A 115,343-nucleotide genomic window follows, 5' to 3' on the forward strand; every position below is an offset into this window, starting at 1 on the left:
TTTATGCTTCCAAGTTTCTGTTCACGTCTACGCTGCTCTATATTGGTATGGGTTGGATTATCGTATTTGCTTGGGGGCCGCTTAAAGCGCATCTGGCGCCGGGCGGTTTGCAACTTCTCATTATCGGCGGCGTGCTGTATACGGTAGGCACATTGTTCTATGTTTGGCGGAGCTTCAAATATCATCATGCGGTATGGCATCTGTTTGTACTCGGCGGCTCGGTGCTGCATTTCTTCGCGATTCTGCTGTATGTGCTGCCTGCTTGAGCCTGCTCCAACGCATGACAATAGGGTTGTACGCGTATTGAGTCCTTCGGCAAAGTGGAGTATACTATAAAATATATAGTGAGTTAATTGCAATATTACAGGAGGGATACCATGATTAATATAAGCGAGACTGCAAACGAGAAAATCAAGGAAATGCTGGAGGCTGAAGAGTCACCTGAGCTGTTCCTGCGCATTGGCGTTAAGGAAGGCGGATGCAGCGGTTTCTCTTACGGCATGGGCTTTGACGATGAGCTTAATGAAACAGACAAAACGATGGAGTTCAGCGGTTTGAAGGTTGTCGTGGACGGCGACAGCATGAAATACCTGAACGGCCTTGAAATTGACTATAAAGAGTCCGCAATGGGCGGCGGCTTCACGATTAACAATCCGAATGCATCAGCAACATGCGGATGCGGTTCGTCGTTCCGTACAGCAACGGATGCAGGTAAACCGGCTGAAGCCGGCGAGTGCTAATCGTTCTGATGAAAAGTAGAAACCTCCCGGGGATTGGATCTCCGGGAGGTTTCTTCGTGTTCACATAGCATAGCGATAGCTAACCTACTGCAATAGCCCGAATCTCCGCCATGACTGCCTCATCAAGCTCGACATCAATGGCCGGAAGGACGCTGAGAATATGGCTCGGCTTACGTACGCCGACTAAAGCGCTTGTGAGCGCAGGGTGCGCGAGATCATAAGCGACGGCAAGCTGCGGCAGCGTAATGTCGTAGCGCGCCGCGATCATTTTGAGCTTCTCGGCTCTGTCCACGTTGCTGCGGAGGCCCTCACCTGTATGCGCTTTGTTGCGCGAACGCCAATCGTCTTCGCCGAATTTGGTGTCATACGTATAGTTGCCGGACAGCAAGCCGGAAGTCAGTGGGCTGTATGCGACTACGCCGATGCCATTGGCTAAGCAGAATGGAAGCAGCTCTTGCTCGGCAGCCGGTCGCAAGATCGAATAGGGAGGCTGCAGCGAATCAACATGTCTAACCGTGAGCGAGCGTTCCAGCTGCTCCACATTGTAGTTGCTGACGCCGACATATCTGACTTTGCCATCCTGAACAAGCTTGTCCATCGCGCGCATCGTTTCTTCGGCTGTTACTTCGCTATCCGGCCAATGCATCTGATACAGATCAATATAATCCGTACCGAGCCGCTTCAGAGAGGCTTCCGCTTCCCGGATGACGGAATCGTATGCACCGCTCTTCGTAATTGTGCCGGACTCATCCCAAACTAAGCCGCATTTTGTCGCGATAACCACTTTATCACGATCGCCGCGGAGCGCTTCGCCGAGTACGACCTCCGAGTGTCCAAGCCCATAAACGGCTGCCGTATCATAGAAATTAATGCCTGCGTCAAGTGCCGCGCGGATGCTTTCCACGGATTGCGCATCATCTTGATTGCCCCAAGCGCTCGCCCAGCCGGCGCCTCCGATTGCCCATGAGCCAAAACCGATTACGGAGATCTCAGGACCATTCTTGCCTAACTTACGATACTTCATCGTGGATTCACTCCTTCATTTGGGTTACGTTCCCATTATAATGAACCGGAAGCCAAGAAGAAAGAAATCATCCGGATAGTGATTTTGCAGAAGAAGCTTCTCTGCTATACTAGTAGAAATTAGAAGTAAGAGACCAACCAGACCTACATCGCATGTAACCCCTGCCCGAGAGGAACGTGAAGATGCTTCAGAAAACAGCCGCATCACTGCACGCCAAAATGACCGCGAGCGGGGCGGTAGCGCCGTCCATCCCTGTCATCGTTTATGCGCTTGAAATTATGTTAAACACCGTCTCCATTGCATCACTGGTACTCATTATTGGACTTGTGAGCGGTGAGCCGCTCAAGACAGCCGGGCTGTTAGTTGTCTTTGCCACCATTCGTTTTATATCCGGCGGGTACCATCTGCCTACGAATGTCAGCTGCATTGTAGCTTCCACAATCGTACTGGCCGTAATCCCGCATGTCGCGATTCCGGAGATATGGATGTATGGACTTACAGCTGTTTCACTCGTGATGATGGCCGTGTTTGCGCCAGCAAACTACGACAAATACGCGACAATATCGCCCAAATATTATCCGCTTATGAAGGGGATCGCTTGTCTGATTGTGGCATCGAATTTCTGGTTCGGTTCAGAGATGCTGGCTCTCGCATTTGCGGTGCAATCCTGTTTCCTACCATTTAAAAGCAAGCAGCTGGAAGAATAGTCCTAAGCGGCTTTCCATAAAGAACTGCAGTCAAACACCCGGTAAGACGTGCTTATAACGTCAATACCGGGTGTTTTTCGTGCGGCAAATGTCTCCCCATTCATTGCCCGGGCAATACTGGGCGCGATTTCTGCTCTATCAGCCTATTAAATAAGGCGAGTTGACCCTAACAATCATCCAAGAGATAGATGTCTGCGAGGCATATGCTGTCAACTATAGAACAGATGTAAGAAAGGATGGGATTAGTGAATGGTAACGGAACAGGGCAGACAGTTGGCGAGCAAATGGGCGAAAACGGAGGCGTTGTTGTCGCATAGTCGTATTGCGCCGCATATTCCTCCAACACGCATGTTCTCGAAGGTGAACTTAAACAGCATGCTGCAATCTCATGGCATGGTCGTTATCAAGCCGGTATGCGGAGCAGGCGGCAACGGCGTTATTAAAGTGTCCAAAGAAGCGGGTACCTACAAGTATACCTACTATTCCAAAACAAGCCGTTTCAGCACATTCAATGGTATGTATCAGTCTTTGCTTTCGAAGAAGAGCTCCCGCCGCTATTTGATTCAGAAAGGAATTAGTCTGGCTACCATCAGCGGCAGACCGATCGATTACCGTGTCAAATACGTGAAGCAGGCAACAGGGCAATGGGCGATTACGGCCATCGTAGGGCGCTTAGCCAAACCTGGCTTATTCGTGACGAATATATGCCGAGGCGGTACTTTACTCAGCGGTTCTGAGGGAATCAGAAGATCATTCTCCAGCGGCGCGGTTGTTTCCAAGAAGCGTGAAATGCGGCTGCTCACTCAACTTTCCACGGAGGTGCTCGAAGGCCGGTTTCCGGGGATTGGGCAGCTAGGCTTCGATTTCGGCATTGATCGAAACGGGAAAATCTGGATTTTCGAAGTGAATACGAGGCCTCAATAGTAGTTAACCGGATTTAATATAATAGATTAATAGGTTGATAGAGTATCATTAAAGTTTTTTATCAAAAGTGGTTTTTGTCGGGCTGTGTATAACCGTATCCACAATATCCTCATCGGTATTTCCTCATTATTCGACGATTACCCACATCTTACCAACACGCTGTCCACATGTGTTTGTGGATAATCGGAACGCTTGTTCCTTCCTATTTGGACATGCTAAGATGAATTTGGAATAAAGAGGGAAGGAGTGGAGGATATGGATCAGCTGTCAGACGACCTTTTGCTCGATGCCTACAACGCAGCACACAAGTTCGAATTGGATCCGGAATTTATTCTTTTGCTGAGCGCGGAGCTGAAACGCAGACAACTTAATCCGGAAAATTACCGCAATACTGCCTAGAACTCGTCCCCGATTCAGTGCCACTTAGAAACAAAAACTTCAAACGTCTTCACACAGTTTGAGCAATATACGATATGTCCGCAGCTCTGTTCCGATTGTGACAATGAAGGAATCGTCTCGTTATTTGTATACGTGTCAGGCTGATAAGGTGCGTAGGGACCGGCAAAGTCTTCTAGCCGACCATAATCATCAGTTTGTAGGGAGCAAACCGGACAGATAGCCGTAAGCTGCTCCAAGCCATTGCAGATGGGACATAACATAGATAAGGGTACCCTCCTTTGCCATTGCGACGTAAATCAGCATGTCAGGCTAAAGACTAGGATACCCTTTTTTGATTTGTAATACGTGTTGAAATTCGAGGTTACAGCTTCATATTGCTGCTGTGTCCAGGTGAGAGTTTAGCGGAAGGATCTACATAAACCTTGGCATTGTTAATGGCTGTCGGCGCTTCGCCGAAACCAACGGCAATCAGCTTCAGTTTCCCCGGATACGTAGTGACGTCGCCTGCGGCGAATACGCCGGGGATACTCGTTTCCATGCGCGAGTCGACAATGATGGAGCCGTTATCGATTTCAAGTCCCCATTCGGCAATCGGGCCAAGGGAAGAGACGAATCCGTAATTCACGATGAGAGCATCAACAACGGCTAGTTCTGTGATTTCGGAAGTTTTGACATGCTGCAATGTCATGCGGTCGATGTGGTGTGTGCCATGCAGGGAGGTAATTTCATATGGTGTTAATACGCGGACAGTGGAGTGCAATAAATTCTCGACGCTGTGCTCATGAGCTCTGAATTTATCTCTGCGATGCACAAGCGTAACACTTGCAGCAATCGGCTCTAGCATCAGCGACCAATCGACGGCCGAATCGCCGCCGCCGGTGACGACTACATGCTTGCCTTGAAATTGGTTCAAATTGCTGATGAAATAATGCAAATTTTTCTTCTCATATTGGGCTGCTTGCTCTAATTCCAGTCTGCGGGGCTCGAATGCGCCGACGCCGGCAGTAATAATAACGGCTTTGGCAAAATGCGAGGTTTTGTCCGTCACGATCTCGAAAGAGCGTTCATCATGCTTGATCACGTTGACGACTTTCTCTTCCAGGTGAATGTCCGGCTTGAACAGTTCCATCTGTTTCTTCAATTGCTCGACAAGCTCGCCTGCGGTTACTTTCGGAAATCCAGCCACATCATATATATGCTTCTCCGGGTATAGCGCGGCTAGTTGGCCTCCCAATTGAGGCATGCTTTCGATAATCTTAACTGAGGCCTGGCGCATACCGCCATAGAACGAAGCAAACATACCGGTAGGACCGCCGCCGATAATCGCGATATCGACATGCGGGGGATTAGCTGAGTTGGACACAGTTGACACCTCCAAAAAGGTAACAAAATGAACGAGCGCATGCTGCCTTACACTTGGATGAATCTTCTTGTACATTATATCTGTTCGACAAGCTATGAGGAAATAAGAAAATTGGGAAATTGGATGTTATTCTAAATATTTTCGTATAAATTACCCTTGAACTTTAGTGAAAAAGTTTGTAATATGTGAGGTATTAGTATTCGATTTGTCGAAAATAGACACGGACTATTCATAAAAGTAGGCTAAGGGTCACACACTAACATTATTCATTGTCTGTGTTTGTGTAATTTTTCACAAAGTCTGTAAAGAAAAAGAAAATACGAATGGATGGGATCCTGCGATGAGCAACATACCGAAAATTGTTATTCTTGGTGCCGGTTACGGCGGTATCTTGACAGCACTGCGTCTTCAAAAAGAACTGAACTACAATGAAGCCGATGTTACGCTTGTAAACAAGCATGACTACCACTACTTCACAACACATTTGCACATGCCTGCAGCGGGTACGGACAAAACCGAAAACGCGCGCGTGAGCATCTCCAAGCTGATTGACGAATTCAAAATCGATTTCGTTAAATCGACTGTTGTTCAAATCCGCACCCAAGACAAGAAGGTAATTCTTGAAGACGGTACGCTCTCCTACGATTACCTTGTAATCGGCCTTGGCGGCGAGCCGGAAACGTTCGGAATTCCAGGTATGCTTGAGCATGCAATGAATATTCGCAGCATTAACTCCGTTCGTCTAATCCGCGAACACATTGAGTACCAATTTGCACGTTACAAACGCGAACCACACCGCACAGATTACCTTACTTTTGTTGTTGGCGGCGCCGGCTTCACAGGTATCGAGTTTGTGGGCGAGCTTGCTGATCGTCTTCCGGAGCTTTGCAAGCAAAACGACGTGGATCCTTCGCTTGTTAAACTATATAACATTGAAGCTGCTCCAACTGCGCTTCCAGGTTTCGATCCGGAGCTCGTTGAGTACGCTATGCAAGTATTGACGAAGAAAGGCGTTACATTCCGCATCGGAACAGCGATCAAAGAATGTACTCCTGAGGGCGTAATCGTTGGCGACAACGAAGAAATCAAAGCAGCAACTGTCATTTGGGCAGCCGGCGTGCGCGGTAACCGCTTGATCGAAGAAGCAGGCATTGAAACGATGCGCGGACGCGTTAAAGTGGATGAGTCGCTTCGCGTACCGGGCCACGAGAACATCTACGTTGTTGGTGACAACTCCCTGATGTTCAACCCAGAAGGCCGTCCGTTCCCGCCAACTGCACAAATCGCTATGCAACAAGGCGTAACTTGCGCACACAACCTGGTGGCTTCGATTCGTAACCAACCGCTTAAGAAATTCGAGTTCAAGAACAAAGGTACAGTTGCATCCCTTGGTAAAGGCGAAGCAGTTGGTCTTGCATTCGGCAAGAAATACAAAGGCGGCGTAGCTGCATTGCTTAAGAAAGCAATTGATGTTCGTTACCTATACATTATCGGTGGCATTCCACTGGTACTTCGCAAAGGTAAATTCCTGTAATGCGACACTGCAGCGTGCAGGTTCGTGGTTTGCTGACGCGCGATGAACTGGATCGGTACAACGCGCTGATGGAAGTCGGCTCCTTCTTGGAGTCGCAGAACCGTTACGACTTGGCATATACGGTGCAGAAGGAAGTCGATATTCTCATTTTGCCGGGGATTGAGCGGCTTAAGGAGAAGGGCAGGGAGCGCGACCGTCAGACGGAAGCATATCTCGAAGCAAAGCGTCTCCTCGAAGAAGACGACGAAGACTAAACAAATAAAGCGGATGAGGCGTCCTGAGACGTTTCATCCGCTTTTTGTAATTTAAATGGCGAACAGCTCTTGCAGCTTCTCGTCTGTCATTCGGTTGCCGACATAGAAGTCGCCGAAATCACCGAAGCGCGCGCTAACTTCATCGAAGCGCATTTCATAAACGAGCTTCTTAAACTGCAGGGCATCTTCCGCGAACAGCGTAACACCCCACTCCCAGTTGTCGAAACCGACGGAACCGGTAATGATTTGTTTGACTTTGCCTGCATAGGTGCGTCCGATCATCCCGTGGCTGCGCATCATCGTGCGGCGCTCGTCCATGCTGAGCATGTACCAGTTGTCGTTGCCTTCGCGGCGTTTGTTCATCGGGTAGAAGCAGATATGGTTCCATTTTGGCAGAATCGGTTTCAGTCTAGCCAGAATTTCCGGATTTTGCATGGGGTCTGTGCCTGCAGGTGCCATATAGTTGCTCAGTTCCACAACGCTGACATAAGAATGAGCCGGAACCGTGAATTGCGCAAAGGTTGTTTTATTGAATGCATTCTCAATGGCGTTGAGCTCTTCCAGCGTTTCGCGCAGATGCATCATGACCAAATCCGCTTTCTGGCCGACGATGGAATAGAATGCCGTGCTGCCTTGTTTATTATCTTCAATCGTTTGCCATTCGCTAAGGAAGGATTGAAGCTCGTCCAGTGCAATGGCACGTTCGCCTTCATCCGCAAGCTTCCATGCTGTCCAATCTATCGAGCGAAAATCGTGCAAGGCGTACCAGCCTTCAAGCGTTTGTGCTGCTTCACTCATTATGATCTCTCCCTGTCATTTATCTTTGTCGTTTACATTGTATCGTAACGCAGCAAAAGAGAGCAAATGACGGACTTGTGACAACACGCCCGAATGAATTGACTTCGGATGTGCCATCTACTACACTATTCGTAGCGAAAGGGGCAGACGACTCGGATGAACGGTGACGTTAATATTTTACAGCTGGTAATTGCAACAGTATTGTTTTTTGTCATGATGTTTGGAATCGGATTTATTCTGAATATGCTGCTTAAAACAACATTTTTCCCGATCTACTTATTTATTCTCGTACTCGTTCCTATTTTTATTTGGCAAACATGGGACGATGCGAAGAGCGTATCAGGCAATTTCACATCGTTTACTTTTGTAGATATTTTGCCCGCGATCGGTGCGCTGATCGGCGCTTATGTAAGTGGTGCGACCATCCGTGCGCTGCGCAAAGGCGGATACAAAATGTTCTAACATGAAACATCAAACGGCATGGCCATACTAAGGAAAATTCGCAATCAGCATGTACCTATCTATGCTGACAACGAAAGCCGAGGTGTTGCGCTATGCCGTTTTTGAATATTGGCGATACCGCACTGCATTATCATCAAGACGGTTCCGGGCAAACGCCTGTCTTATGCCTGCATCCGCCATGCCTGACCAGCCGGCTGTTTACAACTGTGCAGGAGAAATTAACGTCGAGTACCAACCTAATCCGCTTCGATATTCGCGGTCATGGATACAGCGAGGCGGGAAGCGGGAAGCTAACGTTGGCATTAATAGCAGAAGATATGAGAAGGCTGCTCGATAAACTTGGCGTGAAGCAAGCTTATGTGTGCTCTTATGGAGCAGGCTCGTTCCCGGCTCTGACGGCTTTGCTCGCTTATCCTGATCGATTCTTGGGCGGTATAATCGTGTCCGGCGCTTCCGCCTATACGGATATTGTTACGCGTTCTAAGCTGCAGGCTGCCTTTATCTCCAGCATTCTGACTCCGAAGGGACCGATTGCCTTCAAAGCAGCTTGGTCGGAAGCGGGGACCAAGTCCTCTTTCGAAGAGCTGCATGCAGAAGCAAAGCTCGGTGACTCCACGAAGTGGCGGGAATATACGGCGGCTTGTTTGGACAGTTCCTTACAGAAGAGGCTATCTCAGCTTAAGCAGCCCGTTCTGGTTTTGTATGGCACAAGCGACAAGACGGGGCAGAATTATGCTGCCGAGCTTCAGCGCAGATTGCCAAACAGCGAGCTGTACGGCATCATCGGGGCAGGTAGGCAGCTGATAATGAAGGAGCCTGTTACGACAGCGTTTGTCATGACACAGTGGCTGGCGAAACAGGAGCATCCTGAAATCGCCGATACGTTCGAAGAGCGAGAAGCCTTGCTGGATGAGCTGATTAGCAAAGGTGTCCAAGAAGGGACAGCCAATACGACCACACATCATTAGATTTGCGAAAGTTCCCTCAAGCGGGGGAATTTTCTTTTTTCTGTGCCTCAAATGCAGGCCTCTTTTATGGTAAACTAGTAGGAAGAATAAAAGGCGGATGGAGTCAAATGAGATGCGGATCGGCAATTTGCACCACTTTACAGAGCATCATCGATGCTACATCTTTCGCGATTTTTCATTAAGTGCTGTTGATCGGAAAATGGTCGGATTGATCTATCAATCTATGATCGGCGCGTTCGCGGCAGGTTTCTATCAATTTCTGTATCAGCAGGTGCCTGACGATCGGGTCGGTTATTCTCCGCTAGAACCGCAGCGCAAACTGCTGCTGGGGCTTGGGCTTGAAATGAATGAACGCGGCAGGCAGGATCTTGTTAATCAAGCATCTAAGCTGGAAGCGGTCGGCCTTCTGCAGGTGTCGAGACTTGGTGTACCGGACAATGACGACGTCGTTTACGAATATGAGTTAGTGAAGCCATTATCGCCGGATGAATTTTTCGGAAGTCCCCATTTGACATTATTGCTTCGCGATAAAGTTGGTAAGCATTCCGTTATAGCCTTGAGGGAATCCTTCTATGCGAAGGAATCGGATGAGCTTGCCAGCGTGGAGCTGCAGCGCGATAATATAACCGTACCTTTCTATGAGCTGTTCCGATTGAATACGCAGGGCATTGACTTGGAGCTTGAACAGGCACTGACAGAGGTTGCACCGGCAAGACAGCCTGCACCGAAGCAGCAGCTGGAAACAGCAGGTATCGGGTACGGCGATATCATCATGCGGTTCCCGCGCAATGCGGCGAACAGACATCATGTCGAGCGGCTGCGCGGTGATCATGAAACGGTTGCCCAGTTGAATTATGTAGCGTATAAATACAATCTAACCGTCGTTGATTTGGTACGGCTGCTTGATGAAGACAATGTATTCTCCAGCAAAGGCGAGCTGCTTATCGATGAGCTTCAGCTGCGGGCGAATCAGATGTACCGTCAAGATCGGAAACGCACCGATGAGCGGCAGCGTTTATATGGACGAGTTGCTGCTGCGAAAGCGGAGAACAGCTCGGAAGACAACGGAGATGAACCGCCGGATGAAGTGGCCGTACAGGCGGAGCACTATATGGAGGTTCCAACGCAGCTGGCTGGACGCTGCGATATTCATCAGTACAATATGCTGATGCGGAATGAGCCGCATACGCGCTTTATATCACGTTTTTTCCCGGGTGCTGTCCCGGAATGGCTAATTCGAGAATTTGAGAAAATTGATCTTAATTATCGTCTTCAAGGCTCTGTTATTAACGTACTCATTCATTATGTACTTGGTCTTAACGATGCGCAGCGAGTTACGAAAACTTATATCGACGCCGTTGCGTCCAACATGCTTGTTAAAGGGATCGATTCGTTCGAGAAAGCGGTCGGCTATGTACGTGAGCAGGTGAAGCTCGAGAGCGAGAAGGAACGCCGCCGCGACGGCGTGCAGCAGGCTCCGAGAGGGAATACGGGGGGCGGCACCGGCGCACCGCGCGGACGCCGTAAACCGGCAATTCCAATCATGCCCGAAGCGCCAAGCGGAGCGCCGCTCTCAGCGGAGGAGATGGAGGAAATCCGGCGAATGGCTCGCAAGCTGGATGGGAAAACGACGTAATTGAGGTGAAGGTTTATGGCGATGGAATCGCTGGGCGATTTGCTCAAGCAGATGCCGGGAGGCGGAAGCGCACTGAGGCAAGCGGATAAGTTAATGGAAGAGCTGCTTGCTGATCCACTCGTCGGCAAGCTGCGATCCAAGTATCCGGAGCTGGATAACGATACGATCCGGCTGAATTTAAATAAAATTTATCAATGCACCAAAGAATTTCGGATTTGCAGCAACTGTCCGGGCCTTGATCAATGTCCGAATGATTTTGAAGGACACTATACAGAGCTAAGCTGCGAAACCATCGGCGGCCGCGTTCAATTGAACGACCGTAAAGTGACCTGCAAGAAGCTGATTGCCAAACAAAGCGAGAACAAGATTCGCAGCCGTATACGCAGCTTCTACGTGGATGACCGTGCATTATTGGAAGGTTACTCCGCCGATGAGATTGTATCGAAAGATATCGAACGGATGAAAGCTGTCGGTCAGATTATCAAGTATATTAACATAACCAAGGAAAGCGGACTCCAGAAAGAAGGGCTCTATTTAACCGGGTCGTTCGGTACGGGGAAAACATTCCTCATGTGTTATATGCTCCATGAGCTGGCTAAGGCAGGCTTCACAGGCGCGATCGTGTACATGCCGGAGTTTGTGGAAGACTTGAAGTCATTGATGCTGGAGCAGGGGAAGCTGAAGGAAACGGTCGATCTCATGAAGGAAACGGATCTTCTGATCTTCGATGATATCGGAGCGGAGAACTTGAATCCGTGGGTGCGGGATCATGTTCTGGGTGCCATTCTGAATTACAGAATGAACCGCAAGCCGACGTTCTACACGTCCAATTATGGGCTTGATGCCATTGAACAGCATTTCAGCTTTACGAACAAAGATGGCGACGAGCTGCACAAAGGGCAGCGGCTGATGGATCGGATTCGTCCGTACGTCCAGCCGGTCCATGTGACAGGCCACAATAAACGCGGTCTTCGTTGATCGCCGCATATACAGAAGAAGAGCCTGCCGTCATAGACGGCAGGCTCTTTGTATTACGCGCGGAACAATAAGTTGTAGAGCACTTGTGCCGATTCTGCTCGTGTTGTATTGCTGCGTGGGGAGAAGCGTTGATCACTGCCAACCATAAGCCCGGCATGCACGGCGGCTTGAACCGCATCTTTCGCCCAGCTGCTGATTGTATTCTTGTCTTTGAATGCATCGATATCCGTGGCGCTGCCACTGGCTTGGCCGTGCTGTTTCTCATAGACGCGAGTAATCATGAGGGCCATTTCTTCGCGGGTGATCGGCTTGTTCGGTTCAAACTTCCCAGCGCTGGTGCCGGATGTGATGTCGTTCTCGTAAGCCGCAGCAGTCGCATCAGCATACCAGCTGTCCGCTTTGATGTCGCTAAACGGCGCTGCGCCTGTCGCTTTCAGACCAAGAGCACGAACGAGCATCGTAACAAATTCGGCACGCGTTACTTTGGCTTTAGGTCCGAAGCTGTCTGCGGATATTCCTTGCACGATATGCTTCGCAGTCAGTTCCTCGATCACATCGGCTGCCCAATGAGTCGTAGGCATGTCGGCAAACTTCTTCGTGTACGAGAACACGCCGTATTTGCTGAAATGGCCGATTTCGGCAGTCAGTGTGTTTCCTTTGAGCGTGCCGCCGATATATTCGATCGTACCGAGATCCGAGAGATAATAAATCCCTGTGAGACGGGCATCCGCGCCTTCAGTGAGCTGTAGCTGAAGCGTGACCGGTTTCGTGAAGCTGCTTAGTTTTTTCGTCAAACCATCCTTGAATACGACACCAAGGTTCAGTTCAATGACTTGCCCTTGCGGCGTAAGGCCGGTTCCGGCTTTACCGATCTTATCAACGGCGGAAGCGGCTTCACTGCTTGTCAGCTTGCTGAATTGAAGCGAGAGACTGGCATCCTTATCGGAACCGGCTAGTGCGGAGAGTGCACTTAGCACTTCCTTCGGCAGCGTAACGGCGCCATTCGGGAGGAGAATACGGAAGCTGTTATCGCCGATGGTTTGAATAACCGAAGCAGGAATTTGGATGTCCGATTTGGCGGAATTAACCTTGCTGGCATCCAACGTGGCGATGCCGTTAGCAGCGGAGGAGACATCGGACAGCTCGAAATGTACGGATGTAACGCCATCAGGTACTGTCGGCAGGTCGGTATCCCCGGGTGTGGGAATACTGCTGCCATTTGAGGCTATCGTAAATGTCTTAGTGGAGACATCAGAGCCTTGTCCGGCGATGATCTGAAAGTTGCTGCCGGCAGCCACATCACCGGACAGTTGAAATGTAGTGGAGTAACGGCCATCGGCTGCTTTCACGATATCAAAGAAAAGGATGGTGCCATCCGGACTTAAGACCTTTACGATGACATCAGCAGCATTAGTTGTGCCACTGATCGATACGGAACTACCGGCAAAGACATTGGTTACTGCGTCAATTGTCGTGCCGGCAGCTAGTGGGGCTGAACTGTCAGCATAAGCAGCTAATGGAGCTGCGACAGGCACAGCTAACGCCAATGACAATGACAGTGCCGTTAAGATGAATGCTGTTCTCTTCAACTTGATGCTCCTTTCTAATGTGGTGACCCGGACGGAGCAGATGATTCAGCTGAGTCCGGGCTCACCGCCGTTTAACCTGATTTATGGGGTCGTATTGATATTCGTGATGCGGCCCTTCACAGCCGCTGTAATCGTACCGTGATTGAACGTGTTCAGAACATAGTAGTAGAATGCATCGATATCGGTGGGACCGGCTGTTGGATTTTTACCCTGTGTCAGAACGGTATAGTTGTCGCCGCCGGCTGCCATGAAGTTATTGACTACCGCTGTGTATTCAGCCGTGTCGGAAATGGCTGTTCCGTCTTCTTTCGTTAAGGAGACGACACGCTCTGCAATTGGTTTGCTGAAATCAGCCGTATAACGAAGTCCGGAGATTTGCAGTGTTTTCGTACTAGCTGCTGTTTCTCCCCATTGCTGTTGAAGCAGCGTCTTAATTTGCGCACCGGTCAGTGTCATCTTAACCAGCTGGTTCCCAAACGGTTGAATACGGAACAGATCGGAATAGAGCACGTTGCCAAGCGGCAAATCGGCTCGGATACCGCCTGGATTCATGAATGCAAAGTCAGACTGCATGGCATCTTTCATGGCATCGGCGATCAAGCTGCCAAGCGCGATTTCTTGCGAATAGGCATTTGCTTTCAGATAAGCAACCTCAGTGGAGCCGACCGGCAGCGAAAGCTCGGGATGTCTGCCCAGGGAGGCTTGTACCAGAGCATTAACTTCAGCATCCGGTGTTTTGCCGGCTTGATTGACGTCCACAATGGTCGCTTCCTTCTTCACGATATCATGCGTTAGCGGGTCGATCTCAAGATCCACATCGGCAAATGCAGTACCGTAGGAGTAGGCTTGGAAGATGAGCTTGTTGTCGACAATTCCGTTCACTTTCGCATGGTTGTCGCCGGCGAAAATAACGTCAATCTCATCGCTTACGGCGTTAGCGAGATCAGCTGCCTCGCCGGTAATTGTCGTACCGCTCTGTGAAGCAGGATCATGAGCAAGAACGACGATGGCTTTGACCCCTTGCGCGGTTAAGGCATCAACAGCTGCATTGACAACCGGAGCTTGATCCACAATATTTACCGGTGCAAGCGCGGAAGGAGAAACTTTGCTAGGCGTCAGCATCGTAACAACCCCGATGAAACCGATTTTTTCTCCGCCGACTTCTTCAATGGCATACGGCGCGATGATAGGCTCGCCTGTCACTTTGTCGAGCACATTGGCATTTACATAATCGATTGTCGTCTTTGAATGCGTGATGCTCGTATTGATTGGATCTTGACCGCCATTTAATTGAGCCATAAGGGCAGGTACACCTTGATCAAACTCGTGATTGCCGAGCGTCCCAACTTTGAATCCGAGAAGTTCCATGAAATCGAGTGTAGGTTTATCTCGCTCAAGCGATGAAACCGGAGAGCTTGCACCTACCGCATCTCCATTGTGAACGAGCAAGGTGTTTGCCGGATTTGTTGCTTTGTATTGCTTGAGATAAGTTGCCAAGTAGGCAGCTCCGCCCAGAACATTGTCGCCGACAGTGGTGGAGTAGTCCAACTGACCGTGGAAATCATTGATACCTAGCAGCTGGACTTTCACATTCTCACCCGGCTGTGTTGTATTCCCGTGAAGATCAAGCTTGTAGATGCCGAATCCTTTCTCATCTGTCCGCTCAAGTGAAGTGATCTTCGGATTCGCGTTCAAGTAGGTTTTCGCAGCCGGTGAAGTTGTAAATGTAACGTTAACATCACCTTCAACAGGTGCAATCGACCAGTTGTTGTCAGCGGCCGGATCGATCGTCCCCTGCTCCGTGATGTAGTCCATAAGAACTTGACGATTCTCGCTGGCGGAATCCAGTACGAGCGGAGAACCTTTCACACCCGGGAAGTTGCCTCCGCCGTTAACGCGGTAGTTGTTGCTGATCACGATGAAGTCTTGATCAGGATCAACCGGTTGATTGTGATAGTTCAGGTTAACAATCCGGCTGGACGCAGCATCGTTAATGGTACCGTCTTTGGTGTACTTAGCCGGCTTAGTGACATCTACCTGATAAGTGACGCCATCAATGACATCGAAGTTGAATACCGGGAAGGACGGGTTTAGCAACGATTGCTCTTCGGTCTTGCCTGGATCGATCTGATTGAACATACCGGCAGACATTTCAAGCCATTCCTTCACGACGGAGCCTTTCACTTTAATGGCCTTCAGCGTGTTGTCGTAGAGATACAAATCGCTGGCGCTCTTAATTGCAAGATCGCCTGCTTTAATATCCGTATATTCGCTTGGACCATTGCGGCCAGCCTTGAACGGAGCGCCTACAGACAGAATCGGAAGATCCTTGTCCGGCGAATTCTTCGTATTCAATTCCTGCTGTACGAACCATTTCTGAGCTTGCGTGACGATTTGAACGGATGGGTCGTCCTGTACAAGCGCGAAGTAACTGTAAATTGGAGCAGATGTTTGACCGATCGCTTGGTTGGTATAGGCGATTGTCGCTTCATGCTCGGTTTTAATTGCATTTACGATAGCAGGGTCTGCATCAACGAGAGGCAGCTTAGTAACGCTGTCATAAATATATTTGTTGGAGGATTGCGAATTTGTAACTTTCCATTTGCCGTTGGTTTTGTTCAGCGTCAGGTCGATGATACCGAGATTGCCGCCGCCGAAGCCGGCTTGTACAGCAGCAACGCCATTGATAGTACCTTTCGTATTATCGACGCCCAGAAGAGGGTTGCCGCTCGCATCCTTGAAGAGCGGATCAAGCGCGCTCACGCTGGCTGCCGGGAATACCTTATGGGTATGCGAGAACGTAATGGCATCGATGCCTGCAACTTTACTCAGCGGGTAAACCGCATCTTCCGCACCTGCGCCGGCCACAGCATTACCATTAAAGCCGGAGTGAGTGAGGGCAACGACGACTTCCGCGCCTTCCGCGCGCATTTGAGGAACGAATTTCTGGGCTGTCGCTACAATATCCTTCGTAATGACTTTACCGTCCAGATTCCCTTTATCCCAATCCATGATTTGCGGCGTAACGAATCCGATGAAGCCTACTTTTACGGTCTGTGTTTGACCATTCTCATCCTTGAACGTTTTGTCCATAATGACGTACGGTTTGTACATATTGACGTCGTTACTTTGATCGGCATCATGATCGTCCACATAAACGTTTGCATTGACGTATGGGAATTTAGCATCATCAGTGGCTTCATTCAAATAATCAAGACCATAATTGAACTCGTGATTGCCGAACGTTGCAATATCGTAGCCCATCAGGTTCATCGCTTTATAGGCCGGATGTACGTCGCCGTCTTTGAGCGGCGCTACTTTAGCCATATACGTGCCGAGCGGCGTGCCTTGGAGCAAATCGCCGTTATCGACTAGCAGCGAATTCTTCACTTCTGAGCGTGCTTGCTTGACCAATGTGGCTGTTTTGACAAGTCCGACATTCTCTGCGGGAGCATCCTTGAAGTAATCGTAGTTCATGAAATTGGTGTGGACATCCGTCGTTTCCATGATGCGCAGCTTCAAGGTCGAACCGATTGTAATCGGATCAGCCAGACTATTGCCCACCTCTGTGAGCGATCCGCTGTAGGAGTCAACGACAAATACTTTGACGGAAAGGCTGCTTCCTGACTTATTGAAATGAGCCGTCATTTTCTCGCTGCCCACAATATCCTTCGTCAGAGCTGCAATTCCGATGGGTACAGCGCCATCGAACAGTTCAAATATAACCGTTTCTTCGCCGGCATGTCCTACAGAAGAAGGCGTCACAACGGCACTTGCCAGAACACCGCCGGAAGTATCCATGACTGCGTTTGTAATTGTAAATGGCCGATCATCGGCAACGTTCACCTCATTCACTGAGGCTTCAAGGGCGGCTTGTGCGTGTACAGGGGTCGGAAGATAAGATGATGTCAGAAAGCCTGTGAGAAGGGAAGCGGCGATAGCAGCCCGCGACATTCTCTTGCGAAAAGGAACCATTTTCTAGTTACTCCACCTTTCAATTGGTATAAGAATATTGTAGCAACCGAGGTATTAAATTGGGTTAAAGATTATGTTCTATTCTTGTAAATCAGGGAATGTATAGAAAAAAACCGTACATCGGTTAGGATGTACGGTTTTTTTTGTTGAGATGCTATTAAGGTTTGTAAATATCGTCGAACACGCCGCCATCGTTAAAGAACTTCGTTTGCGCTTTGTTCCAGCCGCCAAAATCACGGATGTTCGAAAGCTCGACGTTTTTGAAGTTTTTCGTGAATTCCGCAGCGATTTTCGTATTTGTCGGACGGTAGAAGTTTTGAGCAACGATACGCTGGCCGGCATTGGTGTAGAGATAGTCGAGATAAGCTTTGGCTACTTCGCGTGTACCGTGTTTCTCAGCGTTCTTCGTGACGACAGCAACCGGAGGCTCCGCAAGGATACTATAGGAAGGCGTTACGATTTCAAAATCCTTACCATGCTCTTTCAGCGCCAAGTAAGCTTCATTCTCCCAGGCTAGCAGTACATCGCCGATTCCGCGTTCAACAAAAGTTGTAGTCGAACCGCGGGCGCCGGAATCCAGCACCGGCACGTTCTTGAACAGCTTCGTTACGAATTCTGTTGCTTTCGCTTCACTGTTATTGTTGTGTTTCAAAGCATAACCCCATGCAGCAAGGAAGTTCCAGCGGGCGCCGCCGCTTGTTTTCGGATTCGGCGTAATAACGGACACTTTATCCTTAACCAGGTCGTTCCAATCTTTAATCTTCTTCGGGTTCCCTTTGCGTACTAGGAAGACGATTGTAGATGTGTATGGCGAGCTGTTTTTAGCAAAACGCGATTCCCAGCCGTCATTGATCAGCCCGGCTTTCTGAATAGCGTCAATATCATAAGCGAGTGCAAGTGTGACAACATCCGCTTGCAGGCCATCGATAACGGAACGAGCTTGTGCGCCGGAGCCGCCATGCGATTGCTTAATGGTAACCTTCTGCCCGGTTCTAGCTTTCCAATAAGAGGCGAATGCTTTATTGTACTGCACGTAAAGCTCGCGAGTCGGATCGTACGAGACGTTCAACAGCTCGATATCCGGTTTAGCCGGTTTCGTTACGGCTGCAAAGCTGGTTGAGGATAAGGATAGAATTAATGCCAGTACGGTGATCGTGAGTAGCAGTTTTCTCTTCATTTTACAACTCTCCCTTTATTATAGTGCTCCATCCCGATCTGACTGATTGGACAAAAAAAGGAGGCCCAGGCAGAATGCACCCGTGAAGTGAAACTTCAGGCTGCTGTTACTTTGCCGGGGACTCCGGTGGACCGGTGGGCTCGATGGATTTATCATAAGCTGACAATTCCTACCTGTCAACTGTGAATTGAAAAGATTTCTAAATTAAGCAAAACTAATCCCTTTCATAAATAATGTTAAAAAAATGATTGACAGGACAGCTTATCCATTGCTATCATCATCCCATAACCAACTAAACAGGTAGGATTAATTCTATTTCAACTACCGGTCAACGCGGAGTGGGAAAGCGTTAGTTATCTGAAATAAGATGATGAGAGGTGCTTTTACATGACAAACATGAAAAAGAAGAATGCCAAGTTTACGCTCCACACGCTGTTGATCTTTATTGTATTCGCCCTTGCGCTGACCGGCTGCGGCTGGGATTCAAATTCTCCAGCAAACACAAACCAAACAAATGCCAATGCAGGTACAGCTAATGATACCAACGCAGGTGCAACCAATACTACTACCAATGCAGAGGGTACGGAGCCAGCAGCCGATAATACGGCAACCTCGGAATCGACTGAACCGATCGAGCTGCTGAATGTTTCTTACGACCCGACGCGTGAATTATATGAAGCTTACAATAAACTGTTCGCCGATTATTGGGAGAAAGAGCATAACCAGAAAGTAACGATTAAACAATCCCATGCCGGCTCCGGCGCTCAATCACGAGCGGTCATTGATGGACTTAAAGCCGATGTTGTCACCCTCGCACTCGGCTATGATATCGACGCAATTGCTGAGAAGGGCCTAATCGATAAGGATTGGCAGCAGCAGTTCGAGAACAACAGCGCTCCATATACTTCAACAATCGTGTTCCTGGTCCGTAAAGGCAACCCGAAGCAAATCAAAGACTGGAACGACTTAGTGAAGCCAGGCGTGCAAGTTATCACGCCAAACCCGAAGACAAGCGGCGGCGCACGCTGGAATTATCTCGCAGCATGGGGCTACGCGCTTAAACAGAACAATGACGATGAAGCGAAGGCACAAGAATTCGTTTCCGCGCTCTATAAGAACGTACCGGTACTCGATTCCGGCGCACGCGGTTCCACAACGACCTTCGTAGAGAAGGGCATCGGCGATGTGCTGCTTGCTTGGGAGAATGAAGCTCTTCTTTCCGTGAAAGAGCTTGGTCCGGATAAATTCGATATCGTTTATCCTTCCATCAGTATTCTTGCAGAACCGCCGGTAGCCGTTGTCGATAAGAACGTTGATAAGAAAGGCTCACGCACCGTTGCGGAAGCTTACCTGGATTACCTGTATACCGAAGAAGCACAGAAGCTTGTTGCACAGAATTTCTACCGCCCGCAGCTGGCATCGGTAGCGGAGCAGTTCGCAGACCAATTCCCAGAGATGAACCTGCTGACGATCGACGGTGATTTCGGCGGCTGGGCTGTTGCACAGAAGAAACATTTTGCAGACGGCGGCGTATTTGATCAAATCTACGCACCCGGCTCATAAGCGAATCGATAGGAGCTGACTCTTCTCATGAAAAGTTCCATCTCAAGCAAAGCGAAGCCGCGCAGCATATTGCCGGGTTTCGGACTTTCCCTTGGATTCACGATCTTCTACTTAAGCGTACTGGTCATTATCCCGTTAGCCGGTATCTTCGTGAAAACCTCCGGATTAACGCCGGCTCAGTTCTGGCATACGGTGGCTAACGCACGAGTAATCGCATCCTACAAAATCAGCTTCTTCACCTCTTTCTATGCTGCACTAATCAATCTCGTATTCGGACTCGTCATCGCCTGGGTGCTGGTTCGCTACAAATTTCCGGGGAAAAAGCTGGTCGACAGCCTAATTGATTTGCCCTTTGCACTGCCAACCGCTGTAGCCGGCATTGCATTGACCGCAATCTACGCACCAAACGGCTGGATCGGTTCTTTGCTTGAACCGCTCGGTATTAAAGTGGCCTTCACGCCGCTTGGCATTACGTTAGCTCTCATTTTTATCGGCTTGCCCTTCGTAGTACGCACCGTGCAGCCAGTGCTGCAGGATCTGGATAATGAAGTAGAGGAAGCGGCCGTTATGCTCGGCGCATTCCGCTGGCGGACGTTCCGCCGGGTCATTCTGCCGGAGCTGATTCCGCCGCTGCTTACCGGATTTGCGCTTGCTTTTGCCAGAGGGATTGGGGAATACGGTTCCGTCGTCTTCATCTCCGGCAACATGCCGATGAAGACCGAAATCGCGCCGCTGCTCATTATGACGAAGCTTGAGCAATACGACTACAAGGGAGCGACAGCTATTGCGATGGTCATGTTAGTCGCATCGTTCCTGCTTCTTCTGTTAATCAACTACTTGCAGTGGCGGAGCAATCGCCGCGTTATTGCGGAATAGGAGCGTGTAAACTATGGCTGGTGCAGTTACGGTTCATCTAACCGAGAAGTCCGCGCAGCGTCCGAAACATATTAACGAGTCTGCCGGCATTCGAATAGTACTCATCTCCGTCGCGCTGCTGTTCCTGGTGCTTGTGGTGCTGCTGCCGCTGCTGTCGGTTTTTATTGAAGCTTTCAAACGCGGAACAGAGGTCTATGTAGCCGCGTTGAAGGATCCCGATGCCTGGTCGGCACTAAGGCTGACTTTATTGACAGCAGTTATTGCCGTACCGCTAAACACAGTATTCGGCGTTGCCGCTGCTTGGGCGATCAGTAAGTTTCGGTTTCGGGGCAAAAACGTACTTATTACATTGATTGATTTACCTTTTGCCGTGTCCCCGGTCATATCGGGATTGGTCTTCGTGTTATTGTTCGGTGCACAAGGCTTCCTCGGACCGTGGCTGTCGGATCATAATATTCAAATCATCTTCGCATTACCCGGTATCGTACTTGCGACAACATTCGTTACGTTCCCGTTCGTTGCCCGCGAACTCATCCCGCTGATGCAGGCGCAAGGCGTGCAAGAAGAGGAAGCAGCCGCAAGCCTTGGCGCGAAAGGCTGGCAAATCTTCTGGCGCGTAACGCTTCCTAATATTAAATGGGGATTGCTCTACGGCATCATTCTCTGTAATGCGAGAGCGATGGGGGAGTTCGGCGCCGTGTCGGTCGTATCCGGCCACATCCGCGGCGAGACGAACACGCTGCCGCTGCACATTGAGATCCTGTATAACGAATATCAATTCTCTGCATCGTTTGCGGTGGCTTCCTTGCTGGTTATGCTGGCACTGGTGACGCTGGTCGTGAAGAGCTTCATCGAATGGAAAACCGCTCAGAAAACCCCGAAAGAGGAGGGCTAAAGGATGCATATCGAGGTTCGCAACATCAATAAATCCTTTCATGGCCACCAAGCCGTCCATGATGTCAGCTTCTCGATTGAACGCGGCAAGCTGATCGGTCTGCTGGGACCGAGCGGCGGCGGCAAATCAACGCTGCTGCGCATATTAGCGGGACTTGAGACACCGGATTCCGGCGATATCTTCATTAACGGGAAACGAGTCAACGATGTTCAGCCGCAGCTCAGAGGAATCGGATTTGTTTTCCAAAACTACGCCTTGTTTAAACATATGACCGTATTCGACAATATCGCTTTTGGACTGACGATTCGCAAGGCGAGTAAAGCCGAGATTAAGGCACGTGTCGGCGAGCTGCTTGACTTGACGGGACTGCGTGGCTTCGAGCATCGTTACCCGCATCAGCTCTCAGGCGGACAACGGCAGCGGGTGGCTTTCGCAAGAGCGCTTGCGCCTAAGCCGGATCTGCTGCTGCTCGACGAACCCTTCGCCGCTATTGACGCGAAAGTGCGCAAGGAGCTTCGCACCTGGCTGAAGCAGCTGATCAGCACGCTTGGCATCACATCCATCTTCGTTACGCATGACCAAGATGAAGCGGTCGAGGTAGCGGATGAAATGCTGATCGTTCAGCAAGGAAAGCTGGAGCAGCAAGGCTCGCCGGTGCATATTTACACCGATCCGCAAACTGCTTTTGTGGCCGGGTTTATCGGTCATTCCAGCGTGGTGGAGCAGCCTAGCGACCTTCGCGGCTTCGGTAATTCCTCACTGGCGGAAGGCGCTAAAGCGATCATCCGTCCCGAGTTTGTTGAGGTAGGACGCGAGCGGGAAATTCCATTCCCTTCCGCTTCTGAGAAAGGCAAGGTACGTCATATTTTCTTCCGAGGCGCTCATTTGGAGCTTGATGTGCAAGTGGGCAACAACCGATTGTCGGCGCATCGTTCCTTGGATCAAGAACCGCTTCAGCCGGGTGATGAAGTATCCGTCCTTATTCACCGTTTATACGTTATTACTGACAAGTCGGCGACGATCGTGGAGAATCCACTGAAGATCGATCCGCTGCCAGTTCATATTTAATTAGTCCGGGAGGGATTTATGATGGCAAAACCAATCGTGCTGGATCAAGAATGGTTAGAGCGCATAGCAACACAGGTAAATGGGCTTGAATATGGTTCGGTTCTCATTACGGTTCATGACGGCAGAGTAGTCCAAATCGACCGTACAGAACGGAAGAGGTTCGATGCGGCGACTGCCAAAACCGGGCAAGCTGGGCAAGCTGGGCAACAACGACAGGACGCAAACAGCACCGATAAATTGAAGGCTGTTAACGGATAGCATTAGCTAGTATAGAAGAAGCGCCGGACCGCTCGTGGATGACGAGTGACCCGGCGCTTTTTGCTGATTTCTGAGGTAGGCGTCTGGTTTCGTTTAGTTGCTTGTGAGTGTCGATTGTCCGGATTTCGAAGCGGAAGCGGGCCAGAAGGCTGCACGACCGCAAAGTACCGTAATCGCGGGAACTAGGAACGGCCTCACGATAAACGTATCGAGCAGGACGCCGATGGCTGTTACCGTACCGAATTGCACAAGCACTTGAATCGGCAAGGTCGCCAGCACTGCGAATGTACCTGCGAGAATCAGTCCTGCCGAGGTGATGACGGATCCGGTCTGGGAGACGCCTTCCTTCACCGCTTGGCGCAGCGGCATATGACGAGCCTTCTTCCAAATGCTCGAAATCATGAAGATGTTGTAATCCTCGCCGAGCGCAACGATAAAGACAAAGGAATAGAGCGGGATAAGTCCTTGAATCGCTTCTGTGCCGAACAAGTAGTGAAGCACGACCCAGCCAAGCCCGAGCGCGCTGTAATAGGATAACAGGACGGTTGCAATTAGGTAGAGCATCGCGACGAAGGATCGCAGGTAGGCGAGCAATAGTAGTGAAATAAGGATCAGGATGACCGGAATGATGAGCTTCGCGTCATTGCCGGTTGTTTGTTTGGTGTCGTACTGCTCTGCGGTTTGGCCGCCGATCCATACCTGTTGCTTGGCATCGTCGGTATCGGTTATGGTAGAGCCGGCGCTTGGCACAGTGAGTGCTTCTTCCGCCGCTTTCCGCAGTTGAGGAATATAGTCGATTGCCTCAATGGAATAAGGATTCACGGCAAGCTCGACCTCAAAGCGGAGCAGATCCGTATTCGTTGCGCCTTTGACCGGATCGGTAACTTTCTTTACAAAAGGAAGCGAAGCTAATGCTGCTTTGACCGCTTCGCCTTGCTCTGCTGATAGGGTCTCTGCAATCACTTGTACAGGCGCGAGCTCGCCTGCATTGAAATGATCCGCAAGGAGAGTAAAGCCTTCTCGCGAAGGAGAATCCGCCGGGAACGAAGAGAGCGTGTCGAAAGTGTATTTGATCTGCGTGGCGAAAATAACACAGATCACCAGGATAACTGTCGTGATAACGGCAATCCGCTTCGGCTTGCGCACAACGACCTCGCCAAGTCGATCGCCAAGGGTTGCACGGGTTTGTAGAGCCGGCGCCGGTTTACCTTTCTTCTTCGCGCGAGCGGCAGCCATTTCTTGCGTTCTTGGAATGAACGGGTAGAAGGAAGCTCTGCCCAGCAGACCTAGAAAGGCTGGCACTAGCGTCAAGCTCGCGATCATCATGATTAGAATGGCTAAGCTGAACGGAACCGCGAAACGTTGAATGCTGCCGAACTCAGCCATAAGCAGCACGAGCAGGGAGAGAACAACGGTCAGGCCGCTCATGGCAATCGCACCTGAAGAACCGCTGAATGCACGTTTTAACGCTGTGAAAGTATCGCGTTCTTCCTTCAATTCGCTGCGGAATCTGGCAATTAAGAAGAGGCAGTAATCCGTTCCGGCGCCGAACAGCAGCACGGTCATGATCGATAAGCTCTGCGAATCATAGGCAATCCAGCCTTGATCAGCCATCCACCCTAACAGCGGTGTGATTGCTCCGTATGCGAAGCCGACCGCGATGAGCGGAATGAGAGCGAGTACCGGCGAACGGTAGATAAGCAGCAGAAATAGGAGGACGAGAAAAACAGTAGACAGCAGCAAAGAGACATCGGCGCTCTTGAATAAGCCTGTTGCGTCGACTGCGATGCCGACAGGTCCCGATGCTCGAACGGCAAGGCCGCTGCCGGACTCTAGTTTGGTTTGGAACGGGTTTGTTCCATCCTTGAAGATAAGTGCTGTTTCTTCTTCGATCTGGGTCAGACCTTCTTTGAGTCCATCGCTTCCCGCTGCCTGATCAAACAGAACAGGCTGAACCAGCGTTGTACCGTCTTCAGAAACTTGCTGCTTTAGAGCAGGAAGAGGCAGCTTATCGAGCGGAACAACACTTACTTGGTGAGGGACAGGGTTTGCTGCAAGCTGTTTCGCGAGCTGCTGAATACTGGCCATATCCTCATCCGTAAGTCCGTTCGCGCGATACCAGGTTAAGAGCGCGGGGATACCGGTTTCGGACGGGAACTGCTCCGCGATCAGCTTCTCGGTCTGAACGGACGGCTTGCTTGCATCGAAGTTGGCCAGCGTATCGTCTTTCAACTCTGAGGAACTTGGCAGCGTCACATTGAGCAGAGCGACAATAACGATCCAAGCGGCAAGCGTTAACCATCTGCCGCGTTTGCCTCCGACTGCTTGCGTGAATGTTTCGAGCCATCTAACTACCATGCGGAAGTCTCATCTCCTTTGTTTTGGCTTATCAAGTGATAAGTGATGATTAGAAAAAAAGGGCTATTTAGGCCGCCTTACACCGAAGGTGGTGCGGTGGCCGATAGTCCGAATAACAATACGTTGACGAGCATTTGGGCTTGTTCATCCCAATCTTTCTTTGTGGCAGCGTCTGCTGCGTTCGTGAATGTAGAGGCTGAGGCTAGTGTTTGGTTAATGAGCCCCATCAACAGCCGGGCTGATTTCTCAGCATCCATGCCAAACTGCGCGGAACTGCGCAATTCCCCGCTCAGCTGCCCGGCTTCGAATATCGTGAGCAGTGGAGCAAGGTACGCGCCGCGCCATAGCTCATAGATAATTCGCTGCGACTCCGGCGCAAGCTCATGCCGGATATCGTGAAACATCCGGCTGAGATCCTCGGGGTGACTCGCTAGCATATAAGCCGTGACATGGTATAGGCGTTGCCTTACATCTGTTTCTCTGCGAATGATACGGTCGAGCGCGCTTCGGGTGCCTTCGCACACCGATCGCATGACATCTACGTAAAGCGCCTGTTTATCCTTGAAGTGGTGATATAACGCAGGCTGGGTTAAACCGCAGGCATCGGCGATTTGCCGCGTGGATACGGAACGATATCCGAGCTCCATAAACAGCTCCTTCGCCGTTCTAATAATCATGGCGCGTGTTTCTTGCGATTGATTCGATTTGTTGGCTGCCATTGCTGAGAAGATTCCTTTCCTGCTAAATCAGCTTATCACTTGATAAGATCATACAACTCAGCGCAACGCTAGTCAATTTCAATCAGTCGATGTCCAGCTTGTGCTTGACGTAGCTTGTGCGCGCTTCGATCCGTTTATCGGCACTTTTCTTCTGGCGTTTGCTGACGGACTGCTCTTTGCGCGCTTGATGCGCCAGCTCGCGTCCGGTTTTCTTATAGCTCTCGTAGCGGCGCTCATCGAGCGTGCCGCTGCGCAGCGCTGCCTTCACGGCGCAGCCCTGCTCCGCCTGATGACGGCAATCGCGGAACCGGCAGGTCTCGGCGATCGCTTCAATATCGGAGAACGCTTCCTGCCGGCCGTCATCGGCTTCCCACAGCTGCAGCTCGCGCATCCCCGGCGTATCCATCATGATGACGCCGCCCGGAAGCGGGAACAGCTCGCGGTGCGTGGTCGTATGGCGGCCGCGCGCGTCATCCTCGCGGATGCCCTGCACGCGCTGCAGGTCGCCGCCGGCCAGCCAGTTCAGCAGCGTCGATTTGCCGACGCCGGATGAGCCGGTTACGGCAATGGTGCGGCCTTGGAGCATATATGGCGAGAGCGAGTCGCGGCCTTCGTTCTCCAAGGCGCTGACCGCATGAACAGGGACACCGGGCGCTGCCGCTTCAACTTCGGCGACTCTGCGCTCGGTATCGGTGCAGAGATCGGCTTTCGTCAGCAGGACGACAGGCGTGGCGCCGCTTTCCCAAGCTGCGATGAGGTAGCGTTCGATTTTGCGGACATTGTAATCGCCATTGAGCGCATTAACGATGAATAGAGTGTCAATGTTCGTGCCGATGACCTGTTCTTCCGGCACGCTGCCGGCTGCTCTGCGGATCATCGCCGAGCGGCGAGGCAGGATGCTGTGAATGATGGCACGCTGCTCACCGGGCAGCGATTGTACCGCGACCCAGTCGCCGACGGCAGGGAATTCGCTGCGCGATGCAGCCAGGAACTGGAATTTGCCGCTGACCTCAGCGGCGTACTCGCCGGCGGCGGTCATGATGCGGTAACGATTCGTAAACTGGGCAACGACACGTGCCGGCTCTAGGCTGACACCTGTGCTGCCGGTGCCGGACACACGGGTAAAAGCGTTCTCCCAGTATTCATTCCAGCCGTAGTCTTCCAGCCCGTTAGTGGTCGAGCTTACTTGCAAAGGATGGTTCATGTTCAAAATTGGTGTACCCCTTTTTAGTTGGATTGGTTGAATGGATAACAAAAAAACCGCAGGAAATAAACTCCTGCGGTCTTCGCTTTTGATACGTTTGCACGTATCGAAACGGACACAAAAAAACCGCAAGAAACCGAATTTCGGTCTCTTGCGGCGGCGATGGGCGATTGCAAATAAGCTAGGGCTGTATCCTTAGCTTACTGCGTAATTCCCGTACTTGATCCGTCTGAGACCGATGCATATGCAACTACCGCAACATCTTGAACGTTCATGACATTAGCTACCATTTGACATCAGCCTCCTTAGTTATCGTTAGTTGTCATTCTATGCGCATTGCAGCGCCTTGTCAACTCATTCCATTAAAATGGCCTTGCACCCGGAGTCCGAGGCAAGGCCACATTATTACGAAATGATGAATTTGATAATCACCGCAGCGGCGAAAATAACGAACAGCAGTCCAAAGAATCCGCCAAAGCCAAGTGCAACGTCGAATAGATCGTCGCGCGGTTCCTCGTTCAAATGCTCACGTGGGTCTCTTACATTTTCCATCGTTTTAACTTCCTCCTTAGACAACAACGATTGCTCCCCCTAGTATACCCAACTTCCAGAATAATTGTAAAGTCGGAGGTCGTGACAATTGTGAGGCGAATTTGTGCCGAATGCCGCTGACAAGTGCGCCGAGTTCTGCCGCAAAATAAGGCTGCATTGTGGTACAATAAACGGTAGCCATGTGCCGGGAGGAGGACGACAATGGAGGATCAACCGAGAACGGAATCAGCTGCAGACAGGCGCCTTGCCGAGGAGCGAATCCGCAGCAAGCTGGCTTTGCTGCCGGATCAGTCGGGCTGCTACTTGATGAAGGATGCCGAGGGCACCATCATTTATGTCGGCAAAGCAAAGGTGCTGAAGAACCGGGTACGTTCGTATTTTAACGGCAGTCATAACGGAAAGACATTGCGGCTTGTATCTTTGATCCGCGATTTCGAATACATTGTCACATCGAGCAATATGGAAGCGTTGATACTGGAGTGTAACTTGATTAAACAGTATCATCCCCGTTATAACGTCCTTTTAAAGGACGACAAGACCTTTCCGTATATCAAAATTACGAATGAAACGCATCCGAAGCTTGAGGTTACGCGCCGGATCGTGAAAGATAAAGGCAAATATTTCGGACCGTATCCGAATGCATTCGCGGCTACGCAAACGAAGAAGCTGCTGGACCGGTTATATCCGCTGCGCAAATGCGGCACGCTGCCGGACAAGGTATGTTTGTACTATCATATCGGGCAATGTGTAGCGCCATGTGAATTCGACATTGCGCCTGGCACGTACGAGAACATGGTGCAAGAGATCACCCGTTTCTTAAACGGCGGCCATGATGAAGTGAAGAAGACGCTTCAGGCCAAAATGGAATCAGCGGCGGAGCTGATGGAATTCGAGCGTGCAAAGGAATACCGTGACCAGCTCATTGCCATTGATGCTGTCATGGAAAAGCAGAAAATTACGCTCAACGATGCGATGGACCGCGACGTCTTCGGTTATGCGATCGAGAAAGGCTGGATGTGCGTACAAATTATGTACATGCGGCAAGGGAAGCTTATTGAGCGTAGAGCGACGACGTTCCCGTATTATGGCGCGGCATACGATGATTTTATGACGTTCGTGACCCAGTATTATTCGGAAAATCCGGCGTTGCCAAAGGAGATTTTCTTGCCTTCGCCGCCGCAGGAAGCGGAGCCGGAGACGGCTGCGAGCGTGCAGGAGACAGGTGTAGAGTACGTAGTGGACGCAGTGCCGGCTGAGCAGCATGCCGAAGGCGATGAGCAAGGGGAGCCGGAACCGGGTTCGGTGGAAGCCGAGCTGCGCAACTCCTTGCAGAAATGGCTGAAGGTGAAAGTGTTTATGCCGCTGCGCGGACGCAAACGCGATGTGGTGACAATGGCAGTGAACAATGCGAAGGTGACGCTGGATGAGAAATTCAAGCTGATCGAGCGGGATGAAGAGCGGACCTTCAAAGCATCGGAAGGGCTCGCGGAAGCGCTGGGTATTTCGCATGTTCGCCGCATCGAAGCATTCGATAATTCAAACATTCAAGGGACGGATCCCGTCTCGGCGATGGTCGTTTTCGTCGATGGGAAACCGGATAAGAAGGAATATCGCAAGTACAAAGTGAAGACGGTCGTCGGACCGGATGACTATGGCACGATGCGGGAAGTCATTCGTCGCCGCTACGAGCGTGTGCTGAAGGAAGAGCTTCAGCTGCCCGATCTGATTATTGTCGATGGCGGGCGGGGTCAGATCTCCGCAGCGCTCGATATTCTTGAGAATGAGCTCGGTTTAATGGTACCGGTATGCGGCCTTGTGAAGGATACTAAGCACAAAACTGCGCAGCTAATGACAGGAGATCCGCCTGAAGTGGTGTCTTTGCCGCGTGACAGCCAAGAATTCTACTTGCTGCAGCGCATTCAAGACGAGGTGCATCGATTTGCGATTACATTCCACCGCGAGCTGCGGGGGAAATCGATGGTGGTATCGAAGCTTGATTCGATACCGGGCATCGGGGAGAAACGCCGTAAGGCGCTTCTGAAGCATTTTGGCTCCATTAAGAAAATAAGAGAAGCCGCGATTGAAGATTTCCGACCTCTATCGATTGGCGAGAAGCTCGCATCGCAAATTATTGAAGCACTGAAGGAAGAATAGTAGCAATTAAACTTTCCAGAAAGAGACGCCGGCTCCGTGAAGAGCTGGCGTTTTTTTGCGTCCAACTGCTTGCGATGGAGTCCGTCTCTTAAACTGTATTTCAGCTTTGCATGCTATGTTACACTAGTAGGATAAGGCTGGTTGTTTTAGGAATAATAGTTACCTTTATGGGGGGAGGCATACGCGATGAAAGGGAAATGGATTCAAGGTCTGATGCTCGTCTCCGCGGTATCCGGTGTTGTTTGGCTGGGCGGACTGGCATGGACGATGCAGGATTATTTTACCGGCGGGGCGGGCAAGGAAGCGGCTCCGGTATCGACTGTTGAAGAAACGCCGACGCCAATTGTCGATGACGGGAAGTTCCGCGTCGTGGCACTGGGCGATTCTCTTACTCGCGGAACCGGCGATCCGGATGGCAAAGGGTATGTAGGCTACTTGGTGGACGAGCTGAAGGTGAAAGCTAAGGGTCAAGAGATTCTCGTGAAGAACTATGGCGTTAATGGGATGCGCACCCCCGAATTGGCCGCATCGCTTGATAAGTCTTCTGTACGCGGTGAGCTTAAGGCAGCGGATGTCATCGTCATCAGTACCGGCGGCAACGATCTGTTCCAAGGCGGCGAGACGCTCGGCAACTTGGATTCGTCCAACATCGCAGCGATTCAAGGCGCTTATGCAGAGCAGCTGAATAACGTCTTGAAGGATATACGAGCCGTCAATCCTGCCGGGAAGCTGTTCCTGATCGGGTTATACAATCCGTTCATCGCGTTGAAGGAAACGCAGACAACGACCAAGATCGTGCGCGACTGGAACTACCAAACGGCTGAAACCGCTGCTAAATTTCCGGACACCGTGCTCGTGCCGACCCTGGACTTGTTTCAGTTGAAGGTACAGGATTATCTGGCTCGGGATCAGTTTCATCCGAATGCGGAGGGCTACCGGCTCATCGGAGAACGGGTTGCGTCGCTCATCACATGGGAGGAGGGAAGCCAATGATCGACAAGGCGACGGATAGGATTGCTCCAAGCGAAAGTGAAGAGATCACATTAGCTGTCCAGGGACTCCGGAAGGTGATCGGCAAACGGGAGATTATCCAGGGGCTTGATTTTGAGTTGAAGCGAGGCGAGGTGTTCGGCTTTCTGGGGCCGAACGGCGCGGGCAAGACGACGACAATCCGGATGCTCGTCGGATTGATCAAGCCAACAGCCGGAACTATCCGGATTTGCGGTTACGATTTGCATCAACAGTTTCCGGAAGCGACTAGAAACATGGGCTGTATCGTAGAGAATCCTGAGCTGTATAGTTTCTTGAGCGGCTGGGGGAATTTGCAATACTTCGCCCGGATGATGCCCGGCATCGACGAGGTTCGGATCAACGAGGTGGTACAGCTTGTCGGGCTGACAGCACGGATTCACGATAAAGTAAAAACGTATTCGCTGGGCATGCGGCAGCGGCTTGGCATTGCTCAGGCGCTGCTCGGGAAACCGAAGCTGCTTATCCTCGATGAACCGACGAATGGGCTGGATCCGTCAGGGATTCGAGAGATAAGGGAGTTCATTCGATATCTGGCCGAGCTTGAAGGACTCTCCGTGCTCGTATCGAGCCATCTGCTGAGCGAGATCCAACTGATGTGTGATCGAGTTGCGATCATATCGAAGGGACGTGTTATCCGCGTCGATACGGTTGACAATCTGCTGGCTCAGCAAGAGAGGGTCAGTTGGCGGCTTAAGCCGATAAGCAAGGGAGAGGCACTGCTCCGGGAACTGGCTGGCTCAGCTGAGGTGCAGGGGGAGACGGTTCTGACGCCGTACAACGAGGAAGAGATTGGACGTTGGAACATGGCGCTAGTTGAGTCCGGCGTAATTGTAACCGAGATGAGCCGCCGGCTGCCTTCGCTTGAGGACCTGTTCCTTGAGCTGACGGGAGGGGAAAGCATTGGTTAGCCTCATCTATAACGAAATGGTAAAGATCACCGGTAAACGGAGGCTCTTCGTTGTCGCGCTAATCATCGCGATTCTCATCTCATTGTTCACCTACGCCGAGTATCAGCAGGCGGCAGAGAACCTTAAGCGCTTCGGTGATGTCGATTGGCGAACCGCGCTTGAGCAGCGAATTGCCGGCTGGGAAGCCCGTCTAGCTAATGGCGGCGGACGCGGCGATGAAGGCGAGCTGGAACTGCGGATTGACCAGCAGCGGTATTACCTGGACCGGAACGTCAACCCTTCAGAGCCAGGCGCGCCGACCTTCGTTCGCGGCGTTGTCGAGAATGGCATTTCGCTGCTGCTGCCGCTGATGATGATGATTGTCGCTGCTGACTTAGTTTCCTCCGAATATAGCTCAGGCACGATCAAGGTGCTGCTGACTCGCTCGGTGAAGCGTTGGCGAATACTGCTAAGCAAGTATTTAGCGCTCCTGCTATCGGTCTCCATCATCATTACGCTGTTCGGGTTGTTGTCTGCCGTTATTTCGGGCATGGTGTTTGGTTTTCAAGGCTGGGATGCGCCGGTACTGACCGGATTCTCCGTGACAGGCGGAGAGCTGGATACAACCGCTGTACGAATCATTCCCCAATGGCAGTTCATTCTTATGGAGCTGGGGCTTGCTTGGTTCGTCTCCGTTGTCGTGGCCACTATCACCTTCATGCTGTCCGTTCTGGTTCGCACAACCGCTGCGGTTATGGGCATCATGCTGGCTTGCCTTATTGCCGGCACCATCTTGCGGTCGATGGTCGGTTCTTGGGAAACGGCGAAGTACTTGTTCATGGTCAATTTGGAGCTGATTGATTACTTGCAGGATGCCGAACCGCCGATTGCGGGGATGACGCTTGGCTTCTCGCTGCTCGTGCTGCTCTTCTGGGGAATCGGCGCCTTAATCGTATCGTTCGTCTCGTTCACGCGGCGGGATGTGTATTAGCAAGTAGAAAAAGGCCCTCCCGGAACTTTCATGCCGGGAGAGCCTTTTCATTTATGTGGCGTAGGGTTTCGGACGTTTTCTGTTGTCCACATATCGCATGAGCCATGCAATTGGGATGGGAAGTATGATGTAGACGATGCCGGTCAGAATTTGGCTGGCCGAGCCCATAAACATCAACGAAATGGCCATCATCACACTGTCGAAAATCGCATGTGCGAACAATACCGTAATAAAGCCGTATCGCAGGAACAGGAAGCTGAAGATAAGTCCGATGATCGTGAGCTCCAGCAGCCTTGTTGTAGATGGGAAGATCGGATACGTGACATGACCGAGCGCCCAGATAACCGTTGGAATGAGGGAAGCGACGAACGAATTTTTGAACCACCGTTTCATCAGACCGATGCCGAACAATCGGAACACCGCTTCCTCCGAGATCGCCGCACACCAAGCAAGTACCGGGAAAATCAATGGCGCCGCAAGATTATAAGGAGATTGAGTGACGTCGGTTGTAGACCATGAGCCGTTTACTTGCATGAGGACGATAAAGATAATCGTTTGTAAGCCAAGCAGCATAAAGGCGCACAAGTAGCCAAGCCACATACTCCGCCACACATGCTCCCCATAGCCGGGGTGGCCGTATCGCGGCCATAAATTGCGGCCCATTCCTTTCCATAAACCATCTCCGCCTACAAGGGAGAAATAGACGGCTAGCCCCATGATAACGGTAATTAAGCAAGTCACAATAACCGCAACATATGCGATCGTATCCGCATGCAGGACTTCGCCGTAGCCGGCAACAATGCCGTCTGTCATGTTGAAATCATTGGCCAAATACATAGCCAGGAAGATGACGGTGAGCACGATACCGCGCAAGAACGAGGTGTGTTTGCGATAGAGAGACGCATAAATGATGGCGAGTATAAACAAGACAAACGACAGGAACAAACTCCCGATCGATGACAAATAATTCGCGATGCGCTTCTGGCTGTTCACATAGCTGGTGTACTCGGAAGGGACAGTGAACTGCGGTTTATAAGAAGCAATAAGGAAGCTGCCATTCGCAAGCTTTTCCCCTCGAATACTAAGCAGCAGCGGTGCTTTGCCAACAGAGTTACGGGCTGCTTTATATATGATTTGACCTTTATCCGAGTCCATTTTATGAAGGGAAAGGGATGATTTGGCAAAACCCTTGGAGGCTGCAAAAGCAAGCGCGGCATCTGAAAGCTCTTTGCCTTGGGCAGGCGTGGTATCCGATGCGTTCAACCGATTCCACGCGACTATCGTCCCTTTTTGCATATGTACATAGACGAAAATCTCGCTCTTATCCGGCATTTCTGCCGTTACTTGAAACGTGTCCGTAGGAAAATCCGTATCATATTTCTTATTGTAGGTTTTCGTCAGCTTATTCTTCTCCAAATACCCATAGAGAAGGCTGTCGGATTGATGCACGGCATGTACATTCGCAGGGTGAGCGTGGAACTGCTTCTGTATAAAGGAAGAGGCCGCAGCTTCTGCTTTGCTCTTGGGAATGACCGACTCGCTGCCCGAATCGAAGAACGTCTCAGCAGTGGAAGGAACGATCTGAATGAGTACATAAATGATGATACCAATGCCGGCAAGCCAGGAAATTAATTTCCAGTGGGGCTGGAGCTGCGTCGTATTCATTTGAACACCTCTGTCTCGAATAGTAGAACGATTGCGCGATATTCATTACCTTAACATAAATGAGACATTATTATCCATGAAGCGTGGGCCGTCCTATTTGGAAATGAGTACCGGAACGGTTTATAATGTGAACCGTTGGCATTGGCTGGGATGACTTTGTCCCGGAGGTTACATGCTTCATTTATATGAGATTGATTTTCTATATAGTCGATTGTGGAAGAAATCATGTTTGTAGATAGGGGATTATTATAACCATGAGAATTAATCAATTTGTAATTATCGGACTTGGCCGGTTTGGCTCGAGCTTGGCTCGCGAGCTGATTGAACTTGGCTACGACGTTCTTGGGATCGATAAAGATGAAGAGGTTGTACAGGATTTAAGCCAGGTGCTTACGCATGCGGTCAAGGCGGAATCAACCGATGAGGAAGTGCTTCGCTCGCTCGGGGTGCGTAATTTTGACTGCGGTGTCGTGGCGATCGGAGATGACATTCAAGCAAGCATTCTGACCGCTATTCTCCTGAAGGATCTGGGCGTGAAGAAGGTAGTTGCCAAAGCGATGACCGAGCTGCATGGGCGGGTGCTTGAGAAAATCGGGGTTGACCGCGTCGTCTATCCGGAGCGGGATATGGGCATTCGTGTGGCGCATCAGTTGGTTTCACCTAATTTACTTGACTACATCGAGTTGTCGAAGGATTACACAATTGCCGAACTTGCAGTGCCGAAATGCTTGAGCGGCGTGTCGCTGCAAGATTTGAACGCTCGCGCACGGTTTGGCTGCAGCATCGTCGCGATCAATAAGCCGAAGGGCATCATCATTGCACCGACCGGAAACGACGTGCTTACGGAGAAGGATGTTATGGTCATCATCGGAACGAATCAACAGATTGAGGAATTTGAAGATTCCGTTATCCATTAGTGGAAAGCAAGTCAGTGCGGCATGGTATTGGATACGGAAAATGGCAAACAATAAAGGACAGGGCCGGTTTCGGCTTCTGTCCTTTGTTGTTTGCTGCGCCGAGGGGGAAGAGGAGGGCTCCTTGCGATGAGCTGTAACAGCCTTCCGCCTGCTGTTAAACCCGTGATCATTATTGAACTAATTATGCTGAGGTTTGATCACGGTTTTAAAGGCAGGACGTAAACTCTCCAGGCTGTTACGCTCCTCTCCAGTCGCCTCTTCCCCGAAGCCACAATAAAGGACGGCACCCGAAGCGGTGCCCCGTCTTTTATTGTTGCGGAGGGAGCGACTCTCACCACGCCGCATACCCGGCGTGGTTCGGTTACGTTTAATTGAACCGCAAATTTGCGTGGTTCAATTAAAAATGAAGGCACCGCATACCGTTCACGCGGGGGTTCCTGGTGTTGAATTAGTTGCAACGCACCGCAGAGCGTGTTTCTTGCAACGAATGAGCCGCAGAGCTGCGGGGGCAGCGATTGCGGCTCAAGTCGGCCACCAGCGGAGCAGATAATGCGGAGTTTGGCGCTGGTGGGAGGGGAGCGTAGCGGAATGGGATGAAGATGGATGGGCAAGTGAAAGGGGAATCCGTTGGAGAGCGTTAGCGATCGCCTTTGAACACGGGAATACACCTCTAAAGGTGTACAGTTCAATATTCCCGGGTTCAACAGCGACGTAAACGGATCCCCTGAATGCAGTCCAATCCACTTCTTCATCAAATCATGCGAAGCTCTAATCTCCCATCTCGCTACACCCGCTTATAATGCGTAGCGATCTCGTCGATCCACAGCCGCACAGCCGGACTCAAGCTCTCCGACTGCGCATGTATCAGCGAAGTGGTACGCTTCGACTCGACCAATTCGCGGATTGGGATAACCGAGAGATCGTTATCCTGCAGCATCTCCGGCCGCAGATAGGATTTGGGCAGCAATGTAGCGGCTCGGCAGGTATGAAGCAGTCGAAGAATGGCCTCAAAGGAGTCGATTTCCATGCGTACATCGGGGAGCAGGCGGTATTTTTCGAACAATTCATCGGTCAGAATCCGGTACCACGTGCCTTTGGAGAACAATATCATCGGCAGCGCGTTTAAATCGCTGATAACAGGCAAGCCTTTATCCATGACGAAGTGATTGCGCGGCAGCACGAGCACAAGGTGATCGTCGAACAGCGGCACGCATTTGAGCTGCGGATCATCGATGCGCGAAGCGACAATGCCAAGATCGGCTTTGCGCTCGCGGACGAGGGTGACGATCTCATGCGTTTTGCCGGTGATGGCCTTGATGTCGAGCTCGGGACTGCGGAGGGTCAGCGCTTGAATGAGATCAGGCAAAGTCGTCTGCAGCGTCGTAAGACTTGCGCCAATGGTTAAAGTCGAACGGCCGGCGCTCTTATAATCGGCGACCAGGCTGAGATATCGCAAATGCTGCTGCCTAGCCTCGATGGCATACTCGTATGTAAGCTGTCCGATTCGGGTCAGCTCAAGACGTTTGCCAATTCGGCGGAAGAGCAGGGCACCGAGATCTTGCTCAAGCTTGGCAATTTTGCGGGAGAGCGCAGGCTGGGATAAATTCAGTGCGGCAGAAGCTTTGTTCATACTGGACTGCTCCACGACAACAGCGAAAACATGTAGTTCATCTAACACAAGCCATCACCTCATGATTCTGAGTCTATATGCAAAAATGTTATAACAATTAATGAATAATAAGCAATATCATTATAAGCGGAAAAGGAGTATCATGTGTACTGTGCCACCATAATGTGTAAATCTATTATTTATTGACGCCCTCTGGGCCTAGAGTTACAATGGAGAATGGTTTTGGCGAATTATGGCGAATGCTACCCCACAGTTTGGAAAGGAGAACGTACAAGTTATGAAAGGAAATTCGTATTTATCGCGTAAGATCCACTCCTTACTCGGAGTAATTCCGCTCGGTCTGTTCATCATTGAGCACATGATTACGAACTATTCGGCCTATGAGGGTGGAGCACAGGGGTTTTCGGATAGCATCAAGTTTTTGAATGATCTTCCGCTCGTTTTCTTCCTGGAATTGTTCGGCATCTGGCTGCCGCTATTGTTCCACGGCGTGTATGGATTATATGTTGCTTATCAGTCGAACCTGAATACCGGTCAGTTCAAATATGGACGTAACTGGGCATTTGCGGCTCAGCGTATTACCGGTGTAATTACGTTTATTTTTATCTTCTGGCATCTTTACCAAACCCGTTTGCAAGTTATGCTCGGTGAAGTAAAGCATGAGGAGCTCGGCAGCTTAATGCACGATATTACAAGCAACGGCTTCTACTTTGTGCTTTATATCATTGGTGTTCTTGCTGCCACGTTCCACTTCAGCAACGGCATGTGGGCTTTCCTTGTAAGCTGGGGCATTACAGTCGGACCGCGCGCACAACGCATCTCCTCAATCCTTTGGATGGGCGTATTTGTCATCGTGGCGGTGTTGTTCCTATTGTCGCTTGGTGCATTCCGCGGCGATGAGTTTAAGGAAGCAGCCTCTGCTGCTCTGCAATTGACGAATCTCGTTTAAGTTTTGAGACAAGGAGTGATAATGTAATGGCTAAAAACAAAATTATTGTCGTTGGCGGCGGTCTAGCCGGTCTAATGGCTACTATAAAAGCGGCAGAAGCAGGCGTTCACGTCGATTTGTTCTCCGTTGTGCCGGTTAAACGGTCGCACTCCGTATGTGCACAGGGCGGCATTAACGGCGCGGTTAATACGAAGGGTGAAGGCGACTCCACTTGGGAGCATTTTGATGACACCGTTTATGGCGGTGACTTCCTTGCGAACCAACCTCCTGTAAAAGCAATGTGCGATGCAGCGCCGGGCATCATTCACTTGATGGACCGCATGGGCGTTATGTTCAACCGTACGCCGGAAGGCTTGCTTGATTTCCGTCGTTTCGGCGGTACGCAATATCACCGTACTGCTTTCGCGGGTGCTACGACAGGCCAACAATTGCTGTACGCACTGGATGAGCAAGTTCGCCGCTGGGAAACAGCCGGACTTGTAACGAAGTACGAGCACTGGGAATTCCTCGGCTCTATTCTGGATGACGAAGGCGCTTGCCGCGGTGTAACCGCTCAAGATCTTCGCTCCATGGAAGTACATACCTTCGCTGCGGATGCTGTTATTTTGGCGACAGGCGGCCCTGGTATTATTTTCGGCAAAACAACGAACTCCGTCATTAACACTGGTACAGCCGCGAGTGCGGTATACCAACAAGGCGTTCATTATGCGAACGGTGAGTTCATTCAAATTCACCCAACGGCGATCCCGGGCGATGACAAGCTTCGTCTGATGTCGGAATCGGCGCGCGGCGAAGGCGGACGTATTTGGACGTATAAAGACGGCAAGCCTTGGTACTTCCTGGAGGAGAAATATCCGGCATACGGAAACCTTGTTCCGCGTGATATCGCGACTCGTGAAATCTTCGACGTATGCGTAGAGCAGAAGCTCGGCATCAACGGCGAGAACATGGTTTACCTTGATTTGTCCCATAAAGATCCGAAGGTACTGGACGTTAAGCTTGGCGGTATCATTGAGATTTATGAGAAGTTCATGGGAGATGACCCGCGTAAAATTCCGATGAAAATCTTCCCAGCGGTTCACTATTCCATGGGCGGCATGTGGGTTGACTACAATCAAATGACGAACATTCCCGGCTTGTTCGCTTGCGGCGAATGTGAATATCAATATCATGGCGCGAACCGTCTCGGTGCGAACTCGCTGCTCTCCGCCATCTATGGCGGCATGATTACGGGACCTAAAGCGGTTGAATACATCAAAGGCCTTAAGAAATCGGCTGAAGATATTTCTTCCTCCGTTTATGACCGAGCGAAAAAACAGCAAACCGACAAGTTTGAAAGCATCTTGAACATGAACGGTACCGAGAACGCGTATGTCCTGCACAAAGAACTCGGCGAGTGGATGACGAACAACATGACCGTTGTACGTTTCAATAAGAAACTTGAAGAGACGATCGCGAAAATCAAAGAGCTGAAGCAGCGTTATCAGAATATCAATATCAACGATTCTGCGCGCTGGAATAACGCGAGCGTAGCGTTCACACGTCAGCTGTGGAACATGATGGAACTTTCCGAAGCGATGACACTTGGCGCTCTTATGCGCAACGAGAGCCGCGGTGCTCACTACAAACCGGAATTCCCGGATCGTAACGATGATGACTTCTTGAAAACAACTAAAGCGACTTGGACGCCGGAAGGTCCGCAAATTTCGTACGAAGAAGTCGATGTCTCTCTCATTAAACCGCGTAAACGCGACTACTCGAAGGAAAAATAGAAAGGAGAATAACGATGGCGGAAACTTCAGTTGCATCAAAAACAGTCAAGCTGATCATTACGCGTCAAGACGCTCCGAACTCTCAGCCTTACACGGAAGAGTTTGAAATTCCATATCGCCCGAATATGAACGTAATCGGCTGCCTCATGGAAATCCAGCGTAACCCGAAGAAACAAGACGGACAAGGAACAGCGCCGGTATGCTGGGAATCGAACTGTCTGGAAGAGGTTTGCGGCGCATGCTCCATGGTCATCAACGGCAAGCCTCGTCAAGCCTGCAGCGCGCTGATCGACAAATTGGAACAACCGATTCGTTTGCAGCCAATGAGCACGTTCCCGGTTGTGCGTGACTTGGTCATTAACCGTGATCGGATGTTCAATGCGCTTAAGAAGGTAAAAGCTTGGATTCCGATCGATGGTACGTATGATCTGGGTCCCGGACCGCGTATGGCGGAAACGAAACGCCAATGGGCGTATGAATTGTCCAAATGTATGACCTGTGGGGTCTGCTTGGAATCCTGCCCGAACGTCAACGACCGCAACAGCTTCATCGGACCAGCGGCCATTTCGCAGGTTCGTCTGTTCAATGCTCACCCAACGGGCGAGATGAACCAAGAAGAACGTCTGGAAGCGCTGATGGAAGATGGCGGTATCGAAGGCTGCGGTAACTCGCAGAACTGCGTACGTTCTTGTCCGAAAGGCATTCCGCTGACGACTTCGATTGCAGCGATTAATAAAGATACTACTAAGCATTTGTTTAAAAAATGGTTGGGGATGTAGGGTAAAGATAGGGCTCCCGTGGTGGGGCACTTCGCACAGCTATTCCGATTTGCGCTCCCGTGGTGCTTCGCACCAAAGTCGCGCAAATTCGGAATAGCTGTTGCTGCGTTTCCGCACCAAAGTCGCTCCATTTTACCCCTGCTTGGGGCAGGGGGAAATGCGTTTCGTGGCTGCTCCTCTGCTTAGCGAGGGACACGGCATGCAGGCGGTACGCTTCGGCACTCCCGTGGTGCTTCGCACCAAAGTCGCTCCAAATTCGTACCGCCTGCGGCGTCCGTTCCCGGGGCTGCTCCAGAGTCGCTTCAAACCGATGACACTCGCTCCAGAGTCGCGCGAAACCAGAGACAAGCGCTCCCAAGTCGCGCCACAGAACAAAGACCGGCTCCAGAGTCGCGTGAAACAGTCGCATATGAAAAAGGCGTATCCAATTTCCGTTGAATACGCCTTTTTGTTATTTTAGCGAAAGGTGCAACATTATCGGATGTTTTCCCGTAAGTAAAAAAGCTGCCGTAAGCTACGGCAGCCTTTAACACCAATTCTCGCCCCAATCTTGAATCGATTGGATAACGGGTTCTAGTCCCCGTCCCTTTGCGGTTAATTCATATTCAATTCGAACCGGCATTTCCGGATAGACGTTACGTTTAATGATATCGAATTGTTCGAGCTCTTTCATCCGGTCGGTCAGCATCTTATCGCTCATCTCCGGGATTTGCTCTTTCATTTCCTTAAACCGTTTCGGCCCGCCGAGCAGAACGCGAACGATCATGCCAGTCCATTTCTTCCCGAGCAACTCAGTTGCGCACTCATACTTTGGGCACATCTTGGAATAATCCACGTTATCACCCCGCTTTCAATGTTTCTATTGTAGCACATGACGTTTTCAAAAGGGAGGGCTATTCGTCAATACAAGACAAATGCTTTTCATTCATTATATACTATACTTAAGTTAGTTGCATCCGCCTGGGGTATTTTTCCAAATTGCTTATTAACTTTGCTTGCACTGCCGAAATAATTCTAAGATACTGTAGTAATGCTATTATACCACGATATTGAGGTGCCGGATGTCGGACAACTGGGGATTTTATGAACGCCGGACGGAATCGGAGCAGCTGCGCGTGTTGATTAATGTCGGATATCGAAACTCCGCTCCAATCATACCGTATACGGATTTACTCTCGATTACGATTAACTTATATCCGGTTCGCGCGCACAATCGCTCGAATCGGGATTTTGTCAAACAATTGGAGCAGTTGGAATCTAAACTTGAACATTGGTTGAACCGTACTGCGGGGGCCATCTATATTGGGCGAATCAATGCAGCTACGCGGCTTGAGTTTTATTATTACACGAAAGGGGAGAGCCCTAATCTTCCCGACATCCACTCTTGGCTGGATGAGAACTGGCCTTTCCGAGCACAGGTCTATCGCAAAACAGATCCACAGTGGGAGTTTTACATGTTCATGCTGCCGGATACGCTTGAGGAGCTGTTTGTGCACAATGCACAGATGATCTATGCGCTTATCCATAAAGGGGACAATATTGGGCAGCCCAGAAACGTCTATCACTGGCTGTTGTTTCGTGAGGACGATGACCGCCGCGAAATTGAGTCGATGCTGACAGGGCTTGGCTATGTAATCGAGAAGGAGAAGGAAGGGAACCCTGAGCAGGGCTACCCCTATCCACTCGTGATAAGTCGTTTCGAGGATGTTCGGCTCGATACGGTTAATGAGCGCGTGCGTGAGCTTCATTCGCTGCTGGCAGGCAGTGGGGGACGATATGATGGTTGGGGCTCGGTGATGAAACTGTCAGCAGCAGGGCGGTTCCGCCGATATATACGCCGAAACCTGAGTAACTTCGAATCTACGCTACGCAAAGTGTTTCTGAGACGTAACTCCGAATGATGAATGAGTAATCCGTTATAGACGAATTAGGACAAGACCGGCAATGGTCAGCACGAAAGCCGTCCATTGATAAACATTCAGTCGTTCGCGGTACAAGATGATGGCGCCTGCGGCGACGACCAAACTGTTGGCTGCAAAAATGGGACCGGCTATGTTGGCACGGCCCGTTTCGAGCGCGACAGCGTAGAGCTGAAGTCCGCCGTAAGAGAAAAGGCCGGCGACTAGCCCCCATTTCATCCCAATTGACGGAGCGCGAAGCGATTTCTGCATGATGCTTGAAACTTCATCAGCACGAAAGCTGCCGAGTGATGTTCTGCGGCTTCGCTCTTGGCGGGCGACCCCGGCAAACCAAACAATAGATAAGCTGTAAGCGACGAATAAGATCGGAGCGCTGGCTAGTCCAAGGTCACCTGTGACCTTCAGACCTCCATTGCGAATCGCGAAGAGCAAAATGCTGATGCCAACGTAGAAATACCATCGCGGCGCTATACGGAAGGCCTTCTCTTTGCCTCGCATGGAGACAAGCACAACGGCTAACAGCAGCAGCAGGACGCCGCCAAGCTCCGTTTTCGAGAGCTGTTCATTGTAGCCAAAGGTGCCAAGTGCGATAACAAGAATGATATTCATGTTCGTAAGCGGTGATGTCAGACTGGCGGGACCCCATTCCAGCGCTTTCATGAAGAGCGCGTTTCCGAGGGCGGACCCTGCACCGATGAGCAAGCCGGCGAGCCAAACCCGCGGATCGGCTAGCGATGGCAGCAGCGTGTGCTCCAACGCGGCGTGAATGCCAAATCCGCAGGTCCCAGAAATATAAAGACCCAGAAGCAGATAAGCGGAGGAACCGCTCTGCATCTGGGACACCTTCATCCACCAGCCAGCCAACCCGAACAGTACCGCACTGCCGACGGCTGCTGCAAACCACATTGTCAATTCCACCTTTAATAAATGTTACACAAATGAAATGGTTCTGTTATGGTTCCTTCATATTGGAGGGGTATTATAGTAACCAAGACCCCCTTTTGATTATATATGACTTCGGACCTGCCGCGTGCAGGTCCACTTTTTTATCTATAGGCCTACACGAACCGGCTTCTTGTTTTTGTAATAAAACCATTCCGTAAACCCGATTTCCTTCAGACGCTTCGCAACAAGCTCCCAATCTTCGCCGACACGGCTCGGCTTATGGGCATCAGACCCGAACGAAACCGTCACGCCAAAGTGCAGTGCACGCTCCAATATCGCATCAGAGGGATACCAGCCCCCCGCATCTTTGGTTTTACCGGAGGTGTTAATTTCAATGGAGACGCTGCTCTCCCCAATGACTTTCAGGCAATCATCGATTGCTTCATCTGCGGCAAGTGCGGAGAAAGCAGGGTAATAGCCTTTCATCGCATCGATATGACCGAGAATTTGGAACATGCCGCTCCGTGCCGATTGGCCGATAAGCTCGTAATAATGGCGTTTTTCATCAATTTGCTGTGCTTCAGAGAGGTTCTTCCAACGATTGCGATTGAAGATGCTGACACCTCGCGACTGATGGACGGAACCGATAATATAGTCAAAAGGATAACCGGCATACACATCGCGATAAACCTGAGCGTGCTGAGGAAAGAAGTCGGACTCCACGCCGAGCAGCACGTCGATGGTGCCCTCATACTTAGCTTTTAGCTTCAGCACTTCCTCGACATAACGGGCAAATTCGCTTTTTCCCATTGCAATGCCTGGATTCGGTTGTTCCTGATCGCTTGCGAAATAAGGCGAATGATCGGAAATGCCGATGACGGATAGACCTGCCTTGATCCCTGCCTTAATATAGTCCTCGATATTATCGTCTGCATGTCCGCACCGGAAGTGATGCGTATGTAAGTCGAATTTCAAACTGAATCTCCTCCTACTCGCTGCTAATGAAATGATCTTCGGGCATACCCTTCAAATCGCTCAAAAACTGCTGCATTGCTGAGTTGATATATCGTCCTGACTTATAAACTAAACCGACCGGATGGCTCATATCGAGCTCATTCACTTTAATCCGCTTGAGCGTGCCCAACTGAACCTCTTTGGCAATGGATAGCTTAGACACCACTGCAGCGCCTAAATTGATCTCGACCATCCGCTTCACTTCCTCGCTGCTCGAAAGCTCCATCACGATGTTCGGGTGCAAGTTGTATTTGCGGAAAATTTGATCCAGAAAACGTCGTCCTAATGTGTCCGGTGAGAGCATAATCATGGGAATGTCCTTGAGCGATTCTACGGTAGTATGCTTCAAATGGCTCATGGGATGCTCGGGAGCAACGACCAGTTCGTAGGTGTCATAGTACAGGATCGATGTTTCCACATTCGGATTGCGTTCCGACAGATAGGTGATGCCGATATCTACACTGCCATTCTCTACACTGGCCATAACACCTGAAGAGGGCATGGAGTGAATCGTTGTTTTGATCAGCGGGAATTGATTTTGAAAATAAGACAGCACCCGAGGCAAAATTTGAATCGCGATCGATGAGGTTGTTCCCAGCACGATATGACCCTGCGGCGTTTGGCTTAGGTCAGAGAGCTTCTGCTTCAGTTCTTCTACGATGGCTAATATGCGCTCGGCGTGATCAAGAAACACTTGTCCGCGGTCCGTTAAGGTGACGGGTTGATTCCGATCAATTAGAACCGTTTTAAACTCATCCTCTAAGCTTTTGATTTGGGCAGAAACAGCCGGCTGCGTTAGATTAAGCAGCTCTCCTGCTTTACGAAAGCTCATGGTGCGTGAGATGGTTAACAACGTTTCAAGTTGGTTAATATTCACGGAATCCCTCCTTTAGCGATTAAAGATTTTTATCACAGCTATATATCATTATAATGTAAAATCAGCTCGACGGCAAAAGTGTCAAACAGTGGGTAAGCCAATATGAGTTCGAGCAGGATTCAATTACAATGCTGTCGAATGTTGGTTATAGGTGACAATTCATGCGCTATTAAAGGGGCGAAAAGGATGAATCCGAAGGCAGTACGCAGCTGGATGATGTACGATTGGGCCAATTCTGCTTTTGTCACGACCATTATGGCCGCGGTTATGCCGATCTACTACAAAACGGTGGCAGGCGCAGATTTGAGCGGCAATACAGCTGAGAATTACTGGGGCTACACGCAAACCATTGCGATGATTTTCGTTGCCATCCTATGTCCGATTATGGGAGCGATTGCTGACTATTCAGGATCGAAGGTTCGTTTCTTATCGGTGTTCATGTTTATCGGCTCTATCGCAACGATCTGTATGGCGCTGGTCGGGACGAATGATTGGCTGCTTGCTTCTATATTGGTTGTCATCGGCACGATCGGCTATGCCGCCTCCAATACGTTCTATGATGGATTAATCACGGAGGTTTCGACACCGGAAACACTGAATGCCGTGAGCAATAAAGGGTATGCGATGGGTTACTTAGGCGGCGGTTTACTGCTGCTGGTCAATTTAATCATGATCGAGAAATGGTCGTTAGTGGGCTTCCCCAATAAAACAGTTGCCACGCAGACCGTCTTCGTTACGGTTGGGATTTGGTGGATCCTATTCTCGCTTCCGATTATGCGCAATGTGAAGGAAACGGCCAAAGGGACTTCCGATGGTTTCGGAGATATGATGCGGAGAGGGATGCAGCGCATCAACAGCACGATGAAGACGTTGAAGCATTACCCGGAGCTGCTCAAGTATATGGCATCCTTTTGGTTCTTCAATGATGGCATTAGTACGGTTATCGTTATGGCAACGATCTATGGCAGCGGCATCGGGATTGAGACCATGGATTTGATTGCCGCTTTGCTTATTACACAGTTTGTCGGCTATCCATGCACACTGCTATTCATCCGATTCGCCTCACGTATCGGGATGAAGAAGTCACTTTATTGCTCACTGCTTGTGTATGTGCTGATTGTTATGCTTGGCTATTTCATGACGAGCGCACTTCACTTCTATGCATTGGCCGTGTTGGTCGGCTTCGTGCAAGGAGGGAGCCAAGCGACGGCAAGGTCACTGTACGCCACATTGGTGCCGCCTTCGCGAACCGCCGAGTTTTTCGGCTTCCTGAGCTTATCCAGTAAGTTCGCTGCAGTAGCGGGGCCGGCCGTCTTCTCCGTTGTCGGTACGATAACCGGCTCCAGTCGTTTAGGTATACTGGCGCTGCTGGCGTTCTTCATCATTGGCATCATCCTGCTGTACTATGTGAATTTAGATAAAGGCCGCAAGGAAGCGCTGGCAGGAGAGGGACTAGTGTAACCAACTGCCCGACATACATCGTTGACATCATACGAAGGCATCGTTTGGAAGTACTTCAAGCGATGCCTTTTACATGTCGGAATTCCTATTGAATGACGATGGAAAAGAAGGTATAATCATTCAAAAAGCGAACTGACGTTCGATGGCGATGATTATTCTATCTACATAGTCAGTCAGAATGAGGAGGCCAATATGAAAGGAACGACACATTTAGCCATTGGCGTCGCAATCGGGGTGGTTGCTGCAGCTACGCATCCCATCACGCTGACCAATGCTGCGGCGTTTATCATTGTTGCGGCATTTTCCGCACTTAGCGCGGATTTGGATGGGACGAATATGCTGAGCAGCAAGCTTAGCAAGCCGGCAAGGGTAATCCGCGCCCTTATGCTGTGGGGCGGAGTCGCGGCAGCTGTAGCAGCGGCGTATTATTATTGGTTTGAAGCTGTCTTTTATCCATATCTGACGATTGCCGCAGCAGCCGTCTTTCTTCTGGGCATGATTTCTCGCAATGGCATGATTCGGGATGCGCTCGTGAGTATAATTGGCGTTGGATTAATGTATGCAGGGTATGTGATCGGTCATCGTTGGCTGATGGGTCTTGGTCTGTATGTTGCGTGGGTGCCCTGGCTGAACCACCGGGGGTTAACGCATACCGTCTGGGCTGTAGTTGCCTGGGGGGCGATCGGTTGGGGGCTGGAGCAGCAGCTTGAGATCGAAGGCATTGCCTACACCGCGATAAGCGGGTATCTGTCCCATCTTATAGCGGATACATTAACGCCAAGCGGCGTCAAATGGCTGTACCCGCTGACCAAGAAGACCTTTAAGCTTCCGTTCGGTTAATATAGAAAAAGCTCTCCTGAGGCCGCGAGCGTCCCTGGAGAGCTTTTTTAATTAGCCGTTCACAGCCATTCTTTCTTGCGGAAAATGAAAAACATCCCGAAACCGAGCAAGAGCATAAACGTGAGCAGCAAGTAAGAGCCGCCGTGCAGATGGAGCCCAGGTATAAAGTCGAAATTCATTCCGTAGATACCGGTAATGAACGTGAGTGGCATGAAGATCGTGGTTAGCGCGGTAAAGACGCGCATGATTTCATTCGCGCGGTTCGCAAGCGAAGACTGGTAAGCCTCTCGTAAGTTGCCCATCAGATCGCGGTAGGTCTCGAAAGTCTCGGCGATTTTGACGGCATTCTCATAGATATCGCTAAAGTACTTCTGCAATTGATCGTCGATAAGTTTCAAGTCTTTCTTATTGAGTGTTGCAATAAGCTCCTTCTGTGGTCCAAGTACTTTCTTGAGCCAGAGAATTTCGCTTCGAAGTCCGATAATTTCATTCAGATGCGATTTCTTGGTGTGAACCAGAATATCTTCTTCCAAGCTTTCGATCCGCGCCTCAATCCGATCGCCGACGAGGAAGTAATTATCAACGACGATATCGACCAAATGATAGAGGAAACGGTCGGGGCGGCTGACTTGCTCTTCAAGCAGGACCGGCTTCAACGTGCGAAGCTCGTTAATTTTCTGTTTCGTAACGGTAATAATATAATGGCGGCCCAGAAAAATGTTCAGGGCACGTAGGAAAATTTCTTCATCATCAAAACGGATGCTGTTTATTACAATAAAATAATGGCCTTCATGAATTTCGATCTTAGGCCGTTGCTCTTCTTCACTCAAACAGTCTTCGACAGCCAGCTCATGCAGCGCGAATATCGGCTGGAGCACAGCGAGGTCATCCACATCGGCATCAATCCAGTAGAAGCCCTCGGCAGGCGGCACGACGGCAGCTTGAATGTCATCAACCGGTGTGAATACACCTTGATTCACGTGACGGATCTTCATCCGCGTTCCTCCTCTCGTTGTTGCAGTAATTCCCGGATGCCGGTTATGAGGAGGAGAACAGAATCAGGCAACATCAAGCAAGCCATGTCGCGCGGTGCCGTGCTGCTTGCTCTAGTCCATCTATCTAGAAGCGGCGCGTTTGCGAATAGGGTTGGATGACATAAGCCTTCCTGCTATCTTCCGTGTAAACCGGTTATCAGTGCGGTTGCCCGCAGGCCTCGGGTCGCCTTCCATAGTCGTAAACACCCCTTTAATGGTCAATTATTCACTGCTTAAAGCGTAATTCTTGTCTAGTATACTCCGACAATGTCTTTCCATTCAAGAAGAAAGTAGCGTGCATGGTTCTGTATCAGCATATGCAGGGAAAAGCCCATGGTTACGCGATTCTTGTCGATGGTGAAGGGGGAGCTCCTTGACGGGAATAAAGGAATGATTTAAAGTAAGAACTAAGGTATTTCATTAATTAAATAAGCAAGCTTTCTTATCAAGAGCAGGCGGAGGGACTAGCCCGATGAAGCCCGGCAACCGGCGTGTAAACGTACGGTGCTAATTCTTGCGGAAACGTATGTTTCTGAGAGATGAGAGGCGCATGAACGATACATTTGTGCCCCTCTCTAATGAGAGGGGCTGTTTTCATTGCGCTCCTCAGTGACAATCCAAGCAGACTGGAGAGATTATCATGCCGATTAAAGTACCAGACCAACTACCTGCGAAAGATGTTTTGACTGATGAGAATATCTTTCTAATGGATGAGAGCGTTGCCTATCATCAAGATATCCGTCCGCTCCGGATAGCCATTCTCAATTTAATGCCCACCAAAGAAACGACGGAAACACAGCTGCTCCGTTTAATCGGGAACACGCCGCTGCAGGTGGAAGTCGTGCTGCTTCATCCGCGGACTCACACGTCGAAGAATACGTCGTCCGAGCATTTGGAGTCGTTTTATAAAACGTTCGATGATATTAAGCATGAATACTATGACGGCTTGGTTATTACCGGAGCCCCTGTAGAGACGCTGCCATTCGAAGAGGTCAACTATTGGGAAGAGCTGCAGGATATTATGGATTGGTCGGCTCGTCGTGTAACGTCAACCTTCCACATCTGTTGGGGCGCACAAGCCGGATTGTATCACCATTACGGCATTCCCAAATACGAGCTGGCGGATAAGGTGTTCGGCGTATTCCCGCATACGGTTGAGAAGCGCAATGTTCCGCTTGTACGCGGCTTTGATGAGCTGTTCCTAGTTCCGCAATCGCGTCATACGGAAGTTCGCCGCGATGACATCGCCAATATAGAGGATCTGGATATCCTGTCTGAATCGCCGGAAGCCGGCGTTTATCTGGTTGCCTCCAAGGACGGCAGACAAATATTCGTAACCGGTCATTCGGAATACGATCCGTTGTCACTCAAGGCTGAATACGATCGCGATGTAGCCAAAGGAATGGATATTGCTTTGCCGAAGAATTACTATCCAAACAACGATCCGTCGAAGGTTCCGCTGTCGAGCTGGAGAGCGCATGCCAATCTGCTGTTCTCGAACTGGTTGAATTATTATGTTTATCAGCAAACCCCGTATGATTTGGGTGCAGGCATTTAAATAAGAAGTTCAATATTCGACGAGAGGGAGTCACTTCAGATGAAAATAGAAAGCCGCTTAGCACAAATTGGATCCATTAAAGAGCCTGTTACCGGAGCAATCAGCTTCCCGGTGTACCAAGCAACAGCTTTCCGCCACCCGAAGCTTGGCGAAAGCACGGGCTTTGACTATGCTCGCACGAAGAGCCCGACCCGCAGTGTGCTTGAAGAAGCGGCTGCGGAGCTGGAGTCCGGCGACGCTGCGTTTGCTTGCAGCAGCGGCATGGCTGCGCTGACGACTGTCTTCTCGCTGTTTGGCCAAGGCGACCATTTGCTCGTTTCCTTGGATCTATACGGCGGTACATACCGCTTGCTGGAGAAGATTATGACTCGCTTCGGCGTGTCAGCTTCTTACGTCGATACGAATGATATTGATGCGATGAACCAGCTGGTTACGCCGGCTACGAAAGCGATCTTGATCGAGACGCCGACGAATCCGCTGATGATGATTACAGATTTGGAGCGCGTTTGTTCATGGGCGAAGTCCAAAGGCTTGCTGTCCATTGTAGATAACACGCTGCTTACTCCGTTCTTCCAACGTCCAATCGAGCTTGGTGCCGACGTCATCGTGCATAGCGCAACGAAGTACCTTGGCGGCCACAATGACGTGCTGGCGGGCCTTATCGTAACGAAGGGCAAGGAACTATCCGCCGAGATGGGATTCCTTCACAACTCGCTTGGCGCTGTTCTGGGACCACAGGATTCGTGGCTTCTGATGCGCGGTATGAAGACGCTGGCGCTGCGGATGGAACGCCATCAAGCGAATGCAACGGCGATCGCGAACTGGCTGCTAACGCATGAAGTGATAGAGGACGTATATTACCCTGCGCTGCCTCATCACCCGGGTCATGAGATACAGAACCGTCAGTCCTCCGGCAACACCGGTATCTTCTCGTTCCGCTTGAAGAAAGCAGCTTATGTGGAGCCGATCCTTCGCCATATTAAGCTGATTGCTTTCGCCGAAAGCCTCGGCGGCGTGGAATCGCTGATGACGTATCCGGCCGTACAAACGCATGCGGATATTCCGCTGGAAATTCGTCAGAAAATCGGCGTAGATGACCGTCTGCTTCGTTTCTCAGTCGGCATTGAGCACGTGAATGATTTGATCGCGGATTTGGCGCAAGCCTTTGATGCAGCAAAACGTGAGCTTGGGGAGGCATAAATCATCATGGCAGAGCAGAATCCGGACAAAAGCAAAGGTAATGACAGCGCCGAGAAACAATTTGCAACGAAATTGATTCATTTCGGGGCGGAGATCGATGGACAAACCGGCGCATCGAGCGTGCCGATTTATCAAGCTTCTACGTTCCATCATCATGATATTTTCAACCCGCCGACGTACGATTACAGCCGTTCCGGCAATCCGACGCGGCAGGCTTTGGAAGATTACATTACGCTGCTTGAAGGCGGCGTTCGCGGCTTTGCATTTGCATCCGGTATGGCAGCGATCTCGACAGCGTTCCTGCTGTTCTCGACAGGCGATCACATCATCGTCACCGAGGACGTTTACGGCGGGACCTACCGCCTGCTGACAACGGTGCTGAACCGTCTTGGCATTGAGTCCACGTTCGTGGATATGACGGACTTTGAAGCAGTGAAAGCAGCGCTCCGGCCGAATACGAAGGCGGTCTTCATGGAGACCCCTTCTAACCCGACGCTGAAAATCACCGATATCGGTGAAGTCGCGGCTTGGGCGAAGGAGCATGAGCTGATTACATTGCTGGACAATACGTTTATGACGCCGTACCATCAGCGCCCAATCGAGCTCGGGGTCGATATCGTCCTGCACAGCGCTACGAAGTTTCTGGGCGGCCACAGCGACGTTCTTGCAGGCCTTGCCGTTGTGGCAACTGAAAGCCTCGGCCGCAGGCTGAAGCAGCTGCAGAACGGTCTTGGCACCGTTCTGGGTACGCAGGAGTCATGGCTGCTAATCCGCGGCATGAAGACGCTTCAAGCGCGTATGGAGCACAGCGAGCGCAGCGCTCGCAAGCTGGCAGAATGGCTCGACAACAATCCGGATGTTACACTCGTGTATTATCCGGGTCTTGCGAACCATCCGCGCCGCGAAGTGCATGAGAAACAATCGAAGGGTTACGGCGCAGTCGTATCCTTCGATGTGGGTGACGGCGAACGCGCCAAAGCCGTTCTCAGCCGTGTGAAGCTGCCGCTTGTCGCGGTAAGTCTTGGTGCTGTTGAAAGTATTTTGTCTTATCCGGCCATGATGTCGCATGCGGCGATGCCGCGCGAGGTTCGTCATGAACGTGGCATCACAGATGGTTTGCTTCGTTATTCCGTCGGTTTAGAGGATATCGATGATCTGATTGCGGATCTGGATCAGGCGCTTAAAGGGGAATAAGGCGGAATGCTCCATTCGAAGCTCTGGCTTCGAACGGAAACCAATCCGTATATGGCGGAATGCTCCATTCGAAGCCTTGGCTTCGAATGGAAACCAATCCGCCTAAGGCGCAAATAATGCGATACGCGGCAGTCCCGGCGGACTAGCCGCGTTTTTCGCCGTTTAGGCTGGCTTTTTCGGCCGATGTCGGTGCATGACGCTGGTTGGCGTTTGTGGTAGTATTAATTGAAACGTAGCAAGTGACGGATATGTTGATAGAGAAGGAGGTCTCCATCGTGCAACAGGTAGATCGCATTTTAGATAAAGCACTGCAAGGAGAACGGATTGGACTTGAGGAGTGCGTGACACTTTTTGAATCCGATGAAATTGAGAAAATGGGCCACGTGGCCAATCAGATTATGCTGCGGCATCATCCTGATCCGGTAACGACTTTCGTTGTCGGACGGAACATCAATTACACGAATGTATGCGATGTGTACTGCCGTTTCTGCGCATTTTACCGCGCGCCCGGCTCGAAGGAAGGCTACGTGCTTCCGGATGAAGTCATTTTGCAGAAGATCAAGGAAACCATGGATGTCGGAGGAACCGAGATTCTGATGCAGGGCGGCGTAAATCCAGAGCTGCCATTCTCGTATTACTTGGACCTATTACGTAAGATCAAGCAGCATTATCCAGGCATAACGATGCACTCCTTCTCCCCGGCGGAGATTCATAAAATGGTGTTGCTTTCGGGCGGACAATCGCTTGAAGAGGTGCTTCGCGAGCTGAATCGTGCGGGACTGGATTCGCTTCCGGGCGGCGGCGGCGAAATTCTGGATGACCGGACAAGACGTAAGATCAGCCGGTTGAAGGGCTCTTGGACGGATTGGATGGACGTCATGAAGACGGCTCATCGCATCGGCATGAACACGACAGCTACGATGGTTATCGGGTTCGGCGAAGAGATGGAGGAGCGTGCGCTTCATTTGCTTCGTGTGCGTGACGCACAGGATGAGTGCATTGCGAACGGCTATAACTCCAAAGGTTTCCTAGCGTTCATTCCATGGACATTCCAGCCGGAGAACACGAATATGAAGCGGGAGAAAGCGACGCCGGAAGAGTACTTGAAAACATTGGCGATCAGCCGGATTACGCTCGACAATATCGATAATTTCCAATCTTCATGGGTGACTATGGGGCCGGAAGTGGGCAAGCTTTCATTGTCCTACGGCTGTAACGACTTCGGCAGCACAATGATTGAGGAGAATGTGGTTTCGGCCGCTGGAACGACGCATAAGGTTAATATCGATTCCATTCTTCGCTTGATTCGCGAAACAGGCAAGATCCCAGCGCAGCGCAACACGCGTTATGAGATTCTGAAGATGTACAACGAATCCGAAATGGCGCAGAACGACTTTATCATGCAAAACTAATAGACCGTCCATATAAAAAGCTTCCCTTCAGGAATAGCAGTTCCTGGTGGGAAGCTTTTGTTTGTTTAAAATATAAGCGCGGTATAAGTTTCACCTTATACCACGCTTATATTTTACCGGAATGAAACGCGCTTCTCCGCCGATAGGACGGCGACAGCCATTTCACCTTAGGCGAGCTGACTTTGCTGATACTGCTCCAAATTGGAAACAATACTACGGTTCTTGCCGCTTTTCTTGGCTTTATATAGCGCCGCATCAACACGATTGAAGAAATGCTCTTTCCCTTCACCGGAGATATATTCAGCGAATCCGGCGCTGATCGTGACGGGGCTCGCACCAAGCGTCTCGTGCGGGACTTGGGCGATTTCTTCACGAATTTGCTCGGTAATGATATAGGATTCGGTGCTGGTTTTGTCCGTATAGAGGATAGCGAATTCTTCTCCGCCATAGCGGGCGACGAAATCATTAGCGCAAGCTTTGCCGCGAATAAGCTCCGAGACGGATTTGAGCACCGCATCTCCGGCACGATGGCCGAAGGTATCATTGACGAGCTTGAAGTTATCGATATCGATGATCGCAAGCTGCAGTGGAAGTCCGTTTCGTTCATGCTGGTTGATCAGTCTATCCATATATTCGTGAAACGTAATGTGATTGTACAGGTCGGTTAAGGCGTCCGTCTTTGCCAGCTTGTCCATCCATACCGTCTTCACGAGGAGCTGTTGATTAGATTCGAAATAGGCTTTCAGATGATCAAGCAGCTCGCGGCCACGTCGCAGAATGCCCCATGCCACAAGCGTAAATACACTGAACATAACGGTAATGGTCGTAAGTCCTACTAACGAAATATCCGTGTGCATCAAGTCATTCGTCCAATACATGATGTAAAGCGATGTCAGCGTATTGGCTAACGCAAATAGAAGCTTAAGGGTCTGGAAATAAAATATCGATACCATGACAGGTAAGAAAAGCGCGATGAGCAAGTAATTGATGGAGTTGTGGACATAAACAATGATGAAGGCGAGCACGGCCGATGTGAGGATGAGTATATAGTCTTGATATTTACCTTTAAATAAACGAAGTCCTGTCTCGGCGAGGAGGAGAAGCCCGAACTGCAGCAGCGAGGGTCTTACCATATATTCCATAATGAATTGTTTCGTGGGTACTTCCGTAATGGTTAAATAGAGACATTCTAATCCAATCGTAATGAACAGAATGGCCCAGAAGCCATTAAGCAGCATGCGATTCCATCGGTATCTGTTGTAATTTATCGATTCATAATCCATGGTACTCACTCCGAGGATGCGGCTTCGTTTGGAACAAATATACCACGAATCCCCTTCCATTCCAATCCCCCACTAGCTGTGCCAATGCCTACATCGTATATATGCTTTTGCAGAACCATATACTGTTAAGGAAGCCCGAATTGACCTCTGGATGAAGTATGAAAAGGAATCGAAACGACCATCTCGTCCGTTCGTTTAACGCCCAATTTGCCGATTTACCGGCCACTATATCCAGCCGGCCTAGCTGGCTGTTATTCGCAAAAACTTTTAGGAGTGAGCCTATGGAACTGTTCACTGTTTCTTTGCTTTCGGCTTCCCGTGAAGCGATTGATCGACTGCACCATTGTTTGAGCGAGGAATTTGTCGATTTACATAGCGATAAGGATACCGCTGTTCCGTTCGTGAGCTTCACAAGGCCTGAGTATGAAACAATGGAAATTTCATGTCTTGTTGACCTTGCCGATTTCAAGCTCGCTACGGATGGACCGAAGATGTATCGAAGATCTGCGACCGCTTTTGCCCGCTACATTATGTCTGAGCTTGAGCCCATGCTGTTAAAGGCGATTATACGCAAGCAATTTCATTATGAAGTGGTCAAAGAGATCGAAGTGCTAGAGCGATATTGCCAAAATATTTTGTACGGTGCAGCTGTTCCTGCCGTCCAGGAAGACGACACCGATACAGCTATGCTGCGTTCTGACAGAGAACGCAGGATGGGGAAAGTGGCAGATGAGATCGAGCTGTTTCTGAGCAGCAACACCCGATTGCACCTCGATGGCTTCGTTACGTTTAGATTGGCCGCATACTGGCAAGAACTGAAGGAAGTCGTTGCTTATGCGGTGGATGAATATGTAATGGATAAGCAATACCAGGAATTTATATCGCTGCTCAAATATTTTGTCCGGATGCAGGAAGTGAAGCTTCCAATCGTGCATGTGCTGCACAAGGGCGGCAGTGATTTCGTCCTCTACGATCAAGAGTTTCAAATGCTGGAAACCGTACCGGCCGACCGCATCGTAGCGGAAATGCTGGAGTCGGAAATGAACATGGAGGACATGATCGTCAGTACGCTGATTACCGTGTCGCCGCAGCAAATCGTCATTCACACGCGGCAGCCGGAGCTGCCTGTCATGCGCACGCTGGAAACCATATTCGAGCATCGGGTGCGGCTCTGCTGCACTTGCGGGCATTGCAGCTACTTCTTCGATGAGCAGGGGCTTCCCATTGTGCAGTCGGCAGATGTCGTTTCGGAGAAACGCGTGCGCAATGTCATTCCGTGAAAATATACACCGCAATCTAGGCTTGACCTGTCAGTCGGTGTCAGATTATAATTATTCACATGTAAAAGCAATGACAAAGACATGTATCACCAGCAATGCTCGATTCAGAGAGAGGAACCTAGGCTGAAATTTCCTCGCGATGCAGCGGCGATATACCCCTTTGTAGCTGTCCAGTTGAACCTCGGCTTCTTGATGAAGCGTTGGTAGTAAGCTGTACCGGGCCGTTCCCGTTATAGGACGTCTACAAGGATTAGTAGCCTGTACGTTTAGCTGCTGATTGAACTAGGGTGGAACCACGGGTCTATTAGAGCACTCGTCCCTTTGCGGGATGCGTGCTTTTTTTGTTGGCTGCATGCCGCATAGATCGTTAAATTTAGGTATTGCGAGGGCATTGTCATGCAGCCGCAAGAACCACATCCAGGAGGAACGAAGGGTATGTCGATTCAAGTAAAGCTGCCGGACGGCGCAGTCCGGGAATACGAGCAAGGTACTACAATTGAAGAAGTAGCGGGTTCCATCAGCAATGGTCTGCGGAAGAACGCGATTGCCGGTAAAGTAGACGGTAAAGTGGTAGATGTCTATACGCCGCTTGAAGGCAATGTTGCCCTCGAAATCGTAACCGTTGAATCTGCTGACGGTCTTGAAGTGTATCGTCACAGTACGGCACATCTAATGGCACAAGCCATTAAGCGTCTGTTCGGCAAGAATGATGTAAAGCTTGGCATCGGGCCCGTTATCGAAGACGGCTTCTATTATGACATCGATATGGAGCAGTCCCTTACACCTGAGGATCTGGTCAAAATCGAGAAGGAAATGGAACGTATCGTACAGGAGGATCTGCCGATTCGCCGCCACGTTGTAAGCCGCGAAGAAGCGATCGCCATCTTTACGGAAATCGCTGATCCGCTGAAATTAGAGCTTATTCGCGATCTGCCGGCAGATTCGCAAATTACAATATATGATCAAGGCGAATTCTTTGATCTATGCCGCGGGCCGCACTTGCCATCGACCGGCAAGATAAAAGCGTTCAAGCTGCTTAGCGTTGCCGGCGCTTACTGGCGCGGTGATTCCAAGAACAAAATGCTGCAACGGATTTATGGCACAGCATTCCCTAAGAAAGCACAGCTCGATGAGCATCTTCATTTCCTGGAGGAAGCGAAGAAACGCGATCACCGTAAACTCGGCCGTGAGCTGAAGATGTTTACATTCTCCCGTGAAGTCGGACAAGGACTTCCGCTATGGCTGCCTAACGGCGCGCGTCTTCGCCGTACAATGGAGCGTTATATCGTAGATTTGGAAGAAAGCCTAGGCTACCAGCATGTCTACACACCTGTTCTTGCAAACGTTGAATTGTACAAAACTAGCGGACACTGGGAGCACTACAGCGAGGATATGTTCCCGAAAATGATCATGGACAACGAGGAACTCGTTCTTCGTCCAATGAACTGCCCGCATCATATGATGGTCTTCAAAAGCGATATGCGTTCGTATCGCGACCTTCCGGTTCGGATTGCGGAGCTCGGCACGATGCACCGCTACGAAATGTCCGGCGCACTGACAGGCTTGCATCGCGTACGTGCAATGACGCTGAATGATGCTCATATTTTCTGCCGACCGGATCAAATCAAAGAAGAATTCGCGCGCGTTATTACGCTAATTCGTCAAGTGTATGAGGATTTCGGCATCAAGGATTACCGTTTCCGTCTGTCCTACCGTGATCCGCAGGATAAAGAGAAGTACTTCCAAAACGACGAAATGTGGGAAATGTCGCAGCGCATGCTCCGCGAGGTTGTGGAAGAGCTTGGCCTGCCATTCTTCGAGGCTGAAGGCGAAGCGGCGTTCTATGGACCGAAGCTCGACGTTCAAATCAAGACAGCGCTGGGCAAAGAAGAAACACTTTCGACTGCGCAGCTGGACTTCCTGCTTCCTGAACGTTTCGAACTAGAGTACGTTGGCGATGACGGCAAGAAACATCGTCCGGTCGTTATCCACCGCGGTATTATCAGCACAATGGAGCGTATGACAGCATTCTTGCTGGAGAACTTCGCTGGTGCGCTGCCGCTGTGGCTGTCACCTGTACAAGCCAAAATCATCCCGGTTTCGGTTGCCTACGAAGCATATGCGCGTGAGCTTGAAGCGAAGCTCCAGCTAGCGGGAATTCGGGTTGAATCCGATCTTCGCAATGAGAAGCTCGGCTATAAGATCCGTGAAGCACAGCTGGAGAAAGCGCCGTACATGCTCGTTGTTGGCGAGAATGAAGCGAGCTCCGAATCTGTCTCCGTGCGTAAACGCGGCGAAGGCGATCTGGGATCGATGCCGGTATCGGAGCTAATTGCAAAGTTAAAAACGGAAGTTGCCGAGAAACAAATCTAATCATTCCCTGCGCTGGAACATGATTCCTGCTGCCGCATAAAGCTTGTCGCACTTGGGTATCCTTCGAACTAAGGAGGATAACAACCCAGATGATGACAAGCTTTTTGTCGTTTCAACGTGTTCTAAGTATTAGTACAGCAGCAATGATGATGATCATCGGTCTGTTATTTGCAGACTGTACGGCAGCATGCAGTGTGGGGGCTGAGATTGAACGGCAAATCACGCAGAGGCCTGTAAGCAAGCAGCCGCAACCGGCAACGAAGTCATTCAAGCCCATTCAAGTCGTAGCGACAGGCTACACCGCAGGTGTCGAATCCACAGGTAAGCGGCCGGGACATCCGCAATACGGCATAACGTATTCAGGCGTTCGTGTGCGAAGAGGTTTTGTTTCGACAATCGCCGCAGATCCCAAAGTATTTCCGATCGGAACCCTTCTGTACGTACCCGGTTACGGGTATGGGATTGTAGCCGATACCGGCTCTGCGATTAAAGGGAAGAAGATCGATCTGTATTTTGAAACAAGGAAGCAGGTATTCAAGCAGTGGGGGAAACGTAAGGTTACAGTTCGAGTGCTGAGGCGAGGCAATGGCAAGCTGACGGAAGCTTGGCTTAATGAGCTGAATGAAGCTGTCACAGCGGAGAAGACGATCCCAAGAGAGCTGCTTGAGTCCTAATCGACATAGAGAGAATGTTTGGCGATTCGCCGAATATTCTCTTTTTTTTGCGGAATAGGTATGTTAGAATACACGTTGAAAGCGCTACCACCGATAAATGAGGGCGGATATCCATGAACAATGAACCATCCCTTACAGAGCTGAATGTAATATCCCAATTAGAGGCTTATGAGGACAAGCTGCTAGAGCTCTATAAGGAGATGATTCGAGTAGCCTATGCGAAGGTGCATAATAAGTCGGATGCCCAGGATGCGGTTCAGGAAGCTTGGGTGCGCATGCTCACGAAGCAAGGCACACTAAGGGAGCGAAGCAAGCTTTACTCATGGGCGAGAGTGATTACGGCCAATATTGCCTTGAACTTGAATAAGAAAGCGTCACGGATTCGCCCCTCAAGCGAATTAGAGTCCTTCAATAGGTCACAAGAAGCCGGTTATAGAGACGAAGCGGCGGTCATGCTTGAGATCAACGAGCTGCTCGATTTGCTGGATCCGGCATCTCGTGCCATGCTGCTTTACAAATTTTATTACGGCTTTAAGGATGCGGAAATCGCAGCAGTGATGCAGGTTCCGGTCGGGACAATTAAAGCCCGGATCCACCGGACGAAGCGGTATTTGCGTGATAAAATGATTTAACAATTATTCAATTCCAGCTTACATAAACTGTTCCCGGCCTTGCCATACTATTGGTTGTACGGGGAGGTGAGCAGGAATGGCGAAAAATAAAAACAACAAATTTAATGCAGCCCAAAGTAAATACAACGCAGAATTTGCGTCAGAAAACGCAGCAAACACAGCTAATGCAACAACGAAGGCCGCATCCCAGAAAGCAGAAAAATAAACATAGCTTCCTAATTTGCGAAGCAGTTGGTTAAGAGGGACCCATTAGGGTCCCTCTTTTCATTTATGAGACTGTGAACTATACTATTAGTTAATTCTGACCAATTGTCGAAAAAAGGGGGATATTATCATGCCGCTATTGCAGCGTTTCCGAACGCAAGGCACGCCGAATAAGCAAGAAGAAGCAGAACAGAATGTTGTGCTCGCGCAGTTGATTAATGAGTCGTTAGTTATTTCGGATCAATTGACCGCTGCGGTAGAGGAAGTTAATCAGTCCATTGGCCAACTTACGGACATTGCCGATCAATCTGCTGTCACCGAGGGAGAGCTGCGATTATGCAGTGAACGCGCGATGGACCGCATTGGCGAGACATTCTCGACGCTGCAGGAAGTAGCCGCATCCGCTGAACAAATCAGCGACACGGCGCAGCTGCTCGACACGGAAAGTAAAGAAACGAAAGAAGTTGTGCTTGAGGTTTGCCGTTCGCTGACGAACACGGATAAAGTGATGAATGATCTGCAGCAGCATAACGGAACGATGGACCGCCATATCCGCGAGCTGATTGAACAGACTTCACGGATCAATGAGATCAACAGCTTCATCCAAGAGATTGTATCGCAAACATCGCTGCTGGCATTGAATGCTTCGATTGAGGCTGCGCACGCCGGCGAATTTGGCCGAGGCTTCTCCATTGTTGCCCAGCAAATAAAGAAGCTGGCAGAGCAGAGTCATGAGGCGGTTAGACGCTCCAGCGGATTGGTCGAAGAGATCGAGAACGGGGTTAAGCAGGTAGTGGCTTCCGTTGATTTGGAGAAAACAGCAGTAGAGCAAGGCATCCGGGAGATGGCACAAACAAAGAACCGCATGGATTTGATTTTTACACGTATTCATGAAGTAGACCGTTTGGTCAGTAAGAGCAGCACGGCAAGCAAGCAGCAGACGCAGAGCATGAATGCCACGACAGGCATGCTGAAGGATGTTGTCGATGCGGTGAACCAGACACTTGGAAGCGTAGACGAGACACTTGAGCTTACACATAAACAGCGCAGACAAATTAAGAAGCTGGACCGGATCAGCACTAATTTACATAAGTCATCCTCAGAGCTAACCAAAGCCATCGGGCAGGTTGGCATCAAACACGAAGTGAAAGAAAGCGAAATTAACGTAAGCGGGACGCTAGAGAAGCTGAGCAAGCTGGCGGCAGATGCGAGACTGTTCACGCTTGACGAATCCGCGCATCAAGAGCAGCTCTCGCGATTGCTGCAACAATTGCCGGAGATCGAGGCGATTTGGTCGAACCGGGATGATGGCTCGTTTATTTTCTCGCAGCCGGAAGCGGGATTGCTGAATGCCAAAGGCCGTGAGTGGTGGAAGCGGGCTATGGAAGGGAAGGCATTTACTTCACCGGTGTACATCTCCGCGATAACGAAGAAACCTTGCTTGACCATCTCGGTTCCGATTCGTTCAGGCGAAGGTCGATTGATTGGTGTCGTAGGAGCTGACATACGCGTCAAATAATTGCCATTTATTTTGATGAAAAAGGTGTTTCCAAACGGGAAATGATCGTGTAAGATAAGTAGTGTAATGAATGATAACATGCGAAGGCAGGGGAGTTGTCATGACAGAACCAATTACTTACACGCCACCTTCTCGTTTGAGGCATCGTAAAGCAGCTGAAGTTATTCCTTTCCTCAACACATATATAGCTAAGAGAGAGCAAGAGATAGCGGAAATTGTACAGATGGTCGAACGCTATGAGAAGCGTCGTTTACACGAAGAACGCTCCTATCAATCAATGTCGACACTTCGCCGGATGCTTACGGGTAAGAAGCCGGACCATCATCTTGCCGTGGAATATATTCACTACGTGAAACGCCCTATGGAGAAAGTACGTACACTTCGCCTTGAAGTGGAGCAAGCACGTGCGATTCTACATAATAACAATAATGCTTCTGATATCATTGAAGTCTCCAGTGAGATGGATGAAGAGATGAATTAACGGTTAACCGTCCTAGTGTGGGCGGTTTTTTTGTGTCTATTATGAAGACGCCGCCTTCTCAGGAGTATGATCTCCAAGAAGGCGGCGTCTTTGCGGTTTCTGTTATTTGCGTGACTTTAACTGCTCCAGATCGAGGAAATCATGGTCTTGGTTATACGCCGGTACTCCGTGGATGCCGACATCGAGTCCGATAAGCTCTTCGTCCTTCGAGACGCGAACCGGCATGAAACGCTTAATGAGAAGTAGAACGCCCCATGTCAGTGAGAATCCCCATACGCTGACAATGACGAGGCCGAGTGCTTGTACACCAAGTAAATTCCAGCCTCCTCCATAGAACAGGCCATAATACTCTTGTCCGATTCCTTTCGTCATCTCCGGCAGGGCGAACAGGCCGACTGCCAGTGTGCCGAGGCTGCCGCTGACGCCGTGTACGGCGAATGCGCCAACGGGATCGTCGACGCCTTTGCTCTCGAGAAACTCGGTTGCAAGGACCATCGCAATACCGCAGACTGAACCGATCAAGATGGCTGCGCCGTCGGAAACGAACGAACAACCTGCCGTTATTCCGACCAGACCGGCCAACGAACCGTTAATAACCATCGGGGGATCGGCTTTCTTATAACGCATCATCGTAAAGAGGATGCATATTGCTCCGCCTGCTGCTGCAGAAAGCATCGTTGTAACCGCGATATGACCGATTGAGCCGTTCGTAGCGCTGAGTGTACTGCCGGAGTTGAAGCCGAACCAACCAAACCAAAGGATGAATGCGCCAACCGATGCGAGTGGCAGGTTGGAAGGAGGAACGATGTTGCTTTTGCCTTCGGGTGTGAATTTGCCGATTCGGGGTCCGATGAAGATCGCTGCAGCGAGTGCTGCGAAACCGCCTAATGCGTGGATAACTGCGGAGCCGGCGAAGTCGATCATGCCAAGCTTGCCAAGCCAGCCGCCTACCGCCCAAACCCAGTGTCCGGCAACCGGATAGATTAAACCGGTCATCGCGATGGCGTACAATATATAAGCTCTAAAGTGAATGCGTTCCGCAACCGCTCCCGAAACAATGGAGATAACGGCGATAACGAAAGCGCATTGAAACAGCCAGTAAGTCTCATGGGAGATATTAAGCGAAATATGAGACAGGTCTCCATTAAGCAAGAAGCCGGTTGTTCCAATTAAACCGCCTGCGTCTTTCCCGTACATCAGGCCGAATCCGATCATGTAAAAGACCAGTGCGCCGAAGGCAATGTCCACGAATACCTTCATAATAATGCTGACTGCATTTTTCTGCCTCACAAAGCCTGCTTCGAGAAGTGCAAAGCCGCCTTCCATGAGTAGAATCATTGCAGCCGTCAGCACGACCCAAATCGTATCCAACCCGGTGGACAGGGTGGCTAAATCCATGCTCTCATCTCCTCTAGTATGTCATGTTAGGTTTTGTCTCTCAATCCAATCCGAACCCCATTATATAAGTGCTGTGTTAACGATGTCAACGAGTGAAGTGACAAGACCTCACATCAACTTGTTCAATTGGAAAAAGGCGTTCGGCCGCTCCGCCTCCAGACGTAGAAAGGGGTCAACCGAGAGACCCTTTTATGTCACTTGCGGCACCTGTTATACTTGGAGTACAAACCTTTGCAGATGCGATTGGGAGCTGGTGGCGGCAATGAACGGGAATTTTATTAGTCGGTTTATGTGGGGCCTCTTCATTATAGTGATGGGCGTAGGCTTAATGTTAAGACAAAGCGGCGTAGTCGATTTCGATATCGCAATGGTGGTTTCCACTTATTGGCCATTGATGCTGTTGTTCCTTGGTATCCAAGGTATGATGCAGCGAGCTGTTTACGGGACTGGATCGTTCTTCGGTTCATCCATTATGCTCATTGTCGGCTTTGTGTTTCTGGGGCGTAATTTAGATTGGTTCGCCTGGTCGGTCGGCGATGTGATGCAATTCGTAGGTCCGTTGATTCTTATAATATTCGGTCTGCGAATGATTCTTAAACCGAAAACGAAGAAGAAAGAAGAGATTCCGAGCGATGATTGGAAAGCCTACAACTACAGTCAAATTAATGTAGACATTCCTCCGGCTCCGCCGCTCCATCCGGATCCGACGAAGCCGTCTTCTGATGTGCCTACTCCGAGCGATAGCAGTGAGCCGCCTTCTGAGATGAAGGTTCAAATCAACGTGGAGGGCAAGCAAGTCATACCGCCTGTTCGGCCTAACGATGAGTATTCGAATCTGCAGCAGAAGAAGCACAAGTGGGAAGAGCAAGCAGCCAGAACGAGAGAGCACTTCGAGAAGCATGCACAACAGGTCAAGGATCATCGAGAGCGGCATTTACGAAATGCCAGGAACCATCACCGCAATGGTCGCGTAGAGTGGTGGAATCATGATCCTAACGTACAGACACGATCGGGTTTTATCGGCGATATCTATTTGGGCCAAGATTATTGGGAGCTCAAGCCGATGAATATCTCCCATTTTATCGGTGACACTGTGCTGGATCTGACGAAGGCGCAAATATTGCCGGGTGAAACGACAATCAATATCTCTTCCTTTATAGGCGATGTAAAAGTATATCTGCCGGACGATTACGAAATCGGCGTGCACGTCGTTTCCAGTGCTTTTATCGGCGATGTCGCGGTGCTCGAACATAAAGAGGGCGGAATTTTTAAGAATATGGATATTGAAACGCCGTATTTTCAAGAGAATGATAAAAAAATCAGGCTCCACGTCAGTACGTTTATCGGTGATGTGCGCGTTACAAAGGTAGGTTGATGCGCGCATGATGGTCCGATTGTTTCGTAACAGTAAGTGGGATATGATTTTGCTTTTCCTGGCTTCATCGACGATATCGGTCTTTCTCTGGCAGTTTGGCACCGAATTGACGGCTAAAGGGTACAGCAGGGCGCTGTGGATCGGCGTTGCTGTGCTCTTCTTATTGATCAGTGCCGTCTTCGGTTATTGGGCAGCGCAGCGGATTCAGCGTCAAATGGATCTGCTCGTGCTTGGGCTAAAGCAGGCAGCGCATGGAAACTACAGCTCAAGGCTGCCGGAAGAAGGCTCGTTTACACCCGCGTTTCGCGAGTTCAACGATATGATGGAGTCGCTCGATGAGCGAATGCACTGGATTCAGCGCTCCGGAGAAGAACAGGTCATGAGAGAAACAGCTTCCAATGAAGCGGCGGTACTGGAAGAGCGCAGACGGCTTGCGCGTGACCTCCATGATACGGTTTCGCAGCAGCTGTTTGCTATACATATGTCGGCATCCTCGCTTCCGAAGCTGCTGGAGCTGAACCCGAGCCGGGCCAGTGATGTCATGGAGCAGTTGATCTCCATGTCGTCGATGGCGCAGAAGCAAATGCGCGGGTTTATTGCACAGCTTAGACCGATGGAGCTTGAGGGCAGGTCTCTTCAAGAAGCGCTCGACAAATGGTTCCCGGACTACTGCCGCCAGAATGGGCTGCAAGGTGTGCTCGAATGGCGGGTGCGGGAGAAGCTTTCTGAAGCGAAGGAACACCAATTGTTCCTCATTGTCCAAGAAGCGATGGCGAATATCGTGAAGCATGCGGGTGCTCAAACAGCATTGTTAACGGTGGCAGAGACGGAGCGGCAAATCGTAATGACGCTGCAGGATGACGGTGCCGGTTTCCGTGCGGATCAAGTGAAGCGGGGTTCCTACGGGTTGTCTACCATGAGGGAGCGGGCCAACAAGCTCGGCGGGGATGCCTCCATTATTAGTAAGCCGGGAAGCGGAACGAGAGTCAGAGTCACATTACCCAATTATTTGAATAAGGGAGAGAACCTTAGCGATGAGCTCAAATAACAGCTGGAAAATAATGATTGTCGACGATCATGATATGGTTCGAGCGGGATTGCGTACGTACTTGATGCTGGACCCGAAATTTGAGGTCATCGCAGAAGCGGCTAACGGTAAAGAAGCGCTGGATATGCTTAAGGCTGGCATCCCGGATGGACCGCCGCAGCTCGTCCTTATGGATCTCATGATGCCGGTGATGGATGGCGTCGAAGCAACTCGCCATATCATGAAGGAATTTCCTGACCTGAAGATCGTCATGCTGACCAGCTTCCTTGAGGATGAGAAGGTTGTAGCGGCAGTTGAAGCCGGCGCGGTAAGTTATGTGCTAAAGACTGTTTCGGCAGAGGAACTCATCTATGCGCTCAATGGAGCGGCTAAAGGAATGCCGGTCATGACGCACGATGTCTCGCAGGCGCTTACGAGAGGACTGCGTCAGCGGAGCACGCAAGGGGCCGATGAAGGGCTGACGGACCGGGAGAAGGAAGTGCTTCTGCTCATCGCTGAAGGGATGTCCAACAAGGAAATTGCGGAAGAGCTTCATATCAGCATCAAGACGGTCAAAACGCATGTCAGCAACCTGCTGATGAAATGCGAGCTGGAAGACAGAACGCAGCTTGCTGTATACGCGCATCGTAAAGGTTGGGTAAAGACGGGATAACAGGCATTCACTCCGGGCAAGCTAACGGTAAACATTAGGCCAGGAGGAGAATATAGAGCGATGATCCCCCTTGAATTCAAGCTGGAATCAAGTGAGAAGGAATTTACGGAAGTCCGAAGCATGCTGGAGGAGCACGAGTTCTCGCTTGGCGGGAATTGGGATTATCAGCATGGCTATTTTGACCGCTACTTGGATGAAGCGCATAAAGTGTGGCTTCGAATGCCTTTTGATGTGATAAACGGCAATATCGACAGTGATACGCAGGACCTCGATGCCAAAATCAGAATGGGGCAGCCATTCGTACTTAAGCATTTGTACAATGAAGGACTGGATAAGCACGCTCAGCCGCGGGCGCTCGGCAGTTTAATTGATCAGTTTCAGGAACCGATTGATCCGGATGCTGAAGTCGAGTCCAAATGGGTGACGAAAGCGAAAGAAGTGCTGGGCGAAGTAGAACAACGATTGCTGCAATGAGAGAATCGCAGATTGCATCATAACCGGGTGAGGCTGATTATTCAGCCAAGCCCGGTTTTTTTATGTTACATTATAACAATTTTAAGTTTGATTTAAGGTAGATTGTGCATGATAGAACTATGAAAGATGAATGATTCGCGAAGACAATCACAAGCAAGAACATAAAGCACTTATTGAAAACTTAACAAACATGGGAAAACATTTGAGGAGGAATAAACAATGGACGATCAAAACAAAAAAAATAACGGTTATGACGATTTCTTCGACAACGAAAACAACAATAACCCTAACGAGGATATTCGCGATAAAGAACAGTCTTATAACGCTAACGAAGGTAAGCCGCATGAAGAAGCCGACAAGAGCTCGTACTACTATTCATACGGACCGTTCAAATCCGGTGCAGCTGATGCTGAACCACAGCGGCCGATAAGCGGCGACGCAGCTGCCGGCGGAAGCTCTGATGGATTGCATAACTCAGTTGAAGTTACGCCGCCTACACAGCTTCGTGCATTCGCGCCTTCGCAATCCGCGGCACGCAGCGGGTGGCAAGTGAAAGAAGCCAAACGCAGTTCATTTAAAGCGATGTTTGCATCCTTCCTAGCCGGCGTAGTCGTTGTTGGTTCACTGATGTTCGTGTCAGACAAACAGAATTGGTTCACGACAGATCATGCATTAACGCAAACTTCAGAGCAAGCTAGCCCTGCTGTTGGTAAAGCGGGCGATGACGGCAAAGTGTCCGCAGCGGCTGATGTGGTAAGACCAAACAATATTGCGCAGCTGTTCGAGAAAGCAAGTCCGGCTGTGGTCAAAATCGAAACCTTCACGAAACAACGCGCAGGCGGTACGCAAGGCAATTCTATGGATGATTTCTTCAGCCAATTCTTCGGTGACCAAGGCGGTCAAGGCGGCCAAGGACAGGATGATGGTTCCGGTCAAGGCAACACGGATCAAGGCAGCGGCGAATTAACGCCGGAAGGAATCGGCACAGGGTTCTTCTTTGACTCCACGGGCTACATCTTAACGAATCAGCACGTAATCGGCGATGCGGATGAAATTCAAGTAACTGTGCAAGGTCACAACAAACCGCTTGTTGCGAAGAAGCTTGGCTCTGATTACAACTTGGATCTAGCGGTATTGAAAGTAGAAGGTACAGACTTCCCGACACTGCCAATTGGCAGCTCCGACAAGATCAACATCGGGGACTGGGTTGTCGCAATCGGAAACCCGTACGGCTTTGACCATACAGTAACGGTCGGTGTACTAAGCTCCAAGGAACGTCCGATCAGCATTCCGGACTCCCAAGGCACACGTCAATACGAGCATTTGTTGCAAACGGACGCTTCCATTAACCCAGGGAACTCGGGCGGTCCATTGCTCAACCTGCAAGGTGAAGTCATCGGTATTAATACGGCAGTAAGCTCGCAGGCACAAGGTATCGGCTTCGCCATTCCAACGAGCACGATTCAAGAAGTGCTTGAGAACCTGAAAGCCAATAAAGAAATTCCGAAGAAACCGGTACCGTTCATCGGCGCGAACTTGGCTGAGATTACGGATGAAATCGCCAAAGAGCTTGGTCTATCGAACAAAGAAGGATCGATCGTATCGAGCGTCCTGTACAAATCGCCTGCTTATATGGCGGATCTGAGACAATATGACGTCATTACAGGCTTGGACGGCACGAAATACAGCAACCGTGAAGATTTAATCGCTCAAATCCAGAAGAAAGCAGTCGGAGACACGGCTACGCTCAACATTATTCGTAATGGCGAGAAGATGGATCTGAAAGTAACGGTAGGCAACAAGAATGAGTTTGCAAGCCAGCAATAAGCTACAGCAATAGAACAGTTTTACCCGGGCGCAAACAGTCGTTAAGACTGTCTGCGCTTCTTTTATGGAAGAATGCGGACAAGCTGTTTCGTGGGAAACGCATGTTGCGCTATAATATGTAGGCAGCTTTTGGAAGAAAAAACTAGTTGTTTGATGATGGGGGATTATGATGAGAGCGCATATATTAGTAGTGGACGACGATGATAAAATAACTTCTCTGCTTCGCCGAAGCCTGGCGTTTGAGGGCTACGAGGTCGCGACGGCGAATAACGGACATGAGGGCTTGAAGCAAATGCTCGTAAGCGATCCGGATTTGCTCATTCTGGACGTCATGATGCCGCAGGTGGATGGCTGGGAAGTATGCCGCCGTGTTCGTGAAGGCGGAAGCTCTGTGCCGATTCTGATGCTGACAGCTAAGGACGATATTACAGATCGCGTGCGCGGATTAGATCTTGGCGCGGATGATTATTTGGTTAAGCCGTTTGCGCTTGAGGAATTGCTTGCTCGCGTGCGTGCGCTGCTCAGACGTAAATCCGACAAGCTCGAGGAGAACTCGAGCAGCTTGCAGTTTGAAGACTTGACGCTGGATTTGGATTCACGCGAAGCGATCCGTGCCGGACGCAGAATTGATCTCACGGCGAAGGAATTCGATCTGCTTCAGCTGTTGATGCAGAATCCGCGGCGAGTGCTGACGCGCGACGCGATTATGGACAAAATATGGGGCTTTGACTACAGCGGCGAATCGAATGTGCTGGAGGTTTATATTGCCATGCTGCGCCAGAAGACGGAAGACGGCAAGAGCCCGCGCTTGATTCAGACGGTTCGAGGCACCGGGTACGTGCTTAGAGGCGAAGGAGGCTGATTCCATGTCGATTCGCTTAAGGCTCACGTTATGGTACTCGGTGATTTTGGCCGTTACGCTAATTGCATTTGGGGTCGCGATCTTTTTCTTCGTCAACTACAATACGTACAAGGAAATGAAAGCCAAGATCGAACAGCAGGTCAATGCGATCAATATTACGTCCACACTGGATATGTTCGGTAATTATCAAACGCCTAATTTCGTTATCGGGGATGACGAGATGTTTATCCAAGTTGATAATTATAAGAATGGAGTCGTGAAGACGACATCGAACCTGCGCAGGATCGATCAGCTTCTGCCGAAGCCGGACGTAAAGGAAATCAACGAAAGCTACGAAGGGTTTGAACATGTAAAGGCAGGTCCTTATCCGTTTCTTGTATACCGACATATTTTGAAGCAAAATAATGAAATATTTGGATTGCTGCAGGTTGCGGCTTATTCGGGCAGGGAAGATAAGTTTCTGACCGAGCTGAAGACGACATTGATCTCCTCTCTTATTATCGTTGTACTCATCGCTTTTACGATTGGGTTCTTTCTTGCGCGTCAGGCGCTCCGTCCCATTGAGAATGTCATTCGTGCGAGCGATCGCATTCAGAATGGCTCTGATCTGAGCGTGCGCATTCCAAGAGAGGGACCGAACGATGAGCTTGGACGGCTGGTCGATACGTTAAACGGCATGCTGGGCCGCATCGAAACGACCTACAACGGGTTGAATGAAGCCTACAAAGCGCAAAGACGATTCGTATCGGATGCTTCCCATGAGCTTCGCACGCCGCTTACGACGATTCGCGGGAATATCGAGCTGCTCGAGCGGATGTGGCTGCCGACGTTGACGCAGGGAACCGATGCAGACGGTCAAGACATGCCGCAATTAAGCGAACAAGAACGCAGTCGGATGATGCTGACGCGCGAATCGATGCTGGATATTGCAGGCGAAGCCAAACGGATGTCCAGTTTAGTGAATGATCTGTTGTCCCTTGCGCGTGCGGATGCGGGCTACACAATGGAGAAGTCCGTTCAGCCGCTGCTTCCGTTAGTCGAGGATGTAGCGCGCAAGGCGCAGCTTCTGCCAAGAAAAGCAGAATGGAAAATTGGGAACCTAGACGCCATTTCGAACGTAGAAGTATATGCGCATGCCGATTTTCTTCGTCAGCTGTTTTTTATCTTCGTCGAGAATGCATTTAAGTACACGCCGAGCGGAGATGTTGAGCTGCGTGCGATCGTATCGGGCGATCAAGCCGGCATTATCATCAAGGATACGGGCATTGGCATGGACCATGACCAAGTTCCACACATCTTCGAGCGCTTCTATCGTGCAGATGAATCGCGCGGTGAAACGAGCGGAACCGGCCTTGGATTGTCGATTGCCAAGTGGATTATTGATGAGCATGGCGGTTCGGTCGAAGTTTCGACACGTGAAGGTGCAGGAACGACATTTATCGTATGGCTTCCAATTGCTTTCCACGAGAAGTCGAATGAAGTATAATAAATAGAACTGGGTTTTAATAAAGCCCGTCCGTTGAACACTGGTTTAGCAGGAAAGCAGGTGCAGCAGTATGGAAATTGTGAAGATTTCACCGCGTGGCTATTGCTACGGCGTCGTCGATGCCATGGTTTTGGCATTGCAAACAGCTAAAAATTTAGACTTGCCGAGGCCGATCTATATTTTGGGCATGATCGTTCATAATAGTCATGTGACAGAAGCATTTAAGCAAGAAGGCATTATTACGCTTGACGGCGAGAACCGTTTGGAAATTTTAGAACAGATTTCGAGCGGGACTGTCATTTTCACCGCGCACGGTGTTTCTCCGGAAGTACGCAGACGCGCGAAGGACAGAGGCTTGACGGTTGTGGATGCTACTTGTCCGGATGTAACCAAAACCCATGATTTGATCCGGGAGAAGGTTTCTGAAGGCTATGAAGTCATTTACATCGGCAAGAAGGGGCATCCGGAGCCGGAAGGCGCCATCGGTATTGCACCTGAGCATGTTCATCTCATAGAGCGAGAGAATGAAATCGATGCGCTTGAGCTAAACAGCGATCGTATCATTATTACGAATCAGACGACGATGTCACAGTGGGACATCAGGCATCTGATCAGCAAGCTGCTGAAGACATTCCCGACAGCAGAAATTCACAATGAAATTTGCTTGGCAACGCAGGTGCGGCAAGAGGCAGTTGCGGAACAAGCTAAGGAAGCCGAGCTGTGTATCGTGGTAGGCGACCCTAGAAGCAATAATTCCAATAGGCTTGCGCAGGTTTCGGAAGAGATTGCGGGCGTGCCGGCTTACCGCGTTTCGGATGTATCGGAGATTGACGTGGAGTGGTTGAAAGGCAAGAAGCGGGTAGCTGTAACTTCAGGGGCATCGACACCAACACCGTTAACGAAGGAAGTCATCGCTTACCTGGAGCAGTTTAACGACGAGGATTCCTCTACCTGGGAAGCACGGCGTACAGTCAACATGAACAAACTGTTGCCGACTGTGCGAGTGAAATCGTCGCTGTGAGTGAAAGGGGCGCTACTCAAATGACGACTTCAAGCAAACCGCGCTCGATTAAACGCTGGCTCAAATTAAAATATACGCAGCTTATGCGGGCACCAGGCGGCCCATCGTTTGTGGCACTCGGATTCGCAATCGGTATTTTTGTCGAGATGTTTACATTACCAACCTACGGGCTAGCCTTTTTCCTGATTTTTCCGCTTATCTATATGATGAATGCCAGTTTAGCGGGTGCGTTGATCGGTTTTGTTTTTGGTAAAATAATCTTTATTCCAGTTGCGTTCATCAATAGCATGGTGGGCGGCTGGGTGCTTCCGAACCATATCAAAATTTCGGTGCCCTTCGCACCGGAGTGGCTCGACCACATGCTGCTTGTAAATTTAAAGCTGATTGTGGGCGGAATTATTGATGGTATGGTGCTTGGCGCGCTATTCTATTTCCCTGTCAAGATGACGCTGCAATACGTGGCCAACAAACGCAAGGAGAAAAGAAAGCTTCGCCGCGTCTCCGTTGATGTGAAACCAGTAACGGAATAAATCGAATGACAGCAAGCCGGTCTCTTGACGAGGCCGGTTTTTTCATGTATATTTGCTTTAGCGATTAAAAGCATAAAAGCCTAACAGCATAAAAGCGTCGAAGCGAACACGCGTCTAAGCGTGACAGGAGAGGGAGTCGAACTTATGATCGTAATTACTCAAAATAATGTGACGGAAGAACGGATTGGAGAGATCGTGCACCATATCGAGAGAGCGGGGGTACAGGCACATGTTTCCCGCGGGACAGACCGGACCGTTATTGGTATCATCGGGAAGGCGGAGCCTACCTTGGCGGAGCATCTTCGTCAAATGAAAGGCGTGGAGAACGTCATCAAAATCTCGAAGTCCTACAAGCTCGCCAGCCGTGACTTCCATCCTGACGACACCATAATTGAGATTAAAGGCGTTAAGATCGGCGGGGAGCATCTTGCCATTATGGGCGGCCCTTGCGCGGTAGAGACACCTGAGCAGATCGACGAGATTGCTAGGCTGGTGAAGGCTGCCGGCGGTCAAGTGCTTCGCGGTGGCGCGTTTAAGCCGCGTACAGGGCCTTACAGCTTCCAAGGTATTGGTGTCGAAGGTTTGGCGATGATGGCGGAAGCAGGCCGTAAGCATGGGCTGCTCACGATTACAGAAGTAATGACGCCGGAATACGTAGATATCTGCTGTGAGTATGCCGATATTCTACAGGTTGGTACGCGCAACATGCAGAACTTCGATTTGCTGCGGAAGCTGGGCACTGTGAAGACGCCGGTACTCCTTAAACGTGGCTTCAGCGCAACCTACGATGAATTCTTGAACGCTGCCGAATATATTCTGGCAGGCGGAAATCCGAACGTTATGCTATGCGAGCGCGGAATTCGCACTTTCGAGACTTACACTCGAAATACGCTCGACTTGGCTGCGATTCCGGTGCTGCAATCACTCAGCCATCTGCCGGTTATTTCGGATCCGAGCCATGGAACGGGACGCCGCGAATTGGTCGAGCCGATGTCGAAAGCCTCTGTTGCTGCGGGAGCGAACGGACTTATTATCGAAATGCATACAGATCCTGATAATTCCATGACAGGCGATGGCGTGCAATCCTTGTTCCCAGACCAATTCGCGAACCTTCTAAAAGATTTGGAGCAGTTGGGGAAATTGGTCGGAAAGCGTTTCGATACTCCTAAGGAGCCGGCTGAATATTTCAATACGTGGATCAAATAATCATTCATGGCATTGTATAATTATCGGGTTTCCGGAAGCTGCGACCTCTCGTTTATGGGGGCTGCAGCTTCTTGTTTTTGGCGTCAACACTGGGAATTTGAACAATCTGACAATTATGTGAAGTTATCTAACAAATGCTTTAAAAAATACCTTACATGACTATTGACTGTAATAAACCTAAAACCTATAATAACAATCATAGTTTCAGATCAGAAGTTGAACAATTAATGTCCTACACATCGCAAATGTTCGGAAATGGAGGAAATACCTAATGTCAGTTCAAAACGTATTGAGCACAATCAAAGAGAACAGCATCATGTTTGTAGATTTCCGTTTCGTGGATCTTTCCGGCCACGCGCACCACATCACACTTCCTTCGACGGAAGTAGATGCCGAAACTTTTGTTAACGGCGTAGCTTTTGACGGTTCCTCGATCCCGGGTTTCCGCGGTATTGAAGAGTCTGATATGGTTATGATTCCGGACACAGAGTCCAGCTTCATCGATCCGTTTACAGATCACCCAACATTGAATATTATGTGTAACATTCATACGCCAGATGGCGAGCGCTATGAGCGCGATCCGCGCGGCATCGCTCAAAAAGCAGAAGAATACCTGCAAAAATCCGGCGTTGGTACAGCAGCTTACTTCGCACCTGAGTCCGAGTTCTTCATCTTCGACGAAGTTCGCTACGAAAGCAAAATGAACACTTCTTTCTACGAAGTTGATTCCGCTGAAGCTGGCTGGAACACGGCTCGTAAAGAAGAAGGCGGCAACCTTGGTTACAAAATTCCTGTAAAAGGCGGCTACGTTCCGGTTGCTCCTGTTGATTCCCAACAAGACATCCGCAGCGAAATGGTTCGTTTGATGCAAGAATCCGGCCTTCGCGTTGAGCGTCATCACCATGAAGTTGCAACAGCTGGTCAAGCTGAAATCAACTTCCGTTTTGACACATTGACTAAAACTGCAGACAACCTGCTGAAATACAAATACATCATCAACAACGTTGCTCGCCAATGGGGCAAAGTTGCAACGTTTATGCCAAAACCGCTTTTCGGCGACAACGGCAGCGGTATGCATGTTCACTCTTCCATCTTCAACGGCGATTCCCCGCTGTTCTATGAGAAAGGTGCTTATGCAAACCTGAGCCCACTGGCTATGCACTACATCGGCGGAATTTTGCACCACGCACCAGCGTTGATTGCAATTACAAACCCGTCGACGAACTCCTTCAAGCGTCTTGTTCCAGGCTACGAAGCGCCAGTTAACCTTGTATTCTCGAAAGGTAACCGTTCTGCTGCAATCCGTATCCCGGTTGCTGCAGTTACGCCGAAGGGCTGCCGTATCGAGTTCCGTACACCGGACTCCACAGCTAACCCTTACCTCGCATTCGCAGCAATGCTGCTTGCAGGCCTTGACGGTATCAAGCGCAAGCTGGACCCAGTTGCTCTTGGTTATGGTCCATTCGACAAAAACATCTATGATCTTCCGGATGAAGAGAAGAAAGAAATTCGCTCGGTTCCGGGAACACTTGATGAAGCGCTTGACGCTTTGGAAGCTGACTCCGAATTCTTGACTGAAGGCGGCGTATTCTCCAAAGACTTTATCGACAACTTCGTACAACTGAAGCGTGCTGAAGCGAAAGCTGTTGCAATCCGCGTTCATCCGCACGAGTACAGCCTATACTTCGACTGCTAGTCCGAACTCATTCTACAAATTACTTTCAGCGAGCTCTCTCACGGAGAGCTCGCTTTTCATTATCCTTAAAAATTGCTAAATCCGAATATTCGTAATAAAACTGTTGGTTTTTGTTCGACTTTTTACACTTGATGCAAAGCGTGAAACTTGCTATCATACTGATAAGCAAATTGAAGAGTGGAGTGAGCTACAGTGACGAATCGTGCGTTTAATTTTAATGCCGGACCAGCGGCATTGCCGCTGGAAGTATTGCAGCAGGCACAACAGGAATTTATTGATTATGCGGGTGCAGGCATGTCCATTATGGAAATGTCCCATCGCAGCAGCATTTTTGAAGAGGTCAATGACGGCGCGCAATCGCTCCTTCGCGAATTGTTCGGAATTCCAAGCAATTATAAAGTATTATTCCTGCAAGGCGGGGCAAGCACGCAATTCGCTATGATCCCGATGAATTTATTGGGCGCCGGCCAAACCGCAGCATTCGTAAACACAGGAAGCTGGGCTGACAAAGCAATCAAGGAAGCGAAGCTGTTTGGTGAAACGGCGGTTGTAGCTTCTTCGGAAGCAGATAAGTTTAATCGTATTCCGGACCTAAGCAATCTCCAAATCCCGACAAATTCGGCCTACCTGCATATTACGTCGAATGAAACGATTGAAGGCACGCAATACGCCGCTTATCCGGAAACAGGTGATGTGACACTGATCGGCGATATGTCGAGCGATATTCTAAGCCGTCCGGTTGATGTCAGCAAATTCGGCATGATCTATGCCGGTGCACAGAAGAACCTGGGACCATCGGGCGTAACGATTGTTATCGCGCGTGAAGATTTGATTTCGGAGAGCCCGAAATCGATCGCGACGATGCTTCGCTATGATACGCATGTGAAGAACAATTCCCTTTACAATACACCGCCATCTTTCTCTATTTATCTGGTGGGTCTTATGTTGAAATGGGTGAAGGAGAGAGGCGGCGTTGCAGCGATGGAGCAATTCAATCGCGACAAAACAAAGCTGATCTACGATACGATCGATAACAGCGGCGGCTTCTACCGCGGCTTTGCAGACGCGAATAGCCGTTCGTTGATGAATATCACATTCCGTCTTGGTACGGAAGAGCTGGAGAAGCAGTTTGTGAAGGAATCCGAGAAGCAAGGATTTGTTGGCTTGAAAGGCCACCGGAGCGTTGGCGGCTTGCGTGCTTCGACTTACAATGCTGTGCCGCTTGAGAGCTGCAAAGCACTCGCGGATTTCATGGGCGACTTCCAGAAGCGCAACGGCTAGCAGTATAGAAGCCGATAGTTTGCTCTATAGGACAAAAGCAAGAAGACCGCCGGCTCTTCCATTCGTGGAAGGCCGGCGGTCTTCTTGAGTGCATCTGATCCGGTATGTGTTAAGCAAGTGAAGAGTCTGCATTAGACGTGCTGCTTCCCGGACCGGAAAGCTTATAACCAACGTTACGGACCGTCATGATATATTCAGGTGTCCGTGCATTTTTCTCGATTTTGTCACGCAGATGGCTAATATGCACGTCAACGATACGGGTGTCGCCAAGGAAATGATAGTCCCATACACCGTGCAGCAGCTGCTGTCGGCTAAGCACTTTCCCGCGATGACGGCATAAGTAAAGCAGAAGTTCGAATTCTTTAGGTGTCAACTCCACAGACTTTCCTTCAAGCTGCACTTCACGCTGCTCGGATAGAACAGTTAGCGGACCGATTGTATGCGTTGTTGATTCTCCTGAACCCGGCAGCGCCTGCGTTCTGCGCAATATGGCTTGAATGCGGGAGAGAAGCTCTTGCGGTGAGAATGGTTTTGTCATATAGTCGTCAGCGCCGTGATCAAGTCCTGCGATCTTGTCGCTTACATCGTGGAGTGCAGTTAACATAATAATGGGAACGACGTTATTTTGCTTGCGCAGTTCTCGGCATACTTGCAGTCCGTCCATCTTGGGGAGCATAAGATCAAGCACGATGAGATCAGGACGAAACGGTTTCAGCAAGTCGAACACAGCTTCTCCGTCTGAAGCGCAACGCACTTCATATCCGGCAAGTTTTAAGTTAAACTCAAGCAATGTGGAGATAGATGGCTCGTCATCAACGATTAATATTTTCTTCTTCAAGCGTTTATGTTCCCCTTTCATGCAACATTATAGTTGTATTATGACAGGCAAGTTTTCTCAATAGATTAAGCTAGCGTAAAAGCTATGTAAAAAGTGAAGGGTGTTTGATAACAAATGGCATTTCATATCGTTCTCGTAGAGCCGGAAATTCCGGCAAATACCGGCAATATTGCACGTACTTGCGCAGCAACAGGTACAATTCTCCATCTGGTTCGGCCATTGGGATTTAACACAGATGACAAAACGCTAAAACGGGCCGGCTTGGATTATTGGTATGCGGTAGAGGTTCATTATCATGATTCGTTCCAGGAGCTAAAGGATCTGTATCCGGAGGGACGTTTCTTCTGCGCAAGCACAAGAAGCTCGAAAGTATATTCGGAGCATCAGTATCAAGATGGCGATTTCTTCGTGTTCGGGAAAGAGACCAAAGGGCTGCCGCAAGATGTGCTGGATGCGCATCCGGATACCTGTATTCGTGTACCGATGACCGATAAAGTGAGATCGCTGAATTTATCGAATTCTGCCGCAATTGTTGTCTTTGAAGCGTTTCGGCAAAATGGATTCGTTGGTTTAAGCTAACTTGCTTTGCTTGAAAGCTGTTTATTGTTGCAGAATACTAAGAAAATCGAAATAATTGCAGGAATTAACCGGCCATTATCGAACCTAGTAGTGAGCAAACTGTCATATGACGTTAACTTGCAAAATGCGACTACAGGAGATGTGAATTTGTGAAACCGGCTGGTGTTGTGCGTAAAGTGGATCAATTAGGGCGTATCGTATTGCCAAAATCGCTACGTAAAAGATACCAAATGAATGAAGGAGACCCCGTGGAGATTCTTGTCCAGGGTGACCATATCATTTTGGAACGTTATCGTCCTCGTTGTGTGTTTTGTGGCACGCTTGATGGTGTACGCGAGTTTAAAGAGCGTTACCTGTGTGGGGGATGTATGACAGAAATGGCGGGTCTGCGTCGGGGTTAACTCGGTGTAGAACTCCATTTTCGCATTAAAAAGAAGCTCTCGACGATTGTTATCAATCGCTGAAAGCTTCTTTTTTTTTGCTTGGTCCTATTGCATTACAAGCCTTTAGTCTTGTCGTCATTGTATGACGCCGTACACATGGCGATCAGGAACAAGGCCGAGACAGTGAGGACGATAAGAAAATTAATGGTCATTCGTATTCCCTCCTATGCTGCCAGTACATACATACAATTCATTATACCCAACGGCATGCAAAAAGAAAACGAACAAAGTTGTGAACATGTTGTTACAGCAAATTCGCTTCAGACATAAAATGCAACACATTGGTGAACGCTGTAACCTATTGGAGAAAAGTGTGCAAAACCGTGCGTTTTATCGCGTTCTTCTAGTTGCTCCCATCACCAATTGCGCGTAAAATGTGTGATAAAGGAAATGGGGAGGAATGAACGTGGAATACCGGTTTTCGAATCATGTCGAACGGCTGCAATCATCTGCTGTTCGCGACATATTGAAGCTTACGCAAGGGAAAGAGATTATTTCGTTCGCAGGCGGTTTGCCAGCCGAAGAGTTGTTTCCGATTGATGCGGTCAGAGAGGCATCAGATCGCGTATTCCGTTCCGGTAAGAACACGCTGCAATATGGACTTACGGAAGGATTCATGCCTCTTCGTGAGCAGCTTTGTGCTCGCATGGCACAGAAAGGCATGCACGTAGAGCCTGATGAAATGATCATGACGACCGGCTCGCAGCAAGCCATTGATTTGATTACTCGCGTTCTGATGGAGCCGGGCGATATCGTCTTGGTGGAGAATCCGACTTATTTGGCCAGCTTGCAAGTGTTTAACTTGAGCGGGTTGGACGTTGTTCCGGTGGCCAGCGATAAAGATGGCATGATCATAGCGGATGCCGAGCGTCTCATCAAGCAGCATAAGCCAAGATTGATCTATGTGGTACCTACATTCGGTAATCCAACGGGACGAGTATGGAGTATGGAACGCCGCAAAGGGCTGCTTGAACTAAGCCATCGTTATGGTGTCCCTATCTTGGAGGATGATCCATACGGCGATATTAAATTTGATATCAACGCCGACTATCCGACCTTGTTCTCGCTTGATAACAACGCGGATGGCGGCCATGTCCTATATACAAGCACGTTCTCCAAAACAGTCGCACCTGCACTTCGCACGGGCTGGGCAATCGGCAATCGCAACGTGATTTCGATGATGGCGAAAGCGAAACAAGCGGCGGATCTGCACTCCAGTTCACTGGATCAGCAGACATTGGATCAACTGCTCCGGCATTTCTCGTTGGATGACCATATTCAAGTGATCAGACAGGCTTATGGTGATCGTATGCAGCAAATGCAGAAGCTGCTTACGCAGCAGGGCTGGAGCGATGTAAAATGGATCGAGCCTAAAGGCGGCATGTTCCTCTGGCTGGAGCTCCCTGATGGATTGGATGCCGAGGCACTGCTTCGGGCAGCTGTGAAGAAGAATGTTGCTTTCGTTCCAGGCGCATCCTTCTATGCCGCAGAACCTGCACGTAACACAGCTCGTTTGAACTTTACGTATACACAAGGTGAGCGAATGGCGACCGGTATCGCGCGTTTTGCTGAAGCGTTGAATGAGTTTCTGGCGCGCCGTTAGTTCATGACGTTCTAGATGTCTTAAGAGAAGAAGCCCAGAGTCCTCACATCGAGGATTCCGGGCTTCTTCTGTTTGTTTTCTTTAGGCTTGAAGCAGGAACTGGCCGTCCCGAACTTCGAGCGGCGAGCAATCCAGCTGCTCACCCGGAATGTTCGTGGATTCGCCTGTCGCTTTATCGAAGCACCAGTAGTGCAGCGGGCAAATAAGCTCGTTTAGATGCGGTCTGACAATGCCGCCAGCGTGCGGGCAGATGGCCGAAATCAAGTTATAGCGCTGTTCCTCATCTTCTTTGCGAGGGGCTTCAACAATATAATAAGGCTGGTTGTTCAACTTAACATGTGCCGGAAATTCCGGGAAATCTTCTACATTGCCAATGACCCTATAGTTGTTCATTTCGCTCATCAGTATCCAGTCTCCTTTGATCATTTGTTTCTAGGAATGATTGCGGTGTTTAACTCTTGTGCGGGCTTCTGCTGCAGCCAAGCTTCAATAATATGGTTGTACTGCTTTAGTGCGGCTGCTCCGTCCGGTTTCAAGCTATAATGCCCACGCCGTATGCGTTCAAACCAGCCGTAGTAATCCTTCTGAAGAAAATGGTTGGCTCGCGGTATTCCGGTCAGCTCCGCGGCTGCGCGAGGGGACAACTCGCCGTGCTGGTGAAGAGCCCAAGCCACTCGAAGGGCCTTCTCCCGATACGCGGTGACGAGCTTGCGGTTGTTGCTGCCGCCGGTATTGTAGTCGCCGCTGCGTTCGCGAAATTCGGTGAGCAATTTCGCTTGACGGACACGACGTTGTCCGCGCACGGGCGGATCGCCGGGTTGACAGAGCATCTCCAGCACCGGTGATTTGGTCTTGAAGAAGGTTACGGTCATCAAGCCGATGCCGAGCATTCGGCATAGCTCAGTTAGATCGCCGAAGCGCTGATTATGCGCACCAACCTTCTTGCGGTTGCGTTCAACGGCGAGAATAACATGGCTGTTTAATCGCAGCCTCTCAATCCCTTGGAGCAGGAGCGCAAGATTAAAGGTTTTCTTCATTTCCACCAATATGGTTTCATTCGTATCCGGATGAATGGCGACGAGATCGCAGTGCATGATTTCGCTCTTTACCTCAAAGCCTTGTTTCTCGAAATAAGACTTGATTGGCGGATACAGCTCGGTTTCGTGTTTGACAGCCAATTCATCGCCTCGATTCCATGGAGGGTAGTCTGTTCACGATTATAGCACATTCTGGACGTCCCCTTAAGTCATTAATTAGAGGTTACATCTGGTGTCACAACTTTATTCGTGTCGGCCACACCAGAAATTTGTCGGATTCGTCTCTATTCGACATGGCTTTAATGGAGCGCGAACGGAGGAGGCAAGTCTTCGTACGTATAGCTTTTTGCCCAATAGAGACGGGCAGGTGCTCGTTTTAACGGAATTAACATTTTGTAAAATTAGTGTCTGGAGAGTGCGGATTTTGGCGGAATCTTGTTTAAAAAATAGGGCAACTTCCCTTGCGAAAGCGCATAGGAATGTAATACTTCAATAAAAAATGCCGGGCAGCTTTAGATGGCTGGATAAATATTACCCGCATGCATGAGGCGTTCTAGAATGTGGCATCAGGCTGGTCGGAGTATAGGCTTACGAAATGAGTTTTGCAATCGCAAAGCTTATAGGAGGTTACGGCATGGATATTTTGAAACGGATTTCGGCGTATAAAGCGGAAAGCGAAAAACTTGCTTGGAATGGATCGTTCAAGGACTACATCGACCTGCTGAAGCGAGATCCTACTCCGGCCATGACTGCGCATGCTCGAGTTTATGAGATGATTGAGTCATTCGGGGTTGTGGATGATGGCGGCACTGCGAAGAAATACAAGTTTTTCGAACAAGAAATATTCGGCTTGGATCGCGCCGTTGAGAAGCTTGTAGAGGAATACTTCCATTCATCAGCCCGGCGGCTTGATGTGAGGAAACGGATTTTGCTGCTCATGGGACCTGTCAGCGGCGGCAAATCCACCATTGTTACGATGCTCAAGCGAGGCCTCGAACAGTTCTCCAGAACAGAACGAGGGGCTGTCTACGCGATTAAAGGCTGCCCGATGCATGAGGATCCGCTGCATCTCATTCCAAACGAACTGCGGCCTGAAGCGGAGCGAGAGCTTGGTGTCCGAATCGAGGGCAATCTGTGCCCGTCCTGCCAAATGAGAGTAAGAACCGAATATGGCGGCGATATTGAGAATGTTCAAGTTGAACGCGTATTGATTTCGGAAGAGAGCCGTATCGGTATCGGAACATTCAGTCCATCCGATCCGAAATCTCAGGATATTGCCGATTTGACGGGAAGCATCGATTTCTCAACGATTACGGAGTTTGGTTCGGAATCCGATCCGCGCGCATACCGGTTCGACGGCGAGCTGAATAAAGCGAACCGCGGTCTGATGGAGTTCCAAGAGATGCTCAAATGCGATGAGAAGTTCCTCTGGAATTTGCTGTCCCTAACCCAAGAGGGCAACTTCAAAGCCGGCCGATTCGCCTTGATCTCGGCGGATGAGCTTATCATCGCGCATACGAACGAAACGGAGTATAAGTCTTTTATTGCCAACAAGAAGAATGAGGCGCTGCAATCCCGGATGATCGTTATGCCGATTCCTTACAACCTGAAGGTGTCGGAGGAAGAGAAGATTTACAAGAAGCTTATCGGCCAAAGCGACATGAAGCACATTCATATCGCGCCGCACTCGCTGCGCTCAGCGGCAATCTTCTCCATCTTGACTCGTCTGAAAGAGACGAAGAAGCAAGGGATGGACCTCGTTAAGAAAATGCGCATGTATGACGGCGAGGAGATCGAAGGCTACAAGGAAGCTGATCTGAAGGAAATGCAGTCGGAATACATCGAAGAAGGCATGTCGGGTATTGACCCGCGGTACGTTATCAATCGGATTTCGAGTGCGCTCATAAAGCAGGACCTGCAATGTATCAATGCCCTTGATGTGCTGCGCGCATTGAAAGACGGACTTGATCAGCATCCTTCGATCACGAAGGAAGAGCGGGAACGATACTTAAATTTTATTTCCACAGCCAGGAAAGAATATGACGGACTCGCCAAGAAAGAAATACAGAAGGCGTTCGTTTACTCCTTCGAAGAGTCCGCTAGAACATTGTTTGAGAATTACCTCGATAACATCGAATCGTACTGCAACTGGGCGAAGATCAAAGACCCGCTTACAGGCGAAGAGATGGATCCGGATGAGCGGCTGATGCGTTCGATCGAGGAGCAAATCGGGGTATCCGAGAATGCGAAGAAAGCGTTCCGTGAAGAGATATTGATTCGGATCTCCTCGTACTCGCGTAAAGGCAAGAAATTCGATTACTACAGCCATGAACGGCTGCGCGAAGCAATCGAGAAGAAGCTGTTTACAGATTTGAAGGATATCGTCAAAATTACGACCTCGACCAAAACACCGGACGAGAAACAGCTGAAGCGTATTAATGAAGTAACGAAGCGGCTGATTGATGAGCACGGATACTGCCCGGTCTGTGCCAACGAGCTGCTGCGCTACGTAGGAAGTCTGCTTAACCGATAATAGAGAGTGATGAAGCCGCAGGACGCGAAAGTTGCGTTCTGCGGCCCTTCTTCGATTAGGGAGGGACAAGCGTCTGGATGGTGTACATGCCAACCAATCATCTGTTAAAATAAGAACATAAGTTCTTATTTTATTCAGAGGGAGTGTTGGACATGCAGTTGTTGCTGCTGAACAAGAACGGGGAAAGTGAATGGGTTCCGATGGATAAGATATGCTTCGTGTCGCAAACTCCGAAAGGGGCACAATTTGTGACGAAGAGCGGAGCAAGCTATCAGTACCCGCAAACTATGGAGCAAGTGGCGCTCGTATTCGGCCCATTCGGTTACGAGCGACTTGATCGCAACGTTGTTGTTAACATGGCGGCGGCGGTATGCTACAGTCCGGTCGATCGCAATGTTTATTTCGACGATTCAGCAGATAGCGGGGGAGGCTTATATGCCACTGTGTCAGGGGCGAACGTCGACAAAGTAAAGCACCTGATTATTCGAGAAAATGAAGGGGTAACCTACAGCACTTCCGCTGCGTAATGTGGTAGGAGGGCATGTAAGCGTAACCCAACAAAAATATTCCTTAAATTACTGTAAAGGCTGCTTTTTCGGGCCTTTTGTGTGTTATATAAGTTGACACTGATGTTGCCATTGAGTATGATCTAGGTAATATAATCCAGGTATTAGCTCGATGAGATAGACAAGATAGTGCAAAAACTGACATGATAGTGACACTGATGGCTTTGGAGGCGGTTGACATGTCGATGGCGATGAAATCACAATTCGATCCTTACGATTCACAATCTTTCTACGACGAGATGTTCGATAAAGATCTTAATGTACGTCCGCATTACGAAAGTGTTCATCGAACGTTCGCCCGTATGAAGCCGCCGGAGCTAACAGCGCGCCACACGACAATTCAGCAGCGGATGCTGGAGGAAGGAATCACGTTTACGCTCTACACCCAGAATCAGAACGAGCCGCTGGAGCGAACGATTCCCTTTGACTATATTCCGCGCATTATTCCGAAGCATGAATGGGAGAGCCTTGAACGCGGCATGAAGCAGCGTGTTAAGGCATTGAACGCCTTTATCCACGACGTCTATCATGAGCAGCGCATCGTCAATGACGGCATCATCCCTAGACAAATGATCATTAGCAATAAATATTTCCGTCCGGAGATGGCAGGGCTGCAGGTCCCTCAAAATGTCTATATGACCGCATCCGGCATAGATTTAATTAAGGACGAGAAGGGCCGCTACTTTGTACTGGAGGATAATCTTCGTACACCATCCGGGTTTTCCTACTTGTATAAAGGGAGAAGCTTAATGAGTGAGCTGTTCCCCGATTTATACTTGAACAGTAAAGTGGCGGATATTGAGCGCAGCTTGAATGTCTTCTTAAGTTCGCTTCGCAGCTTGGCGCCATCGGGGAAGCAGAACCCGCTTATCGTGCTTCTGACACCAGGGGCTTATAATTCCGCCTACTTCGAGCATGCGTTTCTGGCTCAGCAGATGGGCATTCATCTGGTGGAAGGCCGCGATTTGGTGTACAAGGATCACAAAATCTATTTGCGTGATCTGCGCGGCTTGCGCCAGGTAGATGTCATCTACAGAAGACTTGATGATGAGTATTTGGATCCGTTAGCCTTCCAAGCAGATTCGCTGCTTGGTGTGCCGGGTCTCATGAATGCTTATCGTGCAGGCAATGTAGCGATCGCCAACGCGCCGGGTACAGGCGTAGCGGACGATAAAGCGGTCTATGCGTATGTGCCGGATATGGTTCGTTACTATTTAGGCGAGGAACCCATTCTGCATAACGTACCTACTTACATTTTGTCGCGCAAGGAAGAGCGGGAGTATGTGCTCGATAATTTGGATCAGCTCGTAGTCAAGGAGACCTCGCTCTCCGGCGGCTACGGGATGCTTATTGGTCCTGCTGCTTCCACGAAGGAGATCAACGCCTTCGCGGATGCCATTCGCCGCGATCCGGGCCGCTACATCGCTCAAACAACGATGAAGCTGTCGCGGGCGCCGGTGATGCTCGGAGGGGCTATGCAGCCGCGCCATATTGATTTACGCGTATTTGTGCTCATGGGCGCACAAACCCATGTTATTCCGGGCGGACTGACTCGTGTTGCGCTTCAGGAAGGCTCTCTAGTCGTGAACTCTTCGCAGGGCGGCGGCGTGAAAGATACGTGGGTGCTTAGTCGTTAACGATTATAGGAAGCGGAGGGATGGACGATGCTGAACCGGAATGCGGAAGCTTTGTTTTGGATCGGGCGGTACATGGAACGGGCGGAGAACCATGCTCGGCTAATCGATGTTCACTATCACCTTCAGTCAGATGACTCGCATACGATACCCAAAGGCGAACCCGGCGAGAAAGCCCAGTCGCTGTGCAAATGGGGGCGGATCGTCGATGCACTCGGCAGCAGAGCCGCTTACGAATCGCAGTACGGTACTTACACGGAGCAAGACGTTGTGCTCTACATCACCCTAGATCGCGACAATGCGAATTCCCTCGTTACATGCGTCAATCATGCCCGGGATAATGTGAGAACGCTTCGGGAGAAGCTGCCTAGTGAGCTATGGGATGTGACGAACGGCTTCTATCTGTGGCTTCGCGAGAAGCAGGCAGGGGATTGGACCCGTGAGTCGCCTCATCAGTTTTTTGGCAAAATCAAAGAATGGACGGCGCTCTTCCAAGGCATAACGCAGTCGGTCATGCCGCGCGAGAATGAATTTCATTTCATCGAATGCGGCCGATACCTGGAGCGGACAGAGAATACGCTTCGTATCATGCAATCCGCGATTACGTCCAGAACGATGCTGCCTTCTGATATGGAAGGCGGCAATGATGTGTATCCATTCCTGCAAGCCGTGCTGCGATCCGTCAGCGGGTACCAAACGTTCCGTCGCTATTATGCGGATGGTTTCTCGCAGGAAGCGATTATGGAGTTTCTGATACTTAATGAAGTGTTCCCGCGTTCCGTTCATTACTCGCTGCATGCGCTCGATGAGCATTTACGCGGTATTCAACTGCAGGAGAAGCAGCTTCGTACGGCCCATGATCGAATCATCCGGCAAGTGGTGAAGCTGAAAGCGGAGCTTGCCTGCTTGGAGCGGGAGGATTTGCAGCGGGATGAAGAAGGGCGGGTAACGGGACATTTGCTCCAAGCTGCGGGACAGCTGGGGGTGTCGTTTGCTCATACCTTTTTTCGTATGGGGGAGGTCAGCGCATGAAGCTTTGCATCACGCACACAACCCAATATTCGTATATGAATCCGGTTATGGACAGTGTCAATGAAATCCGGCTGACGCCATTTACGAATGAGCAGCAATCGTGCTATCAGCATTCCATTTCGGTGGAGCCGAATGCGCCGCTCTTCAGCTATGATGATTATTTCGGCAATCGCGTTCACGCCTTCTCCGTCAATGATCAGCATCGCAAGTTGATCATTCGCACGCAGATGACGGTCGTCACGAAGGAAGCCGTTAAACCGATCGAGGGCCAGGAAGGCATGACGCCAAAGCAAGCATGGGATTGGCTGGCGACGGACGGTGCGATGAACCGGTTTGCCGAATATTTGCTGCCCACGGAGTATACAGGCATTACGCCGGAGGTTGCGGCATTCGCGGAAACGCCGCAGCTAAGTGATCCGAATGAGAAAGAGCAGGGTGTGTACAACTGGTTGTCCTACGTCTCCAATCGGATACGCAACGAGTTTGTATACGATCCGGAAGCGACCAATGTGCACACGATTGCAGGCGAGATGATGCGCAGACGTCGCGGAGTCTGTCAGGATTTTGCGCATCTGATGATTGCGGCTTGCCGCTCGAAAGGGGTTCCGGCTCGTTATGTGAGCGGCTATCATTTTGTCGGTGACCTGCGAGGGGGCAACGCGGACTTCGAGCAGGCTTCTCATGCTTGGGTAGAGGCGTATGCGCCGGGTCTTGGCTGGTGCGGGTTTGACCCGACCAACGATGCGCTGGTCGGCGAACGATATGTGAAACTCGGCCATGGCCGGGATTATAAAGATATTGTCCCTGTTAAAGGCGTGTATCGGGGAACGAGCGAAGCGAATTTGGAAGTGAAAGTGGATGTGAGGAAGGTCGAGGTTTAGTGATAGGAAGGGTGAGCAGGTGGTGGCGCACCATCCTGGGTTCGTTAGAAGTGGCTTCCTAAGTTCAATCCAAAAAATCGCATTCCCGCAGTCGCTTAGGTGGCTGCTCGGGAATGCGATTTTTCATTTTGCTTTCATCTAAATGAATTTCCGGCTCGTTTTCTTGCCGTCGCAGCTGAACACGATTCGTTTGTCCTCGACGATCGTCTCGAGGTGAACGGATTTGCCCCACAGCTGAACGACGTGTGGGAGCGTACGCTCCACGTATTTCAAATCCAGCTCGACCCCTTCATATTGGTGGAACAGAAACAGCTCGCCCACGCGGTTAAAGTCGCCGTCGGTTACGACGAGGCTCGGGAAGCCGCCGTTAACCCGGGATGTCACAAGCTGGTCGCGGACGGACTCCCATGCTTTGTCGGTGATTTTCCATTCCGCGCCTTTCTTCTCGAAGACGTAGAGATCCAGATCGCCGACCAGTTTCTTCGTCAAATAATTACGCAGGAATGAAATGTCGGAGTCGAACTCCCGCACTTCGAAGATTTTATCCCGCCCAAGACCCGGCTTGCGTCCGAAGCGATCCTGCTCCTCCTTAGTCGGATTATCCCAGCGTCGCTCGATGTCCTCGAAGATCTTGAGCCCCAGGTAGTAAGGATTAAGCGAGTGTCTCGACGGCTGCACAACGGAGGAGTTTAGCATGGCAAATTCGATGGTTTCCTCGCTCGTTAAGTCAAGCTCGCGGATGATCCGCTGATGCCAGTAGGAAGCCCAGCCTTCGTTCATGATTTTCGTCTCGATTTGCGGCCAGAAATAGAGCATCTCATCGCGCAGCATGGACATGATGTCGCGCTGCCAATCCTGCAAATTCGGCGAGTATTCCTCAATGAACCAGATCAGATCCTTCTCCGGTTGAGGAGGGAAACGTTTCGGTTCATTATTGGCTGCTTTGAGGCTCACTTGCTCCGCTTGTACCTCTGCATCAAGCGTCCATAGGTCGTCATATTGCGATGGGCGCGCTACTTTGTCGACTTGATTGGCTTTATTGAGCAGCTCGATGTAATGGGTCTTATCCAGCTTATACGGCCGGATAATCGTGGAGTCGACATGTTCCTGAATAGCCAAGACGGCATCGATAAATTTCTCAACGGCATCGGTTCCATACTCCATCTCGTATTGACTCACACGTTCGGCCGTGGCGGACATGCTTTCCACCATATTCCGGTTCGTAGCGCTGAAGCGCGCATTGTTCTTGAAGAAGTCGCAGTGTGCCAGTACGTGCGCAACGATCAGCTTATTCTGTATGAGTGAGTTGCCATCCAGCAGAAAGGCATAGCAAGGGTTGGAGTTAATAACAAGCTCGTAGATTTTGCTCAGGCCAAAATCATACTGCATCTTCATTTTATTAAACGTTTTTCCAAAGCTCCAATGGCTGAACCGGGTAGGCATGCCGTAAGCGCCGAATGTATAAATAATATCAGCCGGGCATATTTCATACCGCATCGGGTAGAAATCGAGGCCAAATCCCTGTGCAATCTCCGTGATCTCGTCAATAGCTCGCTCTAATGCTTTGATCTCATCCTGGTGCAATTTCGCTTCCCCCTTGTAATGCGAGTGTGCTTCATAGCTATATGTATGGGAGGGCGGACAGTGATATGAGCGTTTTTTGCATTAGAACCTTACTACACCGCATAATGGCGACGATCGCCCATTTCGTCTTAGCCTTCTTGCGGCGCGGCTGTGATCTGTGTTATTGTTAGATAAATATTAGGAAGGAGGTGTAAGGTAGGATGAATTCAGAAATGGTGAACAACCGTATTAGCCAGCTGCCGATTGCAATGGCTGGCATCGTGCATGCATTTGGACCTAACGGGAGAAGTCTGTCCAAATTTGCCGATACGGCACCATCACTCAAGCGAAGACGCCTACCTTAGACCTCGATCGGTAAAGACCGAAGAGTCGCAGGGCATTTTCCTGCGGCTCTTTTTTTGTTGGTTTCAACTGGGGGCGATCTTCCGAAACAATTAGGAGGATTCCATATGATAGTAGTTAATGGTCAACATATAAAGAAATATTACGGCGCGACGCTTGTGCTTGAAGATGTGACATTTGAAATTCACGAAGAGGAGCGGGTAGGACTGGTCGGCCGCAACGGAAGCGGCAAATCTACGTTGATCTCGCTCATTGCTAAGCTGTCTAAACCAGATGAAGGGCAGCTCACGATTCGCAAGGATACGAAAATCGGATATTTGGCGCAAATTCCGGCAGCTTGGGATGATGGAACGGTTTACGATGTGCTGGCATCAGGGTATGCCGAGCTTCTGGCGTGCAAAGCCCAAATGACGAAGCTGGAGCTGGAAATGTCCGATCCGGGCACGGGAGAGAAGCGTCTAGAGCAGCTGCTGCGCGAGTATTCTGTGCTTCAGGAGCGGTTTCAGATGGAAGGCGGCTATGAGCTAGATGCAAAGATCGATACGGTCACGACAGGGCTGCTGATTCCGCGCGAGATGTATGGAAGGCGATTCGGCACCTTATCCGGTGGAGAGAAGACGAAGATCGGCCTCGCGGCGCAGCTCATCAGCAAGCCGGAGCTGCTTCTATTGGATGAACCGACTAATCATCTGGATCTGCAAGGCGTGCAGTGGCTGGAATCCTTCCTGAACGGTTATGACGGTTCTTGCTTGATCGTTTCGCATGACCGGATGTTCCTCGATCATGTCGTGACGAAAATCATCGATATCGAAGATGGTGAAGCAGTTACGTACCATAGCAACTACAGCGGCTATGTGAGGGAGAAGGAGGAGCAGCTGCTGCAGCAGTTTGCCGAGTACCAAGAGCAGCAGAAGGTCATAAAGAAGATGAAAGAGACGATCAAACAGCTGCATGAGTGGGGGAGAGTTGGCGGCAACGAGAAGTTTTTCCGCAGAGCTGCTTCTATGCAGAAGGCACTGGATCGGATGGAGAAGGTGAAACGTCCGGTACTGGATCCGAAAGGGGCGGAGTTTCAGCTTCAGCTGGCAGATCGCTCAGGGAAACGGGTCGTTGAGTTTCAGGGCTTAAGCAAGAGTTACAGTGACCGCAAGCTGTTGCATGAGGTCGATGGAATGCTGCACTATGGCGAGAAGATTATGCTGCTTGGTCCTAACGGAGCGGGAAAAACAACCTTGTTCAAGCTGATTCTCGGAACGGAAACACAAGACAGCGGGACGATCGACATCGGAGCGCGCGTCGATATCGGATATTTGGCCCAGCAGCAGTATCCTGCGGATGATAAGAAGAATGTGCTTGCTTATTTCCGCGAGGCTGCGGGGATGGAGGAGGGGGAAGCCCGCTCACATTTGGCGCGCTATCTATTCACGCAAGGAGATGTGTTCAAGAGCGTCAGTCAGCTGTCGGGGGGCGAATGGACGCGTCTGCGGCTCGCGCTGCTTATCCTGAAGAAGCCGAACCTGCTGCTCCTGGATGAACCGACCAATCATATGGACATCGCCTCCAGAGAAGCGCTTGAGGAAGCGCTGGAAGACTTCCCGGGTACAATACTCGCGATTTCGCATGACCGCTACTTTATTAATCGATTGGCGAATAAGGTTTGGGAGCTCGATCGGGCTAAGCTGACGGTGTACCTCGGCGCTTATGACGAATATGCCGAGAAGCGCAAGCAGCTTCGTGCGGATGAAGCCGTGCAGCCTGTGAAAGCGAAGGAAACAGTTCCGGTAAAGCGAAATCAAGCAATAGAGGCGGAGGTAGCCAAATCCGCCGTGCAGCAGCCCAATACAGTGAAGCTAGAGCAGAAGATCAGTCAACTCGAAGCCCGGCTGGCTGAGATGGACGCGAAGCTTAATGATCAATCTGAGCAGCTTGGAGTAGATGAACTCGCACAGCGCTGGCGTGAACGAGAGCAAGTACAAGAGCAGCTCAACGAACTTTACACAAAATGGATGGAACCATAATTGAACATCTTTCCCAAAAATGGAGATTAAACATATAACTATATGTTATAGTTATGTAGGTGAAAATGGTTATTTTCTACTATTTAACGGTCGATCCTACTAAAGGGAGTCGTGTTTGATATCCATGTCCGCCATCCTAATTTATGAATTTCATGGTTTGCTCTATATATTAGCATCTTGTACATTTCTCTTTATAAGCCCAAGGGTCATGCTGTCGGCTCGGCGAAGAAAGCAGATGATCGCTGTCATCCTGGCGGTGCTGTCCGCTTTTTATCAAATCATCGAGCCTACAGATCCGCTTGTTTATTCGCTTCATCTCATGCCGATCGGGATTATGATGGCGTCGGTGTTCGAAGGGGCTATACCCGGAGTACTCATTTGTGCGGCAGTTACGCTATGCGGTAACATCCTAGTGGGTACGGAGCTGCAGGCGAATCTTGCCAGCAACATCGTATTGTTACTGCTGGGACTATGGTTCCATTACCGGATGTTATGGAAGAGCGAGCTGTTGCGGACAACGGGCTATGTCCTGCTCTTTATATGCATTCATTTCGCAGTGTTCCTTATGGTATATCCGGATAATGATAAGCTGAATGCGGCTGACATGGCAGTGCTATTCCTGGGTACAATGATTTCTGCCGTTATCGTCAGCCTAACCTGCTATAAAGTACGGAATCAGGAAAATCTGCAAGAGGAGCTCTACAAAGCCGAGAAGTACCACATGATCGGTGAGCTGGCCGCATCGATTTCGCATGAAATCCGCAATCCGCTTACGACGACACAAGGATTTCTCCAAATGATGGCGAAGCCCGGCGTTAACAGCGAATCCATGGAACGATATCGGTTGCATGCCATAGAGGGAGTCGAGCATGCGAACGCGATCATAACGGATTACCTGAATTATGCGAAGCCGACTATTGAAGAAGCAAGACCCATTCATGTCATCGCGGAGATTGAGGGACTTATTCCATGGATAGCTCCGCTGTCTGTGATGTCCAGCATTGAAATCCGAATTGTGCATCAGCAGGAGCAAGCTTTCTACATTATGGGGGAGCCGAAGAAGTTCCAGCAGTGTCTGTTAAACCTGATGAAGAACGCGATTGAAGCGATGCCGGCAGGCGGCGTGTTGACGATTTCGACTCGGATTGAGAATGGGAAGGTATGCATTCGAATTTCCGATACCAGTGTGGGCATGAGTAAATTGCAGTTGAGACGAATCGGGATGCCCTTCTTCACGACGAAGGAGAAAGGAACCGGGCTTGGTCTGATGGTCGTTGTCAGCCTCGTCAAGGTAATGGGCGGGCAAATTCTGTTCACGAGTAAATCGGGTCGTGGCACCGTTTGCGAAATCAAATACGGGCTGTTTGGTCAGATGAATTGATCGATCACCGAAAAAAAGCACTCTCCTCAATAGCGGCATAATGGCCTGCTAGCGAGAAGAGTGCTTTTTTGCATACATACATGCTTATAGTACGTTAGTTAAGGTTTCACCGGCGGCAGCTGGCTCACATAACTGTCTGATAGATGAAGCAGCTTCAGCGCCCGATTGTATTGATCCTCGGATACGGTTGATCCATTCTGAACGCTGCCATGTAGCGGATAATGCGTGCCGTCATTGTAGGCAGTCCCCGGGATGAATAATTCTTGATCGTTAATCATCGATCCGGAAGGCAAGTAATAACGCTCAGGCAAAATGTTCGACGTTTGATTGAGCAAATCTTGACCGAAATGAATGTGATCGGCTAATGAAATGCCAAGCAAGTTCGCTACCGTAGGCATAATATCCGACTGACCGCCGATTTGCGGCAGCTTCTCCGGTGCGGATATACCGGGAGCAGAGATAACTAACGGAATGTTAATCATGTCGGTAAATCCGTATTCATGGCCATAGATTTCGCGCATCAGCTTTTTATCGTCATTGTCTAGCGAGTAGACCGGCAGACCAAGATGATCGCCGTAAGTGACGAATACACTGTTATCCCAGATCCCGCGCGCCTTCAGGTCGTCCACGAACAACCCAAGCGCATAGTCGGCGTAATTCTGGGCACGGATATAATCGCCAACGAATGTTCCTTCATATCGTTCCGGCAGTTTCATCTTGTACTTCGCCTCGGGAATGGTGAAGGGGTGATGCGATGACATGGAAATAATTTGTGCATAAAACGGTTTGCCGGATTGCTGCATTTTATCAAGCTGTTCGGCTGTTTTCTTGTACAGCACCTCGTCGGAAGGACCGAAGAAGACCATATCTTCTTTGCCGAAGAACGATTGATCATAGTATTTGTCAAAACCAAGTGCTTTATAAAGTCCGATTCGGTTCCAGAATTCCACGACATTCGTATGGAAGGTAGCATTCTGGTAGCCGTTCTGATCCAAGATTCTAGGAAGGCTTGGCAATTCTTTGTCGCTGTAAGCCATTGTTGCAGCGCCGCGCGGCGGAACATAGAACGATGTATTCACGACGAATTCGGCATCGGAGGTGTTTCCTTGGCCGACCTGCTGGTAGAAGTTCGGGAAATACATATGCTCGCGAGCGAGTTTATTCATATTTGGCGTAATTTCTTGTCCGTCGATTTTGAGTCCAATTAAGAAGTTCTGCAGGGACTCCATTTGTAAAATGATGAGATTTTTGCCTTTTGCAATGTTTGCGTATTTAGGTGCTGCGGGCTCCGTAATGCCTTTCGTTTCATCGATCAGCTCACGGGTAATCTCTTTCATCGGTGTTTTCGGCGTGTTGTCTTCCGCGAAAATCGTATAGATCTCGTAATTGAGAATGCCCATTTCTTCTGCTTTCACAATTTCATTCATGCTTGCACGATTGGGCAATATATTGAAGAGGCACAATGCGAGCGAAATGATGAAAACAAGCGAAATCACAGACCGGCTAAGCGGGATTTGACTGAAGGTTTTCCAGCCCTGGAATTTCGATCGTCTGATGAGCAGGAAGGTGAACACAAAAATATCGAGAAAAATAAATAAATAATAAGGATCCAGCAGGGAAAACACGCTGCTCTTCACGGCCGTTACCTGATTGACCTGCTCCAGGGCATGATAGGTCACGATGATTCCAAAATATTTGTAATACATGATGACGGCGAACAGGATCGCGGTGACAAGTAAATTGACCGTCACATACAACGCCAGCTTGCGTTTGGTGGCAAACCATTCAATTAAGCAGAATAGTAACCAGAAGAATGGCAGTTCTGTAACGAGCAGCGTCCAGGATGGACCTCCGTCAAAGATGACGAGCCATGCTAATGTTGTTTTGATGACTAATATAAGGGTGAAAAAAATAAACGGCCTCATCTGAAATAGCCGTTTAAGGCGCCAAAGCGGCATGTTGAAATCCTCCTAACACGAGCTTGATCTGGTAATCTCTCAACGTTCATTATGCTCCCATGCAAGATGGTTTGTCAAAATGGAAAATAGACGCCAAAAGGCGCAAGGAGTGTTATACTATACTCTGAAAAATGATCGAATATGAAGGGTAACGATAGCACATGAATGCCATAAAATCGCTAGTCTCGACACTGCAGCTGCAGCTTGGCCCGCGGGCTTGGCATAATTTCCGTTTTGATGCCACAGCTTCGGTGTTGTTCAGTTTCTTTAATGTTGTGTTCAACCAGTTTTACATCCCGATGGCGATTCAGCAAGGAGCATCCAATATTCAGGTTGGATTGCTGTCAGCGGCCCCAGCAATTGGATTGCTGCTTTCTCCGATGTGGGCAAGCTGGATTGAACGTTCAGGAGATCCGAAGCCGTTTATTATTATTCCGAATTTGATTGCAAGGGCATTGATCATTCTGCCGGCCTTTTTTGGCGTACCCTTCATTTATGTCGTTGCCGCATTATCCTTCCATATGCTGATGGGGGTACAGGCACCGGCTTATGCTTCGATGGTCGTCCGCATGTATCCGCCTGAGCATCGTGGGAAGCTGATGGGCAATACGAGGGTGGCCATGGGAATCATTATGATTCCGACTGCATTCCTAATTGGCAAGTGGACTGATGTGTCGGGGCCGTCCGGACCGCTGTTGTTTGCTTCTATTACAGGTGTCATCTCCATTCTCGTGTTCTCGAAGGTGAAAGCACGTAAGGAAGCCCCCTCCAGGCTGCACACCGCGAAGCGTGCTTCATTGAAGGAACAGCTGCAGCTCATCAAGCAGAACCGCGAGCTGGCGATTTTCTTCCTTGCCTGTACGTTTACTGGTTTCGGTAACATTATCGCTCAGCCGCTGTATCAAATCATTCAAGTCAATTGGCTGGAGCTTACGAATACGGAAATCGGCTATGCGCGAGCGACTTATTTTACCTGTTTGCTCGTTTCCTACTTTGTAGTCGGCAGTGTGATCGATAAGCTGTCGGCCAAACAAACAGTCGCTTATGGATTAGCTGCGTTCGCGATCGTACCGATACTGTATGCAATCTTCGGCAATTTGCCTGCTGTTCTGATTGGCAGCGGCATTCAAGGCTTAGGGGATGCGATCTGGGATATCGGCTTCCTGGCCTATGTGTTCCGGCTGGCTCCGGGGCGTGAAGCCGTCGTATTCGGCCTTCATCTTATGCTGTTCGGGATCCGCGGCAGTATCGGGCCGCTGCTCAGCACTTCCTTGTCGGAGACGCTGCCGATTCCTTCGCTGCTCTATGCTGCAAGTTTGTTTGGCTTCGTCGGTTTGTTGGCATTCATTCTCTACCATCGAAGCACCGGTGGGCGAAAGCTGGAGTTGGGCAGCTAGTTCATGCGTTAGACGTGATTGGGAAGAGACCTCTGTGGCCGCTTATGAAGTGGAAACAGAGGTTTTTTGTTGCGGATGAGCGCTCTGTGAAAGAGAGGTAACAGGTACCGTACATGGGGCGAGGCGCGAATGTTAATTTACAAGACTGCTCTATCGCTGTATACTTTGAATTGACATAATTCCGACTACAGTATACTTATCATTCATAATCATGAATTGGAGTGAGCCAGGATGAGAATTACGAATATCGAAACGTTTACTGTTCGATTAGCCCCGCCGCCAACTCAGCCGGATGATCTTCGCGTAACGAGCGTAGGTCTAACCCGGATCCAAACCGACCAAGGCATCACCGGCTACGGATTTCGGTTAACGGATGCGAGCAAGCTGGAGCAGCAGGTGAAACCCCGTTTGCTCGGCAAGAGCCCGCTCGACATCGAAGCGCATTTGCAAAGCGGCGCGCTTGCAGGCTGCCCGTCTGTCGAGCACGCTCTGTGGGATATTGCCGGCAAGGCGGCAGGACTCCCGGTTCGTTCGCTGCTAGGCAGCGCCAGAGAAACGATGCCTTATTATTTGACCTGCGTTTGGCCGGGGGAATCCGATCAATCGCATATTGCCATCGAGGATCAAGCCGAGCAGCTCGTTCGTTATTATGAAATGGGCCATAAACGGTTTAAAATCCGCGCATGGCGGCCGGATCCGATGGATGATGTGCGCGTGCTGGAGCTGGTGCGCAAACGGATCGGCGGCCGCGATAAAGTGGAGCTGATGCTGGATCGAACCGCGCATCTGCCGGGCTGGATCTGGACCTATGAGCAGGCGCTTCAAGTTGCGCGCGGCTTGGAAGCGGTCGATGCGAATTGGCTGGAGGAGCCATTCGCGCGCGATGATCTTGCTTCCTACCGTCGCCTGGCAGAGGAAGTCGATATTCCGATTACGGGCGGGGAATTCGCACAAGAGCTGCCTATATTCAGAGATTACTTGGTCCATCAAGCCGTCGATATCCTGCAGCCGGATGCAGCGATCAGCGGAGGTATTTGGCCATGCCGGAAGGCTGGCATTCTCGCCGAAGCTTTCGGCGTTCCGTGTATACTTCATGGAACGAGTGGTCTGGACTGGACGACGACGATGCAAGTCGGAGCCTCCATCGCTTCTTGCTCCATGCTGGAGTATGCGCTTATTTTCCCGCCGCTTACGCCGGAAGAAACGGTTGCGAATATCGATCGCATTCTTAAGAAGCCGGGCTTATTTACGTTTAATGACGGCGAAGTGCTGCTGCCGAAAGCGCCGGGTCTTGGCATTGAGCTCGATGAAGAAGCTATTGAAGCGTTGCGCGAACGATAAGCCATCCTATATATTTCATAGCAAGAAATGCCAAAGAGTCGTACTTAATCATCATTAGGTGATAAGTATGGCTCTTTTTCTTATACATTAAAAATATAATGTATACGTATTGATAATATACAGAATGCATAATATACTTAACTCATCTTAGGTTGTCAGTTTAAGCAAATTGGACATAGAGGAGATCGGCTATGAGATGGGATGCGAACTGGATTTGGCTGGAGCAGCGCGGCGATTGCAAAAACCAATATGTTGATTTCCGTAAAGTAATTCATCTTGAGCCATCGGAGCTTGCGCAACAACCGGTGCTCCATCTGTCGGCAAGGCTTGAGTACAATCTCTGGATCAACGGACAATGGATCGGACGCGGGCCATCGCCATGTACGCCGGAGTATCAGTATTTCGACTCTTATGAAGTCGGTCGTTATTTGCAACCAGGCGATAATGTGATTGCGGTGCTTTGCTACCAATTCGGCGAGTCCAACATTATAACGAACCAGATGCAAGGCGAAGCGGGCTTCATCGCACAGCTCATGGTCGAGGATACAAACGCAGCGGCCATAACCGTCATCTCGGCTACGGACCGTTCATGGAAATCCCGATTGTCGCCTCGCTTCCGAACTACCAATGAACGGATCAGTTTATGGGGCGGCTTCAAAGAGATCTATCTGGCGCAGCAAGAGGATGAATGGCAGCTGCCCCAATATGACGATGCAGCATGGGCGGATTCGCAGGAGCTTGCGCAAGCCGACGACCCAAACAGTCCATGGCCGCGCCTGATTGCGCGTGAAATCCCATTCCTCGCAACTGAGGCTTGCCAAGCCTCCGCTATTATACGTACAGAACTAAACCTCGGCAATTTAACGGAACAGGAATCCCTCCTAGCCTCATCGGACACGCAAGATGATGCGGATCCTAACTCACCCGCCGCGCTGCAAGCAGACGCTTCAAAACCAGGCTCCATGCCTGCTGTTGTATTCGACTTCAGCCGCATTGTGGTCGGCAGACCTGTTCTCGAGGTTGACGCTCCGGAAGGCGGCGTCATCCGAATCGCATATGGAGAATCGCTGGAGCTGCAGGAAGTGGATACCTTCGTGCTTAAACGAGGCTTCCAGCGTCTACGGCCATTCGGCAGACGCGTGTTCCATTACTTGAAGCTCACGTTCATGGCGACTCCTGTTCCTGTCACCGTCGCTTCGCTTAGCTGCGAGAAAGTCGGCTATCCATTCACTAGACAGACACAGTTTGGCAGCTCGGATGACGTGCTGAACCGAATCCACGAGGTGAGTTTATATACGACACGAATGAACTCCCACGATCATACGGAGGATTGCCCTTGGCGCGAGAAGGCGTTGTGGGTGGTGGATTCCATGGTCATGGGCAAAATCATCTACGCCAACTTCGCAGACACGGCGCTGCTGCGCAAATGTTTGCTGCAAGGCGCCCGCATTCAGCTGGCGGATGGCTCGATTCCGGGAACGGGACCGGAGCATAACGGTATGCTGCTGCCGGATTTCTGCGCCTATTGGCTAATCGGCTTACATGATTATTGGCGTTACTCCGGCGATACGTCGCTGCTTGCCGAGCTTCAACCGGTTACCGACCGATTGATCGACTGGTTCAGACAGCAAAGCGACAATACCGGACTGTTCGCGCGGGCAGATCGGCCGGGATATTGGTGCTTTATCGATTGGACGGACGATATCGACCGCCGTGACAAGGTGGCCGCTATTTCCTTCCTGCGCTACAAGGCGCTGACAGCCTACTCCGATATCATGCGCGAGCTGGATCGGGAGAACGGCAAGGCAGAGCAGGCGGAAGCCGAAGCGCTTAACCTGGCGGAAGCGATTCGTACGCATCTTTGGGTAGAAGAGAAAGGGCTGTTCGCGGATTGCTTGGACGGCAATTCCCTGTCCGGCAATTATTCGCTGCAAACGAACTTCATGGCAGCATGGTGCGGCATCATGACGGTAGAAGAGACGAACCGTTTCCTGGACGACTACTATTTTACTAAGCAACTCCCGCCTGTCAGAGGACCTTTCTTCCAGCATATCGTGCTCGAGGTACTGCGCAATGTCGGACGCCGAGAACAAGCGCTGTCTCTCATTCGCAGCTATTGGGGCGAGATGCTGAGCCGCGGAGCGACGACCTGGTGGGAAACCTTCGACGCGGAGATGCCGGCCTGTACCATTCCGAGCACGTATCAAGGACATACACCGACTTATCTGCAAGAGGGAATTCCGGTCAGCGCTTGCCATGGCTGGGGGGCTTCTCCGGCCTACTTACTCAATGAGCTCGTATTTGGCGCAGATTTATCCGATCTGGGGAGCGGGGTCATTCATCTGAAGTCTCCTTATGAAGGGGTCGATGAGGCGGAAGCGGTTCTGCCATTACCGGGCGGCCAAACCATCGCGATCAAGTGGAAGACCGGTCCGGACGGGCTCACCGGCACCGCCGAGGTACCTTCAAGCTACCGGATCGATACAGCTGCCAATTATCCGCTTCGCATTGTCCCGCAGGAGGAAACCGAGCACTCCATGGCATGATCGTGGGTCAGGTAGGGAGGAATGTTCGTGCGTGGAAAAAGAAAACATGTCTATCAGCATATCATCGAGGATCTGAAGCGGCAGATCGCAGAGGGCAAAATTCGCCACAATGAGCCGCTGCCGACCCAGATCGAGCTCGCCCGTTTGTACAACACCTCAGAAATTACTTCGCGCAGAGCATTAGCGGAGCTGGCGAATGAAGGGATTATTAGCCGTACGCGCGGGAAAGGCAGCTTTCTGAAGCTGGAAATCGAACGTGCGGCCCCTAACGGTTCGCAGCGGGCGGAGCTTAGTCAGATTTATTTTGTCTATAACAATGAAATTGCCTCTGCCTATCACCACCGTTTCTTCTCGGATTTATTGACCGGGATCAAGGAAGAGTGCGAGCTGCACGGCATTCCCTTCTACATTTGGGGGATGGATGATGAATTTCAAATGCCCGAAGGCGAGGATATCGGCATCATCCTGCACCCCCACCTGAAGAATGGGAACGAAATGCCGCTTGACCTGCTCAAACGGTGGAAGGATGAGGGCAAACGGCTCGTCACCGTGCATTTCTACTACCCTCATTTACAGATTCCTTATGTGATTGTAGACAATTTCGTAGGCGGATATTTGGCAACGGAGCATTTGCTGTCGCTGGGGCATGAACGCATTGGCATTATTTTGACGGGCAAATCGCCGGTTGAGATGAATCAGGAGTTCGCACTCCGTCTGCAGGGCTACAAATTGGCGCTTACGCAGCACCGCGTGGCCTTTGATTTGGAAATGGTTTGCGTGCTCGATGGGGAGCGCGAGTCAGAGCAGATGGGGGCCGAAGGACTGAACAAGCTGATGTCGCTTGCGCAGCGGCCGACGGCTATATTTGCGACAAGCGACAGCAAGGCAATCGGTGCGATCAAGGCAGCGGGCAAAAGAGGGCTGGTCGTACCGGACGACATCAGCATTATCGGCTACGATGATATTCTGGTCAGTCAATTTACGATCCCAAGCCTTACGACGATCAATCAGAACACGCTGCTGCTTGGCAGGCGTGCGGCACAAATTTTGCTGTTCGAACGGAAAAGCGAGCAGATGCGAGATGAAATTGTGCCGCAATTGATCATACGGGGGAGTACAGGCGAAGCGAAGACAGCTTTACCTGAATTTTCGACATAAAAGTATACTTTAATTGTTGAAATAACATATTGTATAATGTAAAAGTATGTTGTAGTATTGGGTATAAGATGAATTTACTTAAGTATACTTTTGTAAGAGGTGATGCAGCAATAAGCTGACTTGAGCACGTGAAAAGTGAATAGCGCGGCTTCCCGAAAGATGAATGGCAGGGTACGGTCATGATTTTATTTCGATCAAGGGGGAATTCCTTTGTTTAAACGAAGCGCATTGAAGCCAATTTCTTTTGTAATCGCTTTCACGTTAATCATGCTTGTCGCAGCCTGTTCTTCCGGCAATAATAACAATAATAACGCAGCCAAGAATGCCGCTACGAATACGAAAGACAACACCACGAACACGGCATCAACCTCGAATGACACCGCAGCAGCAAACAACGAAGCGGACAACGCAGCCGCTGAGCCCGTCCAAGAAGTAGATAAAACACCTGTTGAGATTACGATCTCCACTTGGGTTCCGGCAGACAGCCCGGAATGGCACAAAATCTCCGATGCCTTCACAGCCAAATATCCATGGATTACGGTCAAATGGCTCTTTAACGCTCCGGGTGCAGACACGATTAAAGCCGTAACGCAAAGCATTGCAGCCGGCACGCCGATCGATATTTTCTGGAATCCGACCTTCGTCGATGTCGTACAGCAAGGCTTAGCAGAAGATCTGACACCTTACTTAGAAGATCCGGAGTACAAAGAGTATCAATTCAGCAAAGGGATCCTTGAGCCCTTCCAATATCAAGGCAAACAATACGGTTTATCCCGCGGCAACGACACCTTCATCTTCTTCTACAACAAAGACATCCTCGATAAATACGGCATTGACGCTCCTAAGAATGACTGGTCCTGGACGGATCTGGTTGACATGGCGAAGAAAGCTACCCACCCTGAAGACAAAGTATGGGGCATTGCAAATGATGTCATTCTCACCATCTTTGCCGGTGCGGACATCGCTGCCTCCAACGGACATTCCGAACACATCATGGATTTGAACGGCGATCTCCAGAACAACATCACTTATGTCGGTAACGATCAGAACGTCATGGATGATCATCAATTCATGATGGACTGGGTTTCCAAAGACGGCATTATGCTTAATGACAAACGCGTGAAGGATGCAGGCCTTGAAGGAGACATCTTCGCCACCGGTCATGCAGCGTTCTACTACCACGTATCGCCGACGATTCCGGGCTTTAAATCCCAATGGAAATTCAAATGGGATATTGCGCCAACGCCTAAAGGAACAGCGAAACAAGTAGGTACTTCCTTCAACAACCCAATGTTCCTGACGAAAGCAGGCAAACACAAGGATCAAGCGTTCCAATTCATGAAATTCTGGGCTGCCACGGTTGAAGGCCAGAAGATTCTGATGGATATCGGCGGTTCGCTCCCGAACTCCACGGTACCGGAAATCACAGATCACTTTAAACAAATGGAAACGTACAAAGGGCTGAACGTGGATGCGCTTCTGTATGCGGCATCAATCGGCGAAGTTGATCCTACCATCTTTATTCCGGGCGGAGCGGAAGTATCGTCAACGAACAGCGCTTGGGGTACGGATGCGTTCCAGAAAGAGACGTCCGCCTACGACTACTTCCCGACTGTAACCGATAAAGCCAACAAAGCGATTGCAGATGCGATGGCCAAAATGAAATAGGCAAACGAGTACAAGTCGAAACCGATCGTCTAAGCCAAGGGCATTCGCCTGAGGCTTAGGCGATTATGGTTTGCAGGCTAACTGTTGTGATCAGAGGGGGCTAGTGCGTATGGCACAGGTGTTATTCAACCATATCTCCAAACGGTATCCGGGCGAGGGGCGCAAATCGGTGGATGACTTCCATCTGGAGGTTGCCGATGGTGAGTTTCTAGTGCTCGTCGGGCCTTCCGGCTGCGGAAAGTCGACGCTGCTGCGTATGCTTGCGGGTCTTGAGGAAATTACCGAAGGCGAGATGTACATCGGCGACCGGATGATCAATTATGTGTCGTCCAAGGATCGCGATATCGCGATGGTATTCCAGAACTATGCGCTTTATCCCCATATGACGGTATTCGAGAACATCGCATTTGGTCTGCGTCTGCGCAAGCTGCCGCATCATGTCATTGAGGAGCGGGTAGCGAGAGCGGCCAAAGTATTGGAAATTGAAGCTCATCTCCATAAACAGCCCAGACAAATGTCGGGCGGTCAGAGACAGCGCGTGGCGCTTGGCCGCGCTATGGTACGCGAACCGGAAGTGTTCCTAATGGATGAACCGCTATCGAACTTGGATGCGAAGCTTCGTGTTCAGATGCGGGAGGAATTGACGAAGCTGCACCGGCAGCTGAAGAAAACGACGATTTATGTGACGCATGATCAGATTGAAGCGATGACGATGGGAACCAGAATCGTTGTCATGAAGCAGGGCCTCATTCAGCAGGTTGCAACACCCGAGGACATCTACAGCCATCCCGCCAATATGTTCGTTGCCAGCTTTATCGGGACACCGCCCATGAATTTCATTCACGGGCATATCCGCAAGTGGGATTCCAAAACGTTTTTCGATACGAAGCGGTATTCGCTCGAAATTCCGGCTGCGACGGCGGCGCAAATCCGCGCGGAGCATTATCTGGACAAAAAGATCATCATGGGCGTAAGAGCCGAAACGATGGCCGTCCTGCGTGATGGAGCGGATAGGGAGTCTTATGAAGGCAGGCGGTTGAGCGCTGCCATTGAAATCCGAGAATTACTGGGCTCCGACGCCTATTTACATCTGAATAACGAGGATCACAAGCTTGTCGTGCGCGTCGAGCCGCGCAGACGTTTCGCGGAAGGAGACACGGTGACGGTCGCATTCGACATGGAGCAGATTCACTTCTTCGATCCACAGACGGAGGAAGCGTTATGCTGATCCCAAGCCCAAGCCAGGGTGTTTCGATAGTCCCTCGCAGCTTGCTCTGGAGACGAATGGCTTCTCTTGCGATTCTGGCCTCACTGCTGCTGTTTGGCGGCGTTCCGCCTTCTATCATGGCTGACGGTCCTGCCGGTCCCGCGCCGGTTCTGACAGAGAAGGATTATATTAATGGCAATATGCCTACTTATTTGGAATGGCAGGCGACCAAAGGGAAGTCGCTCAGTGATGCCGCTGCGCTGCCGGAGCGAATTTTCGTCGATGGCTCCGCTTATACGGCGGTTTCCGACGAGAGCCATTTTACGAAAACGGATGACGGGCTGCTCTGGAAGGACGGCGAGAGCTGGATCGACTATCAGCTAACGTTTCCGGAGGACGGGCTTTACAATCTCGGCGTGGTCTATGAATCGGCCGACGATGCGGTCACGGATATCATCCGCGGCGTGTATATCGACGGCAAGCTGCCATTCCTGGAAGCGGACAATATCCGCTTGAAGCATAAGTTTGTGTACCAAGGCTATCCGCTCAAACGAGATGAGTTTGGGAATGATATTTTGCCGCAATCGACGATTGTGAAGGAGCAGCAGGACGTGCGGCTTGCGGACTATACAGCAGATATTGCTCCGCTCAAATGGTATTTCACGAAAGGCGTGCACACGGTGCGCCTTGTGAATCAGCAGAGCGCGATGCTGCTGAAGTCGCTTTATGCGGATTCGCCGCTGCAAATTCCGGCGTACGCCGAGGTGGCAAGCGATTATCCTGCGGCGGCACAGAGCGGGGATTTCGTGCAGCTGGTCGAAGCGGAGCAGATGAGTGCCAAGTCCAATACCTCGATTCAGCTGCAATCGGTCAGCGATGCCCTCATCTCGCCTGATCCGGAAGGATTGATCCATTACAACGCAATGGGCGGGGAGCAGTTCCGAATCTCGGGTCAATGGGCAGAATGGGAAATCGAAGTGCCGGAGACGGGCTTGTATGAGCTTGGCTTTAAATTTAAGCAGGCGTTTCTGAACAATTCCTATACGAATGAGTCGATCATGATTGATGGCCAAACACCGTTCAAGGAACTGCTGGATGTGCAGTTTGCCTACAGCAAATCATGGGGCTGGGCAGGGAAATCGCTGGCCGATCAACAGGGCAAGCCGTTCCTGTTCCAACTGACCAAAGGGAAGCACACCGTGCGCATCAGCCCAACAGCGGCGCCGATGAAGCCGATTTATGAAGGGCTGCTGCGGAACCTGAATCGTATCTCAGCGCTGGAGCAGCGTATCCGCAAGGTAACGGGGAATTACGAGCGTTCCTATACGAGCGGGGGCAATGTCGATCTAAACCGCGATTGGCAGCTGGAGAAATATATCCCGGATATCGAGGAACGTCTGACGGAGATCGAAACGGATTTGACAGGGCTGGCTGACCGCTTGTCGGGGCTGACAATCGGGGAATCGGATGTTGAATCGTCGTTCCGCGCTGCCGCTTATGAATTCAACAATATGAAGAGCCGTATCCGGCAAATCCCAAGCGAATTGCAGCTGTTTGCGACGACGCAGCAGAAGCTGAGCAGCTGGGCGTTTCGGATGCTGGATCAGCCGCTTATGCTGGATTACTTATGGGTGTCGCAGCCGGGGGCAAAGCTGCCTCAGGTGGCACCGAATGTATGGCAGAAGCTCGGGAATACGGCGGTCAATTTCTACCGTTCTTTCGTTATCGACTACAACTTTACACGAGATGATCCGAAAGCCATCGATGTCTGGGTGAATAGAGGGCGAAACTATGTGCGGCTTATTCAACAGCTCGCCGATGAAACGTTCACGCCTGCAACCGGCATTCATGTCAACGTGAATATCGTACCGGATCCGAATATGCTCATTCTTGGCAATCTCGCCGGTAATCAGCCGGATGCCGCACTCGGCGTTGACGGGGGAGTAGTCGGTGACTTCGCGATGCGCGGCGCACTGGCTGACTTGACGAAGATGCTTGGCTACAGCGACACAATCAAAGCGTTCAATCCCGGCGCGCTGCGCGTGTTCCACTACGATAAGGGCAATTACGCGCTGCCGGAAACGCAAAACTTCAAAATCATGATGTACCGTACCGACATCTTGGATGAGCTGGGGCTCAAGCCGCCGCAAACCTGGGAGGATGTTTACACGATGCTGCCGACCTTGCAGCAGAGCGGACATGAGTTCTTTTACACGCCGGCGGACTACCTCTCTTTCCTCTATCAGAATGGTGCGGAGCTCTATAGTAAGGATGGCTTGGTTTCGGGTCTCGATACGGATGAGGCGTTCAAAGGATTTAAACAGTGGACGCAGCTGTTTACCTTGTTCCAGCTGCCGAAGGAAGTGCCGAGCTTCTTCAACCACTTCCGTCTGGGCGATATGCCGATCGGGATTACCGACTTTAATACGTATTTACTTACGCAAGTGGCTGCACCGGAAATCGCCGGCAAATGGCAGATCGCGCCGATCCCGGGCAACATGGACGAGAAGAGCGGCACCATCCTTCGCTGGGCCGGAGGTCCGCTGCAAGCCGGCATTATCTATAAGAAATCGGAGAAACAAGAGCTGGCGTGGAAGTTCCTCCAGTGGTGGACGTCGGAGAAGACGCAGGTTCGGTTCGGCAACGACATTGAAGCGATCTATGGACCGGAATATCGCTGGAATTCAGCGAATATGGACGCTTTTGCGAAGCTGCCATGGCCGCGCTCTCAGCTGTCAGCCATTTTAGAGCAATGGAAATGGTACAAGGAAGCGCCGAATGTGCCGGGCGGTTATTTTACGGCGAGACAGCTCGTATTTGCTTGGCAGAATGTCGTGGCGGCAAACGCGGTACCGAGGGAAGAGCTCGATAAAGCGATCATTGCCATCAACCAGGAAATGGCGCGCAAGCAGGTGGAATTCAAAATGCGGGATTCTGTAGGGAAGGTTCTTCATCCGATCGATATTCCGGATGTGCCGAGCCCGGGTAAAGGGGAGGAGCCATGAGTTACGAGGTGGAGTTAGCCAAAGCAACGCTTGTGGTCCCGGAGAAGAAGACGAGGCGATGGATGCGCAGGGAGACGGTTGCCGGTTATATCTTCGTCGCACCGTTCATGATCACATTCATCATCTTCATCGTTGTGCCGATTGTGGCTGCAATCGCGCTTTCCTTCTATACGTTTGATGCGTTCTCCAGGCCGGAGTTTGTGGGCTGGCATAATTTCTTAGCCATTCTGACGCAGGATCGGATCTTCTTCCAATACGCGATACCGAATACGATTCAGTTTGCACTTATCGTAGGTCCTGGCGGCTATCTCCTATGTTTCCTGCTGGCTTGGCTCATTAATCAGCTGCCGAAGACGGCTCGCGACTTGCTCGCACTTGCAATCTATACGCCTTCGATCTTCCAAGGCGTTGCGATGACCGTCGTCTGGACCGTCGTGTTCAGCGGGGACCGGGTCGGTTATTTGAACCAGCTGATGCTCAAATGGGGCTTGTCCGACGTTCCGATTCTATGGCTGCAGAAGCCGGCTTATTTCATGCCGATTATGATCGCCATATCGTTGTGGGCGAGCATGGGCGTTGGTTTCCTGGCGATGCTGGCCGGTTTGCAGACCGTCAATCAAGAGATGTACGAAGCGGGCAAAATCGACGGGATATCCAACCGGCTGCAAGAGATCATCTACATTACGATCCCGGCAATTCGCCCGCAAATGCTCTTCGGCGCCGTCATGGCCGTCGTCGGCACGTTGAAGGCCGGGGCCATCGGAACACTGCTCGCTACGGCAACCGGACAGCTGATTACGCCAAGCTATTCGGGCCATCTGATGACGAACCATATTGACGATTTTGCTTTTGTCCGGTACGAGTTCGGCTATGCGTCGGCGTTGTCTGTGATCTTGCTGTTAATGATTTACGGCTCATCGAAGTTTTCCTTCCTGCTCTTCGGTACGAAGGAGGATGAACGATGAACACGCATACGATTCGCCGCTTCATCCGCCGTACATTTAAATGGGATTTGTTCCAGACCATCACGACTATCATCTTGACGCTGCTCGGCTTGTTCATGCTTCTGCCCGTATTGTTCGTATTCAGCCAAGCGTTCAAACCGATCGGGGAGCTGTTCGCATACCCGCCGAAATTTTATGTCGTCAACCCGACCTTGTTCAATTATCAGCAGCTGTTTCAGCAGTCCGTCACCGCAGTTGTTCCGTTCACCCGCTATTTGTTCAACAGCATTCTGACTACAGGCGCAACGGTAGCGGGGATTGTTCTGATCAGTACGATGGCTGCCTATGCCTTCTCCAAAATTACCTTCCCGGGCAGCAAGGCGCTCAACGCCCTCATCATCGTATCGCTCATGTTCGCGCCTGAATCCGTCGGGATTCCGCGCTACTTGGTCATTACCCATATCGGCATTATGAATACGTATCTGGCTCATATTCTTCCGCTGGTTGCGATGCCTGTCGGGGTGTTCTTGCTGAAGCAGTTCGTCGATCAGGTTCCAAATGAACTTATTGAAGCGACGAAGATTGACGGAGGCCGGGAATATACGATCTTCGTTCGCATCATCATGCCGATGTGTCTGCCTGCTACCGCAACGGTTGCGATCTTGGCGTTTCAAGCTTCTTGGGCGCAGACGGAAACGTCGAATTTGTTCGTGACGATCGAATCGATGAAGACGCTCCCCTATTATGTTACGACGCTGACGAACGGCGCGGCGAATAACGTTGTCGGGCAGGGGATCGCAGCTGCGGCTAGCTTAATTATTTTCGTACCGAACATCGTATTCTTCATGCTCTCGCAGCGCCGCGTCATGGCGACGATGGCACATTCGGGCATCAAATAGAGAAAGGGGGACTAGAGTATGAAAGCCAGGAAACGTTCCTTGTACGCCTTACTTCTTGGATTCTGTCTCTTCCTTCTTGTGCTTCCCGGGGTGGCAAATGCCGCGCTTCCTTACTGGACCCTGTCGAGTGATGCGAACGGACGGTGGATTTGGACGCCGGACGCCTTTGTGCCTGTTCAGGCCTGGACCGGCTTTAAGGACCCGGAGGATCTGTTTGTTGCCGAGGATGATGAGATCTTCGTAGCTGACACCGGCAATGACCGCATTGTGGAATTGTCGCCCGCCGGTGAGCTGGTGCGCACCTTTCCGGATGTGTCCAAATCGGAAGACGGGAAGGTAACGAATCCGAAAGAACAGCTTCGCAAGCCTGAGGGAGTGTTTATCAGCAAGGAAGGCGAAGTGTATATTGCCGACACGGGAAGCCGGCGAATAGCTGTATTTGATCGCCAAGCAAAGTTTCTGCGTGAATACGTCGAGCCGAAAGATCCTGCGATGTCCAAGTCGTATTCCTTCATACCGGCTAAGCTGGTGCTAGATCGGCGGGGGTATATCTATGTGGCGAATAAAGGCGGCTATCAAGGGCTGCTGCAGCTCACGCCGACCGGTCAGTTTGCAGGCTTCTTCGGCTCGAACAAAGTACCGATGGACTGGATTCAAACGTTGAAGCGCAAGTTCTATACCGATGAGCAGTTGAAGAGCGAACAATTGCTGCTGCCGGGTGCGATTACCGATATGACGGTGGACGACAATGGCTTCATCTATACGGTCAACCGCGACATGAGAGAAGGACAGCTGCGGCAGCTCAATTCCGGCGGCGTCGATTTGCTCGGTAACTTGAATTTTGCCCCGTGGCTCGTGCCGCCGAACAAGTTGTCTTTTACAAGTGTTGCTGTGGATAAGAACGGCATTATTACCGTACTTGAGGCGGCTCGCGGCCGGATCTATCAATATGATTCCAAGGGCAGGCTGATCTTCCGGTTCGGCAATGCCTCAACCGGTGAGGCAAGGCTTGGCTTGTTCAAGCGAGCAACTGCCGTCGGATTGCAGGCCAATGGCAATATTCTCGTCGCGGATGGGGAGCTTGGCGATATTCAGGTATTCAAACGAACCGAATTTGGCACGAAGGTGCACGAGGCGGTTACGTTATTCGCGGATGGCCAGTATCGGAAGGGCGAGCCGCTCTGGCGGGAAATCTTGCTGCGCAACGCCAATTACGAGCGATCTTATCAGGGCATTGCGAAGGCCGACTTCTATGACAATGACTATGAAGGCGCGATGAACTATTTCTCCAAAGCGTTTGATCAGAAGGGCTATTCGGAAGCGTTCTGGCAAGTGCGCATGAACTGGCTGATGAAGTATTTTGCACTCTGCATGAGTATTCTGGTGGGGCTGTTCCTTATTGTGTTTGGCGGAAAGCGCTTGGCGATGAAGCTTGGCTGGTATACGCCTAAGCGCAAGCAAGCGGCCCGTGTGGACCGAACGACGTTGCACGGTTGGCGGGAATCCGTCGTGCAAGCGTTTCGTATTCTGCGCCATCCCGTGAATGGCATGACCGAGATCGGTGAAGGGATGAAGATTAAGCTGACAGTGGCATTTATTATCGTCATCTTGAGCTTTGGGTTCACGCTGATCGGGAAAGCGATCGCCAATTTTATTTTCGTCGAAACCCGGTTTCAAGAGTTGAATCTATGGACGGAAGCGCAAAATTTCATTCTGCCGTGGTTCATCTGGGTAATTGGGAGTTATCTGACAGGCTCCGTCCTGAAGGGGCAGGGGACGTTTGGGAACGTGTTTGTCGTCAACAGCTTCGCTTTAATGCCGATCGTGGTCATCACGCTTCCGGCCCAGCTCATCTCCCGCGTGCTAACGCTTCAGGAATCGGTTATTTACAACTTAATCGTCAATGGCATGTATGCGTGGATGTTCATTCTGCTCTTTATCGGCACCATGTGCGTGCACAATTACAACCTGAAGGAAGCGATAAAGATGGCGACGGTTTCGCTCTTCACGATGGCCTGTTTATGGATATTCGGCTTCGTGCTGTTCGGCCTCGTGTACCAGTCGGTCGACTTCTTCCTGACACTGGGAGAGGAGCTGATGGAACGTGTGGCTTAAGAAACCTTGGGTTCGCAAACTAAGAAATCGTCTTATCGTACTGGCTGTTATCGCGTTAGCGCTCCTCTGGATGTACCGGCATGAGGCGCCTACCATTACGTCCATCTCGAACTATTCCGGGGCAGATGCAGCCGTGTTTATGACGAAGCTATCGATGTCCGCGGATGCACCGAAGACGGAACAGATGAGCTACGGCGGCGCGACATGGTTCAAAATGGGCGAGCAGCAAGCAGGCAGTCTATGGCTCGATCCGGCTGCAGGTCAAATTGCCGTGAAGACGGCTGCAGGGGATCTGTGGCTCAGCAATCCTTCTAAGGAAGATCAGGAGCAAGATCCGACTAAGGGGCAATGGAAGAAGAATGCGGCTTCGCCGATTCTGGTCAATTACTATAATCTGGATACCAAAGCAGAGGAAACCGCCAATACGATTGACTCTGAGGCTGTAATCACGTGGAAGCCGATTCAGAACGGAGTTGGCGTTCGTTACGAGATGAAGCAGCTCGGGATCTCGGTCTATCTCGAATATGTGATGGAGAAGGATGGTTTCGTCGTGCATCTGCCGCAGGAAGGGGTCACGGAAGGCGGACAGTTTCAAGTCGTCAGCTTATCCGTGCTTCCGTTCTTCGGTGCAGCGCTTGATGATCAGCATGGCTATTTATTCGTGCCGGATGGGCCGGGCGGTCTCATTACGTTCGGCAAGAAGAGGGCGGCGCTTACTTTGCCTTATGATTACCCGGTGTATGGCCGCGATTGGTCGATTCCATCGGTGGACAATTCCTACTTCAGGGAGAGTATCAACTATCCGGTGTTCGGGATGAAGCGCGGCGACCAAGGGTTTATCTCCGTGATCGAGCAAGGGGAAGCGACAGCCAACATCGTCGCGATGCCGTCCCAGCTCAAAACCAGCTTCAACAACGTCTATGCCAAGTTCAAATACCGCAACAATTATTTTCTGCAAAAAGGGCTCGATCCGAACAACGTAAACAGCGTGTACGAGAAAGCGCTCAACGTGTCCTCGTTCACGATGCGTTATCTGTTCTTGGAGAAGGATGCTTCCGATTACGTGGGGATGGCGAAGCGTTACCGTACTTACTTGGCGGCTGCGCATAAGCTAACTGCCGGCAACGCCGCAGGCGATCCGCCGCTTACGCTCGATTTCATTATGGCGGCAAGCGAGCAGCCGACTCCGCTTGGCACAAGCGTCGTTGTCGTGAGTACGTTCGACGAGGTGCGAGGGATTGTCGATGACCTGTATGCGGAGGGCGTTCGGAGCCTGCGGGTAAATTTGCGGGGATGGCAGAAGGGCGGCTTTGCCGGCTCCATTCCGGATCGGTTCCCGATCGGCGGCAAGCTGGGAGGCAAATCAGGTTTCCTCGCTTTGCAGAAGCATCTGACGGAGAAGGGCATTCCGCTAGTGCTCGATGATGATTTGAAGATCGGCATCGATTCCTTTGGCAGCGGCTTCTCGCCGAAGAAGGATGGCGTGCGACAAATTACGGGCAAGGTCGTGAAATTTTATCAGAACGGCGATTTCTATAATCAGGCGCTCTACTATTACACGATTAATCCTTGGAAGGTATTCGAAGACTATTTGCCCGGCATGATCAAGGAGTGGAACGGGCTGTCAGTTGGCGGCGTCGCGTTAATGGATGAATACGGCGACGGCTTGTTCAGCGACTATATGCCCGGCCGCACGTCGGACCGCTCGGAGACAGCCGAACTGACGAATAAGACGCTGGATCTGCTGCGAAGCAAGCTGGGATGGGCAGGTACTTCCAATCCGTTTGCGTTCTCGATTGGACACGCGGATATGTTCTATAACCTGCCGCTCGATTACAACTACGATCTGGCGATTGATGAGCGTGTGCCTTTCTATCCGATGGCGCTGCACGGTCTCGTATCGTATACGTCGGGATCAGGAACGCTGCGAACGGATCCGGGCACGGAGTTTCTGCGAGAGCTGGAATATGGGGCGCTGCCTTATTACGTCGTCACGTCCGGCGATATTCGCGATCTTAGCCGCACGACTTATTCCGGTTATGTGAGCGGGCAATATCAGCTGGTGAAGTCGCAGATTATTTCGGAATATAAAGCTTTTGCCGCAACCGGCGGGGGCGTATGGAACTCTTATATGGACGGTCATGTCAAACTGGCGGATGGCGTGTTCGAGACATCGTATGAGAACGGGACGCGGATCATCGTGAACTACAACGATCAAGCCTATTCGTCGGCGGATGGGGTAACGGTTAAAGCGAACAATTATGCGGTTGTCAGAGGGGAGGTGGGCAAATGAACGGTAGCGTCTCTAGAGAAGCCGTATTACCCGTTGAATCGCTCCATCGCAAGGAGCATGCCCGCCATAACCGAATTCGAAAGCTGAAGCTGGCGCTGGAAGGGTATCTGTTTCTCCTTCCATGGCTGATTGGTACGGCAGTCTTCATGCTTTATCCACTGGGAAAATCGCTGTATATGAGCTTTACGAAAGTAAGCGTGGCGACGGACGGAAGCGGGCTGCAGTACGATTTTATCGGCTGGGATAACTTCAAGTATGCCTTTATTTACGATAATGAGTTTCCGGTCGACATGTTTCTGTTCGTGCGGGAAATGTTTCTGACCGTTCCCATTACGGTCATCTTCGCGCTTCTGATCGCGATTATGCTGAATCAGCAATTTCGCGGCCGGATGTTCTTTCGGACACTGTTCTTCCTGCCGGTCATCTTTGCCACGGGACAGGTGCTTACAGCGCTGTTCGATCAGGGGCAGGCGAAGCTGCCTTTCGCCGATCAATATCATATCGCAGATATGCTCTACGAGGTGCTTCCGGTTAACATTGCTGAGGTGCTCGTTGAGCTGATCGGGAAATTCGTTATCATCCTGTGGTTCTCGGGTATTCAAATCATCTTGTTTCTGGCGGCGTTTCAGACGATTCCGACTTCGGTCTACGAAGCGGCACGCATTGACGGTGTTACGCCATGGGAATCATTCTGGAAAATCACCTTCCCCTCCACGGTGCCGTTCGTGTTTCTCAATTTGATCTATACGCTGGTGGATCAGACGGCGAGTCCATTCAATCCGATACTGAAGTTTATCTCGACGAATATGGCTGACCCCGAGACCGGCTTTGGGTATGCCAGTGCACTG

At 50.4% G+C, this 115,343-nt stretch carries 98 protein-coding genes and 1 riboswitch (2 of these 99 cut by a window edge); of the genes, 74 read left to right on the plus strand and 24 right to left on the minus strand.

Annotation, left to right across the window (positions count from 1 at the left end; translation table 11 throughout):
* Together trhA and erpA are read left to right on the plus strand one after the other, a co-directional pair.
* Window positions 1–266, plus strand: the 3' end of a protein-coding gene (trhA, locus tag AC50Y3_RS08820) for a PAQR family membrane homeostasis protein TrhA (RefSeq protein ID WP_475836169.1). Its footprint begins 379 nt before the window's first position; only the last 266 of its 645 coding nucleotides appear in the window; its start codon lies off the left edge, out of view; it ends in the stop codon at window positions 264–266.
* A 111-nt stretch (window positions 267–377) separates the two neighbouring features.
* The gene (gene erpA, locus AC50Y3_RS08825) at window positions 378–740 is read left to right on the plus strand and encodes an iron-sulfur cluster insertion protein ErpA (protein ID WP_494818390.1); all 363 of its coding nucleotides are present in this window, start codon (window positions 378–380) and stop codon (window positions 738–740) included.
* A 79-nt stretch (window positions 741–819) separates the two neighbouring features.
* On the opposite strand, the gene AC50Y3_RS08830 is transcribed toward erpA, so the two are convergent.
* Window positions 820–1,764 (minus strand): aldo/keto reductase, encoded by a 945-nt coding sequence (locus AC50Y3_RS08830; RefSeq protein WP_494818391.1) that lies wholly within the window; start codon window positions 1,762–1,764, stop codon window positions 820–822.
* A 182-nt stretch (window positions 1,765–1,946) separates the two neighbouring features.
* Between AC50Y3_RS08830 and AC50Y3_RS08835 the strand changes: the two genes are divergently transcribed.
* From AC50Y3_RS08835 to sda, 3 genes are all read left to right on the plus strand, one after another.
* Window positions 1,947–2,471 carry an accessory gene regulator B family protein gene (locus tag AC50Y3_RS08835; protein WP_494818392.1) on the plus strand — a complete coding sequence of 175 codons (525 nt, stop codon included), beginning with the start codon at window positions 1,947–1,949 and terminating at the stop codon, window positions 2,469–2,471.
* A gap of 249 nt (window positions 2,472–2,720) precedes the next feature.
* Window positions 2,721–3,395 carry a YheC/YheD family protein gene (locus AC50Y3_RS08840; RefSeq protein ID WP_494818393.1) on the plus strand — a complete coding sequence of 225 codons (675 nt, stop codon included), beginning with the start codon at window positions 2,721–2,723 and terminating at the stop codon, window positions 3,393–3,395.
* Between the two features lie 255 nt (window positions 3,396–3,650).
* On the plus strand, window positions 3,651–3,794 hold the full coding sequence (sda, locus tag AC50Y3_RS08845; protein ID WP_494818394.1) for a sporulation histidine kinase inhibitor Sda: 144 nt from the start codon (window positions 3,651–3,653) through the stop codon (window positions 3,792–3,794).
* A gap of 361 nt (window positions 3,795–4,155) precedes the next feature.
* Here sda and AC50Y3_RS08850 read toward each other — a convergent pair whose 3' ends face one another.
* Window positions 4,156–5,157 carry an NAD(P)/FAD-dependent oxidoreductase gene (locus AC50Y3_RS08850; RefSeq protein WP_494818395.1) on the minus strand — a complete coding sequence of 334 codons (1,002 nt, stop codon included), beginning with the start codon at window positions 5,155–5,157 and terminating at the stop codon, window positions 4,156–4,158.
* A 340-nt stretch (window positions 5,158–5,497) separates the two neighbouring features.
* Between AC50Y3_RS08850 and AC50Y3_RS08855 the strand changes: the two genes are divergently transcribed.
* Both AC50Y3_RS08855 and AC50Y3_RS08860 read left to right on the plus strand, forming a co-directional pair.
* On the plus strand, window positions 5,498–6,691 hold the full coding sequence (locus tag AC50Y3_RS08855) for an NAD(P)/FAD-dependent oxidoreductase (RefSeq protein WP_091221094.1): 1,194 nt from the start codon (window positions 5,498–5,500) through the stop codon (window positions 6,689–6,691).
* Complete coding sequence (locus tag AC50Y3_RS08860; protein ID WP_091221092.1) at window positions 6,691–6,945, plus strand: hypothetical protein; 255 nt, start codon at window positions 6,691–6,693, stop codon at window positions 6,943–6,945. Before AC50Y3_RS08855 ends, AC50Y3_RS08860 begins: the two co-directional genes overlap by 1 nt.
* A gap of 51 nt (window positions 6,946–6,996) precedes the next feature.
* Here the strand turns inward: AC50Y3_RS08860 and hemQ are convergent, their stop codons facing one another.
* Entirely contained in the window at window positions 6,997–7,743 is a 747-nt protein-coding gene (hemQ, locus tag AC50Y3_RS08865; protein ID WP_494818396.1) for a hydrogen peroxide-dependent heme synthase, read from the minus strand.
* A gap of 156 nt (window positions 7,744–7,899) precedes the next feature.
* Between hemQ and AC50Y3_RS08870 the strand changes: the two genes are divergently transcribed.
* The 4 genes from AC50Y3_RS08870 (at window position 7,900) to dnaI (ending at window position 11,787) form a co-directional block, all read left to right on the plus strand.
* Entirely contained in the window at window positions 7,900–8,205 is a 306-nt protein-coding gene (locus AC50Y3_RS08870) for a YuiB family protein (protein ID WP_494818397.1), read from the plus strand.
* Window positions 8,206–8,297: 92 nt separating this feature from the next.
* Window positions 8,298–9,173, plus strand: a complete 876-nt coding sequence (locus AC50Y3_RS08875; RefSeq protein WP_494818398.1) for an alpha/beta fold hydrolase — start codon at window positions 8,298–8,300, stop codon at window positions 9,171–9,173.
* A 112-nt stretch (window positions 9,174–9,285) separates the two neighbouring features.
* Window positions 9,286–10,809, plus strand: a complete 1,524-nt coding sequence (locus AC50Y3_RS08880; protein ID WP_494818616.1) for a replication initiation and membrane attachment family protein — start codon at window positions 9,286–9,288, stop codon at window positions 10,807–10,809.
* A gap of 21 nt (window positions 10,810–10,830) precedes the next feature.
* Window positions 10,831–11,787, plus strand: coding sequence for a primosomal protein DnaI (dnaI, locus tag AC50Y3_RS08885; RefSeq protein ID WP_494818617.1), 957 nt, complete (start codon window positions 10,831–10,833; stop codon window positions 11,785–11,787).
* Between the two features lie 53 nt (window positions 11,788–11,840).
* On the opposite strand, the gene AC50Y3_RS08890 is transcribed toward dnaI, so the two are convergent.
* The 3 genes from AC50Y3_RS08890 to AC50Y3_RS08900 form a co-directional block, all read right to left on the minus strand.
* Window positions 11,841–13,376 (minus strand): S-layer homology domain-containing protein, encoded by a 1,536-nt coding sequence (locus AC50Y3_RS08890; protein WP_494818399.1) that lies wholly within the window; start codon window positions 13,374–13,376, stop codon window positions 11,841–11,843.
* A gap of 81 nt (window positions 13,377–13,457) precedes the next feature.
* Complete coding sequence (locus AC50Y3_RS08895) at window positions 13,458–17,351, minus strand: bifunctional 2',3'-cyclic-nucleotide 2'-phosphodiesterase/3'-nucleotidase (protein WP_494818400.1); 3,894 nt, start codon at window positions 17,349–17,351, stop codon at window positions 13,458–13,460.
* A gap of 157 nt (window positions 17,352–17,508) precedes the next feature.
* Window positions 17,509–18,528 carry a sulfate ABC transporter substrate-binding protein gene (locus tag AC50Y3_RS08900; protein ID WP_494818401.1) on the minus strand — a complete coding sequence of 340 codons (1,020 nt, stop codon included), beginning with the start codon at window positions 18,526–18,528 and terminating at the stop codon, window positions 17,509–17,511.
* 387 nt (window positions 18,529–18,915) lie between these two features.
* On the opposite strand from AC50Y3_RS08900, the gene AC50Y3_RS08905 reads away from it, so the two are divergent.
* From AC50Y3_RS08905 to AC50Y3_RS08925, 5 genes are read left to right on the plus strand one after another with little or no spacing between them, the layout of a single operon-like run.
* Window positions 18,916–20,091, plus strand: a complete 1,176-nt coding sequence (locus AC50Y3_RS08905) for a sulfate ABC transporter substrate-binding protein (RefSeq protein ID WP_494818402.1) — start codon at window positions 18,916–18,918, stop codon at window positions 20,089–20,091.
* A gap of 27 nt (window positions 20,092–20,118) precedes the next feature.
* Window positions 20,119–20,967 (plus strand): sulfate ABC transporter permease subunit CysT, encoded by an 849-nt coding sequence (gene cysT / locus AC50Y3_RS08910; protein ID WP_494818403.1) that lies wholly within the window; start codon window positions 20,119–20,121, stop codon window positions 20,965–20,967.
* A 13-nt stretch (window positions 20,968–20,980) separates the two neighbouring features.
* Complete coding sequence (gene cysW / locus AC50Y3_RS08915; protein WP_494818404.1) at window positions 20,981–21,862, plus strand: sulfate ABC transporter permease subunit CysW; 882 nt, start codon at window positions 20,981–20,983, stop codon at window positions 21,860–21,862.
* Window positions 21,863–21,865: 3 nt separating this feature from the next.
* Window positions 21,866–22,930 (plus strand): ABC transporter ATP-binding protein, encoded by a 1,065-nt coding sequence (locus AC50Y3_RS08920; RefSeq protein ID WP_494818405.1) that lies wholly within the window; start codon window positions 21,866–21,868, stop codon window positions 22,928–22,930.
* 18 nt (window positions 22,931–22,948) lie between these two features.
* A complete protein-coding gene (locus AC50Y3_RS08925) occupies window positions 22,949–23,188 on the plus strand; it encodes a YezD family protein (RefSeq protein WP_494818406.1) in 240 nt (79 codons plus the stop codon).
* Between the two features lie 93 nt (window positions 23,189–23,281).
* Here the strand turns inward: AC50Y3_RS08925 and AC50Y3_RS08930 are convergent, their stop codons facing one another.
* The 4 genes from AC50Y3_RS08930 to AC50Y3_RS08945 form a co-directional block, all read right to left on the minus strand.
* On the minus strand, window positions 23,282–25,546 hold the full coding sequence (locus AC50Y3_RS08930; RefSeq protein WP_494818407.1) for an MMPL family transporter: 2,265 nt from the start codon (window positions 25,544–25,546) through the stop codon (window positions 23,282–23,284).
* A gap of 77 nt (window positions 25,547–25,623) precedes the next feature.
* Window positions 25,624–26,265, minus strand: a complete 642-nt coding sequence (locus AC50Y3_RS08935; protein WP_494818408.1) for a TetR/AcrR family transcriptional regulator — start codon at window positions 26,263–26,265, stop codon at window positions 25,624–25,626.
* An 82-nt stretch (window positions 26,266–26,347) separates the two neighbouring features.
* Window positions 26,348–27,469: a ribosome small subunit-dependent GTPase A gene (rsgA, locus tag AC50Y3_RS08940; protein WP_494818618.1), complete on the minus strand. Its 1,122-nt coding sequence runs from the start codon at window positions 27,467–27,469 to the stop codon at window positions 26,348–26,350.
* Between the two features lie 405 nt (window positions 27,470–27,874).
* Window positions 27,875–28,021 (minus strand): YqzM family protein, encoded by a 147-nt coding sequence (locus AC50Y3_RS08945; RefSeq protein WP_090982007.1) that lies wholly within the window; start codon window positions 28,019–28,021, stop codon window positions 27,875–27,877.
* Between the two features lie 201 nt (window positions 28,022–28,222).
* On the opposite strand from AC50Y3_RS08945, the gene uvrC reads away from it, so the two are divergent.
* The 4 genes from uvrC to AC50Y3_RS08965 all read left to right on the plus strand — a co-directional run bounded on the left by uvrC (window position 28,223) and on the right by AC50Y3_RS08965 (window position 33,085).
* Window positions 28,223–30,175 carry an excinuclease ABC subunit UvrC gene (uvrC, locus tag AC50Y3_RS08950; protein WP_494818409.1) on the plus strand — a complete coding sequence of 651 codons (1,953 nt, stop codon included), beginning with the start codon at window positions 28,223–28,225 and terminating at the stop codon, window positions 30,173–30,175.
* A gap of 186 nt (window positions 30,176–30,361) precedes the next feature.
* Window positions 30,362–31,168 (plus strand): GDSL-type esterase/lipase family protein, encoded by an 807-nt coding sequence (locus tag AC50Y3_RS08955; protein ID WP_494818410.1) that lies wholly within the window; start codon window positions 30,362–30,364, stop codon window positions 31,166–31,168.
* On the plus strand, window positions 31,165–32,115 hold the full coding sequence (locus tag AC50Y3_RS08960; RefSeq protein WP_494818411.1) for an ABC transporter ATP-binding protein: 951 nt from the start codon (window positions 31,165–31,167) through the stop codon (window positions 32,113–32,115). The genes AC50Y3_RS08955 and AC50Y3_RS08960 overlap by 4 nt, the downstream gene beginning before the upstream one ends.
* Entirely contained in the window at window positions 32,108–33,085 is a 978-nt protein-coding gene (locus AC50Y3_RS08965; protein ID WP_494818412.1) for a DUF2705 family protein, read from the plus strand. The genes AC50Y3_RS08960 and AC50Y3_RS08965 overlap by 8 nt, the downstream gene beginning before the upstream one ends.
* 51 nt (window positions 33,086–33,136) lie before the next feature.
* Here AC50Y3_RS08965 and AC50Y3_RS08970 read toward each other — a convergent pair whose 3' ends face one another.
* Window positions 33,137–34,750: a CPBP family intramembrane glutamic endopeptidase gene (locus AC50Y3_RS08970; RefSeq protein ID WP_494818413.1), complete on the minus strand. Its 1,614-nt coding sequence runs from the start codon at window positions 34,748–34,750 to the stop codon at window positions 33,137–33,139.
* Between the two features lie 254 nt (window positions 34,751–35,004).
* Here AC50Y3_RS08970 and AC50Y3_RS08975 point away from each other — a divergent pair, with 254 nt between their 5' ends.
* Window positions 35,005–35,667 (plus strand): potassium channel family protein, encoded by a 663-nt coding sequence (locus tag AC50Y3_RS08975; RefSeq protein ID WP_494818414.1) that lies wholly within the window; start codon window positions 35,005–35,007, stop codon window positions 35,665–35,667.
* Between the two features lie 784 nt (window positions 35,668–36,451).
* Here AC50Y3_RS08975 and AC50Y3_RS08980 read toward each other — a convergent pair.
* Window positions 36,452–37,345: a LysR family transcriptional regulator gene (locus tag AC50Y3_RS08980; protein ID WP_494818415.1), complete on the minus strand. Its 894-nt coding sequence runs from the start codon at window positions 37,343–37,345 to the stop codon at window positions 36,452–36,454.
* Window positions 37,346–37,574: 229 nt separating this feature from the next.
* On the opposite strand from AC50Y3_RS08980, the gene AC50Y3_RS08985 reads away from it, so the two are divergent.
* From AC50Y3_RS08985 to AC50Y3_RS09000, 4 genes are all read left to right on the plus strand, one after another.
* Window positions 37,575–38,246 carry a succinate dehydrogenase cytochrome b558 subunit gene (locus AC50Y3_RS08985; protein ID WP_494818416.1) on the plus strand — a complete coding sequence of 224 codons (672 nt, stop codon included), beginning with the start codon at window positions 37,575–37,577 and terminating at the stop codon, window positions 38,244–38,246.
* 26 nt (window positions 38,247–38,272) lie between these two features.
* The gene (sdhA, locus tag AC50Y3_RS08990; RefSeq protein WP_494818417.1) at window positions 38,273–40,018 is read left to right on the plus strand and encodes a succinate dehydrogenase flavoprotein subunit; all 1,746 of its coding nucleotides are present in this window, start codon (window positions 38,273–38,275) and stop codon (window positions 40,016–40,018) included.
* Between the two features lie 14 nt (window positions 40,019–40,032).
* Window positions 40,033–40,797, plus strand: coding sequence for a succinate dehydrogenase iron-sulfur subunit (sdhB, locus tag AC50Y3_RS08995; RefSeq protein ID WP_494818418.1), 765 nt, complete (start codon window positions 40,033–40,035; stop codon window positions 40,795–40,797).
* 199 nt (window positions 40,798–40,996) lie between these two features.
* Window positions 40,997–41,257 (plus strand): hypothetical protein, encoded by a 261-nt coding sequence (locus tag AC50Y3_RS09000; protein ID WP_494818419.1) that lies wholly within the window; start codon window positions 40,997–40,999, stop codon window positions 41,255–41,257.
* Window positions 41,258–41,323: 66 nt separating this feature from the next.
* Here the strand turns inward: AC50Y3_RS09000 and AC50Y3_RS09005 are convergent, their stop codons facing one another.
* Entirely contained in the window at window positions 41,324–41,632 is a 309-nt protein-coding gene (locus tag AC50Y3_RS09005) for a winged helix-turn-helix transcriptional regulator (RefSeq protein ID WP_091221031.1), read from the minus strand.
* Between the two features lie 226 nt (window positions 41,633–41,858).
* Between AC50Y3_RS09005 and AC50Y3_RS09010 the strand changes: the two genes are divergently transcribed.
* Window positions 41,859–42,698, plus strand: coding sequence for a DUF695 domain-containing protein (locus AC50Y3_RS09010; protein ID WP_494818420.1), 840 nt, complete (start codon window positions 41,859–41,861; stop codon window positions 42,696–42,698).
* A gap of 15 nt (window positions 42,699–42,713) precedes the next feature.
* Here AC50Y3_RS09010 and AC50Y3_RS09015 read toward each other — a convergent pair whose 3' ends face one another.
* The 3 genes from AC50Y3_RS09015 to AC50Y3_RS09025 form a co-directional block, all read right to left on the minus strand.
* Entirely contained in the window at window positions 42,714–43,622 is a 909-nt protein-coding gene (locus AC50Y3_RS09015) for an EamA family transporter (RefSeq protein WP_494818421.1), read from the minus strand.
* Between the two features lie 144 nt (window positions 43,623–43,766).
* Window positions 43,767–44,576, minus strand: coding sequence for a histidinol-phosphatase (locus AC50Y3_RS09020; protein ID WP_494818422.1), 810 nt, complete (start codon window positions 44,574–44,576; stop codon window positions 43,767–43,769).
* A gap of 13 nt (window positions 44,577–44,589) precedes the next feature.
* Window positions 44,590–45,492, minus strand: coding sequence for a LysR family transcriptional regulator (locus AC50Y3_RS09025; RefSeq protein ID WP_494818423.1), 903 nt, complete (start codon window positions 45,490–45,492; stop codon window positions 44,590–44,592).
* 186 nt (window positions 45,493–45,678) lie between these two features.
* Between AC50Y3_RS09025 and AC50Y3_RS09030 the strand changes: the two genes are divergently transcribed.
* Window positions 45,679–46,953, plus strand: a complete 1,275-nt coding sequence (locus AC50Y3_RS09030) for an MFS transporter (RefSeq protein ID WP_494818424.1) — start codon at window positions 45,679–45,681, stop codon at window positions 46,951–46,953.
* Between the two features lie 192 nt (window positions 46,954–47,145).
* Window positions 47,146–47,793 carry a metal-dependent hydrolase gene (locus AC50Y3_RS09035; RefSeq protein WP_494818425.1) on the plus strand — a complete coding sequence of 216 codons (648 nt, stop codon included), beginning with the start codon at window positions 47,146–47,148 and terminating at the stop codon, window positions 47,791–47,793.
* A gap of 59 nt (window positions 47,794–47,852) precedes the next feature.
* Here the strand turns inward: AC50Y3_RS09035 and corA are convergent, their stop codons facing one another.
* Window positions 47,853–48,788, minus strand: coding sequence for a magnesium/cobalt transporter CorA (corA, locus tag AC50Y3_RS09040; protein ID WP_494818426.1), 936 nt, complete (start codon window positions 48,786–48,788; stop codon window positions 47,853–47,855).
* A 478-nt stretch (window positions 48,789–49,266) separates the two neighbouring features.
* A riboswitch (SAM riboswitch) is annotated at window positions 49,267–49,373 on the plus strand.
* A gap of 94 nt (window positions 49,374–49,467) precedes the next feature.
* On the opposite strand from corA, the gene metA reads away from it, so the two are divergent.
* The 4 genes from metA to mqnC all read left to right on the plus strand — a co-directional run bounded on the left by metA (window position 49,468) and on the right by mqnC (window position 54,191).
* Window positions 49,468–50,385, plus strand: a complete 918-nt coding sequence (metA, locus tag AC50Y3_RS09045; protein ID WP_494818427.1) for a homoserine O-acetyltransferase MetA — start codon at window positions 49,468–49,470, stop codon at window positions 50,383–50,385.
* 39 nt (window positions 50,386–50,424) lie between these two features.
* Window positions 50,425–51,585 (plus strand): PLP-dependent transferase, encoded by a 1,161-nt coding sequence (locus AC50Y3_RS09050; RefSeq protein ID WP_494818428.1) that lies wholly within the window; start codon window positions 50,425–50,427, stop codon window positions 51,583–51,585.
* Window positions 51,586–51,591: 6 nt separating this feature from the next.
* Window positions 51,592–52,779 carry an aminotransferase class I/II-fold pyridoxal phosphate-dependent enzyme gene (locus AC50Y3_RS09055; protein ID WP_494818429.1) on the plus strand — a complete coding sequence of 396 codons (1,188 nt, stop codon included), beginning with the start codon at window positions 51,592–51,594 and terminating at the stop codon, window positions 52,777–52,779.
* A 275-nt stretch (window positions 52,780–53,054) separates the two neighbouring features.
* Window positions 53,055–54,191, plus strand: coding sequence for a cyclic dehypoxanthinyl futalosine synthase (gene mqnC / locus AC50Y3_RS09060; RefSeq protein WP_090981967.1), 1,137 nt, complete (start codon window positions 53,055–53,057; stop codon window positions 54,189–54,191).
* A gap of 167 nt (window positions 54,192–54,358) precedes the next feature.
* Here the strand turns inward: mqnC and AC50Y3_RS09065 are convergent, their stop codons facing one another.
* Window positions 54,359–55,474, minus strand: a complete 1,116-nt coding sequence (locus tag AC50Y3_RS09065) for a GGDEF domain-containing protein (protein ID WP_494818430.1) — start codon at window positions 55,472–55,474, stop codon at window positions 54,359–54,361.
* Between the two features lie 281 nt (window positions 55,475–55,755).
* Between AC50Y3_RS09065 and AC50Y3_RS09070 the strand changes: the two genes are divergently transcribed.
* From AC50Y3_RS09070 to AC50Y3_RS09100, 7 genes are all read left to right on the plus strand, one after another.
* A complete protein-coding gene (locus tag AC50Y3_RS09070) occupies window positions 55,756–56,754 on the plus strand; it encodes a putative sporulation protein YtxC (RefSeq protein WP_494818431.1) in 999 nt (332 codons plus the stop codon).
* 435 nt (window positions 56,755–57,189) lie between these two features.
* Entirely contained in the window at window positions 57,190–59,127 is a 1,938-nt protein-coding gene (gene thrS, locus AC50Y3_RS09075) for a threonine--tRNA ligase (protein WP_494818432.1), read from the plus strand.
* An 89-nt stretch (window positions 59,128–59,216) separates the two neighbouring features.
* Window positions 59,217–59,801 carry a 3D domain-containing protein gene (locus AC50Y3_RS09080; RefSeq protein ID WP_494818433.1) on the plus strand — a complete coding sequence of 195 codons (585 nt, stop codon included), beginning with the start codon at window positions 59,217–59,219 and terminating at the stop codon, window positions 59,799–59,801.
* 113 nt (window positions 59,802–59,914) lie between these two features.
* Window positions 59,915–60,433, plus strand: a complete 519-nt coding sequence (locus tag AC50Y3_RS09085; RefSeq protein WP_494818434.1) for an RNA polymerase sigma factor — start codon at window positions 59,915–59,917, stop codon at window positions 60,431–60,433.
* A gap of 76 nt (window positions 60,434–60,509) precedes the next feature.
* Window positions 60,510–60,638: a hypothetical protein gene (locus AC50Y3_RS09090; RefSeq protein ID WP_494818435.1), complete on the plus strand. Its 129-nt coding sequence runs from the start codon at window positions 60,510–60,512 to the stop codon at window positions 60,636–60,638.
* 129 nt (window positions 60,639–60,767) lie between these two features.
* Window positions 60,768–62,156 (plus strand): methyl-accepting chemotaxis protein, encoded by a 1,389-nt coding sequence (locus AC50Y3_RS09095; RefSeq protein WP_494818436.1) that lies wholly within the window; start codon window positions 60,768–60,770, stop codon window positions 62,154–62,156.
* 100 nt (window positions 62,157–62,256) lie between these two features.
* On the plus strand, window positions 62,257–62,637 hold the full coding sequence (locus AC50Y3_RS09100) for a hypothetical protein (protein WP_494818437.1): 381 nt from the start codon (window positions 62,257–62,259) through the stop codon (window positions 62,635–62,637).
* 102 nt (window positions 62,638–62,739) lie between these two features.
* Here AC50Y3_RS09100 and AC50Y3_RS09105 read toward each other — a convergent pair whose 3' ends face one another.
* Window positions 62,740–64,035, minus strand: coding sequence for an ammonium transporter (locus AC50Y3_RS09105; protein ID WP_494818438.1), 1,296 nt, complete (start codon window positions 64,033–64,035; stop codon window positions 62,740–62,742).
* Between the two features lie 262 nt (window positions 64,036–64,297).
* Here AC50Y3_RS09105 and liaF point away from each other — a divergent pair, with 262 nt between their 5' ends.
* The 12 genes from liaF to serC all read left to right on the plus strand — a co-directional run bounded on the left by liaF (window position 64,298) and on the right by serC (window position 77,493).
* On the plus strand, window positions 64,298–65,410 hold the full coding sequence (liaF, locus tag AC50Y3_RS09110; RefSeq protein ID WP_494818439.1) for a cell wall-active antibiotics response protein LiaF: 1,113 nt from the start codon (window positions 64,298–64,300) through the stop codon (window positions 65,408–65,410).
* Between the two features lie 7 nt (window positions 65,411–65,417).
* Complete coding sequence (locus AC50Y3_RS09115; RefSeq protein ID WP_494818440.1) at window positions 65,418–66,458, plus strand: sensor histidine kinase; 1,041 nt, start codon at window positions 65,418–65,420, stop codon at window positions 66,456–66,458.
* Complete coding sequence (locus tag AC50Y3_RS09120) at window positions 66,445–67,110, plus strand: response regulator (protein WP_494818441.1); 666 nt, start codon at window positions 66,445–66,447, stop codon at window positions 67,108–67,110. Before AC50Y3_RS09115 ends, AC50Y3_RS09120 begins: the two co-directional genes overlap by 14 nt.
* Before the next feature lie 60 nt (window positions 67,111–67,170).
* The gene (locus tag AC50Y3_RS09125) at window positions 67,171–67,584 is read left to right on the plus strand and encodes a YugN family protein (RefSeq protein ID WP_494818442.1); all 414 of its coding nucleotides are present in this window, start codon (window positions 67,171–67,173) and stop codon (window positions 67,582–67,584) included.
* A gap of 219 nt (window positions 67,585–67,803) precedes the next feature.
* Window positions 67,804–69,411: a S1C family serine protease gene (locus AC50Y3_RS09130; RefSeq protein WP_494818443.1), complete on the plus strand. Its 1,608-nt coding sequence runs from the start codon at window positions 67,804–67,806 to the stop codon at window positions 69,409–69,411.
* Window positions 69,412–69,580: 169 nt separating this feature from the next.
* Window positions 69,581–70,273, plus strand: a complete 693-nt coding sequence (locus tag AC50Y3_RS09135; RefSeq protein ID WP_494818619.1) for a response regulator transcription factor — start codon at window positions 69,581–69,583, stop codon at window positions 70,271–70,273.
* A gap of 4 nt (window positions 70,274–70,277) precedes the next feature.
* Window positions 70,278–71,759, plus strand: a complete 1,482-nt coding sequence (locus AC50Y3_RS09140) for a sensor histidine kinase (protein WP_494818444.1) — start codon at window positions 70,278–70,280, stop codon at window positions 71,757–71,759.
* Between the two features lie 70 nt (window positions 71,760–71,829).
* Complete coding sequence (locus AC50Y3_RS09145; protein ID WP_494818445.1) at window positions 71,830–72,780, plus strand: 4-hydroxy-3-methylbut-2-enyl diphosphate reductase; 951 nt, start codon at window positions 71,830–71,832, stop codon at window positions 72,778–72,780.
* A gap of 20 nt (window positions 72,781–72,800) precedes the next feature.
* Window positions 72,801–73,310: a DUF2062 domain-containing protein gene (locus tag AC50Y3_RS09150; protein ID WP_494818446.1), complete on the plus strand. Its 510-nt coding sequence runs from the start codon at window positions 72,801–72,803 to the stop codon at window positions 73,308–73,310.
* A 144-nt stretch (window positions 73,311–73,454) separates the two neighbouring features.
* A complete protein-coding gene (aroF, locus tag AC50Y3_RS09155; RefSeq protein WP_494818447.1) occupies window positions 73,455–74,516 on the plus strand; it encodes a 3-deoxy-7-phosphoheptulonate synthase in 1,062 nt (353 codons plus the stop codon).
* A 271-nt stretch (window positions 74,517–74,787) separates the two neighbouring features.
* Entirely contained in the window at window positions 74,788–76,212 is a 1,425-nt protein-coding gene (gene glnA / locus AC50Y3_RS09160) for a type I glutamate--ammonia ligase (RefSeq protein ID WP_091220963.1), read from the plus strand.
* Between the two features lie 192 nt (window positions 76,213–76,404).
* Window positions 76,405–77,493 (plus strand): 3-phosphoserine/phosphohydroxythreonine transaminase, encoded by a 1,089-nt coding sequence (gene serC, locus AC50Y3_RS09165; protein ID WP_494818448.1) that lies wholly within the window; start codon window positions 76,405–76,407, stop codon window positions 77,491–77,493.
* A gap of 109 nt (window positions 77,494–77,602) precedes the next feature.
* Here the strand turns inward: serC and AC50Y3_RS09170 are convergent, their stop codons facing one another.
* Window positions 77,603–78,331 (minus strand): response regulator transcription factor, encoded by a 729-nt coding sequence (locus AC50Y3_RS09170; RefSeq protein ID WP_494818449.1) that lies wholly within the window; start codon window positions 78,329–78,331, stop codon window positions 77,603–77,605.
* A 114-nt stretch (window positions 78,332–78,445) separates the two neighbouring features.
* On the opposite strand from AC50Y3_RS09170, the gene trmL reads away from it, so the two are divergent.
* The 3 genes from trmL (at window position 78,446) to AC50Y3_RS09185 (ending at window position 80,956) form a co-directional block, all read left to right on the plus strand.
* Window positions 78,446–78,910 carry a tRNA (uridine(34)/cytosine(34)/5-carboxymethylaminomethyluridine(34)-2'-O)-methyltransferase TrmL gene (gene trmL / locus AC50Y3_RS09175; protein WP_494818450.1) on the plus strand — a complete coding sequence of 155 codons (465 nt, stop codon included), beginning with the start codon at window positions 78,446–78,448 and terminating at the stop codon, window positions 78,908–78,910.
* A gap of 149 nt (window positions 78,911–79,059) precedes the next feature.
* Window positions 79,060–79,311, plus strand: coding sequence for an AbrB/MazE/SpoVT family DNA-binding domain-containing protein (locus AC50Y3_RS09180; protein WP_090981926.1), 252 nt, complete (start codon window positions 79,060–79,062; stop codon window positions 79,309–79,311).
* Window positions 79,312–79,759: 448 nt separating this feature from the next.
* Window positions 79,760–80,956, plus strand: a complete 1,197-nt coding sequence (locus AC50Y3_RS09185) for an aminotransferase-like domain-containing protein (RefSeq protein ID WP_494818451.1) — start codon at window positions 79,760–79,762, stop codon at window positions 80,954–80,956.
* Window positions 80,957–81,037: 81 nt separating this feature from the next.
* Here the strand turns inward: AC50Y3_RS09185 and AC50Y3_RS09190 are convergent, their stop codons facing one another.
* On the minus strand, window positions 81,038–81,358 hold the full coding sequence (locus AC50Y3_RS09190) for a Rieske (2Fe-2S) protein (RefSeq protein WP_494818452.1): 321 nt from the start codon (window positions 81,356–81,358) through the stop codon (window positions 81,038–81,040).
* 20 nt (window positions 81,359–81,378) lie between these two features.
* Window positions 81,379–82,134: a DUF2161 domain-containing phosphodiesterase gene (locus AC50Y3_RS09195; protein WP_494818453.1), complete on the minus strand. Its 756-nt coding sequence runs from the start codon at window positions 82,132–82,134 to the stop codon at window positions 81,379–81,381.
* Between the two features lie 493 nt (window positions 82,135–82,627).
* Here AC50Y3_RS09195 and AC50Y3_RS09200 point away from each other — a divergent pair, with 493 nt between their 5' ends.
* The 5 genes from AC50Y3_RS09200 (at window position 82,628) to AC50Y3_RS09220 (ending at window position 88,639) form a co-directional block, all read left to right on the plus strand.
* Window positions 82,628–84,526 carry a PrkA family serine protein kinase gene (locus AC50Y3_RS09200; protein WP_494818454.1) on the plus strand — a complete coding sequence of 633 codons (1,899 nt, stop codon included), beginning with the start codon at window positions 82,628–82,630 and terminating at the stop codon, window positions 84,524–84,526.
* A gap of 152 nt (window positions 84,527–84,678) precedes the next feature.
* Entirely contained in the window at window positions 84,679–85,053 is a 375-nt protein-coding gene (locus tag AC50Y3_RS09205) for a LytTR family transcriptional regulator DNA-binding domain-containing protein (protein ID WP_494818455.1), read from the plus strand.
* Window positions 85,054–85,271: 218 nt separating this feature from the next.
* Complete coding sequence (locus AC50Y3_RS09210; protein WP_494818456.1) at window positions 85,272–86,729, plus strand: circularly permuted type 2 ATP-grasp protein; 1,458 nt, start codon at window positions 85,272–85,274, stop codon at window positions 86,727–86,729.
* 27 nt (window positions 86,730–86,756) lie between these two features.
* Window positions 86,757–87,758 carry an alpha-E domain-containing protein gene (locus tag AC50Y3_RS09215; protein WP_494818457.1) on the plus strand — a complete coding sequence of 334 codons (1,002 nt, stop codon included), beginning with the start codon at window positions 86,757–86,759 and terminating at the stop codon, window positions 87,756–87,758.
* On the plus strand, window positions 87,755–88,639 hold the full coding sequence (locus tag AC50Y3_RS09220) for a transglutaminase family protein (RefSeq protein ID WP_494818458.1): 885 nt from the start codon (window positions 87,755–87,757) through the stop codon (window positions 88,637–88,639). The genes AC50Y3_RS09215 and AC50Y3_RS09220 overlap by 4 nt, the downstream gene beginning before the upstream one ends.
* Before the next feature lie 138 nt (window positions 88,640–88,777).
* On the opposite strand, the gene AC50Y3_RS09225 is transcribed toward AC50Y3_RS09220, so the two are convergent.
* Entirely contained in the window at window positions 88,778–90,223 is a 1,446-nt protein-coding gene (locus tag AC50Y3_RS09225; protein WP_494818459.1) for a SpoVR family protein, read from the minus strand.
* A 200-nt stretch (window positions 90,224–90,423) separates the two neighbouring features.
* Here AC50Y3_RS09225 and AC50Y3_RS09230 point away from each other — a divergent pair, with 200 nt between their 5' ends.
* The 3 genes from AC50Y3_RS09230 (at window position 90,424) to AC50Y3_RS09240 (ending at window position 93,964) form a co-directional block, all read left to right on the plus strand.
* Entirely contained in the window at window positions 90,424–90,567 is a 144-nt protein-coding gene (locus tag AC50Y3_RS09230; RefSeq protein ID WP_494818460.1) for an RAxF-45 family protein, read from the plus strand.
* A 105-nt stretch (window positions 90,568–90,672) separates the two neighbouring features.
* The gene (abc-f, locus tag AC50Y3_RS09235) at window positions 90,673–92,583 is read left to right on the plus strand and encodes a ribosomal protection-like ABC-F family protein (RefSeq protein ID WP_494818461.1); all 1,911 of its coding nucleotides are present in this window, start codon (window positions 90,673–90,675) and stop codon (window positions 92,581–92,583) included.
* Between the two features lie 235 nt (window positions 92,584–92,818).
* Window positions 92,819–93,964 (plus strand): ATP-binding protein, encoded by a 1,146-nt coding sequence (locus AC50Y3_RS09240; RefSeq protein WP_494818462.1) that lies wholly within the window; start codon window positions 92,819–92,821, stop codon window positions 93,962–93,964.
* 98 nt (window positions 93,965–94,062) lie between these two features.
* On the opposite strand, the gene AC50Y3_RS09245 is transcribed toward AC50Y3_RS09240, so the two are convergent.
* The gene (locus AC50Y3_RS09245; RefSeq protein WP_494818463.1) at window positions 94,063–95,922 is read right to left on the minus strand and encodes an LTA synthase family protein; all 1,860 of its coding nucleotides are present in this window, start codon (window positions 95,920–95,922) and stop codon (window positions 94,063–94,065) included.
* Between the two features lie 161 nt (window positions 95,923–96,083).
* Here AC50Y3_RS09245 and AC50Y3_RS09250 point away from each other — a divergent pair, with 161 nt between their 5' ends.
* From AC50Y3_RS09250 to AC50Y3_RS09305, 12 genes are all read left to right on the plus strand, one after another.
* Complete coding sequence (locus AC50Y3_RS09250) at window positions 96,084–97,319, plus strand: MFS transporter (RefSeq protein ID WP_494818464.1); 1,236 nt, start codon at window positions 96,084–96,086, stop codon at window positions 97,317–97,319.
* A gap of 231 nt (window positions 97,320–97,550) precedes the next feature.
* On the plus strand, window positions 97,551–98,660 hold the full coding sequence (locus tag AC50Y3_RS09255; RefSeq protein WP_494818465.1) for a mandelate racemase/muconate lactonizing enzyme family protein: 1,110 nt from the start codon (window positions 97,551–97,553) through the stop codon (window positions 98,658–98,660).
* 191 nt (window positions 98,661–98,851) lie between these two features.
* Entirely contained in the window at window positions 98,852–101,206 is a 2,355-nt protein-coding gene (locus tag AC50Y3_RS09260; RefSeq protein ID WP_494818466.1) for a family 78 glycoside hydrolase catalytic domain, read from the plus strand.
* Window positions 101,207–101,233: 27 nt separating this feature from the next.
* Entirely contained in the window at window positions 101,234–102,364 is a 1,131-nt protein-coding gene (locus tag AC50Y3_RS09265) for a LacI family DNA-binding transcriptional regulator (RefSeq protein WP_494818467.1), read from the plus strand.
* Window positions 102,365–102,574: 210 nt separating this feature from the next.
* Window positions 102,575–104,032, plus strand: a complete 1,458-nt coding sequence (locus AC50Y3_RS09270) for an ABC transporter substrate-binding protein (RefSeq protein ID WP_494818468.1) — start codon at window positions 102,575–102,577, stop codon at window positions 104,030–104,032.
* A gap of 109 nt (window positions 104,033–104,141) precedes the next feature.
* Window positions 104,142–105,260: an ABC transporter ATP-binding protein gene (locus AC50Y3_RS09275; RefSeq protein ID WP_494818469.1), complete on the plus strand. Its 1,119-nt coding sequence runs from the start codon at window positions 104,142–104,144 to the stop codon at window positions 105,258–105,260.
* Window positions 105,254–108,244, plus strand: coding sequence for an extracellular solute-binding protein (locus AC50Y3_RS09280; protein WP_494818470.1), 2,991 nt, complete (start codon window positions 105,254–105,256; stop codon window positions 108,242–108,244). The genes AC50Y3_RS09275 and AC50Y3_RS09280 overlap by 7 nt, the downstream gene beginning before the upstream one ends.
* On the plus strand, window positions 108,241–109,209 hold the full coding sequence (locus AC50Y3_RS09285; RefSeq protein ID WP_494818471.1) for a carbohydrate ABC transporter permease: 969 nt from the start codon (window positions 108,241–108,243) through the stop codon (window positions 109,207–109,209). Before AC50Y3_RS09280 ends, AC50Y3_RS09285 begins: the two co-directional genes overlap by 4 nt.
* Window positions 109,206–110,087 carry a carbohydrate ABC transporter permease gene (locus AC50Y3_RS09290; protein WP_494818472.1) on the plus strand — a complete coding sequence of 294 codons (882 nt, stop codon included), beginning with the start codon at window positions 109,206–109,208 and terminating at the stop codon, window positions 110,085–110,087. Before AC50Y3_RS09285 ends, AC50Y3_RS09290 begins: the two co-directional genes overlap by 4 nt.
* Window positions 110,088–110,105: 18 nt before the next feature.
* Entirely contained in the window at window positions 110,106–112,202 is a 2,097-nt protein-coding gene (locus AC50Y3_RS09295) for a YIP1 family protein (protein ID WP_494818473.1), read from the plus strand.
* Window positions 112,192–114,495 carry a DUF5696 domain-containing protein gene (locus AC50Y3_RS09300; RefSeq protein WP_494818474.1) on the plus strand — a complete coding sequence of 768 codons (2,304 nt, stop codon included), beginning with the start codon at window positions 112,192–112,194 and terminating at the stop codon, window positions 114,493–114,495. The genes AC50Y3_RS09295 and AC50Y3_RS09300 overlap by 11 nt, the downstream gene beginning before the upstream one ends.
* Window positions 114,492–115,343 carry the 5' portion of a carbohydrate ABC transporter permease gene (locus tag AC50Y3_RS09305; protein ID WP_494818475.1) on the plus strand. Its footprint extends 84 nt past the window's final position, so only the first 852 of its 936 coding nucleotides appear in the window; it begins with the start codon at window positions 114,492–114,494; its stop codon lies off the right edge, out of view. Before AC50Y3_RS09300 ends, AC50Y3_RS09305 begins: the two co-directional genes overlap by 4 nt.

The sequence above is a fragment of the Paenibacillus sp. J22R98 genome (assembly GCF_059383835.1).

What these genes read in the sequence shown, in the direction of transcription:
- erpA (WP_494818390.1), top strand. Translation starts at nt 378, where the DNA reads ATGATTAATATAAGCGAGACTGCAAACGAGAAAATCAAGGAAATGCTG.
- AC50Y3_RS08830 (WP_494818391.1), bottom strand. Translation starts at nt 1,764, where the DNA reads ATGAAGTATCGTAAGTTAGGCAAGAATGGTCCTGAGATCTCCGTAATC.
- AC50Y3_RS08835 (WP_494818392.1), top strand. Translation starts at nt 1,947, where the DNA reads ATGCTTCAGAAAACAGCCGCATCACTGCACGCCAAAATGACCGCGAGC.
- AC50Y3_RS08840 (WP_494818393.1), top strand. Translation starts at nt 2,721, where the DNA reads ATGGTAACGGAACAGGGCAGACAGTTGGCGAGCAAATGGGCGAAAACG.
- sda (WP_494818394.1), top strand. Translation starts at nt 3,651, where the DNA reads ATGGATCAGCTGTCAGACGACCTTTTGCTCGATGCCTACAACGCAGCA.
- AC50Y3_RS08855 (WP_091221094.1), top strand. Translation starts at nt 5,498, where the DNA reads ATGAGCAACATACCGAAAATTGTTATTCTTGGTGCCGGTTACGGCGGT.
- AC50Y3_RS08860 (WP_091221092.1), top strand. Translation starts at nt 6,691, where the DNA reads ATGCGACACTGCAGCGTGCAGGTTCGTGGTTTGCTGACGCGCGATGAA.
- hemQ (WP_494818396.1), bottom strand. Translation starts at nt 7,743, where the DNA reads ATGAGTGAAGCAGCACAAACGCTTGAAGGCTGGTACGCCTTGCACGAT.
- AC50Y3_RS08870 (WP_494818397.1), top strand. Translation starts at nt 7,900, where the DNA reads ATGAACGGTGACGTTAATATTTTACAGCTGGTAATTGCAACAGTATTG.
- AC50Y3_RS08875 (WP_494818398.1), top strand. Translation starts at nt 8,298, where the DNA reads ATGCCGTTTTTGAATATTGGCGATACCGCACTGCATTATCATCAAGAC.
- AC50Y3_RS08880 (WP_494818616.1), top strand. Translation starts at nt 9,286, where the DNA reads ATGCGGATCGGCAATTTGCACCACTTTACAGAGCATCATCGATGCTAC.
- dnaI (WP_494818617.1), top strand. Translation starts at nt 10,831, where the DNA reads ATGGAATCGCTGGGCGATTTGCTCAAGCAGATGCCGGGAGGCGGAAGC.
- AC50Y3_RS08895 (WP_494818400.1), bottom strand. Translation starts at nt 17,351, where the DNA reads ATGGTTCCTTTTCGCAAGAGAATGTCGCGGGCTGCTATCGCCGCTTCC.
- AC50Y3_RS08900 (WP_494818401.1), bottom strand. Translation starts at nt 18,528, where the DNA reads ATGAAGAGAAAACTGCTACTCACGATCACCGTACTGGCATTAATTCTA.
- AC50Y3_RS08905 (WP_494818402.1), top strand. Translation starts at nt 18,916, where the DNA reads ATGACAAACATGAAAAAGAAGAATGCCAAGTTTACGCTCCACACGCTG.
- cysT (WP_494818403.1), top strand. Translation starts at nt 20,119, where the DNA reads ATGAAAAGTTCCATCTCAAGCAAAGCGAAGCCGCGCAGCATATTGCCG.
- cysW (WP_494818404.1), top strand. Translation starts at nt 20,981, where the DNA reads ATGGCTGGTGCAGTTACGGTTCATCTAACCGAGAAGTCCGCGCAGCGT.
- AC50Y3_RS08920 (WP_494818405.1), top strand. Translation starts at nt 21,866, where the DNA reads ATGCATATCGAGGTTCGCAACATCAATAAATCCTTTCATGGCCACCAA.
- AC50Y3_RS08925 (WP_494818406.1), top strand. Translation starts at nt 22,949, where the DNA reads ATGATGGCAAAACCAATCGTGCTGGATCAAGAATGGTTAGAGCGCATA.
- AC50Y3_RS08930 (WP_494818407.1), bottom strand. Translation starts at nt 25,546, where the DNA reads ATGGTAGTTAGATGGCTCGAAACATTCACGCAAGCAGTCGGAGGCAAA.
- AC50Y3_RS08935 (WP_494818408.1), bottom strand. Translation starts at nt 26,265, where the DNA reads ATGGCAGCCAACAAATCGAATCAATCGCAAGAAACACGCGCCATGATT.
- rsgA (WP_494818618.1), bottom strand. Translation starts at nt 27,469, where the DNA reads ATGAACCATCCTTTGCAAGTAAGCTCGACCACTAACGGGCTGGAAGAC.
- AC50Y3_RS08945 (WP_090982007.1), bottom strand. Translation starts at nt 28,021, where the DNA reads ATGGAAAATGTAAGAGACCCACGTGAGCATTTGAACGAGGAACCGCGC.
- uvrC (WP_494818409.1), top strand. Translation starts at nt 28,223, where the DNA reads ATGGAGGATCAACCGAGAACGGAATCAGCTGCAGACAGGCGCCTTGCC.
- AC50Y3_RS08955 (WP_494818410.1), top strand. Translation starts at nt 30,362, where the DNA reads ATGAAAGGGAAATGGATTCAAGGTCTGATGCTCGTCTCCGCGGTATCC.
- AC50Y3_RS08960 (WP_494818411.1), top strand. Translation starts at nt 31,165, where the DNA reads ATGATCGACAAGGCGACGGATAGGATTGCTCCAAGCGAAAGTGAAGAG.
- AC50Y3_RS08970 (WP_494818413.1), bottom strand. Translation starts at nt 34,750, where the DNA reads ATGAATACGACGCAGCTCCAGCCCCACTGGAAATTAATTTCCTGGCTT.
- AC50Y3_RS08975 (WP_494818414.1), top strand. Translation starts at nt 35,005, where the DNA reads ATGAGAATTAATCAATTTGTAATTATCGGACTTGGCCGGTTTGGCTCG.
- AC50Y3_RS08985 (WP_494818416.1), top strand. Translation starts at nt 37,575, where the DNA reads ATGAAAGGAAATTCGTATTTATCGCGTAAGATCCACTCCTTACTCGGA.
- sdhA (WP_494818417.1), top strand. Translation starts at nt 38,273, where the DNA reads ATGGCTAAAAACAAAATTATTGTCGTTGGCGGCGGTCTAGCCGGTCTA.
- sdhB (WP_494818418.1), top strand. Translation starts at nt 40,033, where the DNA reads ATGGCGGAAACTTCAGTTGCATCAAAAACAGTCAAGCTGATCATTACG.
- AC50Y3_RS09000 (WP_494818419.1), top strand. Translation starts at nt 40,997, where the DNA reads ATGCAGGCGGTACGCTTCGGCACTCCCGTGGTGCTTCGCACCAAAGTC.
- AC50Y3_RS09010 (WP_494818420.1), top strand. Translation starts at nt 41,859, where the DNA reads ATGTCGGACAACTGGGGATTTTATGAACGCCGGACGGAATCGGAGCAG.
- AC50Y3_RS09015 (WP_494818421.1), bottom strand. Translation starts at nt 43,622, where the DNA reads ATGTGGTTTGCAGCAGCCGTCGGCAGTGCGGTACTGTTCGGGTTGGCT.
- AC50Y3_RS09030 (WP_494818424.1), top strand. Translation starts at nt 45,679, where the DNA reads ATGAATCCGAAGGCAGTACGCAGCTGGATGATGTACGATTGGGCCAAT.
- AC50Y3_RS09035 (WP_494818425.1), top strand. Translation starts at nt 47,146, where the DNA reads ATGAAAGGAACGACACATTTAGCCATTGGCGTCGCAATCGGGGTGGTT.
- corA (WP_494818426.1), bottom strand. Translation starts at nt 48,788, where the DNA reads ATGAAGATCCGTCACGTGAATCAAGGTGTATTCACACCGGTTGATGAC.
- metA (WP_494818427.1), top strand. Translation starts at nt 49,468, where the DNA reads ATGCCGATTAAAGTACCAGACCAACTACCTGCGAAAGATGTTTTGACT.
- AC50Y3_RS09050 (WP_494818428.1), top strand. Translation starts at nt 50,425, where the DNA reads ATGAAAATAGAAAGCCGCTTAGCACAAATTGGATCCATTAAAGAGCCT.
- AC50Y3_RS09055 (WP_494818429.1), top strand. Translation starts at nt 51,592, where the DNA reads ATGGCAGAGCAGAATCCGGACAAAAGCAAAGGTAATGACAGCGCCGAG.
- AC50Y3_RS09065 (WP_494818430.1), bottom strand. Translation starts at nt 55,474, where the DNA reads ATGGATTATGAATCGATAAATTACAACAGATACCGATGGAATCGCATG.
- AC50Y3_RS09070 (WP_494818431.1), top strand. Translation starts at nt 55,756, where the DNA reads ATGGAACTGTTCACTGTTTCTTTGCTTTCGGCTTCCCGTGAAGCGATT.
- thrS (WP_494818432.1), top strand. Translation starts at nt 57,190, where the DNA reads ATGTCGATTCAAGTAAAGCTGCCGGACGGCGCAGTCCGGGAATACGAG.
- AC50Y3_RS09080 (WP_494818433.1), top strand. Translation starts at nt 59,217, where the DNA reads ATGATGACAAGCTTTTTGTCGTTTCAACGTGTTCTAAGTATTAGTACA.
- AC50Y3_RS09085 (WP_494818434.1), top strand. Translation starts at nt 59,915, where the DNA reads ATGAACAATGAACCATCCCTTACAGAGCTGAATGTAATATCCCAATTA.
- AC50Y3_RS09090 (WP_494818435.1), top strand. Translation starts at nt 60,510, where the DNA reads ATGGCGAAAAATAAAAACAACAAATTTAATGCAGCCCAAAGTAAATAC.
- AC50Y3_RS09095 (WP_494818436.1), top strand. Translation starts at nt 60,768, where the DNA reads ATGCCGCTATTGCAGCGTTTCCGAACGCAAGGCACGCCGAATAAGCAA.
- AC50Y3_RS09100 (WP_494818437.1), top strand. Translation starts at nt 62,257, where the DNA reads ATGACAGAACCAATTACTTACACGCCACCTTCTCGTTTGAGGCATCGT.
- AC50Y3_RS09105 (WP_494818438.1), bottom strand. Translation starts at nt 64,035, where the DNA reads ATGGATTTAGCCACCCTGTCCACCGGGTTGGATACGATTTGGGTCGTG.
- liaF (WP_494818439.1), top strand. Translation starts at nt 64,298, where the DNA reads ATGAACGGGAATTTTATTAGTCGGTTTATGTGGGGCCTCTTCATTATA.
- AC50Y3_RS09115 (WP_494818440.1), top strand. Translation starts at nt 65,418, where the DNA reads ATGATGGTCCGATTGTTTCGTAACAGTAAGTGGGATATGATTTTGCTT.
- AC50Y3_RS09120 (WP_494818441.1), top strand. Translation starts at nt 66,445, where the DNA reads ATGAGCTCAAATAACAGCTGGAAAATAATGATTGTCGACGATCATGAT.
- AC50Y3_RS09125 (WP_494818442.1), top strand. Translation starts at nt 67,171, where the DNA reads ATGATCCCCCTTGAATTCAAGCTGGAATCAAGTGAGAAGGAATTTACG.
- AC50Y3_RS09130 (WP_494818443.1), top strand. Translation starts at nt 67,804, where the DNA reads ATGGACGATCAAAACAAAAAAAATAACGGTTATGACGATTTCTTCGAC.
- AC50Y3_RS09135 (WP_494818619.1), top strand. Translation starts at nt 69,581, where the DNA reads ATGAGAGCGCATATATTAGTAGTGGACGACGATGATAAAATAACTTCT.
- AC50Y3_RS09140 (WP_494818444.1), top strand. Translation starts at nt 70,278, where the DNA reads ATGTCGATTCGCTTAAGGCTCACGTTATGGTACTCGGTGATTTTGGCC.
- AC50Y3_RS09145 (WP_494818445.1), top strand. Translation starts at nt 71,830, where the DNA reads ATGGAAATTGTGAAGATTTCACCGCGTGGCTATTGCTACGGCGTCGTC.
- AC50Y3_RS09150 (WP_494818446.1), top strand. Translation starts at nt 72,801, where the DNA reads ATGACGACTTCAAGCAAACCGCGCTCGATTAAACGCTGGCTCAAATTA.
- aroF (WP_494818447.1), top strand. Translation starts at nt 73,455, where the DNA reads ATGATCGTAATTACTCAAAATAATGTGACGGAAGAACGGATTGGAGAG.
- glnA (WP_091220963.1), top strand. Translation starts at nt 74,788, where the DNA reads ATGTCAGTTCAAAACGTATTGAGCACAATCAAAGAGAACAGCATCATG.
- trmL (WP_494818450.1), top strand. Translation starts at nt 78,446, where the DNA reads ATGGCATTTCATATCGTTCTCGTAGAGCCGGAAATTCCGGCAAATACC.
- AC50Y3_RS09190 (WP_494818452.1), bottom strand. Translation starts at nt 81,358, where the DNA reads ATGAGCGAAATGAACAACTATAGGGTCATTGGCAATGTAGAAGATTTC.
- AC50Y3_RS09200 (WP_494818454.1), top strand. Translation starts at nt 82,628, where the DNA reads ATGGATATTTTGAAACGGATTTCGGCGTATAAAGCGGAAAGCGAAAAA.
- AC50Y3_RS09205 (WP_494818455.1), top strand. Translation starts at nt 84,679, where the DNA reads ATGCAGTTGTTGCTGCTGAACAAGAACGGGGAAAGTGAATGGGTTCCG.
- AC50Y3_RS09210 (WP_494818456.1), top strand. Translation starts at nt 85,272, where the DNA reads ATGTCGATGGCGATGAAATCACAATTCGATCCTTACGATTCACAATCT.
- AC50Y3_RS09215 (WP_494818457.1), top strand. Translation starts at nt 86,757, where the DNA reads ATGCTGAACCGGAATGCGGAAGCTTTGTTTTGGATCGGGCGGTACATG.
- AC50Y3_RS09220 (WP_494818458.1), top strand. Translation starts at nt 87,755, where the DNA reads ATGAAGCTTTGCATCACGCACACAACCCAATATTCGTATATGAATCCG.
- AC50Y3_RS09230 (WP_494818460.1), top strand. Translation starts at nt 90,424, where the DNA reads ATGAATTCAGAAATGGTGAACAACCGTATTAGCCAGCTGCCGATTGCA.
- abc-f (WP_494818461.1), top strand. Translation starts at nt 90,673, where the DNA reads ATGATAGTAGTTAATGGTCAACATATAAAGAAATATTACGGCGCGACG.
- AC50Y3_RS09240 (WP_494818462.1), top strand. Translation starts at nt 92,819, where the DNA reads ATGATCGCTGTCATCCTGGCGGTGCTGTCCGCTTTTTATCAAATCATC.
- AC50Y3_RS09245 (WP_494818463.1), bottom strand. Translation starts at nt 95,922, where the DNA reads ATGCCGCTTTGGCGCCTTAAACGGCTATTTCAGATGAGGCCGTTTATT.
- AC50Y3_RS09250 (WP_494818464.1), top strand. Translation starts at nt 96,084, where the DNA reads ATGAATGCCATAAAATCGCTAGTCTCGACACTGCAGCTGCAGCTTGGC.
- AC50Y3_RS09255 (WP_494818465.1), top strand. Translation starts at nt 97,551, where the DNA reads ATGAGAATTACGAATATCGAAACGTTTACTGTTCGATTAGCCCCGCCG.
- AC50Y3_RS09260 (WP_494818466.1), top strand. Translation starts at nt 98,852, where the DNA reads ATGAGATGGGATGCGAACTGGATTTGGCTGGAGCAGCGCGGCGATTGC.
- AC50Y3_RS09275 (WP_494818469.1), top strand. Translation starts at nt 104,142, where the DNA reads ATGGCACAGGTGTTATTCAACCATATCTCCAAACGGTATCCGGGCGAG.
- AC50Y3_RS09280 (WP_494818470.1), top strand. Translation starts at nt 105,254, where the DNA reads ATGCTGATCCCAAGCCCAAGCCAGGGTGTTTCGATAGTCCCTCGCAGC.
- AC50Y3_RS09285 (WP_494818471.1), top strand. Translation starts at nt 108,241, where the DNA reads ATGAGTTACGAGGTGGAGTTAGCCAAAGCAACGCTTGTGGTCCCGGAG.
- AC50Y3_RS09290 (WP_494818472.1), top strand. Translation starts at nt 109,206, where the DNA reads ATGAACACGCATACGATTCGCCGCTTCATCCGCCGTACATTTAAATGG.
- AC50Y3_RS09295 (WP_494818473.1), top strand. Translation starts at nt 110,106, where the DNA reads ATGAAAGCCAGGAAACGTTCCTTGTACGCCTTACTTCTTGGATTCTGT.